Origin of the sequence: Lutibacter litoralis, from assembly GCF_014646675.1 — a bacterium.
GTDB classification, from domain to species: Bacteria; Bacteroidota; Bacteroidia; order Flavobacteriales; family Flavobacteriaceae; genus Lutibacter; species Lutibacter litoralis.
In genome coordinates, this window is sequence record NZ_BMNS01000010.1 from 1 (window position 1) to 115,343 (window position 115,343).

Annotated in this window: 117 protein-coding genes and 1 tRNA gene (1 of these 118 running past the window's edge); 67 read left to right on the forward strand and 51 right to left on the reverse strand. The window is 29.0% G+C overall.

The window, feature by feature from the left end; translation table 11 throughout:
* Positions 1-198: 198 nt before the first annotated feature.
* From IEW75_RS14230 to IEW75_RS14240, 3 genes are all read left to right on the forward strand, one after another.
* A complete protein-coding gene (locus tag IEW75_RS14230; protein ID WP_134247024.1) occupies positions 199-954 on the forward strand; it encodes a polysaccharide biosynthesis/export family protein in 756 nt (251 codons plus the stop codon).
* An 11-nt stretch (positions 955-965) separates the two neighbouring features.
* Positions 966-3,332 (forward strand): GumC family protein, encoded by a 2,367-nt coding sequence (locus IEW75_RS14235; RefSeq protein WP_134247023.1) that lies wholly within the window; start codon positions 966-968, stop codon positions 3,330-3,332.
* A 1,214-nt stretch (positions 3,333-4,546) separates the two neighbouring features.
* Complete coding sequence (locus IEW75_RS14240) at positions 4,547-5,914, forward strand: capsule assembly Wzi family protein (protein ID WP_158283766.1); 1,368 nt, start codon at positions 4,547-4,549, stop codon at positions 5,912-5,914.
* A gap of 432 nt (positions 5,915-6,346) precedes the next feature.
* Here the strand turns inward: IEW75_RS14240 and IEW75_RS14245 are convergent.
* Positions 6,347-6,420, reverse strand: a tRNA-Met gene (locus IEW75_RS14245).
* Positions 6,421-6,547: 127 nt separating this feature from the next.
* Between IEW75_RS14245 and IEW75_RS14250 the strand changes: the two genes are divergently transcribed.
* Positions 6,548-6,931: an START-like domain-containing protein gene (locus IEW75_RS14250; RefSeq protein WP_134247021.1), complete on the forward strand. Its 384-nt coding sequence runs from the start codon at positions 6,548-6,550 to the stop codon at positions 6,929-6,931.
* Between the two features lie 72 nt (positions 6,932-7,003).
* On the forward strand, positions 7,004-7,822 hold the full coding sequence (locus tag IEW75_RS14255; protein ID WP_134247020.1) for an aminotransferase class IV: 819 nt from the start codon (positions 7,004-7,006) through the stop codon (positions 7,820-7,822).
* Here the strand turns inward: IEW75_RS14255 and IEW75_RS14260 are convergent.
* The 5 genes from IEW75_RS14260 to IEW75_RS14280 form a co-directional block, all read right to left on the reverse strand.
* Positions 7,814-8,371 (reverse strand): YqgE/AlgH family protein, encoded by a 558-nt coding sequence (locus tag IEW75_RS14260; RefSeq protein WP_134247019.1) that lies wholly within the window; start codon positions 8,369-8,371, stop codon positions 7,814-7,816. The genes IEW75_RS14255 and IEW75_RS14260 overlap by 9 nt on opposite strands.
* A 101-nt stretch (positions 8,372-8,472) precedes the next feature.
* Positions 8,473-8,745, reverse strand: coding sequence for an HU family DNA-binding protein (locus IEW75_RS14265; RefSeq protein WP_134247018.1), 273 nt, complete (start codon positions 8,743-8,745; stop codon positions 8,473-8,475).
* 187 nt (positions 8,746-8,932) lie between these two features.
* Positions 8,933-9,877, reverse strand: a complete 945-nt coding sequence (gene fmt, locus IEW75_RS14270; protein ID WP_188704090.1) for a methionyl-tRNA formyltransferase — start codon at positions 9,875-9,877, stop codon at positions 8,933-8,935.
* Positions 9,877-11,772, reverse strand: a complete 1,896-nt coding sequence (locus IEW75_RS14275) for a RecQ family ATP-dependent DNA helicase (protein ID WP_134247017.1) — start codon at positions 11,770-11,772, stop codon at positions 9,877-9,879. Before IEW75_RS14275 ends, fmt begins: the two co-directional genes overlap by 1 nt.
* A complete protein-coding gene (locus IEW75_RS14280; RefSeq protein ID WP_134247016.1) occupies positions 11,769-12,305 on the reverse strand; it encodes an AAA family ATPase in 537 nt (178 codons plus the stop codon). Before IEW75_RS14280 ends, IEW75_RS14275 begins: the two co-directional genes overlap by 4 nt.
* Before the next feature lie 119 nt (positions 12,306-12,424).
* Between IEW75_RS14280 and IEW75_RS14285 the strand changes: the two genes are divergently transcribed.
* From IEW75_RS14285 to IEW75_RS14305, 5 genes are all read left to right on the forward strand, one after another.
* Entirely contained in the window at positions 12,425-12,706 is a 282-nt protein-coding gene (locus IEW75_RS14285) for a DUF493 family protein (protein WP_134247015.1), read from the forward strand.
* A 93-nt stretch (positions 12,707-12,799) separates the two neighbouring features.
* A complete protein-coding gene (locus IEW75_RS14290) occupies positions 12,800-14,407 on the forward strand; it encodes a peptidylprolyl isomerase (protein WP_134247014.1) in 1,608 nt (535 codons plus the stop codon).
* 2 nt (positions 14,408-14,409) lie between these two features.
* Complete coding sequence (locus IEW75_RS14295) at positions 14,410-15,258, forward strand: hypothetical protein (RefSeq protein WP_134247013.1); 849 nt, start codon at positions 14,410-14,412, stop codon at positions 15,256-15,258.
* Between the two features lies 1 nt (position 15,259).
* A complete protein-coding gene (locus IEW75_RS14300; RefSeq protein ID WP_229714471.1) occupies positions 15,260-16,648 on the forward strand; it encodes a peptidylprolyl isomerase in 1,389 nt (462 codons plus the stop codon).
* A 1-nt stretch (position 16,649) separates the two neighbouring features.
* Positions 16,650-17,603: an AAA family ATPase gene (locus IEW75_RS14305; RefSeq protein ID WP_134247201.1), complete on the forward strand. Its 954-nt coding sequence runs from the start codon at positions 16,650-16,652 to the stop codon at positions 17,601-17,603.
* Between the two features lie 149 nt (positions 17,604-17,752).
* Here IEW75_RS14305 and rsmD read toward each other — a convergent pair whose 3' ends face one another.
* Genes rsmD through IEW75_RS14320 form a run of 3 tightly spaced genes read right to left on the reverse strand, consistent with a single transcriptional unit; the run spans position 17,753 to position 19,861 of the window.
* Entirely contained in the window at positions 17,753-18,322 is a 570-nt protein-coding gene (gene rsmD, locus IEW75_RS14310; RefSeq protein ID WP_134247012.1) for a 16S rRNA (guanine(966)-N(2))-methyltransferase RsmD, read from the reverse strand.
* On the reverse strand, positions 18,322-19,161 hold the full coding sequence (locus IEW75_RS14315; protein WP_134247011.1) for a DUF3822 family protein: 840 nt from the start codon (positions 19,159-19,161) through the stop codon (positions 18,322-18,324). The genes rsmD and IEW75_RS14315 overlap by 1 nt, the downstream gene beginning before the upstream one ends.
* Positions 19,130-19,861 (reverse strand): hypothetical protein, encoded by a 732-nt coding sequence (locus IEW75_RS14320; protein WP_134247010.1) that lies wholly within the window; start codon positions 19,859-19,861, stop codon positions 19,130-19,132. The genes IEW75_RS14315 and IEW75_RS14320 overlap by 32 nt, the downstream gene beginning before the upstream one ends.
* A gap of 104 nt (positions 19,862-19,965) precedes the next feature.
* Here IEW75_RS14320 and IEW75_RS14325 point away from each other — a divergent pair, with 104 nt between their 5' ends.
* Entirely contained in the window at positions 19,966-21,393 is a 1,428-nt protein-coding gene (locus IEW75_RS14325; RefSeq protein WP_134247009.1) for an ATP-dependent DNA helicase, read from the forward strand.
* A gap of 49 nt (positions 21,394-21,442) precedes the next feature.
* Here the strand turns inward: IEW75_RS14325 and IEW75_RS14330 are convergent, their stop codons facing one another.
* The gene (locus tag IEW75_RS14330; RefSeq protein ID WP_134247008.1) at positions 21,443-21,763 is read right to left on the reverse strand and encodes a YbaB/EbfC family nucleoid-associated protein; all 321 of its coding nucleotides are present in this window, start codon (positions 21,761-21,763) and stop codon (positions 21,443-21,445) included.
* Between the two features lie 68 nt (positions 21,764-21,831).
* Between IEW75_RS14330 and IEW75_RS14335 the strand changes: the two genes are divergently transcribed.
* From IEW75_RS14335 to capB, 3 genes are all read left to right on the forward strand, one after another.
* Entirely contained in the window at positions 21,832-23,892 is a 2,061-nt protein-coding gene (locus tag IEW75_RS14335; protein WP_134247007.1) for a S9 family peptidase, read from the forward strand.
* Positions 23,893-23,980: 88 nt separating this feature from the next.
* On the forward strand, positions 23,981-25,018 hold the full coding sequence (capA, locus tag IEW75_RS14340) for a cysteate synthase (RefSeq protein WP_134247006.1): 1,038 nt from the start codon (positions 23,981-23,983) through the stop codon (positions 25,016-25,018).
* 147 nt (positions 25,019-25,165) lie between these two features.
* Entirely contained in the window at positions 25,166-26,410 is a 1,245-nt protein-coding gene (capB, locus tag IEW75_RS14345) for a cysteate-C-fatty acyltransferase (protein WP_134247005.1), read from the forward strand.
* Between the two features lie 90 nt (positions 26,411-26,500).
* Here the strand turns inward: capB and IEW75_RS14350 are convergent, their stop codons facing one another.
* Entirely contained in the window at positions 26,501-27,187 is a 687-nt protein-coding gene (locus IEW75_RS14350) for a Crp/Fnr family transcriptional regulator (protein ID WP_134247004.1), read from the reverse strand.
* Positions 27,188-27,318: 131 nt separating this feature from the next.
* Here IEW75_RS14350 and IEW75_RS14355 point away from each other — a divergent pair, with 131 nt between their 5' ends.
* From IEW75_RS14355 to IEW75_RS14405, 11 genes are all read left to right on the forward strand, one after another.
* Positions 27,319-29,688, forward strand: a complete 2,370-nt coding sequence (locus IEW75_RS14355; protein WP_134247003.1) for a heavy metal translocating P-type ATPase — start codon at positions 27,319-27,321, stop codon at positions 29,686-29,688.
* Positions 29,689-29,802: 114 nt separating this feature from the next.
* Complete coding sequence (gene ccoS, locus IEW75_RS14360; protein ID WP_134247002.1) at positions 29,803-29,985, forward strand: cbb3-type cytochrome oxidase assembly protein CcoS; 183 nt, start codon at positions 29,803-29,805, stop codon at positions 29,983-29,985.
* Between the two features lie 32 nt (positions 29,986-30,017).
* Complete coding sequence (ccoN, locus tag IEW75_RS14365; protein WP_134247001.1) at positions 30,018-32,186, forward strand: cytochrome-c oxidase, cbb3-type subunit I; 2,169 nt, start codon at positions 30,018-30,020, stop codon at positions 32,184-32,186.
* Between the two features lie 6 nt (positions 32,187-32,192).
* Positions 32,193-32,390 (forward strand): CcoQ/FixQ family Cbb3-type cytochrome c oxidase assembly chaperone, encoded by a 198-nt coding sequence (locus tag IEW75_RS14370; protein WP_134247000.1) that lies wholly within the window; start codon positions 32,193-32,195, stop codon positions 32,388-32,390.
* A complete protein-coding gene (locus IEW75_RS14375; protein ID WP_134246999.1) occupies positions 32,383-33,030 on the forward strand; it encodes a cbb3-type cytochrome c oxidase N-terminal domain-containing protein in 648 nt (215 codons plus the stop codon). The genes IEW75_RS14370 and IEW75_RS14375 overlap by 8 nt, the downstream gene beginning before the upstream one ends.
* Before the next feature lie 251 nt (positions 33,031-33,281).
* Entirely contained in the window at positions 33,282-34,697 is a 1,416-nt protein-coding gene (gene ccoG, locus IEW75_RS14380) for a cytochrome c oxidase accessory protein CcoG (protein WP_134246998.1), read from the forward strand.
* A 2-nt stretch (positions 34,698-34,699) separates the two neighbouring features.
* A complete protein-coding gene (locus IEW75_RS14385; protein WP_134246997.1) occupies positions 34,700-35,152 on the forward strand; it encodes a FixH family protein in 453 nt (150 codons plus the stop codon).
* Position 35,153: 1 nt separating this feature from the next.
* On the forward strand, positions 35,154-35,876 hold the full coding sequence (locus IEW75_RS14390; RefSeq protein ID WP_134246996.1) for a sulfite exporter TauE/SafE family protein: 723 nt from the start codon (positions 35,154-35,156) through the stop codon (positions 35,874-35,876).
* A 1-nt stretch (position 35,877) separates the two neighbouring features.
* Positions 35,878-36,735, forward strand: a complete 858-nt coding sequence (gene ppk2 / locus IEW75_RS14395) for a polyphosphate kinase 2 (RefSeq protein WP_134246995.1) — start codon at positions 35,878-35,880, stop codon at positions 36,733-36,735.
* A gap of 2 nt (positions 36,736-36,737) precedes the next feature.
* A complete protein-coding gene (ppk2, locus tag IEW75_RS14400; RefSeq protein WP_134246994.1) occupies positions 36,738-37,526 on the forward strand; it encodes a polyphosphate kinase 2 in 789 nt (262 codons plus the stop codon).
* Between the two features lie 59 nt (positions 37,527-37,585).
* Entirely contained in the window at positions 37,586-40,030 is a 2,445-nt protein-coding gene (locus IEW75_RS14405; protein WP_134246993.1) for a helix-turn-helix domain-containing protein, read from the forward strand.
* A gap of 6 nt (positions 40,031-40,036) precedes the next feature.
* On the opposite strand, the gene IEW75_RS14410 is transcribed toward IEW75_RS14405, so the two are convergent.
* Positions 40,037-41,626 carry a peptide chain release factor 3 gene (locus IEW75_RS14410; protein WP_134246992.1) on the reverse strand — a complete coding sequence of 530 codons (1,590 nt, stop codon included), beginning with the start codon at positions 41,624-41,626 and terminating at the stop codon, positions 40,037-40,039.
* Positions 41,627-41,770: 144 nt separating this feature from the next.
* Between IEW75_RS14410 and idi the strand changes: the two genes are divergently transcribed.
* Both idi and IEW75_RS14420 read left to right on the forward strand, forming a co-directional pair.
* A complete protein-coding gene (gene idi / locus IEW75_RS14415) occupies positions 41,771-42,289 on the forward strand; it encodes an isopentenyl-diphosphate Delta-isomerase (RefSeq protein WP_134246991.1) in 519 nt (172 codons plus the stop codon).
* Positions 42,290-42,291: 2 nt separating this feature from the next.
* Positions 42,292-42,702, forward strand: coding sequence for a 6-pyruvoyl trahydropterin synthase family protein (locus IEW75_RS14420; RefSeq protein ID WP_134246990.1), 411 nt, complete (start codon positions 42,292-42,294; stop codon positions 42,700-42,702).
* 103 nt (positions 42,703-42,805) lie between these two features.
* On the opposite strand, the gene IEW75_RS14425 is transcribed toward IEW75_RS14420, so the two are convergent.
* The 4 genes from IEW75_RS14425 to IEW75_RS14440 all read right to left on the reverse strand — a co-directional run bounded on the left by IEW75_RS14425 (position 42,806) and on the right by IEW75_RS14440 (position 45,237).
* Entirely contained in the window at positions 42,806-43,012 is a 207-nt protein-coding gene (locus IEW75_RS14425) for a YgaP family membrane protein (protein ID WP_134246989.1), read from the reverse strand.
* Positions 43,013-43,089: 77 nt separating this feature from the next.
* Positions 43,090-43,680 carry a coiled-coil domain-containing protein gene (locus IEW75_RS14430; protein WP_134246988.1) on the reverse strand — a complete coding sequence of 197 codons (591 nt, stop codon included), beginning with the start codon at positions 43,678-43,680 and terminating at the stop codon, positions 43,090-43,092.
* Positions 43,681-43,715: 35 nt separating this feature from the next.
* Positions 43,716-44,723: an adenosine deaminase gene (locus IEW75_RS14435; protein ID WP_134246987.1), complete on the reverse strand. Its 1,008-nt coding sequence runs from the start codon at positions 44,721-44,723 to the stop codon at positions 43,716-43,718.
* A gap of 148 nt (positions 44,724-44,871) precedes the next feature.
* On the reverse strand, positions 44,872-45,237 hold the full coding sequence (locus tag IEW75_RS14440) for a hypothetical protein (RefSeq protein WP_134246986.1): 366 nt from the start codon (positions 45,235-45,237) through the stop codon (positions 44,872-44,874).
* 479 nt (positions 45,238-45,716) lie between these two features.
* Here IEW75_RS14440 and IEW75_RS14445 point away from each other — a divergent pair, with 479 nt between their 5' ends.
* Positions 45,717-45,983 carry a hypothetical protein gene (locus tag IEW75_RS14445; RefSeq protein WP_134246985.1) on the forward strand — a complete coding sequence of 89 codons (267 nt, stop codon included), beginning with the start codon at positions 45,717-45,719 and terminating at the stop codon, positions 45,981-45,983.
* 333 nt (positions 45,984-46,316) lie between these two features.
* Here the strand turns inward: IEW75_RS14445 and IEW75_RS14450 are convergent, their stop codons facing one another.
* On the reverse strand, positions 46,317-47,264 hold the full coding sequence (locus tag IEW75_RS14450) for a hydrogen peroxide-inducible genes activator (protein WP_134246983.1): 948 nt from the start codon (positions 47,262-47,264) through the stop codon (positions 46,317-46,319).
* A 111-nt stretch (positions 47,265-47,375) separates the two neighbouring features.
* Between IEW75_RS14450 and IEW75_RS14455 the strand changes: the two genes are divergently transcribed.
* On the forward strand, positions 47,376-47,846 hold the full coding sequence (locus IEW75_RS14455) for a Dps family protein (protein ID WP_134246982.1): 471 nt from the start codon (positions 47,376-47,378) through the stop codon (positions 47,844-47,846).
* Between the two features lie 54 nt (positions 47,847-47,900).
* Here IEW75_RS14455 and IEW75_RS14460 read toward each other — a convergent pair whose 3' ends face one another.
* The 4 genes from IEW75_RS14460 to IEW75_RS14475 are packed head-to-tail and all read right to left on the reverse strand — an operon-like array spanning position 47,901 to position 50,718.
* Positions 47,901-48,713, reverse strand: a complete 813-nt coding sequence (locus IEW75_RS14460) for a lysophospholipid acyltransferase family protein (RefSeq protein ID WP_134246981.1) — start codon at positions 48,711-48,713, stop codon at positions 47,901-47,903.
* Positions 48,714-48,753: 40 nt separating this feature from the next.
* Entirely contained in the window at positions 48,754-49,386 is a 633-nt protein-coding gene (locus tag IEW75_RS14465) for an NUDIX hydrolase (protein ID WP_134246980.1), read from the reverse strand.
* 1 nt (position 49,387) lies between these two features.
* On the reverse strand, positions 49,388-49,999 hold the full coding sequence (locus tag IEW75_RS14470) for a trimeric intracellular cation channel family protein (protein WP_134246979.1): 612 nt from the start codon (positions 49,997-49,999) through the stop codon (positions 49,388-49,390).
* Complete coding sequence (locus tag IEW75_RS14475; protein WP_134246978.1) at positions 49,999-50,718, reverse strand: RDD family protein; 720 nt, start codon at positions 50,716-50,718, stop codon at positions 49,999-50,001. Before IEW75_RS14475 ends, IEW75_RS14470 begins: the two co-directional genes overlap by 1 nt.
* A 106-nt stretch (positions 50,719-50,824) precedes the next feature.
* Here IEW75_RS14475 and IEW75_RS14480 point away from each other — a divergent pair, with 106 nt between their 5' ends.
* Genes IEW75_RS14480 through IEW75_RS14505 form a run of 6 tightly spaced genes read left to right on the forward strand, consistent with a single transcriptional unit; the run spans position 50,825 to position 56,959 of the window.
* A complete protein-coding gene (locus tag IEW75_RS14480; RefSeq protein WP_134246977.1) occupies positions 50,825-51,796 on the forward strand; it encodes a stage II sporulation protein M in 972 nt (323 codons plus the stop codon).
* On the forward strand, positions 51,783-52,673 hold the full coding sequence (locus tag IEW75_RS14485; RefSeq protein ID WP_134246976.1) for a DUF7847 domain-containing protein: 891 nt from the start codon (positions 51,783-51,785) through the stop codon (positions 52,671-52,673). Before IEW75_RS14480 ends, IEW75_RS14485 begins: the two co-directional genes overlap by 14 nt.
* A 3-nt stretch (positions 52,674-52,676) precedes the next feature.
* On the forward strand, positions 52,677-53,417 hold the full coding sequence (locus IEW75_RS14490; protein WP_134246975.1) for a DUF4129 domain-containing protein: 741 nt from the start codon (positions 52,677-52,679) through the stop codon (positions 53,415-53,417).
* 1 nt (position 53,418) lies between these two features.
* Entirely contained in the window at positions 53,419-54,624 is a 1,206-nt protein-coding gene (locus IEW75_RS14495; RefSeq protein ID WP_158283765.1) for a DUF4350 domain-containing protein, read from the forward strand.
* A complete protein-coding gene (locus tag IEW75_RS14500) occupies positions 54,614-55,597 on the forward strand; it encodes an AAA family ATPase (RefSeq protein WP_134246973.1) in 984 nt (327 codons plus the stop codon). Before IEW75_RS14495 ends, IEW75_RS14500 begins: the two co-directional genes overlap by 11 nt.
* Before the next feature lie 30 nt (positions 55,598-55,627).
* Complete coding sequence (locus tag IEW75_RS14505) at positions 55,628-56,959, forward strand: DUF58 domain-containing protein (protein WP_134246972.1); 1,332 nt, start codon at positions 55,628-55,630, stop codon at positions 56,957-56,959.
* 160 nt (positions 56,960-57,119) lie between these two features.
* On the opposite strand, the gene IEW75_RS14510 is transcribed toward IEW75_RS14505, so the two are convergent.
* From IEW75_RS14510 to IEW75_RS14520, 3 genes are all read right to left on the reverse strand, one after another.
* Positions 57,120-57,854, reverse strand: coding sequence for a LytR/AlgR family response regulator transcription factor (locus tag IEW75_RS14510; RefSeq protein WP_134246971.1), 735 nt, complete (start codon positions 57,852-57,854; stop codon positions 57,120-57,122).
* 1 nt (position 57,855) lies between these two features.
* Positions 57,856-59,676, reverse strand: a complete 1,821-nt coding sequence (locus IEW75_RS14515; protein ID WP_134246970.1) for a tetratricopeptide repeat-containing sensor histidine kinase — start codon at positions 59,674-59,676, stop codon at positions 57,856-57,858.
* Between the two features lie 71 nt (positions 59,677-59,747).
* Positions 59,748-60,164, reverse strand: a complete 417-nt coding sequence (locus tag IEW75_RS14520) for a hypothetical protein (protein WP_134246969.1) — start codon at positions 60,162-60,164, stop codon at positions 59,748-59,750.
* Between the two features lie 290 nt (positions 60,165-60,454).
* Between IEW75_RS14520 and makC (IEW75_RS14525) the strand changes: the two genes are divergently transcribed.
* From makC (IEW75_RS14525) to IEW75_RS14550, 6 genes are all read left to right on the forward strand, one after another.
* Positions 60,455-60,847: an alpha-pore-forming tripartite toxin MakABE regulator gene (gene makC, locus IEW75_RS14525; protein WP_134246968.1), complete on the forward strand. Its 393-nt coding sequence runs from the start codon at positions 60,455-60,457 to the stop codon at positions 60,845-60,847.
* Positions 60,848-60,879: 32 nt separating this feature from the next.
* Positions 60,880-61,275: an alpha-pore-forming tripartite toxin MakABE regulator gene (makC, locus tag IEW75_RS14530; RefSeq protein WP_134246967.1), complete on the forward strand. Its 396-nt coding sequence runs from the start codon at positions 60,880-60,882 to the stop codon at positions 61,273-61,275.
* 31 nt (positions 61,276-61,306) lie between these two features.
* Complete coding sequence (makB, locus tag IEW75_RS14535; RefSeq protein WP_134246966.1) at positions 61,307-62,365, forward strand: alpha-pore-forming cytotoxin subunit MakB; 1,059 nt, start codon at positions 61,307-61,309, stop codon at positions 62,363-62,365.
* Positions 62,366-62,376: 11 nt separating this feature from the next.
* Complete coding sequence (makA, locus tag IEW75_RS14540) at positions 62,377-63,468, forward strand: alpha-pore-forming cytotoxin MakA (protein WP_134246965.1); 1,092 nt, start codon at positions 62,377-62,379, stop codon at positions 63,466-63,468.
* Positions 63,469-63,531: 63 nt separating this feature from the next.
* Positions 63,532-64,593, forward strand: a complete 1,062-nt coding sequence (gene makE, locus IEW75_RS14545) for an alpha-pore-forming cytotoxin subunit MakE (RefSeq protein ID WP_134246964.1) — start codon at positions 63,532-63,534, stop codon at positions 64,591-64,593.
* Between the two features lie 390 nt (positions 64,594-64,983).
* Complete coding sequence (locus IEW75_RS14550) at positions 64,984-65,214, forward strand: hypothetical protein (protein WP_134246963.1); 231 nt, start codon at positions 64,984-64,986, stop codon at positions 65,212-65,214.
* On the opposite strand, the gene ppgK is transcribed toward IEW75_RS14550, so the two are convergent.
* The 9 genes from ppgK to IEW75_RS14595 form a co-directional block, all read right to left on the reverse strand.
* Entirely contained in the window at positions 65,207-65,950 is a 744-nt protein-coding gene (ppgK, locus tag IEW75_RS14555; RefSeq protein ID WP_134246962.1) for a polyphosphate--glucose phosphotransferase, read from the reverse strand. The two genes, IEW75_RS14550 and ppgK, sit on opposite strands and share 8 nt — an antisense overlap.
* A gap of 76 nt (positions 65,951-66,026) precedes the next feature.
* Positions 66,027-66,872 (reverse strand): mechanosensitive ion channel family protein, encoded by an 846-nt coding sequence (locus IEW75_RS14560; protein WP_134246961.1) that lies wholly within the window; start codon positions 66,870-66,872, stop codon positions 66,027-66,029.
* Between the two features lie 51 nt (positions 66,873-66,923).
* Positions 66,924-67,577: an alpha/beta hydrolase gene (locus IEW75_RS14565; protein WP_134246960.1), complete on the reverse strand. Its 654-nt coding sequence runs from the start codon at positions 67,575-67,577 to the stop codon at positions 66,924-66,926.
* A 57-nt stretch (positions 67,578-67,634) separates the two neighbouring features.
* Positions 67,635-67,961: a magnetosome magnetite crystal formation protein family gene (locus IEW75_RS14570; RefSeq protein WP_134246959.1), complete on the reverse strand. Its 327-nt coding sequence runs from the start codon at positions 67,959-67,961 to the stop codon at positions 67,635-67,637.
* A 40-nt stretch (positions 67,962-68,001) separates the two neighbouring features.
* Entirely contained in the window at positions 68,002-69,255 is a 1,254-nt protein-coding gene (locus IEW75_RS14575; RefSeq protein WP_134246958.1) for a dihydroorotase, read from the reverse strand.
* Positions 69,252-71,210 (reverse strand): BatA domain-containing protein, encoded by a 1,959-nt coding sequence (locus IEW75_RS14580; protein WP_134246957.1) that lies wholly within the window; start codon positions 71,208-71,210, stop codon positions 69,252-69,254. Before IEW75_RS14580 ends, IEW75_RS14575 begins: the two co-directional genes overlap by 4 nt.
* 42 nt (positions 71,211-71,252) lie before the next feature.
* The gene (locus IEW75_RS14585) at positions 71,253-71,990 is read right to left on the reverse strand and encodes a 5'-methylthioadenosine/adenosylhomocysteine nucleosidase (RefSeq protein ID WP_134246956.1); all 738 of its coding nucleotides are present in this window, start codon (positions 71,988-71,990) and stop codon (positions 71,253-71,255) included.
* 10 nt (positions 71,991-72,000) lie between these two features.
* A complete protein-coding gene (locus IEW75_RS14590; protein WP_134246955.1) occupies positions 72,001-72,663 on the reverse strand; it encodes an ABC transporter ATP-binding protein in 663 nt (220 codons plus the stop codon).
* 41 nt (positions 72,664-72,704) lie between these two features.
* The gene (locus IEW75_RS14595; RefSeq protein WP_134246954.1) at positions 72,705-75,113 is read right to left on the reverse strand and encodes a DUF5916 domain-containing protein; all 2,409 of its coding nucleotides are present in this window, start codon (positions 75,111-75,113) and stop codon (positions 72,705-72,707) included.
* Positions 75,114-75,663: 550 nt separating this feature from the next.
* On the opposite strand from IEW75_RS14595, the gene sucC reads away from it, so the two are divergent.
* Positions 75,664-76,857: an ADP-forming succinate--CoA ligase subunit beta gene (gene sucC / locus IEW75_RS14600; protein ID WP_134246953.1), complete on the forward strand. Its 1,194-nt coding sequence runs from the start codon at positions 75,664-75,666 to the stop codon at positions 76,855-76,857.
* A gap of 144 nt (positions 76,858-77,001) precedes the next feature.
* Here sucC and IEW75_RS14605 read toward each other — a convergent pair whose 3' ends face one another.
* From IEW75_RS14605 to IEW75_RS14615, 3 genes are all read right to left on the reverse strand, one after another.
* Entirely contained in the window at positions 77,002-78,045 is a 1,044-nt protein-coding gene (locus tag IEW75_RS14605; protein ID WP_134246952.1) for an endonuclease/exonuclease/phosphatase family protein, read from the reverse strand.
* Between the two features lie 117 nt (positions 78,046-78,162).
* Positions 78,163-78,531 (reverse strand): PUR family DNA/RNA-binding protein, encoded by a 369-nt coding sequence (locus tag IEW75_RS14610; protein ID WP_134246951.1) that lies wholly within the window; start codon positions 78,529-78,531, stop codon positions 78,163-78,165.
* A gap of 78 nt (positions 78,532-78,609) precedes the next feature.
* Positions 78,610-80,364, reverse strand: a complete 1,755-nt coding sequence (locus IEW75_RS14615; RefSeq protein ID WP_134246950.1) for an ABC transporter ATP-binding protein — start codon at positions 80,362-80,364, stop codon at positions 78,610-78,612.
* 174 nt (positions 80,365-80,538) lie between these two features.
* Here IEW75_RS14615 and nusB point away from each other — a divergent pair, with 174 nt between their 5' ends.
* From nusB to IEW75_RS14655, 8 genes are all read left to right on the forward strand, one after another.
* Positions 80,539-81,477, forward strand: coding sequence for a transcription antitermination factor NusB (gene nusB / locus IEW75_RS14620; RefSeq protein ID WP_134246949.1), 939 nt, complete (start codon positions 80,539-80,541; stop codon positions 81,475-81,477).
* A 27-nt stretch (positions 81,478-81,504) separates the two neighbouring features.
* Positions 81,505-81,957 (forward strand): DUF1573 domain-containing protein, encoded by a 453-nt coding sequence (locus tag IEW75_RS14625; RefSeq protein WP_134246948.1) that lies wholly within the window; start codon positions 81,505-81,507, stop codon positions 81,955-81,957.
* 22 nt (positions 81,958-81,979) lie between these two features.
* Complete coding sequence (yajC, locus tag IEW75_RS14630; protein ID WP_134246947.1) at positions 81,980-82,300, forward strand: preprotein translocase subunit YajC; 321 nt, start codon at positions 81,980-81,982, stop codon at positions 82,298-82,300.
* A 72-nt stretch (positions 82,301-82,372) separates the two neighbouring features.
* Entirely contained in the window at positions 82,373-83,341 is a 969-nt protein-coding gene (locus IEW75_RS14635; RefSeq protein ID WP_134246946.1) for a CdaR family protein, read from the forward strand.
* 79 nt (positions 83,342-83,420) lie between these two features.
* The gene (gene coaE, locus IEW75_RS14640; protein WP_134246945.1) at positions 83,421-84,005 is read left to right on the forward strand and encodes a dephospho-CoA kinase; all 585 of its coding nucleotides are present in this window, start codon (positions 83,421-83,423) and stop codon (positions 84,003-84,005) included.
* Between the two features lie 98 nt (positions 84,006-84,103).
* Positions 84,104-85,675: a sensor histidine kinase gene (locus tag IEW75_RS14645; RefSeq protein WP_134246944.1), complete on the forward strand. Its 1,572-nt coding sequence runs from the start codon at positions 84,104-84,106 to the stop codon at positions 85,673-85,675.
* A gap of 11 nt (positions 85,676-85,686) precedes the next feature.
* Positions 85,687-86,385, forward strand: a complete 699-nt coding sequence (locus IEW75_RS14650; RefSeq protein ID WP_134246943.1) for a response regulator transcription factor — start codon at positions 85,687-85,689, stop codon at positions 86,383-86,385.
* Between the two features lie 127 nt (positions 86,386-86,512).
* Complete coding sequence (locus IEW75_RS14655; RefSeq protein WP_134246942.1) at positions 86,513-87,136, forward strand: L-threonylcarbamoyladenylate synthase; 624 nt, start codon at positions 86,513-86,515, stop codon at positions 87,134-87,136.
* A gap of 132 nt (positions 87,137-87,268) precedes the next feature.
* Here IEW75_RS14655 and IEW75_RS14660 read toward each other — a convergent pair whose 3' ends face one another.
* Complete coding sequence (locus IEW75_RS14660) at positions 87,269-88,294, reverse strand: glycosyltransferase family 2 protein (protein WP_134246941.1); 1,026 nt, start codon at positions 88,292-88,294, stop codon at positions 87,269-87,271.
* A gap of 85 nt (positions 88,295-88,379) precedes the next feature.
* Complete coding sequence (locus IEW75_RS14665; protein WP_134246940.1) at positions 88,380-88,835, reverse strand: type I restriction enzyme HsdR N-terminal domain-containing protein; 456 nt, start codon at positions 88,833-88,835, stop codon at positions 88,380-88,382.
* 30 nt (positions 88,836-88,865) lie between these two features.
* Here IEW75_RS14665 and holA point away from each other — a divergent pair, with 30 nt between their 5' ends.
* Positions 88,866-89,870, forward strand: a complete 1,005-nt coding sequence (holA, locus tag IEW75_RS14670; RefSeq protein ID WP_134246939.1) for a DNA polymerase III subunit delta — start codon at positions 88,866-88,868, stop codon at positions 89,868-89,870.
* A 51-nt stretch (positions 89,871-89,921) separates the two neighbouring features.
* Here holA and IEW75_RS14675 read toward each other — a convergent pair whose 3' ends face one another.
* The 5 genes from IEW75_RS14675 to rlmH are packed head-to-tail and all read right to left on the reverse strand — an operon-like array spanning position 89,922 to position 93,861.
* The gene (locus IEW75_RS14675) at positions 89,922-90,938 is read right to left on the reverse strand and encodes a M28 family metallopeptidase (RefSeq protein ID WP_134246938.1); all 1,017 of its coding nucleotides are present in this window, start codon (positions 90,936-90,938) and stop codon (positions 89,922-89,924) included.
* Positions 90,939-90,982: 44 nt separating this feature from the next.
* Entirely contained in the window at positions 90,983-91,780 is a 798-nt protein-coding gene (locus IEW75_RS14680) for an ABC transporter ATP-binding protein (protein WP_134246937.1), read from the reverse strand.
* Entirely contained in the window at positions 91,780-92,811 is a 1,032-nt protein-coding gene (locus tag IEW75_RS14685) for a FecCD family ABC transporter permease (protein WP_134247200.1), read from the reverse strand. The genes IEW75_RS14680 and IEW75_RS14685 overlap by 1 nt, the downstream gene beginning before the upstream one ends.
* Positions 92,811-93,395 carry a non-canonical purine NTP diphosphatase gene (locus IEW75_RS14690; RefSeq protein WP_134246936.1) on the reverse strand — a complete coding sequence of 195 codons (585 nt, stop codon included), beginning with the start codon at positions 93,393-93,395 and terminating at the stop codon, positions 92,811-92,813. Before IEW75_RS14690 ends, IEW75_RS14685 begins: the two co-directional genes overlap by 1 nt.
* Positions 93,388-93,861 (reverse strand): 23S rRNA (pseudouridine(1915)-N(3))-methyltransferase RlmH, encoded by a 474-nt coding sequence (rlmH, locus tag IEW75_RS14695; protein WP_134246935.1) that lies wholly within the window; start codon positions 93,859-93,861, stop codon positions 93,388-93,390. The genes IEW75_RS14690 and rlmH overlap by 8 nt, the downstream gene beginning before the upstream one ends.
* 76 nt (positions 93,862-93,937) lie before the next feature.
* On the opposite strand from rlmH, the gene nadC reads away from it, so the two are divergent.
* The 7 genes from nadC to folE all read left to right on the forward strand — a co-directional run bounded on the left by nadC (position 93,938) and on the right by folE (position 99,799).
* Entirely contained in the window at positions 93,938-94,798 is an 861-nt protein-coding gene (gene nadC, locus IEW75_RS14700) for a carboxylating nicotinate-nucleotide diphosphorylase (protein ID WP_134246934.1), read from the forward strand.
* A 40-nt stretch (positions 94,799-94,838) separates the two neighbouring features.
* The gene (locus IEW75_RS14705; protein WP_134246933.1) at positions 94,839-95,765 is read left to right on the forward strand and encodes a YihY/virulence factor BrkB family protein; all 927 of its coding nucleotides are present in this window, start codon (positions 94,839-94,841) and stop codon (positions 95,763-95,765) included.
* 92 nt (positions 95,766-95,857) lie between these two features.
* Positions 95,858-96,589, forward strand: coding sequence for a 3-deoxy-manno-octulosonate cytidylyltransferase (gene kdsB, locus IEW75_RS14710; protein ID WP_134246932.1), 732 nt, complete (start codon positions 95,858-95,860; stop codon positions 96,587-96,589).
* A 2-nt stretch (positions 96,590-96,591) separates the two neighbouring features.
* A complete protein-coding gene (locus IEW75_RS14715) occupies positions 96,592-97,170 on the forward strand; it encodes a DUF4126 domain-containing protein (RefSeq protein WP_134246931.1) in 579 nt (192 codons plus the stop codon).
* Complete coding sequence (locus IEW75_RS14720; protein WP_134246930.1) at positions 97,167-97,643, forward strand: hypothetical protein; 477 nt, start codon at positions 97,167-97,169, stop codon at positions 97,641-97,643. The genes IEW75_RS14715 and IEW75_RS14720 overlap by 4 nt, the downstream gene beginning before the upstream one ends.
* A gap of 43 nt (positions 97,644-97,686) precedes the next feature.
* Entirely contained in the window at positions 97,687-99,057 is a 1,371-nt protein-coding gene (gene hisS, locus IEW75_RS14725; protein ID WP_134246929.1) for a histidine--tRNA ligase, read from the forward strand.
* Between the two features lie 43 nt (positions 99,058-99,100).
* Positions 99,101-99,799 carry a GTP cyclohydrolase I FolE gene (gene folE, locus IEW75_RS14730; protein ID WP_373286322.1) on the forward strand — a complete coding sequence of 233 codons (699 nt, stop codon included), beginning with the start codon at positions 99,101-99,103 and terminating at the stop codon, positions 99,797-99,799.
* Between the two features lie 154 nt (positions 99,800-99,953).
* Here the strand turns inward: folE and IEW75_RS14735 are convergent, their stop codons facing one another.
* On the reverse strand, positions 99,954-100,310 hold the full coding sequence (locus tag IEW75_RS14735) for a DUF6249 domain-containing protein (RefSeq protein ID WP_134247198.1): 357 nt from the start codon (positions 100,308-100,310) through the stop codon (positions 99,954-99,956).
* A gap of 139 nt (positions 100,311-100,449) precedes the next feature.
* Between IEW75_RS14735 and IEW75_RS14740 the strand changes: the two genes are divergently transcribed.
* From IEW75_RS14740 to IEW75_RS14750, 3 genes are read left to right on the forward strand one after another with little or no spacing between them, the layout of a single operon-like run.
* Positions 100,450-101,025 carry an RNA polymerase sigma factor gene (locus tag IEW75_RS14740; protein ID WP_134246928.1) on the forward strand — a complete coding sequence of 192 codons (576 nt, stop codon included), beginning with the start codon at positions 100,450-100,452 and terminating at the stop codon, positions 101,023-101,025.
* The gene (locus IEW75_RS14745; RefSeq protein ID WP_134246927.1) at positions 101,022-101,414 is read left to right on the forward strand and encodes a hypothetical protein; all 393 of its coding nucleotides are present in this window, start codon (positions 101,022-101,024) and stop codon (positions 101,412-101,414) included. Before IEW75_RS14740 ends, IEW75_RS14745 begins: the two co-directional genes overlap by 4 nt.
* A gap of 56 nt (positions 101,415-101,470) precedes the next feature.
* The gene (locus IEW75_RS14750) at positions 101,471-102,310 is read left to right on the forward strand and encodes a phosphatase PAP2 family protein (RefSeq protein WP_134246926.1); all 840 of its coding nucleotides are present in this window, start codon (positions 101,471-101,473) and stop codon (positions 102,308-102,310) included.
* A 20-nt stretch (positions 102,311-102,330) separates the two neighbouring features.
* Here IEW75_RS14750 and IEW75_RS14755 read toward each other — a convergent pair whose 3' ends face one another.
* Both IEW75_RS14755 and IEW75_RS14760 read right to left on the reverse strand, forming a co-directional pair.
* Positions 102,331-102,726 carry a DUF2752 domain-containing protein gene (locus IEW75_RS14755; RefSeq protein ID WP_134246925.1) on the reverse strand — a complete coding sequence of 132 codons (396 nt, stop codon included), beginning with the start codon at positions 102,724-102,726 and terminating at the stop codon, positions 102,331-102,333.
* Between the two features lie 9 nt (positions 102,727-102,735).
* Positions 102,736-103,005, reverse strand: coding sequence for a CD225/dispanin family protein (locus IEW75_RS14760; RefSeq protein WP_134246924.1), 270 nt, complete (start codon positions 103,003-103,005; stop codon positions 102,736-102,738).
* Positions 103,006-103,373: 368 nt separating this feature from the next.
* Here IEW75_RS14760 and IEW75_RS14765 point away from each other — a divergent pair, with 368 nt between their 5' ends.
* Positions 103,374-103,937 carry a DUF8465 domain-containing protein gene (locus tag IEW75_RS14765; RefSeq protein ID WP_134246923.1) on the forward strand — a complete coding sequence of 188 codons (564 nt, stop codon included), beginning with the start codon at positions 103,374-103,376 and terminating at the stop codon, positions 103,935-103,937.
* Positions 103,938-103,942: 5 nt separating this feature from the next.
* Here IEW75_RS14765 and IEW75_RS14770 read toward each other — a convergent pair whose 3' ends face one another.
* On the reverse strand, positions 103,943-104,416 hold the full coding sequence (locus IEW75_RS14770; RefSeq protein WP_134246922.1) for a hypothetical protein: 474 nt from the start codon (positions 104,414-104,416) through the stop codon (positions 103,943-103,945).
* An 86-nt stretch (positions 104,417-104,502) separates the two neighbouring features.
* On the opposite strand from IEW75_RS14770, the gene IEW75_RS14775 reads away from it, so the two are divergent.
* Both IEW75_RS14775 and IEW75_RS14780 read left to right on the forward strand, forming a co-directional pair.
* Positions 104,503-105,636 (forward strand): cysteine desulfurase family protein, encoded by a 1,134-nt coding sequence (locus tag IEW75_RS14775; RefSeq protein ID WP_134246921.1) that lies wholly within the window; start codon positions 104,503-104,505, stop codon positions 105,634-105,636.
* A 2-nt stretch (positions 105,637-105,638) separates the two neighbouring features.
* A complete protein-coding gene (locus tag IEW75_RS14780; protein ID WP_134246920.1) occupies positions 105,639-106,604 on the forward strand; it encodes a type I phosphomannose isomerase catalytic subunit in 966 nt (321 codons plus the stop codon).
* Between the two features lie 251 nt (positions 106,605-106,855).
* Here the strand turns inward: IEW75_RS14780 and murB are convergent, their stop codons facing one another.
* Both murB and IEW75_RS14790 read right to left on the reverse strand, forming a co-directional pair.
* Positions 106,856-107,857: a UDP-N-acetylmuramate dehydrogenase gene (murB, locus tag IEW75_RS14785; RefSeq protein WP_134246919.1), complete on the reverse strand. Its 1,002-nt coding sequence runs from the start codon at positions 107,855-107,857 to the stop codon at positions 106,856-106,858.
* A complete protein-coding gene (locus IEW75_RS14790; RefSeq protein WP_134246918.1) occupies positions 107,858-109,051 on the reverse strand; it encodes a pyridoxal phosphate-dependent aminotransferase in 1,194 nt (397 codons plus the stop codon).
* A 155-nt stretch (positions 109,052-109,206) separates the two neighbouring features.
* Between IEW75_RS14790 and IEW75_RS14795 the strand changes: the two genes are divergently transcribed.
* Positions 109,207-110,556, forward strand: a complete 1,350-nt coding sequence (locus IEW75_RS14795) for an aspartyl protease family protein (protein ID WP_188704091.1) — start codon at positions 109,207-109,209, stop codon at positions 110,554-110,556.
* A 63-nt stretch (positions 110,557-110,619) separates the two neighbouring features.
* On the opposite strand, the gene IEW75_RS14800 is transcribed toward IEW75_RS14795, so the two are convergent.
* Complete coding sequence (locus tag IEW75_RS14800; RefSeq protein ID WP_134246916.1) at positions 110,620-111,069, reverse strand: DUF1573 domain-containing protein; 450 nt, start codon at positions 111,067-111,069, stop codon at positions 110,620-110,622.
* 110 nt (positions 111,070-111,179) lie between these two features.
* On the opposite strand from IEW75_RS14800, the gene IEW75_RS14805 reads away from it, so the two are divergent.
* Complete coding sequence (locus tag IEW75_RS14805) at positions 111,180-113,810, forward strand: valine--tRNA ligase (protein ID WP_134246915.1); 2,631 nt, start codon at positions 111,180-111,182, stop codon at positions 113,808-113,810.
* Positions 113,811-113,963: 153 nt separating this feature from the next.
* Entirely contained in the window at positions 113,964-115,124 is a 1,161-nt protein-coding gene (locus tag IEW75_RS14810) for a C40 family peptidase (protein WP_134246914.1), read from the forward strand.
* 166 nt (positions 115,125-115,290) lie between these two features.
* On the opposite strand, the gene IEW75_RS14815 is transcribed toward IEW75_RS14810, so the two are convergent.
* On the reverse strand, positions 115,291-115,343 hold the 3' end of the coding sequence (locus IEW75_RS14815; RefSeq protein WP_134246913.1) for a helix-turn-helix transcriptional regulator. The gene runs 1,240 nt beyond the window's last position; only the last 53 of its 1,293 coding nucleotides appear in the window; its start codon lies off the right edge, out of view — the gene reads right to left on this strand; the stop codon is at positions 115,291-115,293.

Consider the following 115,343-nt stretch of genomic DNA (forward strand, 5'->3'; position numbering starts at 1 on the left):
TGTTTAGTTCAAATTAACAGATTGCCACGTCTTTTGCCCACGCGCCGGCTGGCTCAAGCACTAAAAATGTTTACAAAACATTTTTTTAACGTTCTGCCCCGCAATGACGGTTAAAAACAAACAGATTACCACGGCGTCAAAAACTCCTCGCAATGACGATAGAAAAAATATAAAATAAGAATATATAAATAGAAAACAATGAAAAAAAATAGGTTTACATTACTAAAAAGTCTGGTCTTTTTAGTTTTATTAACAGCGTGTACGTCTCCTAAAAAAATGGTGTACTTTCAAGGAGCAGTACCCGAAGAAGTACAAGAAGTCTTAGTAGATTATGAGCCAAAAATACAACCGGGAGATTTAATAACCATTCATGTGTCTGGGATTGATCCAATAGCGGCGGCAACCTTTAATATTTATGAAGGTACTGGAGTAAGTAGTCCCAAAAAAGTACCATATTTAGTTAATAAAGAGGGTACTATTCATTTCCCTGTATTAGGCGCTGTAAAGGCAAAAGGACTTACAACTTTAGAATTGACAACCTATTTAGAAGCAAATTTAGAAGAATTTCTTGTGAAGCCCATTGTAAATATTAGGTTGATAAATTTTAAAATTTCTGTGATGGGTGATGTGAAAGCTCCGGGAGCCTATACCATAGATAATGAGCGTATTACCATCGTAGAAGCATTGGTATTGGCAGGAGATTTAACCATACAGGGTAAACGAAAAAATGTATTATTAATAAGAGAAATAGATGGGAAAAGAACCTTTATTCCTATTGACTTAACCAATAGAGCCTTGTTTAATTCGCCCTACTATTATTTGGTTCAAAATGATGTGCTTTATGTAGAACCGAATAAGGCAAAAATAAAATCATCAGGTGTTGGAACAAATGCAGGAATTATAATTTCCTCTATTTCAACGTTAATTTCATTAATAGCTATTCTTACTCGATAAAACAATACACTATGCAACAACAGGAAAATCCTTTAAATTATTTGTTTGTAGATGAGGAACCGATCAATTATCGGGAACTTATAGAAAAATATGTGTTTCACTGGAAATGGTTTGCACTTGGAGTGTTAGTAGCAGTAGTTGCAGCTTTTTTGTATTTGCGCTATACACCCAATACCTATTTGGTAAACGCCACTATTTTAATTGATGATGAAACTACGGGCGGTTTGCCTTCAGAATTGTCTGCTTTTGAAGATTTGGGTTTAATGGGAGGCGCTAAAAAGCAACTAGAAACTGAAATGGGCTTGCTTAAATCGCGTTCTTTAATGGGTGATGTGGTTAAAGAATTGGGTTTAAACGTTACCTATTATAAAAAAGGACGCATCCGAGAAGTGGAGGTGTACAAAAACAACCTGCCTTTTAACATTAATTTTTTAAATAAAGATTCTGTTTTCTATAAAACAGATACCAGTTTTTCTATACAGGCAATTTCTGCGACCAGCTACCAACTTAAAGACGGTGACGGGTATACCCAAAAAGAAGTAGTTTTTGGAGAAAAAGTAATTACAGATTTTGGAAATTTCACCATTACACCAACAGATTTACAAAACGTGCATGTAGCCGATGAAATTATTGTGAGGATACAACCAATAAAAGATGTTGCGGGCGCTTTACGAGAAAATATTCAGGTTGAACTATTGTATAAAAAATCGAGTTTAATAGAACTTAGTTTAAAAAATACGGTAAAATTAAAGGCTATAGATATTTTAAGCCATTTGGTACAACAATACAATAAAGAAGCGGTTGCAGATAAAAACTTAATAGGAAACAATACCGAAGCTTTTATAAATGAACGACTGGCAGTTATAGAACAGGATTTATCCGCCGTAGATAAAGGGGTGGAAACGTTTAAAACTTCCAATAAATTAACCGATATAAGCTCTGAAGCGGGTATTGTTTTGGAAGGGAATGCGCAGTTAGAAAAAGAAGTTGTTGAGCTACATACACAGTTAAAATTGGCAAATTATATGGGAGATTACTTAACTTCCAATCCAGCTGCGTTAATTCCTGCAAATTTAGGAATAAGTGATGGTAGTGTAAGTGCTAATAGTACCAGTTATAATGAATTGTTGTTAGAACGTAACCGAATTTTAAAAGGTTCTAGTACGAAACACCCAATAATAGTAAATTTAGATGCGCAATTAGCACAATTGAGAGCAAGTATAAATCAAGGTTTGGTAAATTTAAAATCATCCTTAACTATTGCTATTAAAGATGCCGAAAACCAAGAACGAAGATTTAACTCTAAAATTGTAGCTGTTCCAAAGCAAGAACGAGAGTTTAGAGATATTCAACGACAACAACAAATTATAGAAACCTTGTATTTATATTTATTGCAAAAGCGTGAAGAAAATGCCATTTCTTTAGCGGTGACCGTTCCCAATGCAAAAGTAATAGATGTTGCCGATGGTAGCACTATTCCTGTGAGTCCAAAACGAAAAGTAATTTATTTGGCTGCGGTGCTGTTAGGGTTGCTAATACCGTTTGTAATCTTGTACATTCGGTTTTTATTAGACAATAAGGTGCATGTTAGCAAAGATGTGGAGGCTGTGGTAAAAGCGCCGTTTTTAGGGGAAGTTCCAAAAACCAATTCAGAACATAAAATTGTGGTTACAGAAAAAGATCGGGATGCTGTTTCAGAATCTTTTAGAATGCTGCGTACCAATCTTAATTTTATGTTGGCAGGAGTTACAGATCCATCCAAAGTTATATTTATAACGTCTACAATTCCAGGGGAGGGTAAAACATTTCTATCTTTAAATTTAGCTGCGGTATTGGCATTGTCCAATAAAAAAGTATTGTTGGTTGGAGCAGATGTTCGCAAACCAAAATTAAATGAGTACTTAAAATTGAATGAAAAATTAGGACTTACTCAATTTTTAATGGATACTAGTTTAAAAGTGCCGGATGTAATTCATCACTTTTCAGAGGGAAAATTTGATATTTTAAGTTCTGGAATTGTGCCGCCAAATCCTTCAGAATTATTAATGAATGGACGTTTTGATGAGGTATTAGCGTATGGTAAAGAGCATTATGATTATATAATTGTAGATACTGCACCTGTAAAAATGGTAACAGATACCTTGTTGTTAAGTCACCATGCTAATTTATGTTTATATATAATACGTGCTAATTATTTAGACAAGCGTTTATTAGAAATTCCTGAAAAAATGTATAAAGAAAAACGTTTGCCAAATATGGCAGTTGTTATGAACGACGTAGATATGAAATTAGGTTACGGTTATGGTTACGGCTATGGTTACGGAGGTTATGGTGAAGATGTTACTAAAAAACCTTGGTGGAAGCGATGGTTGTCATAATACAATTGTTATAGTAGCATTGTCCTTCCTGCAAAAACAGATTGCTCCTTTTCAAACCTATTGACGGTTAAAATTTCATCTTTCAAACGGCATATCGAGAATATATCGTAAAATGTGAAGTGAAGACAGTTTAAAATTTCAGGCTGTTTGAGCCAAACGTAACTAAACTACACACATGAAAGCACTTTGGCAAAATCGAAGATTCGTGAGCGCCAAAATAAAATAACCAATGACGAACAATTCCTGAAATTTAAGTGTCAAACAAAACATTTAGAGATAGTTTCGTAAGCCTAGATTTTTGGTTCTTTTCATCAATGGAAAAGAACAAGAAAGATAACAATACAAATTTTAAAATTACAGCGTGTGGATACCTGCCTACGCAGGTATGACATTGGGATTGGCTAGTTGAGAGCGCATTGCAATGACGGTTATAATAAACAGATTGCCACGTCGTGAAGAACTCCTCGCAATGACGATTTTTTATGAAGACTGTCATTCCTGCGAAGGCAGGAATCTATGGAAAGCTTGTCGCAATTCAAATCACAGCGTGTGGATACCTGCCTGCGCAGGTATGACATTGGGATTGCCACGAAGCAATCTCTTGCTAAGGAACAGATTGCTTCTTTTCAATCGCAATGACGGTTAAAATTTCATCTTTCAAACGGCCTATCGAGAATATATCGTAAAATGTGAAGAGAAGACAGTTTAAAATTTCAGGCTGTTTGAGCCAATCGTAACTAAACACTAAACGTAAAAGTACTTTGATGAAATCGAAGATTCGTGAGCTCCAAAATAAAATAATCAATGACGAACAATTCCTGAAATTTAAGTGTCAAACAAAACATTTAGAAATATTTTCGTAAGCCTAGATTTTTTGTTTCGTTTTTCATCAATGGAAAAATGAAAAATATTGAAATATAACCATCTTTATAGGAAACCTATGGAAAGTTAGTTGCAATTGAAATTACATTATGTGGATACCTACCTCGCAGTTATGACATTGAGGTTGCCACGTCTCGGGAACACGTCATCCCATTTTTGTAAAATTAAAAGAAACAGATTGCTTATTTGAAATTCAAATCACAGTGTTTGGATACCTGTTTTCACAGGTATGACATTCAATTCATTTATAATTTTTATCATTTCTCCAATTATCCTTTCTGTTACTTATGATTAAATTAAAGCAGCTAGTTATATTTTTGAACCTTCTTGGAATGTATCATGCGTTTGCACAAGAAAATAAAACACACTATATACTTGAATTACAAACAACACAAGCTTCCAAAAATACAGTTCCCTTTTGGTTAAGAGCAAATACTTATGGAAGAGTACAAGAGCATTCAAGTACGCTATTGTATACGGCGGTTGCAGGGAATTTTAAAAGTGAGACAAACAAGTTACAGTATTCCTATAAATTGGGTCTTACAGGTTATAATGGAACTGAAAACACCCTATTTATTGATGAATTATATGGTGCTATACACTATAAAAATTGGGGTTTAACCATAGGCGTTAAACATAATGCTCAACTATTAGAAGGACTTTCTTCTTCTAATGGAAATATTGCAACATCAACAAATGCGCGTGCATATCCTGGGTATAACATTTATTTAAAAGACTTTGTAACGCTACCTTTTGCAAAAAACTGGTTAGCTGTAAAAGGGAATTATGGCGATTTTTTATTGAATGATAAACGAAGCGTGACAAATACAAGGTTGCATTCAAAAAGTATTTACTTTAAATCAAAATTGAGTTCTTCGTTTGAAATAATTACAGGATTAAATCATTATGCGCAATGGGCAGGAAAATCTTCAATTTTTGGCAACCAACCAAAAGGCTTTAAAAATTATCTTCGCGTAATTACGGGAAGCTCTGGAGGAACTGATGCTTTGGGTGGCGATCAAATAAATGTTCTAGGAAATCAATTAGGTACTTATTTATTACAATTTAATTATTTTGGTAAAAATTTGAACTGGAATTTTTATTGGTCACACCCTTTTGAAGATAGATCTGGCCGTGAATTAATGAATTACCCCGATGGTTTATATGGTATTTTTGTAGATTTAAAACAACCAGATGGAATACTTTCACATGTATTAGCGGAATTTACATATACAAAACATGCAAGTGGAAGCGACCCGCATTATACCGATGAAAATGGTTTCCATGCAGCAAGTGGTATGGATAATTATTTTAACAATGGAGTATATCAATCTGGATGGACTTATTTTGGAAATATGATTGGATCTCCATATTTTACAACAAAGCCTAAGGATGAAAATGGTATTACTCAAGGAATTATTGATGGAGATAACAGACTTATGGCTTTTAATTTAGGTTTTAAAGGAACTATTAAGAAGGTTGCCTATAAGGCGCTATTAAGTCATACTACCTATTTTGGCTGGTTTGGAAGTGAGTATGCTGTGAAGCCTAATCAGTTTTCGAGTTTATTAGAAGTGGCTTTTCCAAGAATAGGTTCACTTCCTTTTAATTTTTCTCTTGGAGCAGCATTTGATACAGGAACCTATAGACCCGTGAATTTTGGAGGATTTTTAAAACTATCTTCCGTAGGTGTTTTTTAGTGAAGATAAGTATATACATTTCAATATATAATGAGCATAAAATAATTGCTTTTTTTTAGAAAAATGGAGAAGAAGTAAGAGTGCATTTTAATTTCAATAACCCTACACATTAAGTAGCTATAGCAAAAGGTTTAGGTCTTATTTAAAAGTGTTTCATTAAACTTTAGCTAATTACGGAAACCTGTATATTTCTAGTAAGTTTTAAATTTATATTTAAAAATAATTTTAGAATTAGTTATTTTATGAAAGAGAGCATAAGCCTTGCAAGAAATTGTAGGGCTTTGTTTGTTTAAAAAAATACTGTTATAAATAATTTATTTTCATAGTTATTTGTATGCATCTTTATGTTCAAGAATAAGAATTTCATTTAAATAAGACATAAAAAAAACAGTTTAGAAAGCTAAACTGTTTGTTTTGTTGAATTTAAATTTGTAGCGTGATGCAGAATTGAACTGCAGACCTCCGGGTTATGAATCCGACGCTCTAACCAACTGAGCTACCACGCCATTTATTGAGGGTGCAAATATAAAAATAAAAAACTTGTTATGGCAAATTTATTTAGCTATTTTTTTTAATAATTTAAATTTTTTTTAAATGGAATATTTATATATATTGTGCATTTAAAATGAGAGTATGTCAACAAAAATAAAATTTGAAATAGAGTTCCCAATTCACGCATCGCCACATATGTTATATCAATATTTTGGCACACCTTCTGGGCTTTCAGAATGGTTTGCAGATAATGTTAATTCGCGTGGTGAAATATTCACATTTATATGGGATGGGTCAGAAGAACAAGCCAAAGTGCTGCAAGAACGACCAGAAGAAAAAATAAAGTTTAAATGGTTAGATGGAGAAGATGATAAAACTTACTTTGAATTTAGAATTGAAGTTGATGAAATAACAAAAGATGTTTCGTTAATTGTTACTGACTTTGCGGTTGAAGATGAAATTGAAGAGTCTAAAATGTTTTGGGAAAATCAAATAGATGAATTAAAACATACTATAGGCGCTTAATTAATAAATGTATTACAATTTAAAAAGGCCTTGTATTTATACAAGGTTTTTTTATAACTTAATTTTTTTGATATGATAAATTTTAACGGGGCAATTCTAAAAGATTCAACAACAGTATTTAGCGCAACTAACAGAGCTTTTAAGTATGGAGATGCGCTGTTTGAGACTATTAAAGTTACTAATTCTAAGATAAATTTTTTAGAAGATCATTATTTTAGATTGATGGCTTCCATGCGCATGTTGAGAATGGAAATTCCCATGGATTTTACGTTAGAATTTTTTGAAAAAGAAATAATAAATACAACAAATTCAAATAATTTAGAAGCAGCAAGAGTGCGGTTTACGGTATATAGAAATGATGGTGGAATGTACACTCCAACAACTAATACGTGTAGTTATTTGGTTGAAGCATCACCTTTAAATATAGTTATAAAAGAAACATATACGTTAGATGTTTTTAAAGATTATTTTTTGTATTCAGGCTTACTTTCTACAATTAAAACCACCAATAAAATTACCAATGTGTTGGCGAGTATCTACGCCAAAGAAAATGAACTTGATAATTGTGTGCTCTTAAATGAAAAAAAGCATATAGTTGAATCAATAAATGGGAATATTTTTGTTTTGAAAGACTCTATTATTAAAACACCACCAATTGAAGAAGGTTGTGTAAAAGGTATAATGCGTAAAAAAATTATTGAGATGCTTTCAAAAAGCACTGATTATATTTTAAAAGAAGAAGCAATTTCACCTTTTGAACTACAAAAAGCTGATGAGGTTTTTATAACAAATGCAATTGTTGGCATACAGCCTGTTACAAATTATAAGAAAACTACTTTTAAAACAACAATTTCAAAGGCATTGTCATTAAAAATAAATAGTTTAGTTTAAAGCAGGGTTTTTAGGGGCATTTGCCCAAATTTGATATTCACCACCAAAAGACATTAATTGGTTTTTCCAAATATCATCGCTTTTAATAGTAAGTAAATTTGGATATTTGTTCTTTGTAATTTTCCAGGTAGATTCTTTTAATTCTTCATTTAATTGATTTAGAGACCAACCTGAATATCCCAGAAAAAAACGAATATCGGAAAAATCTAAAGCGTTTTCATTTAAAAGTTTTGTGAGCACGTCAAAATCACCTCCCCAATAAAAGTTTGTATCAATTTGAACGCTGTCGGGAATTAATTCAGGAACTTTATGAATAAAATATAAATTTTCTTGTTCAACTGGTCCACCACTATAAACAGTAAAATCACAGTCAATTTCAGGAATTAAATCTTTTAAAAGAAACTCTGTTGGTCTATTCAGAATAAATCCAATACATCCATCTTTACTATGTTCAGTTAAATATATTACAGACCTATTAAATTCTTTATCGTTAAGAATAGAAGGTTCTGCAATTAATAATTTACCTTTTGTAGGTGTTTTATCTAACATAAACTGTTATTTATTTTTTAAATATAATGAAATTTGTTCATAAAAAAAACTCTTCAAAAAAATTGAAGAGTTTAATTTATAATAAGAATAATTCTTATGTATTAGTTTACTGCATCACTTAATCCAGCTCCCGCTTTAAATTTAACAACATTTTTTGCTGCAATTTGGATAGATTTTCCTGTTTGAGGATTTCTTCCTGTTCTAGCTGCTCTTTTAGAGATAGACCAAGTTCCCCATCCAACTAATGCAACTTTATCACCTTTTTTAAGTGTTTTTGTTACATTTTCTGTTAATGATTCTAATGCTGCTTTTGCTGCTGCTTTTGAGATGCCAGCATCAGCTGCCATTGCATCAATTAAATCTGATTTGTTCATAATTTAAATTTTAAATTAATTGGTTAAACATTTTTTGCTTGTAATAAGCTTAACAAAGTTATATGGAATAAGGGTTTTTGCAAGTTTTTACCCATAAAATTGATTGTTTTGTTAATAAATGATAATAAATGTTAATAACATAGCTTGATTTTTGTAAAAACATCCGCTAAGCCCTTTAAAATTAGACTTAAATCATTCTTGAATTTGCTTGAAATGTATAACCATTCAGCAAACTTTTACTATCCATCTTTTTTTTGCCAGCTAATTGTAAGCTTTCAATTTTTATAAATCCGTTAGGAACTGCAACTTTAATTTCGTTTTTTGTTGTTACAATAAATCCTGGTTTTAGGCTATGTTCTTCAATTATTGGTGCAACATCAAAAATTTTGACTTTTATTTCTTCATTATTATTAACAAGTGTTGTCCAAGCTGCTGGATATGGATTTAGCCCTCTAATTAAGTTGTAAGTATTTGTTAAGGAGTCGTTCCAATTTATTTTACAGGTTTCAGTAAATATTTTTGGAGCTGGTTTTTCTTCAATTTCTGGTTGTTTTATAGTTTCTACAGTTCCTTTCTCTAGTTGTTTCACGGTTTTAACGACTAAACTACTTCCAACGGTCATTAGTTTGTTATATAAATCGCCTAAAATTTCATCTTTGCCAATAGCAACTTGTTCTTGTAAAATTATATTCCCTGTATCAATTTTTTCATCAATAAAGAAAGTGGTGACACCGGTTGCTGTTTCTCCATTAATTATAGCCCAATTTATGGGTGCAGCACCTCGGTAATTAGGTAGTAATGATGCGTGTAAATTAAATGTTCCAAATTCTGGTAGTTGCCAAACAATTTTTGGTAACATTCTAAAAGCGACAACAATTTGTAAATTGGCTTTTAAACTTTTTAATTCAGTAATAAATTGTTCGTCTTTTAAGTTTGTTGGTTGTAAAATAGTTAAATCATGTGCTAAAGCATATTTTTTAACGGCAGATTCATTTAAGTTTCTTCCTCTTCCTGCTGGTTTATCAGGTGCAGTAATAACTCCTACTACATTAAATTTGGCTTTTATAAGTGCATCTAAAGTTGCCACTGCAAATTCAGGTGTTCCCATAAATACAATTCTTAAATCTTTCATTAAAGGTTTAGTTTAAATTTATTTTGCGAAGTTATGGCAATTTTATTTTTTTCTAAGAGTATTTTTAGAGAATTTAGGAGTTGTTTTTGATTGCATTTAAGTGCTACAGATAATTCTTGAGAAGACAAATTTTGCGCTGCAAGTAGTTTTGTAATTTCAGTTAGCAATAGTTTTGTGGTTTCTGTTGGTGCATTTTTAGATGTGCAAACATCACATTTACCACACGGTGTGGTATTAATTTCATTAAAATAGGAGAGTAGTTGTATGTTTCTACAGGTTTTAATATTTCTAATAAAATTTATGGTCGCCGTTAATTTATCGTATTTTATTGCATATTGTTTTTCTATATTTTTTGAAATCCTATTTATAGTATAATTATCTTCTCGAATTACTAAAAAAGAGAGTCTAGAATTGGAATTTTCAAAGTTGTATTTTACAATTCCAGTGGTGTTTAAATCTTTTAAGGTTACAATAATACTTTCTTTTGAAACTCCTAATTTTTTCGACAACTTAAATTCATCAATTATTGTATGATGTTCAAAAATACCGCCATAACTTCTTAAAATTAATTTAATGAAGTCCTTTTTTGAAGGGTATTCTTCTAAATAATTAAATAATTGACTATTACCTATGGTGAATTTTAATGTAGATTTTTTTGTAAAGTTTTCATCCAATAAAATAATATTTTCTCTTTCTAGAACTTTAATGGCATTGTATGCTGTTAAAATGTTTAATTTATAAGTTGCACAAAATTCTTGGATAGAGAAGTTAAAAGATTCCATAGGTTGTTCACCAAATGAAATTTTATAAAATTGGTTTAAATTAAAATAGATTTCTTTAATATATTTTGTAGTTGGTGTAGTTGCCTTAAATCGAACATCGGCATCGTATAAATTAGCTTCATTAGTTAATATTAATGAATGCGATTCTTTTCCATCTCTACCAGCTCTTCCTGCTTCTTGTATATAGTTTTCTAAACTATTTGGTATATTTAAATGTATTACAACACGTACATTTGGTTTATCAATTCCCATTCCAAAAGCATTTGTAGCAACCATAATTGGAGTTTTATCGGAGATCCAAGTTGCATAAGCTGTGTTTTTTTCATCAACAGACAACCCGCCATGGTAATAAGTGCTTTTAAAATTATGTTGCTGTAAATACTTGTTTACTTCTTTTGTTTGCTTTCTGTTATTGGTATAAATAATTACAGATTCTTTTATATAATTTAGTATTTGAAGCAAATTTGCATAGTAATTTTCGGTATAAATTACTTTGTACGTTAAATTAGTTCGTTTTAAAGATTTTTTAAAAACAGCAGCATTTTCAATTTCTAAGTTTTCAACAATATCTTCAAATGTTTTTTGAGTTGCTGTTGCAGTTAAGGCTATAAATGTTGCATTTGGTTGTAATTCTTTTAATATGGGAATTTTTAAATAGGCGGGTCTAAAATCGTGTCCCCATTCCGAAATACAATGCGCTTCGTCAATTGCAATAAACGAAACATTTAATTGTCTTATTTTGTCCTGAATAAAAGGTGATTGCAATTTTTCGGGAGATAAATACAAAAATTTATAACCTCCAAACTGTAAATTATCAAAAGCTACAATTATTTCTTCTTGAGATAGTTTAGAGGTTAAAGCAATTGCTTTAATATTTTTTTCTGTTAAACTTTCTACTTGGTCTTTTATTAAGGCAATTAACGGAGAAATTACAATGCAAACACCTTCTAAAACTAATGCAGGAACTTGATAACATAAAGATTTTCCATTACCAGTTGGTAATAAAACTACACAATTTTCGCGTTTAATAACAGTATTTATAATTTCCTCTTGCGGTGGTCTAAATTCGTTATAATTCCAATAGGTTTTTAATATTTCTAGGGGCGTATTCATTGTTTAATGAATGCTAAAATAAAATCGGTTCTTTCTTGCACAGTTCCAGTTGGAACTTCAATAATAGGGTATTTTAATTTTTTGTAGGTACGTTTTAAATGATTGTGAATCGCTAGGGCTTGTTCAAAATTCTCATAACGTTCATTGTCGGAAATATAAATTTCTTCCCATGGTGGCATTAAAAATATAGAGTCGTAACGGTATAAATTACTTTTATTTACATACGTTTTTGGGTAATCTATACTAATGTAATTCATATAGGCGTGCACATCTGGAATTCCTCTATCAAAAAACACGAGGTCTGTATTTTTTTTCTCGGCTTCAATATATTGGTTTACGCGTCCTTCTAACAATAATTCACTAAAAAGTAACGGTTTTGTTAAAAAAAGTTGCTCTATACCTTTTTCACGAGCGTTTAAAGTTATTTGTCTTGAGATTTCTGGCATACACAGAAAATTTCTATTTGATAATTCATCAATCACGGTAGATTTTCCTGTTCCTGGACCACCAGTTATTACAATTTTATGTTGCATGGTACAAAAATAAGGTATTCACTAATTTATACTAAAAATATTAATGTAATTTTGTCAGTAATATATTAACAATTTATACTTGGTATTATATTTGTAAACTTTATTTTTAAAAATTATAGATGGATAATAGAACCCAATTTTATAAAAAACTTAAAAAGAAATTAAAAAAGGATACTACTTTTCCTACAAAATATCTTTTTAAATTTATTGTTCCTTCAGAAATATCAAAGATAGATGCTATAGAAAACCTATTCAATCATCAAGGAGCGGTAATATCCAAAAAAACCTCAAAAACAGGAAAATATACAAGTGTCTCTATCCATATTATTATGAAAAAAGCAGATGATATTATTATAAAATACCAACAAGCAGAAAAAATAGAAGGAATTATATCTTTGTGATTTCATTAACTAAAAAACTAAAAAATATAAAATAAATTGCAGCGTTTTAAATGCCATTAAAATCATTATTTTAGAACAGGAAATTAGTGTTATATGAAGTTGAATTATTTTTTTATCATTACAATCTTAGTGTGTTTGAATGGGGTTTCACAAAACAAGCAAACTGTGTTGTTTTCTATTGATAATACTCCCTTTTACGCACAAGAATTTCTTGAAAATTATAATAAAAATGCATCTTTAGTTTCAGATTCTATAAATAGTTTAGAACACTATTTAAAACTGTTTATTAATTATAAATTAAAAGTTAAAGAAGCAAAAGATCTTAAATTAGATACTTTTCCAAGTTATATTAATGAATTACAAGAATATAAAAATAGGCTGATTCAACCTTATTTAAAGGATGAAAATATAACTAAAAAATTAGTTTTAGAAGCTTACGAAAGACTGCAAAAAGAAATAAATGCCAGTCATATTTTACTGATTTTAAAACCTGATGCTACTCCAAAAGATACCTTAGCTGCATATTCAAGATTAATTGAAGCTCGAAAATTAATAGAAAACGGCACTTTATTTTCAGATGTTGCAAAACAATTTTCAGAAGATCCATCGGTGCAACAAAATGGGGGCAATTTAGGTTTTTTCACTGCTTTTCAGATGGTGTATCCATTTGAAAGTGCAGCCTATTCAACTTCTGTTAATAGTGTTTCTAAACCATTTAGAACTCAGTTTGGATACCATATTTTACAAGTACACGAAATTAGACCAGCACACGGAGAAGTTGAAGTTGCGCATATAATGATTCAAAACAATGACTCAAATACAACAACATCTAAAATTGATTCTATTTATAAGTTACTCTTAAATAATAAGGGACTTTTTTCTGAATTAGCGGCTAAATTTTCTGAAGATAAGGCAACCACTTCAAAAGGTGGAAGACTGAATAAATTTAGTTATGGACAAATGGTTGAATCGTTTTCTAAAGTAGCTTTTGACTTAAAAAATGTAGAAGATATTTCAATGCCATTTCAAACTGAGTATGGTTGGCATATTGTAAAATTGTTAAAAAAATATCCATTAGAAAATTTTGATGTTATAAAAGCGAGTTTAACTCAAAAAGTTGAACGGGATAATCGTTCTAATTTAATTGGGCAAGCTGTAATTAACAACTTATTAAAATCGTATAAGATTGCTGTTAATAATGAGATTTTTAATGAATTTAAAACTAAAGATTGGAGAACTCTAACCAAATTAAAAACGCCCTTACTATCAATTAATGATAAAGAAATTAAGCAGTTTGAGTTTATAAAATATTTAGAATCAGGTAAATTTCAAGATGTTTCAAAAGCATTTAGTAAATTTAAGGAACAAGAGGTTTTAAATTATTATAAGGAAACTATTGAGTTTTCTAATAAAGAGTTTGCTGCAACATATAATGAATTTAAAGAAGGATTATTATTGTTTGATATGTTAGAGCAAAAAGTTTGGGAAAAATCTAAAGATAGTGTTGCGCTTTTAAACTACTTTAATACTTTTAAAAGCACTAAATACAAAGAAAAAGAGTTAGAAACTATTAAAGGGACTGTAATTAGTGATTATCAAAATTATTTAGAAAATTTATGGATTGAAGCTTTGCATAAAAAATACAAGGTTAAAATTAATAAATCAGAAAAAACGAGATTAATTAAATTAAATATAAAATAAAATTGAAGCAATTAGTAGGTTACATATTTCTGTTTTTTGCATTGCAATCCTGTAATTATTTTACAATTAAAAATGATACACGAGAAGCAGTAGCACGTGTTAATAATACGTATTTATATAAAAAGGATTTAAAAAATGTAGTGACTGCAGATGTTTCTAAGAACGATAGTCTACTGCTAATTAACAACTTTATTAATAACTGGATTAAACAACAGCTGTTACTCTCAAAAGCGCAACTTAATTTAGAGGCTAAGGCGAGTGAATTTGAAGGATTAGTACAAAAATATAGAGAAGATTTATTTATAAATTCATACAAAGAAGCTGTAGTTAAACAGTATTTAGATACTACAATTACAGAAAATGATATTGAAGAGTTTTATACTAAAAACAATCAGAATTTTAAATTAAACGAAGAGTTATTAAAACTAAAGTTTATTAAAATTGGAAAAGAGGTTTACAATAAGAATGCACTTATAAAATTGTTTAAATCTTCTAAAAAAAGAGATTTAGACAGTCTTCAAGCAGCGGAATTATCACTAAAATCACATCATTTAAACGATTCCGTTTGGGTAAAATATAGCGACTTAGTTTCGAAAGTCGCAATTTTAAAGAATGAAGATAAAAGTCAATTATTAAAAAAAGATAATTTTATTCAAAAAGAAGACTCATTAAGCTTATATTTGGTGACCATAAAAGAGGTGTTAAAAAGAAACGAAACTGCTCCTAAAAGCTATATAACACCAACAATTAAGCAAATGATTTTACACCAACGTAAATTATTATTATTAAGAAATATAGAAGAAACATTAATAGATGATGCAAGAAAAAAACAACAATTTGAAACATATTAAAATGAAACAACATATAATTTTAGTACTACTACTTTTTATTTTTACAGGTATAAATGCGCAAGATAGTATTTCGTCAACCAATTCAAATTCAGAAAGAATTAAAGTAGATGGAGTTGCCGTTGTAATTGGTAAAAATATTGTTTTAGATTCTGATATAGATAAATTTAAAAAAGAATTAAAACAACGTATTGAAGGTAAATTAGATATTACTGATTGTGAAATTTTAGAAGAAATAATGGTGCAAAAATTACTTGCACACCACGCAGTTATTGATAGTATTGAAGTTTCTGAAGCAGAGGTAAATTCTGAAGTAGAGCGTAATATTGCATATTTTGGGCAGCAGTTGGGTTCTATTGAGGCAGTTGTAGAATACTATGGTTTTACAGATGAGGAAGACCTTAGGAAAGAGTTGTATACCATTCAAAACGAGCAATTATTAATTCAAAGAGAAAAAGCTAGTATCACCGAAAAAATTGATGTTACTCCAGAAGAAGTTAGAACCTATTTTAAAAATCTTGAAAAAGATGACAACTTGCCAGAGTTTAGTGCAGAAATTGAGTTGGCTCAGATAGTTAAAATTTTAAAGCCAACAGAAGAAGAAACCAACCGTGTTTTTGAAAAATTAAATAGCATTAAAAAAGATATTGAAGAAGGGTATAGTTTTAGATTAAAAGCGCTCATAAATTCAGATGACCCTGCCGTTTCAGGAAATGGTCCTGGAGGAGGTGGAAAATATACAATTACTAGAGAATCTAACTTTATTAAAGAGTTTAAAGAAGTTGCTTTTAGTTTAGATGAAGGTGAAATTTCAGAACCGTTCGAGTCTGGGTTTGGATTTCATATTATTCAAGTTGAAAAAATTAAAGGGCAAGAGCGTGATGTGCGTCATATTTTAGTGCAACCAGTAATTACCCAAGCAGAATTAGATGCTTCTAAAGAGGAATTAGTAAAAATTCGTGAACAAATTTTAAACGGAGAAATTACTTTTGAAGAAGCCGTAAGTAAATATTCGGATGATGATGTAACAAAAAACAACCAAGGTTTAATTTTAAACCCACAAACAAATGATACTCGTTTTGATTTAACGCGTATGGATCCAAATTTATACAATAAGGTAAGTAGTTTAAAGGCAGGTGAAATTACAACTCCTTTTTACGATGAAGTAAGAGGTGAATCTAAAATGCATAAAATTATTTTACTAAAAAGTAAAAACGAAACGCATACTGCAAATTTTATTGATGATTATGAGAAGATTCAACAATTAACTTTACAGAAAAAACAAGAAGAAACTATTGATAAATGGGCAAAAGATAAAATAGAAGATACTTATATAAAAATCAACGAAGACTTCAAAAAATGTGAGTTTAGTAAAAATTGGAAAAAGCAATAATATGTCTGATGTTGATACTTTAAAACAATTAGTTCTTAAACATAAAGCCCTTAAAAAAGAAATTGCTAAGATAATTGTTGGTCAAGATGAAGCAATAAACCATATTTTATTATCTATTTTAAGTGGAGGACATTCCTTATTAATTGGTGTTCCTGGTTTGGCAAAAACATTAATTGTACACACAATTGCGCAAACTTTAGGACTCGATTTTAAACGTATTCAATTTACACCAGATTTAATGCCTTCAGATATTCTTGGAAGTGAAATATTAGATGAAACAAGTCATTTTAAATTTATAAAAGGACCTATTTTTAGTAATATAATATTAGCAGATGAAATTAATAGAACACCTCCAAAAACGCAAGCAGCTTTATTAGAAGCTATGCAAGAACGTTCTGTTACGGTTGCAGGACATCATCATATTTTAGCTGAACCATTTTTTGTATTAGCAACTCAAAATCCTATTGAGCAAGAGGGAACTTATCCTTTACCAGAAGCACAATTAGATAGATTTATGTTTTCTATACAGTTAGATTATCCAACGTTTGATGAAGAAGTTGAAGTTGTAAAAAGTACTACTAATGATGAAAGTCCAACTATTAATTCGATTTTAACTTCTAAAGAAATTGTTGATTTTCAGCATTTAGTAAGAAGAATACCGGTGGCAGATAATGTAATTGAATATGCTGTTAGATTGGTTTCTAAAACCCGTCCAAATTCGTTAAATGCAACAGAGTTGGTAAATAACTATATAGATTGGGGAGCAGGGCCAAGAGCTTCTCAAAACCTAATATTAGGTGCCAAAGCAAATGCAGCCGTTAATGGTAAATATTCGCCAGATATAGAAGATGTGCAGGCAGTTGCTTTTTCAATTTTAAAGCATAGAATTGTAAGAAATTATAAAGCAGAAGCTGAAGGGATTTCAGAAAAACAACTTATAGAATCTTTATTCTAGTTCTAAAGTAGAAAAGGTTAAAAGAAATTAGTCTTTATTTTTCGTAAATCTTGTCATTCCTGCGAAGGCAGGAATCTATTTCCATAACGTTTGGACTTTTGGCTTCGCAGGAATGGCAAAACAATAATTTTAAGTAAAATACCAAATACCTAGTCAACTACCTTAAGGTCTTCAGTCTCTTCAGAATTTTCAAAAAAGCTAAACATATTTCCACCATATTTTTTTTGATAGCTAAGTTTTGAATGTGTTTCTAATTTGGTGTGTTTAGAATGTTCAACAACAAGTAATCCGTTGTTATTTAATAAGTTATTTTCAAAAACTTGATTTACAATTTTTTCAAATTTTTCTAATTCGAATTCATAGGGAGGATCTACAAAAATAACATCAAATTTAGCGCTAGATTTTTCTAAATATTTAAAAACATCGCTTTTTATGGTATGTATATCGGCTTCTAAAATTTTAGAAGTTTCATTTATAAATTTTATACAACCAAAATTAGCATCTACAGCCGTAATATTTGCAGTTCCTCTTGATGCAAACTCGTAACTAATATTTCCAGTTCCAGAAAATAAATCCAACACTACTAAATCATTAAAGTAATAAAGGTTATTTAGAATGTTAAATAATGCTTCCTTAGCCATATCAGTTGTTGGCCTAACTGGTAATTTTTTTGGAGCTTGAATTCGTTTACTTTTAAATTTCCCTGAGATTATGCGCATTAAAATTGATTTAAAACTGTAAAGTTGGCATGTGCCGAAATTCCATTTACCAATGTTTGCTGTTTTTTTGGTTCATAAAATTTAATATTTCTAATATATTGATAAAGGATGGTATATAATTCAGATTCTCTCTCGATATCACCTAAAAGAATTAAATTAAACTCTTCAGTGTCCAAATTTAGTTGTTCTGCGACAAAAAGAATGTAATAAATGAAATCTTCTTTGGTTTTAAAAGAAAAATAATTGAACAGTTCTAATTTTTTATTTTTAAATACTACTAATTCAAAATTTAAATTAGAAACGTTTACAAAACAATAATCTTCACTTTGGTTTTTAAATTGATTTAAAAGTGTTTCAATTAAAACTGTAGAAGAGTGTTTAAATATAAATGTTCCGTAAATATCAAGTAAAAAATTATTAATATTTACAAATGGGATATAAACATTTACTATTTCAGAATTACTAATTTCATCATAAGTAATATAATCATTATCAAGTACTTTTATAGTATTTTGTAAATAATACTTTAAATCTTCCTTATTGAAAAAGGGAAGTGGAACTTGCGTAATTAAGTTATTAAGATGAGTTACGTTAACAGAAGTATATTTTAATTTGAGTAGGGCTTCCTGCGAATACAGTTGCTTTACCAGATTCAAATGTTCAAACGGTGTTGGAGTATTGGAAAATTCGTATTTTGCAAATACGGCAATACTATTGCTTGGTTTGTTATATACACAAAAAGAAAATCCATCCAAACTAAGTTGGATGGATAAATGGTTTTCTTCTAGATTTTTATAATCTAAAGAATTATTCGTTATCTTTCTTATCTCCTTTATCATAAAATGGAGGCCAGTTGCCGTCTTCACTTACTTCACCTAAAGAACCAACTCTAACATATTCACCTCTAATTTCTTCCCCACCAATTGCTTCTTTTTCTTGTTTTACTAGGTTTATATCCATTCCTTTTAAGATTAAAGCTTTATCTACTTTCACTTCAAAAACAGGAGCTTTTAAACCAGCTATTTTTTCAATAAAACCAACTTCAATTTTAAATTTTTGATCTGTACCTGGAATCTGCATCATATTCTTATAATTTGTTCCTACAAATTGTGTTCTAACATCTTCATATCCAATAGTATCAACAACTCTTTCTTCAATTTCTTTAGTAATGCCACCACCAACATTTATGGTTTTTGGTACGTTTCTAGTTTGTGTTAATGCAAACTTAGCTGTATCAATAAATTTTATAAGATCTTCTCCATTAGCAGTATAGGTTCCCGTAACTTTTTTATGAGCAACTTCTGCATCACGTATAATTTTTAGGTTGGAAATAACTTTGGCATACCTTTCTTTTTTCTCTTTATTAAATTTAATTGGCTTTCTAATTTCAAAGTTAATTTTATAAACTAATAAGGCTGCAAGTCCAATAAGTATTATTGAAACTATCCAATGTAATTTTCTTGGAATATAATTAACAATTGCATACGCTAAAAGGCCTGTAACCAAAATACCCGCAAGGATAATTAAAATTGTTGTCATTTGAATTTTCTTTTTTTATGTGTGTACGCAAATCTACAAATTTTTTTTAATGAGAAAAACTTTTAAGGTAAAATCAATTTGTATATTTGAAATTTATTATAGATATGATTAAAACACCATCTGAATTCTACAAAAAACTACTTGAAAAGTTTCCTTTTGAACCTACTAATTCGCAAAATATTTTATTAGAAGATTTGTCTAATTTTATTTTTGACACAAATAAGGAATCTTTATTCTTAATTAAAGGTTATGCAGGTACCGGAAAAACCACGACAATTAGTACTGTGGTTAATAATTTATGGAAAATTGGAAAAAAAGCAGTATTGCTAGCGCCAACTGGTAGAGCTGCTAAAGTAATTTCGGGATATTCAAAAAGACAAGCATTTACAATTCATAAAAAAATTTATTTTCCTAAAAAAAATAGAGGAGGAGGTGTAGATTTTACATTGCAACCAAATAAACATTCTAATACTATTTTTATTATTGATGAAGCCTCAATGATACCTGATAGTCCAACGAACGGTAAATTATTTGAAAAAGGCTCTTTGTTAGACGATTTAATTTCATTTGTATATTCTGGGGTGCAATGCAAAATTATTTTTATTGGAGATACCGCCCAATTACCACCGGTTAAATTAGACATAAGTCCTGCCTTAGATGCTCAAAAACTTGCACTTAATTACGATAAAGAAATTACTGAAATTGAATTAAATGAGGTAATGCGACAGCATAAAGATTCTGGAATTTTAATTAACGCAACAGAATTACGCCTTATTATTGCAAACAATGGGAATGAAACGTTTCAATTTAAATTAGGTTTTCCAGATTTAATTAGGTTAATAGATGGCTATGATATTGAAGATGCTATCAATAGTGCTTATGACAATATTGGAGTTGAAGATACTGCGTTTATTGTGCGATCTAACAAACGTGCTAACCAATACAATCAACAAATTAGAAGTAAAATTAGAGGACAAGAAAACGAAATCTCTACTGGAGATTTTATAATGATTGTAAAAAATAATTATTTCTGGCTAAAAGACTCTAGTGAAGCTGGTTTTATTGCAAATGGTGATATTTGCGAAATTCTACAAATTTATAATACCAAAGAATTATATGGATTTAGATTTGCTGAAGTTAAAGTAAGAATGATTGATTATCCAAATCAAAAACCATTCGATACGGTGTTATTATTAGATACCTTAACTTCCGAAACACCATCTTTATCTTATGAAGAATCTAACAAACTATACCACGAAGTTGGTAAAGATTTTGCTCACGAAAAATCCAAATACAAACAATTATTAGGAATAAAAAATAGCAAATATTTTAATGCCCTACAAGTTAAATTCTCCTATGCCGTTACATGTCATAAATCTCAAGGTGGACAATGGAAAACTGTTTTTGTGGAGCAGCCATATTTACCTGATGGACAAAGTGTTGAGTATTTACGTTGGTTGTATACAGCTGTAACTAGAGCAGAAGAGAGGGTTTATTTAATAGGTTTTGAAGAAGCTTTTTTTATTGAATAAATTAGTAAGTAAAGGGGGGCTAATACCAACTACTTGATACTAAAAAACACTATTTAAACATATCCATGCCTGGAATATTTGGCATACCATCTTTTGCAGCTGCAGCCAGTTCTGTTTCGCTAATTGAATGGGCTTTTTCCAATGCCTTATTTAACGCTAGTAGTAAATAGTCTTCAATTTCTTCTTTGTCAGTTAATTCATCGGAAATTGATATATTTTTAACCAATCTATTGGCTGTAACAGTTACTTTAACTTTACCATTTCCAGCCTCACCATCAATAAAAATAGTATTTAATCTTTCCTTAGTAGCTTCAATTTTTTCTTGAGCTTCTTTAAGTTTTCCCATCATATTAGATAAATTTCCAAACATTTTATTTTAATTTTAACAAGTTACAAGCACAAATATAGTATTTTTGCGAATTAGTAAAAAAGATTAAAATGTCTGAATATAAAATTTCTGCTCCAATTGCAGAAAAGATTGAAAAGGAATTAACAATTCATAATGATGTTAGAATAGATAATTATTACTGGTTGAATCAAAAGGAAAACCCAAAAGTAATTGACTATTTAAATGCTGAGAATAATTATTACGATGCTAAAACAGCACATACAAAAACATTTCAAGAGGATTTATTTGAAGAAATGAAATCTCGAATTAAGGAAGATGATGAGTCGGTTCCTTATAAAAAGAATGATTATTATTACACAACGCGTTTCGAAACGGGAAAACAATATCCGATTTATGCACGTAAAAAAGAGTCTTTAGAAGCTGTTGAAGAAATAATGTTTGAAGTGAATAAGCTAGCCGAAGGTCATAATTTTTACAAACTTTCTGGGTTATCCATAAGTCCAAACAATAAATATGCTGCTTATGGTGTAGATACGGTTGGTAGAAGAGAATATACATTGCAGTTTAAAGATTTAGAAACTGGAGAATTATTTCCTGAAAAAATTAAAAATACCACAGGTGGAGCAGCTTGGGCTACAGACAATAAAACAGTTTTTTATACCCAAAAAAATCCAATTACATTAAGAAGTGAAAAGATATTTCGTCATATTTTAGGAACAGACCCTTCTTCAGATGTAGAAGTGTTTTATGAAAATGAAGAAGCATTTAGTACATATGTGTACAGAACAAAATCGGATAAATACCTAATAATAGGTTCACATAGTTCCGTATCTACCGAATATAGAATATTAGAAGCTGATAATCCGACTGGTAATTTTAGAATATTTCAAACTAGAGAGCGCGATTTAGAATATAATATTGCGCATTATGATCACAATTTTTACGTGTTAACTAATAAAGATAACGCAACTAATTTTAAGTTGATGAAAACTTCAAGTAAGAAAACATCAAAAGAAAATTGGCAAGATGTTCTGCCACACAGAGCAGATGTTTTATTAGAAGATATATCAATATTTAAAGACTTTTTAGTTGTTGAAGAACGCAGTAACGGATTAAATAAAATAAGAATTATACGTTGGGATAATTCTGAAGATTTTTACCTTCCTTTTGAAGAGGAAACTTACTCGGCGGGAGTTTATTACAATCCAGAATTTGATACAAATGTTATTCGTTATGGTTATAATTCAATGACCACTCCAAGTTCGGTAATAGATTTTAATGTAGATAGTAAAACCAAAGATATTAAAAAAGAACAACAGGTTTTAGGAGGTAAATTTGATAAAAATAATTATAAGAGTGAACGCTTATGGGCTACGGCTAAAGATGGAACAAAAATAGCAATTTCTTTAGTGTATAAAAAAAGTACTAAAATTTCAAAGAATACGCCGTTACTGTTATATGGCTATGGATCTTATGGGCATACAATAGACGCAGGTTTTAGTTCTACACGATTAAGTTTATTAGATAGAGGGTTTGTTTTTGCAATTGCACATGTAAGAGGAAGTGAATATTTAGGACGTAATTGGTACGAAAACGGTAAACTTTTAAATAAACTAAATACTTTTTATGATTTTATTGATTGTGCTAAATTTTTAATTCAAGAAAAATATACTTCACCAAAACATTTATATGCAAGTGGTGGATCTGCAGGCGGTTTATTAATGGGAGCAGTTATAAATTTAAATCCTGAATTATTTAATGGAGTAGTTGCTTCAGTTCCTTTTGTAGACGTACTAACAACTATGTTAGATGATAGCATTCCACTTACAACTGGGGAATATGATGAATGGGGGAATCCAAATGAAAAGGAGTCTTATGATTATATGAAATTATATTCACCTTACGATAATGTTAAACGTCAAAACTATCCAAACATGTTGGTAACAACAGGGCTTCATGACTCTCAAGTGCAGTATTTTGAGCCAGCAAAATGGGTAGCTAAATTGCGAGATTTTAAAACAGACAATAATTTACTAGTATTATATACAGATATGGAAGCTGGGCACGGCGGGGCTTCAGGTAGATTTGATGCTTTAAAAGAGATTGCAAGAGACTACAGTTTTATTATTGATTTAGAAGTTACACAATAATTAAAAAAAAATATTAAATTTGCATATTGTAGATAATTAATCAAAAATTTTAATTTAAGTTTTTGATATTTTAATTAAACTATTTAAAATGACACAAAATAAAGGTATAAGTAACAATATTCTAGAACTTATAGGCGAAACTCCTTTAATTAGACTTAACACAATTACAAAAGATCTTCCAGGAAATTATTACGCAAAATACGAAGGCTTTAATCCAGGGCATTCTATGAAAGATAGAATTGCGTTACATATTATTGAAGAAGCTGAAAAACAAGGTATCTTAAAAGAAGGTAGTACAGTAATTGAAACTACATCTGGTAATACCGGGTTTAGTATGGCTTTAGTAAGTATTATAAAAGGTTATAAATGTATATTGGCAGTTACATCTAAAGCAGCACCGGGTAAAATTAACATGTTAAAAGCAATGGGTGCAAAAGTATATGTTTGCCCAGCTCATGTAAAAGCCGATGATCCTAGGTCTTACTATGAAGTAGCTAAGAGATTGCATGCTGAAACCGCAAATTCTGTTTATATTAATCAGTATTTTAATCATTTAAATACTGAGGCACATTACAATTCTACAGGACCAGAAATTTGGCAACAAACCAAAGGAGAAATTACACATTTAATTGCCGCAAGTGGCACAGGTGGTACAATATCTGGGGTTTCAAAATATTTAAAAGAACAAAATCCAACTATTAAAACTTTAGGAGTTGATGCTTTTGGATCAATATTGAAAAAATTCCATGAAACAAGAGAATTCGATAAGAAAGAAATATATCCATATAGAATTGAAGGGTTAGGAAAAAATTTAATTCCATCTGCAACTGACTTTAATGTAATAGATGTATTTGAAAAAGTAACAGATGAGGCTGCAGCTCATAGAGCTAGAGAATTAGCTGTAACTGAAGGGTTATTTGCAGGTTATACAAGTGGCGCTATTATTCAAGCCACTATGCAATATGCTGAACAAGGGATGTTTAATGCGGATTCTAAAGTAGTTTTGATATTGCCTGATCACGGATCACGCTACATGGAAAAAATATATTGTGATGAATGGATGAAAGAACAAGGATTTTTTGATTCCCAAAAACACGCACATCAAGAAGTTGAATTTATTAAATAAAAAATTCTGAAAACAAAAAAAGAGGCTTTAAAATTTATTTTTAGCCTCTTTTTTTGTAATATTAACATTTGAATAGCACAAAAAAAATACCGTACTTTGCACCACTTAATATAAATGTAATATTGCATTTTTTGCAAAAGAATATATATGAAAGATTTATTTGAAAGAATAGTTAAAGATAAAGGTCCATTAGGGAAATGGGCTAAACAAGCTGAAGGTTATTACGTTTTTCCAAAGTTAGAAGGTGAAATTTCTAATAGAATGAAATTTAATGGAAAAGAAGTAATTACTTGGAGTATAAACGATTATTTAGGCTTGGCAAATCATCCAGAAGTTAGAAAAGCAGATGCAGAAGCTGCTGCAGAATACGGAATGGCTTACCCAATGGGAGCTAGAATGATGTCTGGACATACAAAATACCATGAGCAATTAGAAAATGAATGTGCAGACTTTGTAGATAAAGAAGCAGCGTATTTAGTAAATTTTGGCTACCAAGGTATGGTTTCTGCAATTGACGCACTTGTAACTAAGCACGATGTTATAGTGTATGATATTGATTCTCATGCATGTATAATTGATGGTGTTAGATTGCACCATGGTAAACGTTATACTTATAAGCATAATGATATTGAAAGTTTAGAAAAAAACTTGCAACGAGCTACTAAAATTGCTGAAGAGAATAATGGAGGAATTCTTGTTATTTCTGAGGGTGTATTTGGAATGAGAGGAGAGCAAGGAAAATTAAAAGAGATTGTTGCTTTAAAAGAAAAGTATAATTTTAGATTACTTGTAGATGATGCACATGGTTTTGGAACTTTAGGTGAAGGAGGTAGAGGAGCAGGTTTTGAACAAGGTGTACAAGATGATATTGATGTTTATTTTGCAACTTTTGCAAAATCTATGGCTGGTATTGGTGCTTTTTTCGCAGCGGATAAGGACATTATTCAATACTTACAGTACAATATGCGTTCTCAAATGTTTGCAAAATCCTTACCTATGCCAATGGTAAAAGGAGCATTAAAACGTTTAGATATGTTACGCACTATGCCAGAGTTAAAAGAAAAACTGTGGGAAAATGTAAATGCACTTCAAAACGGATTAAAAGAAAACGGTTTTAATATTGGTAAAACAAATACATGTGTTACTCCGGTATTTTTGGAAGGTGACATTCCTGAGGCTATGGCAATGGTAAATGATTTAAGAGAAAATTATGGTATCTTTTGTTCAATTGTGGTATATCCAGTAATTCCAAAAGGATTAATTATTCTTAGATTAATTCCAACAACCACGCATACATTAGAAGATGTTAAGATTACAATTGAATCATTCTCTGCAATTCGTGAAAAACTTGAAAAAGGTATTTATAAGCGTATTGCTGCGTCTATGATCTAAGAAATAGATACTATTAAGAAATAATAAAAAACAGTCTAGAATTATAAATTTTAGACTGTTTTTTTCTGTATAGTATAAATAGTTTAAAAATTAATACCCATCAGAAATATTTTTTAGAGCACTTTTATTAGAAATCTTAATGCGCTTTCCATGCAAGTCTATTACACCATCTTTTTTTAGATTAGAAAGTAATCTAATAGCAGACTCGGTTGCAGTTCCAATAGTATTTGCAATTTCTTCTCGTGTTAAAATAACATCAATAAAACCCTCATTATCAAGACCAAAAACATCCTCTAAATGCAATAGCGTTTCAGCCAATCTATCTTTAACAGGTTTTTGAGCCATTTGAGATATTAAAGTATTTGCCTCATTTAGTTGATGAGAAATATTTTTCATTAAATTTAGAGAAAACTGATTATTATCTTTAATTGTATCTAAAATATCTCCTTTAGGAATAAAACAAACGTGCATATCTTCAAGTGCAATAGCATTTAAACCTACCAATTCTTCACTTAATAAAGATCTATGCCCTAAGATATCACCTCCCTTAATAAACTTTATAATTTGTTCTTTTCCGTTGGTGTTTAGTTTTGTTAATTTACCTTTACCATCTTTAATGCAATATAGACCGTTTATGGTATTGCCTTCTGTCATTAAATTTTCTCCTTTTTTTATAATAAGAGATGTTTTATGATCGGAAAACGTTTCCAATTCTTCATTTGTTAATGTTTTTAAAGCATTAAACCTTTTTATAATACATTGCCTGCAGTTCGACATATAATCAACATAGTTTTAATTAAAACGAGACAAATTTACAAAATTTAACGATACTAAATAGCATTAAAATATGATATATGTCATTGTTATACTGCAATAAATCGATAGTTTTGCAGTGTTAACTTAACAATATGAGTGTAAATAATTGTTATCATTGCGGTGCAGATTGCGGCAAAAAATCAATAGAATTTAATAATAAATATTTTTGTTGCAATGGTTGTAAAACTGTATATGAAATATTAAATGCTAATGAATTAACTTGTTATTACGATCTAGAATCAACTCCAGGTACAATTCCTTCTGATATTAACGGAAAATATAATTATTTAGAAAACGAAGATATAATTGAAAGGCTCTTAGAGTTTAACGATACTGAAACTTCTGTTGTTGAATTTTATATTCCTAGCATTCATTGTAGTTCTTGTATTTGGGTTTTAGAAAATTTAAGTAAACTTAATCAAGGAGTAACTATTTCGATAGTGAATTTTCCAAAGAAATTATTGCGTATAACCTTTAAAAATAAACGTACTAATTTAAAAGAATTGGTAGAATTAATAACCTCTATTGGATATGAACCTTATATTAGTTTAGAAGATGCTGATTCAAAAACTAATAACGTTGATAAAACATTAATTTATCAGGTATCCATAGCTGCTTTTGCTTTTGGAAATATTATGTTATTGTCGTTTCCAGAGTATTTTGAAGTTGATGAGTTTTGGCTAGAAAAATACAAACATTTGTTTAGATTGTTAATGTTTACAATGGCCTTACCAGTTGTGTTTTATTCGGCAAAAGATTATTTTATTTCGGCATATAAAGGTTTAAAACATAAAATGTTAAATATAGATGTTCCAATTGCGTTGGGAATTTCTGTATTATTTATTAGAAGTTCTATTGAAATATTTTTAGATATTGGATCTGGTTTTTTTGATAGTTTAGCAGGGCTGGTTTTCTTTTTATTGTTAGGTAAATTTTTTCAACAAAAAACTTATAATTTTTTATCTTTTGAAAGAGATTATAAATCGTATTTTCCAATTGCAGTTTCTTTGATTAAAAATGATAAAGAAACCAATATTCAGGTAAAGGATATTAAAAAAGGAGATAGACTTTTAATTAGAAACGAAGAATTAATTCCTGTAGATGGTATCTTAATTAATGGAAATGCAGCTATAGATTATAGTTTTGTGACAGGAGAATCTGTTCCTGTTATAAAAATATCAGGCGAAAAATTATTTGCTGGTGGAAAACAAACAGCTGGAGCTATAGAAATGGAAGTTATAAGTTCTATAGAGCAAAGTTATTTAACACAGCTGTGGAGTAATGATGTTTTTAACAAATCTAACGAAAAAACTATAAAGAATATTACAGATTCTATAAGTCGATTCTTTACAATTGCAATTCTATTAATAGCTCTATTTGGAGGTGTTTTTTGGTATTTTTATAATGCAGCTATGTTATTTAACGTTGTTACAGCTGTATTAATTATTGCTTGTCCTTGTGCGCTTGCATTATCAGCCCCATTTGCTTTTGGAAATATTTTAAGAATTTTTGGTTATAAAAAATTCTACTTAAAAAATTCAGAAACTATAGAAAATATTTCAAAAGTAGATACTATTATTTTTGATAAAACCGGTACAATTACTTCAAGTGACAAATCGCAGCTTACGTATTTTGGAACTGCATTAACCGATATAGAAAAAGGTTGCTTAAAAAGTGTTTTAAGAGCTTCAAACCATCCATTAAGTAGATCTTTATATGAATATTTAGAAGTAGATACATTGCAGGAAAAACCGTCAAAATTTAATGAAATTTTAGGAAAAGGTATTGAAGCGACCATAAATGATTTCAATTTTAAAATTGGAGCCTCTAGTTTTGTCGAGGCAAAAGCGGTTGCAGTAAATGAAACATCTATTTATATTAAAATTAATAACGAATTTAAAGGTTATTTTTTATTTAAAAATAGCTACAGAGAAGGGACCAAAGAAGTTTTTAAAAAATTAGGGGCACACTATAATTTGGTAATACTGTCTGGTGATAATGATGGTGAAAAAGAATATTTAGAAAAATTATTACCTAAAAATACACGTTTTCAATTTAATCAGAAACCAGAGGATAAGTTAGATTTTATAAAGAAACTTCAAGAGAATAACAACAAGGTTATGATGATTGGAGATGGGTTAAATGATGCAGGTGCGCTCGCTCAGAGTAATGTAGGTATTGCAATTTCTGAAGATGTTAATGTGTTTTCTCCAGCTTGTGATGCAATTTTAGATGCTAAACTTTTTAACAAATTACCTGAGTTTTTAATACTTTCAAAAAAAACTATTTCCATAATAAAGGCGAGTTTTGTTTTATCGTTTTGTTACAATATTGTAGGTTTGTATTTTGCATTAACGGGTATGTTAACCCCTGTGGTTGCTGCAATTTTAATGCCTTTAAGTTCAATTACAATTGTGGTGTTTGTTACAATACTTACAAATTGGATGTCAAAAAAGCTATGATTTATTGAGGTTGAATAAAAATCTCTGTAAAATTGTATGATATTTATCATACAATTTTACAAATTAAATAATATTTTTGTGTTTAGATCAAAATTTAAAACTAGTAACTAAAAAATGGAAGTAGTCTACATTACAATAGGTGTAAGTATTATTGTTGCCGTATTTTTTTTCATAATTTTTATAAAATCAGTAAAATCTGGACAGTATGAAGATACCTACACACCGTCTGTTAGAATGCTATTTGATGATGAGCTAGTTAAAGAACCTAAAAAGCATATAGAAAATCAACAAGAATAAATTTATAATCATTAACAATTAATCAAATAAGTATGGAAAAAGAACGGTTTTATTATGATAATAAAATAGTTAAAATGTTTCTTTGGGCTACAATTCTATGGGGAGTTGTAGGAATGTTAGTAGGGCTTTTGGTGGCACTACTTTTTGTTTTCCCAGGATTATTGGAATTTACAGGTTCAGATAATGCAATTTCGTGGTTAAGTTTTGGTCGTTTGCGCCCTTTACATACCAATGCAGTAATTTTTGCCTTTGTAGGTAATGGTATTTTCTTAGGAATTTATTACTCAACTCAAAGATTACTTAAAACAAGAATGTTTAACGATGTTTTAAGTAGAATTCATTTTTGGGGCTGGCAAGCCATTATTGTTGCAGCTGCAATTACATTGCCTTTAGGTTTAACATCTTCAAAAGAATATGCAGAGTTAGAATGGCCTATAGACATTGCTGTTGTTTTAATTTGGGTTGTATTTGCAATTAACTTATTTGGTACTATTTTAAAACGAAGACAGCGACACATTTATGTTGCCATTTGGTTTTATATTGCTACAGTGATTACCATTGCTGTTCTTTACATATTTAATAATTTAGAAATGCCTGTATCTGCATTTAAAAGTTACTCAGTGTATTCTGGAGTGCAAGATGCCCTTGTGCAGTGGTGGTACGGACATAATGCGGTTGCATTCTTTTTAACAACACCAGTTTTAGGTTTAATGTATTATTTTGTACCTAAAGTAGCCAATAGACCAGTTTATTCTTATAGATTATCTATTATTCATTTTTGGACATTAATATTCTTATACATTTGGGCTGGACCGCACCATTTACTATACACTGCGTTGCCGGAATGGGCTCAAAATTTAGGTACTGTGTTTTCAGTAATGCTTATTTTTCCATCTTGGGGTGGTATGATAAATGGTTTATTAACCTTACGTGGAGCTTGGGATAAAGTACGTGAAAATCCAGTATTAAAATTCTTTGTAGTTGCAATTACAGGTTATGGTATGGCAACTTTCGAAGGTCCAATGTTATCATTTAAAAACTTAAATGCAATTGGTCATTATACAGATTGGATTGTTGGTCACGTACATATTGGTGCATTAGCTTGGAATGGGTTTATGATTGCTGGTATAGTATATTGGGTAGCAGAAAAAATATGGAAAACACCTTTGTATTCTAAAAAATTAGCAAATACGCATTTTTGGTTAGGTACTTTAGGAATCTTATTTTATGCAATTCCTTTATATGTTGCTGGTTTTACCCAAGCGTTTATGTGGAAACAATTTAATCCTGACGGAACTTTAGTTTATGGTAACTTTTTAGAAACTGTTACACAAGTGATTCCAATGTATGCAATGCGCGCAATTGGAGGTACATTGTATTTAACAGGATTTGTATTGTTAGCAATTAACATTTTTAAAACTGCAAAAGCGGGATCTACTGTTGAAGATGAATTAGCAGAAGCAGCTCCATTGAAAAAAATTAGTGGTAGACGTGTTGCTGGTGAAGGATTCCATACTTGGTTAGAAAGAAAAACAGTTTTATTTACAATCTTAACCACGGTTGCTATTTTAATTGGTGGTTTGGTAGAAATTGTTCCATTAATACTTGTAAAGTCTAATATACCAACTATAGAAAGTGTTAAACCATACACTCCATTAGAATTAGAAGGTAGAGATATTTATATTAGAGAAGGTTGTAATAACTGTCACTCCCAAATGATTCGTCCTTTCCGTTCTGAAGTAGAGCGATATGGAGAATATTCAAAAGCAGGTGAATTTGTATACGATTTCCCATTCTTATGGGGATCACGAAGAACAGGACCAGATGTGCATAGAATTGGAGGTAAATACAACGATAACTGGCATTTTAACCATATGTTAGATCCGCGTTCAACATCTCCAGGTTCTATTATGCCACGTTATTCTTGGTTAATTAAGAACGATATGAATGCTTCTAATTTAGAAAGTAAAATGGAGGGATTGGTCGCTTTAGGTGTTCCATATACGCCAGAACGAATAAGTGGAGCTAAACAAGAATTGTTGTCACAAGCAAAAGAAATTGAAAATAATTTAAGACAAGACCCTGAGTATGTTAAAAATTATGGTTCAAGTAATATTGAAAATAAAGAAATTGTAGCTTTAATTGCTTATTTACAGCGTTTAGGTACAGATATTAAAGCAAATAATACAGCCTTAAAATAATAAACGATGTTAAAATTTATAAAACATAATTTAGAAAGTATTGAAGGGGTTGAAATTTATCCAATAATTTCATTAGTCTTATTCTTTTTAGTTTTTTCAACAATGATAATATTTGTTTTTAAACTTCCAAAAAGAAGAATTGACAATTTAAGTAATTTACCTTTCGATAACGATACTAATACTAAAGAAAAATCAGATGAATAAAAATTCAGAAAACATATCGGGTTGGAAAAAGTTTATGAAATCTTTAACCAAAGCCCACGAGCTAGGAACGGAAGAAGACATTATGTTAGAACATGATTACGATGGTATAAAAGAACTAGATAATGTATTGCCTCCTTGGTGGTTATACGGTTTTTATATTACTATTGCAATTAGTATTTTTTACTATATTCAGGTATTTTATAATTCTGAAGAATATAGTCAGGCAGAAGAATTTGCTACGGAAATAGCAGAAGGTAAAGCTCAAGTTGAAGCCTATAAAGCTGCGAACCCAGAATTATTTGACGATAGTAATATTGTTGCATTAACAGATGCCGAAAGTATTGCAAAAGGAAAAGAATTGTTTGCAAGTAAAACTTGTACTGCTTGTCACTTAGCAGATTTAGGAGGGAGTATCGGGCCTAACTTAACAGATAATGTTTGGATTTTAGGAGGTGATGTTAAGTCTATCTTTAACACATTAACTAATGGAGGAAGACCAGGAAAAGGAATGATAGCTTGGGAAAGTACAATTAGTAGAGAAGAGAGAATTCAATTGGCAAGTTATATTATCTCAATGCAAGGAACGCAACCTGCAAATCCAAAAGCACCTGAGGGAGATATTATTTGGCCAGAAGAATAATATATAAATGGATGTAATTTTGAAAAATTAACATTTTCAAATAACCATATTATTTAGGTTATAAGTTAATTTACTTAAATAAAATACATCCTATTTTTAGTTAAAGTAATTAGATAAATTGGGAATAGGAGTGGGTTTATAATTATACAAAAATAAATCAGCTTCTTTTCCCATTTTTTGTCACTTTTGTTTCCATATAATAAATCAATTAACTATAAGTTTGTTTAAAATTTTATATAGTAGCAGTTAAAATGGATAAAGAAAACAAAGAAATATTTAGAGATTCAATTGCAACAATTGATGAAAGTGGAAAAAGAAATTTTATTTTTCCAAAAAAACCTAAAGGTAGATTTTATAAATATAGGACCATTGTTAGTTGGTTTCTTTTGGCATTTTTATTAGCGGCTCCTTTTATTAAAATTAAGGGAAATCAGTTTTTATTATTTAATATTTTAGAGCGTAAATTTCATATTTTTGGTTTTCCTTTTTGGCCACAAGATTTTCATTTATTAGTAATTTCAATGTTGGTTAGCGTTGTTTTTATTATTTTATTTACAGTAGTATTTGGACGAATATTTTGCGGATGGATGTGTCCTCAAACTATTTTTATGGAAATGGTATTTAGAAAAGTTGAATATTTAATTGAAGGGGATAGATCTAAACAAATTAAGCTCGACAAACAAAAATGGGATGCTGAAAAAATTAGAAAAAGAGTATTAAAATGGTTTGTGTTTTTTATAATTTCGTTTATAATTTCAAATGTATTTTTAGCTTATATAATTGGTTCAGATGAAGTCTTAGGGTATATAACCGCTGGTCCATTAAAACATTTAAACACATTCATTTATTTGTTAGCTTTTACGGGTGTTTTCTATTTTGTGTTTGCTTGGTTTAGAGAGCAAGTGTGCATTATTGTTTGTCCTTACGGAAGGTTGCAAGGTGTTCTATTAGACAATAAATCTATAAATGTAGCGTATGATTTTGTTAGAGGGGAAGGAGATTCTGGTAGAAATAAATTACGAAAAGGTGAAAATAGAGAAGAACTCGGATATGGAGATTGTATAGATTGTAAACAATGTGTTCATGTGTGCCCAACGGGAATTGACATTAGAAACGGAACACAATTAGAATGTATTAATTGTACAGCTTGCATAGATGCCTGTGATGCAATTATGGATAAATCAGGCTTCGATAGAGGATTAATTCGTTATGCTTCTGAAGATAATATAGAGAAAAAAGAAAAATTTAAATTTAATGCACGTTTAATTGCTTATTCCGCTATTTTAACCATTTTAATTGGTGTTTTAATTACAATGCTATTTTTAAGAAATGATATTGAAGCCACAATCTTACGATTACCAGGACAAACATTTCAAAGTACAGCAACAACTATTAAAAATGTTTATACGGTAAAATTAATTAATAAAACTACTGAAGATGTTAAGGATATAGATATTAAATTAATATCGCATCCAGGGATTGTTGATTTGATAGGAGGTAAAATGAGTATTAAAAAACAAGGTTTAAAAGGAGGAACTTTATTTATTGAAATTAATAAAAAAGACTTAAATTCGTCCAAAGAAAAATTGGAAATTGGTATTTATTCTAAAGGAAAATTAATTGAAACTACCACAACTAATTTTACAGGACCATTAATAATAAAGTAATTATGAAATTAAAATTTACATGGCCAATGGGTATTATTATTGCATTGGTATCATTTATTATATTTATTTTATCCTTTGTTTATAAGGCACATTTTGTAAATAAATACGATCATCATTTGGTTTCTGAAGATTACTATAAAGACGAGCTCAATTATCAGAAAGAAATTGATCAACAAAATAAAGGAATAGCTTTAAACGAAAATATTTCTATAAAAAAAACTATAGATGGTTTGTTAATTAACTTCCCAGAAGAATTTGAACCATCAGCTATTTCAGGAACAATCTTTTTTCAACGATTGTCAAATGGTAAAATAGATTTTGAGCTTCCAATTAAACTTGAAACTAATAATTATTTAATTAAAAAGGAAACCTTAGTTCAAGGAAGGTGGGATGTTAAAATTGAGTGGAATGTTGCCGAAAATAAGTATTTGTTCAAAGAAAAAATAATGTACTAATATGCTATGGACTGCGCTGGTTTTAGGCTTAGCTGGAAGCTTTCATTGTATTGGTATGTGTGGACCGATTGCATTTGTACTGCCTGTTGATAGATCTTCTAAATCAAAATTAATATTTCAAACATTTTTATACCACTTTGGAAGAATAATAAGCTATTCTCTTATCGGTTTGTTATTTGGTTTTATAGGTAAAGGATTGTATTTGGCTGGTTTCCAGCAACGTTTGTCTGTCTTAATGGGTGTTGTAATGATTGCCATTGTTTTAATTCCCGTATCGTTATTTAATAAATATAATTTTTCAAAACCTTTATATAAAACTATAGGAAAAGTAAAGCAAAAATTGGGTTCTTACCTTACAAAGAAATCAAATAAAGCATTGTTTTTAATAGGTTTTTTTAATGGGTTTTTGCCGTGTGGATTAGTTTATATGGCACTAATTGGCTCAATTTCAACGGGTAATATAATCAATGGAGCTGTATATATGGCAATTTTTGGAATAGGTACAATTCCTTTAATGACAGGTGCAATATTTTTAGGAAATTTTGTAAATTTATCGTTAAGAAATAAAATTCAAAAAGCAATACCTGTATTTGTTGTTATTATTGGATTATTATTTATATTAAGAGGATTAGGATTAGGGATACCATATATCTCTCCTTCTGATGCAAAATTGCAAATATCAAACAATCCAGCAGATTGTATAACTACAGAAAAGGTAAAATAATATGGCAAAGACTCCAAGTTTAACAAAGGAAGATTTTGAAAAAGCATCTTCTAATAAAGAACTATTAGAAATTATTAATAAAAAGAATATTAATATAGATAAAGTTAAAGATAGAGTATTTTATGAAGATGAACTTAAAAAATTACAAATAGAGTTAGTAAAATTACAGCAATGGATTTCTAAAAATAAAAAAAGAGTTGCCATTATTTTCGAAGGTAGAGATGCCGCTGGAAAAGGTGGTAATATTAGAAGGTTTACAGAGCATCTAAACCCTAGATCTACGCGTTTAGTGGCGCTAACAAAACCTACGGAAGTTGAGCGAGGACAATGGTATTTTAGACGCTATATAAAAGAATTACCAAACTCCGGTGAAATTGTTTTTTTTGATAGAAGTTGGTATAATAGAGCAGTGGTTGAACCAGTTATGGGATTTTGTAATGAATCTCAATATGAAAATTTTATGGTACAAGTTCCAGAATTTGAACATATGCTTTGTGAAGATAATTTAATATTAATTAAATTTTGGTTTTCTATTTCTAAAGGAGAGCAATTATCTAGGTTTAATGCCAGAATTGAAACGCCACTTAAAAGGTGGAAATTTAGTCCTGTTGATAGAAAAGGGCAAGAACTTTGGGATGATTATACACATTATAAAGAACAAATGTTTAGTAAAACTCATACCAGTTATAGTCCTTGGATTATAGTTAGAGCCAATAATAAAAAAGTAGCGCGTTTAGAATGTATTCGTTATGTATTATCTCAATTTAATTACGAAGGTAAAGATAAAGCACTTACTACATTACTTCCAGATCCTAACATTATTATGAGATATCATCGTTCATCAAAACAATTAGATTAATTATGCATGAGTTTACATTAACACCAGAAAACGTAGCTATACTTAATACAAATAAAGGACTTAGAGCATTATTATCAAGAGAGCCTTATAATTTAGAAAGAGCTGTAAGATATGTTAAGTATGAAAAACGCTTAAAAAAGTTACAAATTGAATTGATAAGATTACAAACTTGGGCAATAAATGAAAACGAACGTATTATTATAATATTTGAAGGTCGTGATGCCGCTGGAAAGGGAGGTGCAATTAGACGTGCCACAGAGCGAATGAATCCAAGGCTGATAAAAAAATTGGCACTGCCTAAACCTACTGAAGATGAAAAAACACAATGGTATTTTCAGCGATATGTAAATCAATTTCCAAAAGGTGGTGAAATTGTTTTTTTTGATAGAAGTTGGTACAATAGGGCAGTTGTAGAACCTGTTAATGGGTTTTGTACGCAGGCTGAATATGATATATTTATGAATCAAATAAACGATTTTGAACGGATGATAACAGAATCTGGAATTCATTTAGTGAAAATTTATATGTCAATTTCTAAAAAAGAACAAGCAAAGCGTTTTGAAGACATTAAAAATAATCCATTAAAACAATGGAAAATGACTCCAGTTGATGAAAAAGCACAAGAGTTATGGGATGTTTATACCGACTATAAAAATAAAATGTTTGAAAAAACTGCACATAGCGCTGTTAGTTGGAAAATAATTAGAGCTAACAGAAAAACAATTGCTCGCGTAAATGCAATAAATCATATTTTAAAAAGTATTCCTTACGATAAAAACCTTGAAATTTAAAATGTAAAGGAATCATCCCTGTTTTTTGCTTTAAACTTTTCTATTCCTAAAATTGCTGTATGAAAACGAACAATGAATTAGAACTGGTTTGGAATTTTGTTAATAATACAGACCGAAATGTATTTTTAACAGGAAAAGCAGGTACAGGTAAAACTACTTTTTTACACAAATTAAAAAATGAATCTTTAAAGCGCATGGTGGTGGTTGCTCCAACCGGAGTTGCTGCTATTAATGCTAAAGGAATGACAATACATTCCTTTTTTCAAATGCCTTTTGGTCCTATTTTACCAGAAACTGAACAAAACAAATCTTCTAGTTTTAATAGAAAATTTAGCAAAACTAAAATCAATATCATTAAATCTATGGATTTATTAGTTATTGATGAGATTAGCATGGTTCGTGCAGATTTGTTAGATGGAATAGACAAAACATTAAGACGGTTTAAAAATAGCAACAAAGTTTTTGGAGGAGTTCAATTATTAATGATTGGCGATTTACAGCAATTATCTCCAGTAATTAAAGAAAGCGAGTGGCAATTGTTAAAACCTTTTTATAAAAATGGTTTCTTTTTTAGCAGTCATTCCTATCAGCAATGTAACCCTATTGCAGTTGAATTAAAACATGTGTATCGGCAAGACAATCAAAAGTTTATTGAGATTTTAAATGAAATTAGAAATAATACACTTTCAAAAGTATCAGCAGATGAATTGAACAAACGTTTTTTACCAGATTTTGTTCCAAATGAAAATGAAGGTTATATAAGTCTAACAACACACAACAACAAGGCAGAAAAAACAAACATACTAGCTTTGAATAAATTAAAAACCAAAGCACAAACTTATACAGCAAAAATTGAGAGGAAATTCCCAGAATTTTCTTATCCCAATAAAGAGGAGTTAGTTTTAAAAGTAGGTGCTCAAGTCCTTTTTATTAAAAATGATAGCGCTCCTGAAAAACGCTATTTTAATGGTAAAATAGGTAAGGTAATTTTTTTAGATAAAGATGAGGTTATTGTAAAATGCCCAAATGATGCTGCCAACATTGTGGTTAAACCAGAAATTTGGGAAAATATAAATTATACAGTAGATCCTGAAACTAAAGAAATTTCAGAAACTAGTGTTGGCTCATTTACACAAATGCCATTACGATTGGCTTGGGCTATAACCATTCATAAAAGTCAAGGGTTGACGTTTGAAAAAGCGATAATAGATGCGCAAGCCGCTTTTGCACATGGACAAACCTATGTAGCACTAAGTAGATGTAAATCTTTAGAAGGTTTGGTGCTGAAAAGCAGTATAGATTCTACACAAATTATTAGTGATAGTAATGTGATCTCATTTAATAAAAACGCAGCAGAGAACCAGCCAGATGAGCAAGTTTTACAAGAATCTAAATCAGAATTTCAATTAAATTTAATTGTAGAATTATTCGATTTTTTTAATTTTCTTAAACCTGTTTCTCGTGTTTTAGATCTTTTTTATAAAAATAGAACAAGTATTGAAGGAAATCTAGAAACAACTTTTACAAGTATAAAAGAAACAATTACAAATTTGCTAAAAATAGCGAATAGTTTTAAGATACAACTTGAAAAGTTGGCTGAACCTAAGAATGTACCAGAGACTAATAAAAATATTCAAGGACGTTTTATTAAAGCGCTTAAATATTTTAATGAACAAACTTCAAATAATATAAATGAGCCATTCAAAACGTTTAGTTATATAACAGATAATAAGGCTGTTCAAAAAGATATTGATAAACAATTAGATATAATTGAAGAACTTTTAGCTATTAAATTAAGTTATTTTAAAGGTTTATCAGAAGGATTTAACACGTTAAAGTTTTTAGAATTAAGAGCAAATGCAGTTTTTTTAACAAAAGAAACTTTAAAGAAAACTAAAACAACAGGTTTTTTCGGAACAGCAAATAAAGAACTATTTGAACGTTTACGTGAGTTAAGAGATTCCATTGCTAAAGATAATAATATGGCTCACTTTCAGGTGTTTACCCAAAGGTCTTTGTATGAAATGTGTGAAACCTTACCAACAAATAAAGAAGAACTTTTAAAAGTGAAAGGTTTTGGTAAAAAACGTGTTAAAAAATATGGTGATGCTATTTTAAAAGTTTTAGGAGATTATTGGATTGAAAATGATATTGAAGTTTCAATTGAAAGAGAAATTTTTAAAGAAACTAAACCAAAGCAACAAAAAGGAGCTAGTAAAGAAGTCTCTTTAGAATTGTTTAAGTCTGGGAAAACTGTTTTTGAAATTGCAAAAGAAAGAGGCTTAACCGAAGCAACCATTACAGCACATCTCACGTCTTTTATAGCTTCAAAGGAAATAAAAGTCACAGATTTAATATCAGAGATTCATTATAAAGAGTTAAAAAAGATAATTCCTACAATGAATTTCGAAAATCTATCTGATCTAAAACACCAAATAGACGAAAAATATACGTATACCGATTTGCGTTTAGTTTTAATTGATTTAGAGAATTCTAGAAGCTAAGATTAACTAATCAAACTCACTTGTAAAATGCAATTTAACGGTAGGGTATTTACTTTGCGTCATTTGAATTGTAAAGGCAGAATCTGCTAAAAATACTAATTGTCCTTGTTTGTCCTTTGCTAAAAAGCGTTGTTTAACTCTTTTAAACTCTTTAAATTCTTCATTTTTAGGGTTTTCTGGATGTACCCAACAAGCTTTATGTACAGGTAAATTTTCGTAGCTACATTTTGCACCGTATTCATGCTCTAAACGGTATTGAATTACTTCATATTGAAGTGCTCCAACAGTTCCAATTATTTTTCTTCCATTTAAATCTAGTGTAAATAATTGTGCTACACCTTCATCCATTAACTGATCTAAACCTTTAAATAATTGTTTAGATTTTAAAGGATCTGCATTATTAACGTAGCGGAAATGTTCTGGAGAAAAACTTGGAATTCCTTTAAAGTTCAAAAGTTCACCTTCTGTTAGCGTATCTCCAATTTTAAAATTACCACTATCCTGTATTCCAACAATATCTCCAGGAAATGATTCTTCTACAATTTCTTTCTTTTCAGCAAAAAAGGCATTTGGACTAGAAAATTTCATTCTTTTATTTAAACGTACATGTAAATAAGGGGCATTTCGTTTAAAAGTTCCAGAAACAATTTTTATAAATGCTAATCTATTTCTATGGTTTGGATCCATATTAGCGTGAATTTTAAATACAAAACCAGCTAATGTTTGTTCTTTAGAATCTACCAAGCGTTCTTCAGCTTTTTTAGGTTGAGGCGATGGAGCAATTTCTATAAAACAATCTAATAATTCTTTAACCCCAAAATTATTTAACGCTGAACCAAAAAATACAGGTTGTTGCTCTCCCTTTAAATAGGCTTCTTTATCAAAATCAGGGTACACTTCGTGCATAATCTCTAAATCGTCACGTAAATTGTTAGCCCATTTTTCGCCAATAATAGAATCCAGTTCTGGAGTGTTGATATCTGTAAATTCCACACCCTCAGAAACAGTTTGTTTGTTATCTCCAGAGAATACATTTATTTTCTTCTCATAGATATTATAAATCCCTTTAAAGTCGTAACCCATTCCAATTGGACAACTTAGTGGACAAACCTTTAAGCCTAATTTTTGCTCAACTTCATCTAATAAATCAAAAGCATCTTTACCTTCTCTATCAAGTTTATTTATAAAAACAATCATTGGTATGTTACGCATTCTACATACTTCAACCAATTTTTCAGTTTGTTCCTCAACACCTTTTGCAACATCAATTACAACAATTACGCTATCTACCGCAGTTAAAGTTCTAAACGTATCTTCAGCAAAATCTTTATGACCAGGGGTATCTAAAATATTTATTTTTTTGTCTTTATATATAAAAGCTAAAACAGAAGTAGCAACAGAAATACCACGTTGACGCTCAATTTCCATAAAATCGGAAGTAGCACCTTTCTTAATTTTATTATTTTTTACGGCTCCAGCTTCTTGTATTGCACCACCAAATAACAATAATTTTTCTGTTAACGTTGTTTTACCAGCATCTGGATGGGAAATAATACCAAAAGTTCGTCTGCGTTGTATTTCTTTTAAAAAACTCATTTATAAAATTTTGAGGTGCAAATATAAGATTTTCTTATTGAAATTTTGAAGTATTAAATAATTCAAAATTTAAGAGTTTTTTCAATTTTTTAATCCTTCAATTTTGAATATACTTTTTGTAAATTTGCGTTAATTCTAAATATTATGAAAGAAGAACAAGTTATATTAGTAAACGAGAACGATGAACAAATTGGTTTAATGCCTAAAATGGAAGCTCATGAAAAAGCCGTTTTGCATAGAGCATTTTCAGTTTTTGTATTTAATGAAAAAAATGAATTAATGCTGCAACAACGTGCAGCTGATAAATACCATTCCCCATTATTATGGACAAATACCTGTTGTAGTCACCAGCGAGATGGAGAAAGTAATTTGGAAGCTGGAAAAAGACGTTTGCAAGAAGAAATGGGTTTTGTTTGTGAGTTGGAAGAAAAAACATCTTTTATTTACAAAGCTCCTTTTGATAACGGGTTAACCGAGCACGAGTTAGATCATATTATGGTTGGAAGTTATTCGAAAAATCCAGTTATAAATAGGGAAGAAGTTGAGAGTTTTAAGTGGATGACATTAGAGGAAGTGAAAGATGATATTACCTTAAACCCTCAAATCTATACAGAATGGTTTAAAATTATTTTTGAAAAGTTTTATAGCTTTATTAAACAATAAATATGAAAGTAACAGTTAATAGAAAGGCTCATTTTAATGCTGCTCATAGATTGTACAATGCAGATTGGACTGACGCAAGAAATGCCATAGTTTTTGGTAAATGCGCGAATCCAAATTACCACGGACATAACTATGAACTAATTGTTGCTGTAAAAGGAGACATACATCCAGAAACTGGATTTGTTATGGATATGAAAGTTTTAAAGCAATTAATTGAAACTGAAATTGAAGCGCAGTTTGATCATAAAAATTTAAATGAAGAAGTTCCGGAATTTAAAACATTAAATCCAACAGCGGAAAACATTTCTGTTGTAATTTGGAATAAATTGCGAAATAGAATTGATAAAAATCTTGAATTATCGGTAACACTTTATGAAACTCCAAGAAATTTTGTAACCTATTCAGGTGATTAAAGTTCAAAAATATTTTGAATTTTAGTTAAAACTAAAGTTCTTTAAAGATTATAAAATACCGTAATTAACTTATTATAAATTAATTACGGTATTTTGCATTTTGCTACTTTGGTGTTTTACAAGTTTTTATTCCCAAAATAGAATATAATGGACAAAAATTAAATAATACTGTTAGTAATAATACAATTCCTACAGCCATTAAAACAATTGCAAGCATTCCTGTAATAATATTTGTGTAGTATAAAACTACTATTGCTAAAGCAATTAAAATTCGAACTAATTTGTCTGCATTTCCTACATTTTTTTTCATTGTATATAAATTAAAGTATTAGTTTACTTAATTGATAGTACAATTTAAGATAAATATTATAAAATATTTAAAATAAACTAGTCTTTTTTCTGTTTGTTTAATTCATCTTGCAGTCTTCGCATTACTTTTTGTTCACGCTCTAAAGCTTTTTTTCTGTGCTCTTCATATTCATCTTCAACTTCTTTTAAATTGCTTTTGGTTTGTTTTGTAATACTAATACTTTGTTTAAATTTAGAAATAAAGAATAAAAGAAATAGCACTAAACCTCCAATTATAGAAAGCATAATTGTTTTAAACAAACCTTTTTCAAAGTCAATTCCTAAAAATGAAATTGTAGATATTTGGGTTTTTAATGTGGTTATTTCATTTTTAGAAGTACTTAACGAAGTATTTAAACTATCAATAATTTGCTTTTGGTTATTTATAGTATTTGTAGCATTTAAAATTTCTTCTTTTGAAGCTAATATAGAATCGTTAATATTTGATTTTAATTTTAATAACCAATTTAATTTAACAACTTTATAATCTTGATATTTATTTGAATTTTTTATTAAATTTTCGAACTGATTGTCTACAGAACCAGAGTCAATAAATTTTTTGGTTGTTTGACCCTGTACCTTGGAAAGAATAAAAAATAAGGTTAGGGTTAATAATAAATGTGTTTTCATTAGTTAATAAGTTTGATTTGATTTTGGAGTTAAAACTACTTGTTATTTATGTAATAAACTTCTAATTCGTTTAAATATTGTTCCTTTAATGTATCATTTATAAAAGAATATTTAAATGAATTTTTTGCTAACTGGTAAATTTCGTGTTTTGTTAAATTTAAAGCAGCTTGTATTTCAAAATAATTCTTATTTATATTACCTCCAAAATAGGCAGGATCGTCGGAATTTATAGTAACTTTTAAGCCGAGGTCTAGCATTTTTTTAAGTGGATGATCTTTTAAATCTGTTACTACTTTTAAGGCTTTATTAGAAAGCGGACAAACGGTTAAAGCAATATCACGATTTAATATTTCACTAATTAAATTGCTATCTTGTAAAGCATTATTGCCGTGATCTATACGTTCTATTTTTAAAATATCTAAAGCTTCCCAAACGTACGTTGCAGTTCCTTCTTCACCTGCATGTGCCACAGGAATATATCCTTCTTTTATAGATGCCTCATATACATTCTTAAATTTAGAAGGCGGATTTCCTAATTCTGACGAATCTAGACCTACAGCAGTAATTTTATCTTTAAAAGGAAGTGATTGTTCTAATGTTTTAAAAGCATCCTTTTCAGATAGATGACGTAAGAAACTCATTATTAGCAAAGAAGTAATGGCTAATTTTTTTTCACCATCTTTACAAGCTTTAGTAATACCAGAAATTACCGTTTCAAAAGAAATACCTCTTTCGGTGTGTGTTTGTGGATCGAACATTATTTCCGTATGTCTCACATTTTGTGCGGCACAACTTTTTAAATAGCTAAACGTTAAATCGTAAAAATCTTGAGCTGTAACTAAAACTGCTGCGCTTTGATAGTAGATATCTAAAAAATCTTGTAAATAATTAAAATTATATGCTTTTTTAATCTCTTCAATAGATTTATATGGAATTGTTATATTATTTCTTTTAGCAATTTCAAACATTAATTCTGGCTCAAAAGAACCTTCAATATGTAAATGCAATTCAGCTTTGGGTAAATTTTTAATAAATTTTTTCATGCAGCAAAAATACTTAATTCAAATTATTTTAATTTCATTTTGTTGAAAATTTAAAAAACCTGAAGATTGGAAGATAACAAATAGCAAAATAAACCTATTAAAGTAGTTGTTAAATTTATTAATAGGTTTATTTATAGTAAATTAAAATTTATGACGCTTTTGAAATGTGTTTTTTTAAAGGAAATTTAAAAATAGCTTTACAGATAATGTTATCTTGATGTTTATTGTTTCTACTTACAGTTACGGCAATATGTAATTCAAAGTCGTTTAGTTTTTTAATTTGAGAGTTTAAAACTAAGTCATCTTTTAAATAGGCATTTTTTAAAATTTCAATTTTATACAAGTTAGCTATTGGATACACAATATCTTCATATTTAGCGATATTTTCTTTTACAAAATCTTCCATTCTAGCATATAAAACAGCCGGTAATAAAGCGTTGTTTTTATTAATATCTTTGTTAGTTACTATAAATTTATTTTTTTGTTTTGTACTAATTACTTCAGAGGTTTTCATAAGAATTATATTTAAGGGATTCATTTATAAGGTATGGTTACTAATCTTACAGTTGGTTTATGATTTAATTTTTTAAGTGCGTAGAAAAAATTAAAATAGATTTGTTGATAGCGCTGAATTTGTTTCATAATTATTGTTTTAAAAGTTAATTTATCTAAATAAAAAAAGGTGCTTTTGTAAAAAGCACCTTTTAATTTTTTAATATTAAAATTTATATTTAAGTTTTAATAAATGTGCTTTCGGGTATGTAAATATGTTGAAGTTGACTATTGCGTTTGGCATAAAAACTACAACTCAAGTTGGTGCTTGAGAAATTTTCCGTAATTACGGATTGTAAAAATTGATATGTTTGAACAAATAGTTTCATAATGTTACCCAAAAATATGAAATAAAAATGTTAAAAGAAGAAATTTAGTATTAAATTAAAGTTAAATGGTGCTTTTCATGTAAATTTGCAGTTATAAATAAATACAATTATTATGGCGAGTATAAAAAATTTAAAAAAAGATATTAATTATGTCTTAGGAGATATAATTGAAGAGTGTTACACTTGGGAAATTTTAAATCCAAAAGCAGATAAAAAAGCAACTGAAGCTATTATTGATGAAGCAATCGAATCTTTTGATAATTTAATTGAAAAAGTGAATGCAAAAAACGTTGAAAACAACAAAGCGCATTTTAAAGCAATAAATAATGAGTTAGAGGAAACAGCTCATAAATTATTGGATAAAATAAACAAATTATAAGTTTTTCTTTTAACAAGAATTTACCTTTTTAATATTTTTAAGTTTGGTTTATTTTTACTAAATTAGTACAATAATTAATACTATTAATACGTTCTTAATTTTACCAACTAAAAATTTTTAATTTATGGCCAGAGCAATGTTTGAGTACACAAAAACTGTACTCGAAAAAGTTAGCTTTAATTTAGAATTATTTAAAAAAGAATTAGAAAAAGCAGTTAAAAGACTGTTGCCTTATGAGGTTAAAGAGTTGTACTTTTGGTTACAGGAGTTTACTCAAAATAAACCAGATCTTAATAAGTGCCTTCTTCTAGTTGAAACTAACAAAAGGAGTCTTTAGACTCCTTTTTTTTGTGCTATAGGACTAATAATTTTAACATCGTTAAACGCAATAACACCTCTGATTAATCCATCTATTAAGTTTTTTAACGCTTCAATTAAATGCACTTTTAGATGTGATTTATGATAAATAATGCTCACTTCACGTGCTGGTGCAGGAACTTTAAACTCTTTCAGAAATTTTTTATCTTCATTATTTAAATCCAAGGTTTGTAAATATGGTAATAAGGTCATTCCCAAACCTTCTTTAGAAAGCTTTATAAGTGTGTTAAAACTACCGCTATGTAATTGAAAGTTTTGTGTTTTAGTGCCAAAAGCATTGCATAAGTTTAGTATATTATCTTTAAAACAATGTCCATCTTCAAGTAGTAAAATATCATCAATATCTAAGTTTTCTACATCTAAAGTTTCTAAAGTACTTAATCGATGTTCGGTTGGAACAAAACCAATAAAAGGCTCATAATATAACACACGTTCTTTTATATTCTCATTTTCAAGGGGAGTGGCAGCAATGGCAACATCTATATGTCCATCACTTAATTTTTTTACTATTTCTTCTGTTGTTAATTCTTCAATCTTTAAATTAATTTTAGGATATTTTTTTATAAATGATTTTAAAAATATAGGTAATAATGTTGGCATTATTGTAGGTATAATTCCCAATTTAAAATCACCACCAATATATCCTTTTTGTTGGTCTACAATGTCGTTAATTCTATTACTTTCATCAACTATTATTTTTGCTTGCTCAACAATTTTTTTACCAACGTCGGTTAATTGAATTGGTTTCTTATTTCTGTTAAAAATTTTTGTCTCAAGGGCTTCTTCAAGTTTTTGAATTTGCATACTCAACGTTGGTTGTGTTACAAAACAGTGCTCTGATGCGATTGTGAAATTTTGGTGTTCTGCTACTGCTAAAACATATTTTAATTGGGTAATTGTCATTGCTATAAATTTTTACGATAAAGATATTAAAACTATCGATAATGATTATAATAAATAGCGTTTTTTTTTGAATAATTTTGAAGTATTAAAATAATTTTAAATAGAAAAAAAATGAATACAACAAGTATTGGATTAAAGAAGCACGAAGCTGAAAATTTGACAGTAAGTTTGAATGATTTATTAGCAAACTTTCAAATATATTATCAAAGTTTAAGAGGATTGCATTGGAATATTAAGGGAAAATCCTTTTTTGAATTGCACGTAAAATTTGAGGAGTTTTACACAGACTCTCAAGAAAAGATAGACTTAATTGCAGAAAGAATTTTAACTTTAGGAGGCACTCCATTACATACTTTTAACGATTATGTAAATTTAGCAAAAGTTCCGGTAGGAAAAAATATAACTAATGATGTAGAATCTGTACAATTAGTAGTTACATCTTTATCTGAATTGTTAAAAATTGAGCGCGCTATTTTAAATGAATCTGATGAAGCAAATGATGAAGGAACAAACTCTATGATGAGTGATTTTATTGTGGAGCAAGAAAAAACGATCTGGATGTTAAATGCTTGGTTAAATTAAAACATAACTTAAATTAAAAAAGCCGTTTTCAACTCTTGAAAACGGCTTTTTTAATTAGTAAATATCCCAAAATTTTCGATGTTTATTAAGCTCTTCTTCCTGACGTTTAAATTCTTCAACAGGACCAACTTTTAACATTGATGGATCTTGTTCAATTTCAATCTCAATTTTTTTTACTATTTCTTCAACGGTTTCATTTTCATAATCAATTTCCATTGCAGGTTTAATTACCATTGATTGTAGAATATTTCGTTTTTTAATTAACAAGCCTTTTTTATCAAAAGAACGTCTAAAACCGTCTATAACAATTGGTATTACAATAGGTTTGTAGGTTTTAATAATATGTGCAGTTCCTCTTCTAATAGGTTTAAAAGGTTTAGTAGTTCCTTGGGGAAATGTAATTACCCAACCATCATCTAAGGCTTTTTTAATATTACTTATATCAGACATTTTTACTTGTCTATTCACATCTTTTCCTGCACTTCTCCAAGTTCTATCAATTGAAATGGAACCAGCATATGCAAAAATCTTAGGCAAAAGACCAGATTTCATAGTTTCTGAAGCAGCAATATAGTAGATGTTTAGTTTTGGTTGCCAAATATATCCTATATTTTTAATAGAATCGTCTCTTCCTTTTAAAGCAGCATTAAACACATGAAACATAGCGGCTACATCTGCAAAATAGGTTTGGTGGTTTGATACAAATAATACGTTTCTTTCTGGAAGATCTCTTATAATATCAGATCCTTCAATTTGAAGGTTGTTAAATCTTCGGTATCTTCCATGAGAAACAATTCCGAAAAAGCGAATCAGCCATTTTTTTAAAAATAAAATATGGCCGAAAGGATTCCTTTTAAAAATTGGCATTTAGTTGGTTTTGGTTCTTACAAATTTAGTAAAAAAAATATTATATAGTTCTTATTAATTCTTTGATTTCGCTTAGCATCATAGCTGTAGCACCCCAAACATTATAATTATTTAATTTAAAGCAAGGTACGATAATATTTTTAGCATAAGAAGTCGACAATCTTGTAGTACTAATTACAGAATCACATAATAAATCTGAAAGTTTTACTTCAATTAAAGCTTCAACTTCATAATTTTTAGTGAATTTTGGTGTATAATTTATATAACCTAAAAAGGGCGTTACAATAAAATTACTTGGAGGAATATAAACATCTGTCATTTCTTTAAAAATCGAAATGTCCTTTTCAATAATTCCAACTTCTTCTCGAGCTTCTCTTAAAGCAGTATTTTTTAAGCAAATATCTTTGCGGTCTATTTTTCCGCCGGGAAAACTTATTTGTGCAGAATGAACACCTTTATAACTTGCCCTAAGTGTTAATAGAAAGTTTAACGTTCCACTTTCACTTGGGTAAAAGATAACTAAAACGGCCGCCTTTTTAGTATTTTGTGGATTTATTTTTTGTTCAGAAAATTGTTTTCTAATTTCAGGAGCCAATTTAAATTGCGCTTCCAAACCACCAATCTTTGCTTTTGATAGTAGTTGAATTTGCTTTTTAAAAATTGAAAACTCCATATTACTCTTTCGTATAAAATGTTGGCAAAGACAATTTAAATTTTACAGCAACTAATCTAATTGCAATTATTAAAAAAGTTGTAGAAACATAAATTACAGCATTATTTACATTAAAATTATGTAAAATTAAAAAAACAATTGAGCCTAAAACGCAGGCAGTTGCATAAATTTCTTTTCTAAAAATTACAGGAATTTCGTTGCATAAAATATCTCTAATAACTCCTCCAAATGATGCTGACATAGTAGCTATTGAAATTATAATTATTGGATGAAAGTTTGCATTCAATCCAATTTCTGTTCCCATAATGGTATACAAACCTAATCCAATACTATCAAATAAAAATAGCGATTTGTTTAAATATTTTAATTTTTTTCTAAAAATAATAGCAATGAAATAAGAAGCAACAATAAAATAAATCACATCTGTGTTTTTCATCCAAAATACAGGTTGCGCTCCAATTAAAACATCTCTCAAGGTTCCACCACCAACAGCTGTTGCAAAGGCTATTATAAATACGCCAAACGGATCCATTTTTTTTCGCATTGCCATTAACGATCCTGAAATTGCAAATGCAATAATTCCTATAATATCTAAAAAGTAAAAAAGCGTCATTACATTTGTTGGGTTAAATAATTATAATCTTTAATAACAATATCAATAAAATCAACAGCATTTAATTCAGAATTAATTCCTGTAATTTCAATAATTTTTAATTTAAGTTTTAAAAGCATTTTGTGGTTGCTACTTTTCTTAGCTTTTAAAAATAACTCTTTAATAGTTTGTATGTCTTTGTCATTTAGCATGGTAACCTGCGGAAAAACAGGTGTATATTCTTCTGGAATATCAACAGCTAAAGTACTATTTATTGAAACTAATTTTTTTTCTGAAATAACTGTAGTTCCAGCAGCAATATCTCCAAGTCTTTGTCCTTTTCCATTTAATAAAATTGTAAGTAAAGCAATAGATCCAGATGCCAGCGTTATATCTATTAAACGTAATATCCACCTAATTAAATAGCTTCCAAAAGTTGGTTTAGAACCATCTATTTTTGTAACCCTAATTTTACAAAAGAATTTTCCGGGAGTTTGACCATTATTTAATGTTTCAAAAAATAAACTATAAAAAAATACGGGTAAACTAATTAGCGTGTATAAAACATATAAGTTTTCAGAATCTAAATATCCTAAAGCATTTAAAATAAAGAAAATTAAAGCATAATAAGCTCCAATAATTAACATATCAATTAAAAATGCACTAATTCTTGTGCTTAAAGGCGCAACATTTTGTTGAATAGTAATATTTTGTGCCGTTTCTATTTTAAAATTGTCCATTTTTAATGATTAATCCCTTTGGTTGATACAATTGTATTTTTTACATTCGTTAACTCAAAAATTCAATAAAATTAATTGCTATATTGAAGCAGCAAAAGTATAAAAAATGCGTGAAGCATCATTTGTAAAAAGAAATAAAAATAAATGGCTCTTATTTGAAGATGTTCTAGACAATAAAGAACAAATTTCCCCAGATAAGTTATCCGATCTATATATTGAAATTACAGATGATTTAAGCTATGCAAAAACTTTCTATGCCCAAAGTAATACAGTCGTTTATTTAAATGCAATAGCTTCAAAAGCGCATCAGAAAATTTACAAAACAAAAAAAGAAAATAAAAACAGACTCTTAAAATTTTTTAAAACAGAATTTCCTCTTGAATTTGTAAACTATCATAAACAACTATTAATTGCATTTGTAACTTTTTTATTTTTTGCATTAGTTGGTGCATATTCGGCTGCTAACGACGGAGATTTTGTACGCTTGATCTTAGGAGATAATTATGTAAATATGACCCTAGAAAATATTGCTTCTGGAGATCCAATGGCGGTGTACAAAAAAATGGGAGAAGGAAACATGTTTATTATAATTACTTTAAATAATATTAAAGTGGCAATGACAGCATTTGTTTTTGGAATGTTGTTTTCTGTAGGAACTTTGTATGTTATGATGCAAAACGGAATTATGTTAGGTTCTTTTTTATATTTTTTTTACGATAAAGGCCTACTTTGGGAATCGTCTAGAACTATATGGATACACGGAACTATAGAAATTTCGGTAATTATAATTGCGGGTTGTGCAGGTTTAGTTTTAGGAAACGGTCTGCTATTTCCAAAAACATATTCCAGATTAACTTCTTTTAAACAAAGTTTTAAAGCAGGATTAAAAATTATGGTTAGTACAATACCATTTTTTATTGTAGCCGGATTTTTAGAAGGTTTTGTAACACGCCAGACACAAATGCCAGATTGGTTAGCAATTCTGATTATTCTAACTTCATTTTTAGTAGTTGTTTACTATTATGTAATTTATCCAATAAAAATAACGAATCAACAAAAATTAAATGGAAACAAATAACTTTATAGAGTTTAAAAAGGAGCGTGATTTAGGTGCAATTATTACCGATACTTTTAAATTTATTCGAGAAAATTGGAAAGAATATTTTTTAACTGTTTTGAAAATAGTTGGACCAATTTTGTTAGTTGGACTGGTAGTTTTAGTATTATATATGTTTACAATGTCAGATATTTTTAGCGAAATAGATAAGATAGATGCTAATCCAATTGGTTTTTTATCAAATATATTTTCTTGGATTTTTGTACTTATGTTTGTGTATGTTTTAATGTACACCTTATTATCTATGTCTTCATTGTATTTTATAAAATCATATATAGAACATAATGGAAAGCCGATTTTTTCTGAAGTAAAAGATAATGTACTGAAAAATATTTGGAAGTTTTTAAGATTGGGTTTTCTAGTTACACTAACAACACTGTTTGGAATGGTATTTTGTTATTTGCCAGGAATTTATTTACTTACGGTTTTGTCTTTAGCCACCTCAATTATGGTTTTTGAAGATAAAAACATTGGAGATACTTTTTCACATTCATTTACACTTATAAAAGGCGAGTGGTGGAATACATTTGGAGTTTTAATTGTGGTTTGGATTTTGTTGATGATGTTAAGTCAAGCGTTTTCCATTCCAGCAATTATTTATCAATTTATAAAAATGGGTACCGTAATGGGCGGAGACGATCCAACTGAAGTATTTTCAATTTTTAAAGACCCTATTTATTTGGCATTAAATATTGGCTCCTATATTTTTCAGTTTATTTTATATTCAATTCCGTTAATTTCAACAGTTTTTATTTATTTCGATTTAAATGAACAAAAAAACTTAACGGGTACTTTTGAGAAAATTGAAAGTTTAGGAACATCTAACACAGAAGAATAATTAATGCGAAAAATTCTATTTTTTATACTTTTTTTAAGCTTTTCGTTGGGTGTTTTCGCACAAACGGATTCACTTTCTGTAAAAAAAGACAAAAATAGTATTGTTCAAAAAAAGTTTGATGCTAAGGCTTTAGAGAAGTACAAAACAGATAAAGATTTTGATTATTCAGAAAATGAAGTAGCAAAAGATCCAACATTAATTGAACGTTTATTTAATTGGCTAATTAGACAGTTATTACGTTTTTTAGAATGGATTTTCGGAGTTAAATATGCAAAAGGCATATTTGGAACTTTACTAAAGATAATACCGTATATAATTGTAGGTTTTTTATTATTTTTATTAATTAAATTCTTTTTAAAAGTCAACTCTAATTCAATAGTTTCTAGTGCTTCAAACAGACCTATTGTGTCTATAACTGAAGATGAAGCTTTAATAAAACACAAAGATCTTTTAAAGTTAATTGAACGAGCAATTGAACAAAAAAACTACAGATTGGCAATTCGGTTTTATTATTTAAATATAATTAAACAATTAGAGGATAACGAGTTGATAACTTGGGAACAACAAAAAACGAATGAAGATTATATTCAAGAAATCTCTAAAAAAGAAATAAAATCATCTTTTAAAGACTTAACCAGGTTATACGATTTTGTTTGGTATGGAAATTTTGAAATTGATGAAACTAAATTTGTAAAAGTTGCTGCAAATTTTGAAGCAATAATTAATTTAATAAATAGCAAATAAGTTGGATAAAAAAACTAAAATATATGCTGTGCTATTTGTGCTCTTAATTTTTGGATATATCTATCTGGAGAGTACAAAAAAGCAACCTATAAATTGGTTTCCAAGTTTTGTTGCGAAACATAAAATTCCTTTAGGAACTTATGTTTTAAATAAAGAATTATCATCTATATTTCCTTCAAACAATATAGAAACTGTCGCAATTCCTCCATATGTATATTTGCAAGATTCCACTAGAACAGGTACTTATTTTTTTGTAGATGAGGCGCTGAATTTTGGTGATGCCGAATTTTTACGTTTATTAAAATTTGTTGCTCGAGGTAATGATGTATTTATTTCTACTCACGGAATGAACATCGACACCTTAAATTTTGAAACTGAACGTTTAGTTAGTAAAAATCTTGATGAAAAAGTGTTTTTTAAGCAACTAAATAAAGCATTTAAAGGAATAGAATATTCATATGACCGCCCCTTTATAAATCAAGTTTTTACTAAAATTGATACCCTAAATACAACGGTTTTAGGTATAACAGGTTATATAAATGCAAATGAAGAACGTACTGAAGAAGGAATTAATTTTGTAAAACATTCCTATGGAAAAGGGAATTTTTACTTGCATACTTTTCCAGAGGTTTTTACAAATTATAACACTTTACACGAAATAAATCACCAGCATACTGCTAATATTTTATCATATTTAAGAGAAGATATTCCAATTTTATGGGATGCTTATTATAAAACTGGAAAAAGTAAAATCACTTCGCCTTTGCAGTATTTATTGGGGTCAAAACATTTAAAATGGGCGTATTATATGGCGTTAATTGGTATCTTAGTCTTTGTGATTTTTGAAGGAAAAAGAAAACAACGAAGCATTCCAATTATAACACCATTAAAAAATCAGACGGTGGCTTTTACACGTACCATAGCAAATATGTATTTTGAAAAGCAAGAACATAAAAATATTGCAGAACATAAGATTAGTTATTTGTTAGAATTTATTAGAGTTAAATTACACATTCAAACAATTAAAATAGATGCAGTTTTTTACGAGAATGTAGCTTTAAGAAGTGGTAATTCTTTAGAAGATGTTGAAAAATTATTCAAGTTTTGTGATGCAATTCATTTAAAAAATCAAATTACAAACGAAGAACTTATTAAGTTAAATTCACTAATAGAAAAATTTAAAAAAACAATTCAATATGGAAAGTAACGATTTGAATTTTGAAAATAGAATAGATTTAGAAAAGCTAAAAAATGCGGTAACTGAAATTAAGGCAGAATTAGGTAAAATTATTGTTGGCCAAGAAAACTTTATAGATTTATTAATAGTTGCATTGTTCGCAGATGGTCATGTGCTTATTGAAGGTGTTCCAGGTGTTGCAAAAACAATAACCGCAAAATTATTAGCAAAAACAATTGATACGGGTTTTAGTAGGTTACAATTTACACCAGATTTAATGCCTAGCGATGTATTAGGTACTTCGGTATTAAATATGAAAACTTCTGAATTTGAATTTAGAGAAGGTCCTATTTTTTCAAATTTGGTATTAATAGATGAAATAAATAGAGCACCGGCAAAAACCCAAGCTGCGTTGTTTGAGGTTATGGAAGAGCGTCAGATTTCTATAGATGGACATACATATAATATGAAACCACCATTTATGGTTTTGGCAACTCAAAATCCGATAGATCAGGAGGGTACTTATGCATTGCCAGAAGCACAGTTAGACCGATTTTTATTTAAAATAGATGTTGGTTATCCTAATCTAGATGAAGAAATTTTAATAATTAAAACACATCAAGATAGAAAAGGAACCTTGCCACAAACGTTAATTAGTGCATTGCTTTCGGAAGCTGATTTATTAAATTATAAAAATAAGATATTTGAAGTATTAGTTGAAGAAAAAATTATAAAATATATTGCTCAAATAATTACAAAAACCAGGAATCATCCACATTTGTATTTAGGCGGTTCTCCTAGAGCAAGTATCGCAATTTTAAATGCATCAAAAGCGCATGCAGCAATAAACGGACGTGATTTTGTAATTCCAGAAGATATTAAAAAAGTATTGTATCCTGTTTTACGTCATAGATTAATTTTAACTCCAGAACGTGAAATGGAAGGAATGACTACTGATAAAGTTATTGAAATGATTGTGCAATCTGTTGAAGTCCCTAGATAATTAATAATTTAAAAGTAACAAAGTTATAAATTGAAAACCATTAGAAATATATACATACACCAACGCTTTTTTGTTTATTTAGGCATAATTTCTGCGTTATTTTTGGTTTCGTATTGGATTCCGCTTTTGTATAGTTTGGCATGGATTTTTGTTACAATTATTTCAGTCTTGTTTTTTAGTGATATTTACATCTTATTTGCAAATAATAAAGGTTTAAATGCAAGTAGAATTTTGACCGAAAAGTTTTCAAATTCAGATGAAAATCCAGTTTCAATTACCGTTAAAAACAATTATAAATTTAATATTGAAGCTAAAATAATTGATGAACTTCCAAAGCAATTTCAAAAAAGGAATTTTGAACATATTGTAAATTTAACCCCTGTTGAAAATTATAATTTCGAATATGAAGTTACACCAGTTGAAAGAGGTGAATACCATTTTGGAAATTTAAATATTTTTGTTTCTTCACCTTTAAAAATTGTAGCAAGACGCTATAAATTTCAAGAAAATGAAATGGTTGCTGTTTATCCATCTTATATTCAAATGAAAGAATATGAGTTTTTAGCAATGAGCAATCGTTTAACCGAATTCGGTTTAAAAAAAATAAGAAGAATAGGACATACTTTAGAGTTTGAACAAATTAAAAATTATATTGCTGGAGACGATGTTAGAACTATAAATTGGAAAGCAACTGCAAAGCGCTCACAATTAATGGTAAATCAATATCAAGATGAAAAATCGCAACCTATTTATTCTATTATAGATTTGGGCAGAGTAATGAAAATGCCTTTTGAAGAGTTAAAATTATTGGATTATGCGATAAATTCTACCTTGGCTTTTTCAAATATTGCACTTCGAAAAAATGATAAAGCAGGTTTAATAACTTTTGCTAAAAAAGTTGACACCATTGTTGCTGCAAGTAATAAAAAAACGCATTTAAATATTATAAATGAAGCATTGTATAATGTTACAACTAAGTTTACTGACGCCGATTTCGGATATTTATATGCTGTAATTAAACGGAAAATCACTCAACGTAGTTTATTAATTTTATACACTAATTTCGAGCATATTTCATCTTTAAAACGTCAATTACCGTTTTTAAAAGCCATTTCTAAACATCATTTGTTAGTTGTTGTATTTTTTGAAAATACAGAACTTGATAAGTTAATAAAAGATAATGCAGAAGATATTCAAACAATTTACCATAAAACAATTGCAGAAAAATTTGCTTATGAAAAAAGGTTAATAGTAAAAGAACTAGAACGCAATGGCATATATGGAATTCTTACAAAGCCTAAAAACCTTACCGTTAATGTTATTAATAAATATCTAGAGTTTAAAGCAAAAGGATTTATTTAAAATTCTGTAGATTAAATTTTTAGTAAGAACAAATTCTAATGGAGTCTTTCTAATATTTAAAATTATTATATTAGACAGAGATTTTAAAAGCGTTGGAAAAGCGAAAAAAATGAATTTCTTTCTTTCGTTTTTGCCCGTTCCATTAATAGGAAATTATATGCTACTTAAATATACGATACTTAGAGAAAAAATCGCTTTGAAGCCTTCTACTCAAAAGTACTTTATCCTTATTTTTAAGTATTAAAAGATTATCATTTGGAAAAATTGAATCTACCATATTTAGGTTCACCACATAATTACGATGTGTTTTTATAAATTTCTCTGGAGGTAAATCTTTTAACATTTGTGTAAGAGAAATTTGCAATATAAAGTTTCCGCTTTCAGTAATCATTTTACAATACTGACCATCAACGGTAACATAAAATATTTGATCGAAAGTAATTTTAACTAGAGAATTATTTTTTTTCACAAAAAAACAATCGTTGCAAAAAACTGTTTTCTTTTCAGCAAATGCTCCGTGTTGTTCAGCAAATTTTTCTATTGCCAATTCAATTGAAAACAAAAGCTCAAATTTATTAAACGGCTTTATTAAATAATTAAATGGTTGTGTATTTTTAGCATTTTTAAAAATATCCTGTTCTATGGAACTTGTTAAAAAAATAAAAGGTTTTTGTTTAGTTGAATTGTTTATTTCATTTGCGAATTCAATTCCTTCAGGATTATCACCTATAAAAATGTCAATAATGGCTATATCAAAATCTAATTGATTTATTTGTTGAACCCCATCTTTTAAATTATTGCTAATACCTACAATTTCAAATTCATTTTTTGGTAATGATGCCTTTAGTTGTGCAACATCATTTTTATTGTCTTCAAAAAGTAATACATTAATCATTTTAAGTTGTTTTATATTTGTTTAATGTTACTGATACTATGGTTCCCTTCCCTTTAATGCTTTTTATATCGAAACTGCCTTCATTTTTTTTTGCCAAAACTTTGCATAATCTTAATCCAAGTCCCGTACCAATATTTCCTGAAACATCTTTGTTGGTTTGATTAACTTTACTAGAATGCTCATTTTTAGCATTTTGGTCAAATCCTATACCTTGATCTTTCCAGTGAATTGTACAAGTGTTTTCTTTACAATTGGAACTTACATGCATTTCACTTTTTGGATGCGAAAACTTAATTGCATTGTCTAAAATATTTCTAAATAATATTTTTAATGAATTTAAATCGGCTTCAACAAAAACAGATGAATCAACTTTGTTTTTAAATTTAATTTCCTTTTCTTCTAATTGAAAAATATAATCAAAATGAACCATATTAATAATACTTTCAACATGCAATTTTTCTTTACTAAATAATAGCTCTTGTTTGTTTCCAATTACCCAATGTAATGTATTATCAATTAACAAATGTGTCCTTTTTGAAAGTTGGAAGCTTTCTAAAATTAGCTGTGTTGCTTTTTCCTTTTCATTGTTAACTGGTTTTAGTATTTCTATAGCACTCATTAATTTATTTTTTAATAAACCAATAGGTGATTTAAGATCGTGTGTTATAATAGAAAATAATCTGTCATTCGTTTCAACTAACTCTACTAATTCATCTTTTTGAGTAGAAATTATACTGTTCTTTTTCCCAATTTTAAGGTTTGAAAAAAAACTTAAAATGATAAGTATTAAAAAAGAAACGGCAATACTAGCATAAATAATATTTTTTAATTGTGCAGTTTGTAAGCGTTCCTTTTGAAGTTCGCTAGTTAATTCAAGAGTTTTTATCTCTTTGTCCTTAACGGCTACTGTTATTTCTTTGTCTTTTTCGGCTAGTTTCCATACTTGATCTTTATTCCAAATACTATCTTTAATTTTTTCAAAGTTCTTTCTATAATTTAAAGATTTTTCGTAATTCTTATTATTTTCTTCAACAATAGCTAAATTCAGATATGCGTTTTGTAAGAGAGGAAGATTTGTGGTTTTTTCAGCAAAAGCTAAGCCTTTTTCAAAATATGATAAGGCAATAGCATCTTTATACTGAACATAATATAAGTTTGCTAAATCTAAACAAGATCTCGCTAAACCTAAAGTATCTTTAGCTTGCTCGCTCAAAACAAAACTTTCTTTTAAATTAATTTCTGCTTTGTCAAATTTTTGTAAATGTAAATAGCTGACTCCCAAGTTGTGAACATTAATTCGGCTATTCTCTGAATTTTTATTTTTATAAGATTTTTTCCAGTCTTCTAAAATTTTTACAGCCTTATTAAACTCCTTTTGCTCAATATATATTTTACCAAGAATAGTATAAACAATTGCTACATAAGGATTCTTAATTTTTTCTCCAATCAGTATAGCTTGTTGTAAATTTTCTTCAGCAGCATCGTATAAAGCCTTTTCGGTTAATACACGACCTTTTAAAACATAAAGAATAAAATTTATATGCTGTTCATTAAAAGTTTTATCCTCAATTAGCTTTGTTGCATAAATGTAGGTAGAATCAATTTTACCTTTTTCGAAAAATTCATGAGCAGAGTGAAAATCTTTAAAACCATTAGTTTTTGACTCAATAATTGAATTATTACAAACTAAACATGCTTTTTTTACTTCTTCATTGAATTTATCAATTGTTATCTCTTGGCTCTGAACAATTGCTGAAAAATAAAAAAATAGTATAGAAAATAATAATTTGAATCTTAAATTAAGACTAAAATATGAGGTCATATCAGTTGGGTTAGGGGGGTAAAATAACTTATGAATTCATTTTTTGAATTCATAAGTTAGTAAGAGCTTTTTTATCCTGGAGTACCAGTTGTTGTAACTGTTCCTCTAGTTGTTTCCGGATCTCCATATTCGTAAATTACACGAATAATATTATCCTTTTTCTTACTAGATGTTGCATTATAATTAACTGCAACAGACCAAAGATCATGCGGTTCCACGGTTGGTTTAACATTATCTTCCCATTTAATGGTTATAGTTCTTGTAACAACATTACCATTATCTGTTTTTACTTTCTCTTTATTTCCTGGACCAAGTACATCAAAGCTTTTAACAGAAGAAGGTATAAATACCAAAATATTAACTGTATTATTATAATCTCCTGTTTCGTTTAAAGCAAATGTTACATACGGCTCTGATGATGAAATATCATTTAATTCGCTAATAATTAATTTCTTAACAATTGTTTCATTAGGTAAATTGTTTTCCATTTTTTTTTGAATTTTTAGTTAGTATTTTTTAAGAGTTGAAATATAAGGAAAAATACTTTAGAAGCGATGTTCTGTTTTTTTTCCTTTGAAAATTTAAAAATTACCATTTATACATTAAATATAACCACCCGTTCAATTGATTTATTTTTCTTTCTTAATTTATACAATCTTTACCTTATCAAAATTATCCAAAACTAATTTGTTTGCCTATTTCGAAATATGAAATTAATAAACCAAGAACACTTTTGGATTACAAATTAAAAAAGGCTTTATAGAAAATACTACGTCCTATGAGAACTATTGACATCTTAGTTATTATCGATTGTTTAGGTGCAATAGCATCTGGAAATCTTAAAAGCAATGCATACATTGTTGATATAAATGGCTATGAAGGTTCGTGGAACGAAGGTACCTCTCAGCTCGTAACAGTCTGTCAAGATGGACAAGGATTGAGTTGGGGAATAACAAGTGTTAATCCGAGTAATCAAGTAAACATTGTTAATTTTTCGGGTCAGTTAATTAGTTCCAAAATCTGCAATCCACAAAAACAAGGAATTCCAGGAGCTGAGACTTGGAAAGGAATGGTCCAAAGCCGCGGAGGTATTGGACAATACAAATACACATTAACGCTATCAATTGATAGTAAATCTATGAGTTTCGATGCCTTCATTAAAGTAGTATAAGCACGACTAATTATAAATCTAAAACTAAAATTATGAAACAAATTGACATTTTAATGGTAGTTGATACCCAAGGAGCATTGGCAAGTAATGATCTAACATCAAATATTTATTTAATAGATACTAACAAGTATGTTGGTTCAGGTAATGAAGGACAAGCTGAATTGAAAACTGCATGTAAAGACGGTCAAATAATTAATTGGCGAGTATCTGCTATTAACCCAGGAAACGATGTTGAAATTGTAAGTTTTTCTGGGCAAATGATTACGGGAAATTTCAGTAATCCTGTAAAACAAGGTCTCTCTGGAGAAGAATATTGGGAAGGACGGATAGAGGTTCAAGGAAAAGCTCAAACTATTCAGTATAACGCTACTCTTTCTATTGATGGAAAAGCGATGACTTTTGATCCTTACCTAATTGTAAGTATTTAAAAAACACAATATAAATTTCAATTACCAAAATATGTTCGCACCAGATATAAATACAACTAAAGATCAGCTAACAACTTTGTTTAACGAAATCAGAGGAGTCTCGGCATATTCAATAGGTGTGCAAGATACGCTCATTGGTACACTTCCTGAAGAACCAGACTGGATTCCTGCCGTTCGTAGTGAAATGAAGATATTATCTAAAGCAGGATCAAATTGGATTCTTAATTATTCAACTTCTTGGGCAGATATTCTTACTGCATTTGCAAATTATGGAGCAGATTTCGCCGCATTTAGCGAAGAAATTAAGAAAAACAGACATACTTTAACGAACAAACAAATTATTGAACTGCTTTCTGCTTTAAGCAATGAATTAGGGAATTGTGCAAGCAAAACGAAAAAAGGTTTAGATGCATTGACAAGTTTTGAAAATCAGTTTACAGCTGTTTTTCCTACTCTTAATTCTAGCATTAATTCAGGTTGGGAAGAGTTAAGTGAAGAGGAAGCAGAAATGATTGCAATTGCTGAAGCTATTACACATTTACAAGATGAAATATCTAGTCTTCAATCTAAAATTGACAGTTCAAGTATTTCAGGAGGAAAAACTTTTGTTCAAACAAATGTTAAAATTGCATACAGCATTTTAACTGCTACAGGCGAAGTTGCAGTTCCATATCTTTCAATCGTAACTCTTGCTTATACAATTGGTAAAACATTTTACGATATAATTTCCGATACTGATAAAATTAATGAAGACCTTATAAAAATAGGGAATCTTCAAATGAAAGCTTCAGAAGAAGCTCAAGCTGCTGCGGCAACCAAATCTATTATTCAGTATTTATATAATATCGAAATCCAATTTTTATCGCTCAAGAAACATGGAACAGGGCTAATGATAATGTGGAAAGATGAAAAATCAAAAATAGATGAAGCAATTAATGCTATCAATGCTGGAGCCGATCCAACTTCTTTTCTAGATATTTTAACTATGAGTATAGCCAATAAAAATTGGGATGCTCTATTAAAATACACACAACAAATTCTAAACATTCATCGGGAATACGGACCTGTTGTAAATCTTAAAACTAATTAAAATCAAATATTATGTTAAAAACAGATCAAAGTAAGGACTTAAATCAACAAACCTGGGCAGGTTGGTCCTCCCTGCACATTATTACAGCTAGTTGTTTAGCTGTTCAAAACACAACTTTTACGGCACCTAGCCCAAAACCAGATTGGTTTGACTCATTAAATTCTGCCTTGGTAAATGCTAAAACAGTTGCTGCCGATTGGGTTGATAATCTTTCAGTTGAAGTAACGCAAAGCATTCCAACTGCCATTGCAGACTATGGAACAGATTATGCAGCATTTTCTCAAAAAATTAGAGATATAGCTACTCAATATCCAGATGCTACAGGAGCAAATGATCCCCACGTAAAGCAAGTAAATGCACTCATAGAAACACTTTTAGCCGCCTTAAATGAAATATTATTTAGTGTAGATAAGGTAAGTGAAGGGATGAAAACTTGGGGGCAGCAAATGCAATCCGCGCATGATAATCTTACAACTGGAGCTGCAAATATTCAATCAGCTGAAGTAGAACTTAGAGCTGATATTGACAAAATGAATACTGCCATTTCAAATTTGCACAAAATGATAGATGGTGAAAATAAAGCAATAGCTGCTGCTGCAATAGCGGTTGGAGTTGGAATATTTGCGTTAATTGCAGGTATCGCATTAGCATTCATAACATTTGGTGCGGGAGTGGTTGTTGCAGGTGCAGGAGCAGTTGCAATTGTTGGTGGAGCTGTAACTTGGGGAGTTATGCAACATAAAATTAACGAGCAATATGATGAAATTGCTCAAGATATAAAAAACATGGATCAAGATAAGCGACAACTTGTAGCTCTTCAAGGATTAGCCCAAGCAAGTAACTTATGTATTTCCTCTATCTCAAATGCTACTGCAGCTTTAGCCGATTTCCGTTCATCTTGGGGTGTATTCCAAGGAGAACTGAAAGGAGTTATCACTAAGCTTGAAAAAGGAGAGGCTTCATTAAGTACTCTTATCGCTGGAACGTTTACAGATGCAGCAGAAAAAGAATGGAATCTTGTTATGGAATTCGCTCAATCTTTACTTAATCAAAAAGTTGAGGCTCAAAAGCACGAAGTGTCAATAGAACCAAAAGCAGCATAAAAATCATTCATTTAAACCTAAGAGTCTTATTAGATTCTTAGGTTATTAAAAAAAAATATCGTCATGAGTTTTCAAGCGTCCCAAATACAAGAAGAAACTAATTTAAGCATGAACGCTATGTTAATGCTTAATTCGTCCTGTCAAGGTCTTATTCAATCAAATATTGAAGAGGTGGACACCCCTTGGTATCCAATACTTTCAGGTGAATTGAGAAATGCTGAAGAATTAGTAATTGACTGGCGAAACAATGGCTTTCTATATTTTAAGTATGCTATTTTAAATACAATGACAACAACTGGTCAGGAATTCTTAAACAACCAAACTGTTATTGATAACTTGTATAACCAACTGAATTCTAATTATTCGGTTACTTTGAAAGAAAAAATTGTAAGTCAGCTACAAAAATTAGCAGCTCCAATTTCTAATATAAGTGTTCAAATGGAAGCTTATTCACAAAAACTGACTGAATTTGGCAGTAAAATGCAAGTGATTCACAGTAATATGGAATCTACTATTAGCAAAGTACAAGCAGAAGAATCAGTATTAAAAGATGAAATTAATGAGATTAATAAAAAAATTGAAAATCTAAGAAAACAAATTAAGATAGACAGAGAAGCCATTGCGAAGGCAAAGGCAGCACGTAAAAAGGGGATTCTTGAAACAATCTTTGGGGTGCTACTTGCTCCTTTTACATTAGGTGCGTCGCTCATTTTGGCTGGAATTGGTGTTGCTTCAATTACAGAAGCTGAAAGTGATATTTCCAATATGGAAAATTCCATTTCAGGATACCAAAAATCAATAGCTGGAGATCAAATAAACCTATCTAAAGATCAAGTAGAAGTTGCTACTCTAAAATCCCTTTTATTAGGAACTGGAATGACTTTAGACGATATGAATTTAATTTCTAGCTCGTTACAAGTACTTAAAGTCTCTTGGTCCGCTTTAGGAACTGAACTAGGTCAAATAATATCAAAAACTGAAAAGGCAGAAAATGCGCAAGAAGCCGTTGTTGGACAAGCTTGGTTTGATGCAGCTTGTTTAGAGTGGAAAACTATCATTCCTCATGCTGAAAATTTAGATAATCGTACCATCCAAACCAAACATATTTCTATTGGCAATAAATAGCTTATTAAATAATATTTACCAAATTTTAAGTGATGACAATAATACAAATGATGAATAAATAATATTTTTCAAAAGGATTGCTCTTCGGAGAGGTTTATGGGGTAACTTATCCATTTGTGCAATCCTTTTCTATTCTAACTAGAGTACAAAAAAGAATACCCATTATAAAAAATATTTCTTCAAAAGAAAATAAATAAGGTAAAAAAATCTAAGATTAGTAAGAAAATATTATGATAATCAATTTCCTTATTTAGTGTATATACGCCTTTAAAAAGGCGTATATCAATTTTCATAATATACTAACTTATAATTTAATATTAATAGTTTGGATATTAGTATTTTTTTTAAATTAGAATAAACTATTTCCTAACAACTTTTTAAAGTTCCCTTTTGAAGTCTAAAATAGCTTTAGTACTTCTTTATAAGTTAATAAAAGAAAATGCCGAAGATATTCAAACAATTTACCATAAAACAATTGCAGAAAAATTTGTTTACGAAAAAAGATTAATAGTAAAAGAACTAGAACGCAATAGCATATATGGAATTCTTACAAAGCCTAAAAACCTTACCGTTAATGTTATTAATAAATATCGAGAATTTAAAGCAAAAGGGTTTATTTAATATGAAAGTTTGCTGCCATTGCAGCTCCAATAATTCCAGCTTCATTTTCGGCTTCCGCAGCAACAATTGGGGTATCTATTTTAATATGATTAACAAATTTCCCTAGTTTTTTACTAGCACCACCACCAACAATAAATAAATCTGGAGATAAAATTAAATTAATATGTTTAAAATATTTATGTAATCTTTTTCCCCATTCTTTTCGGTTTAAATTCTCATTTTTTCTTACGGAATCTGCTGCATATTTTTCGAAAATTTCTCCATTTTTATAAAGTACATGACCTAGTTCTGTATTTGGTAATAATTTTCCATCTAAAAAAACGCCAGAGCCTATTCCTGTGCCCAAAGTTATCATAATTACAGTACCTTTTTTACCTTTACCAGCTCCAAAACTTATTTCTGCAAGTCCGGCGGCATCGGCATCATTTACAATAGCATATTCATTTCCAGTTTTTTCGGAAAAAAGTTCATCTACCTGAACACCTTTCCAGGTTTCGTGTAAATTTCCACCGGTTTGGCATTTTCCATGTTGAAGTGGAGTTGGAAAACCACAACCGACTTCACCTGTCCAATTAAAATGGCGCACCATTTTTTGAATTGTATTGGCAACTTTTTCTGGTGTGGCAGGTTTAGGAGTTGTAATTCGATGTCTTTCAGTTATCAAATCTCCAGTTTCAGTATCAACTATTGCTCCTTTAATTCCTGATCCACCAATATCAATACCTAATATTTCCATATGTAGCTTTTTTAATTTGTTGTAATTTATTTAATAATTTTATAACTATTAGATTTTAAATATAATTATTTAGTTTTTAATCTATTCCTGCGTTGTTAGATTTAAAATGCACATCCATTTGAGGGAAAGGTATGCTAATATTGTTTTCTGCAAACTTTTTGTTAATAATTCTTCTAATATCACTTTTTGCTTTACCAATTCTAAAAATATTTTTACTAAAAAATAATAACTGAAAATCTAAAGATGAATTTCCAAAATTCATTAGCCGTGCTTCAACAAGTTCTCTGTTAAAAACTTCAGGATGCTCAAAGGCACTTTCTTCTAAAATTTTTATAACCAAATCAACATCACTTCCATAAGCAACACCTACATCAATTTTGAATCTTGCTTTTTGAGATTGATGGCTCCAATTTATTACTTTACTAGTTGTTATTAAAGAATTTGGAATTATAATTGAAATATCATCTCTATTTAAAGCTTTAGAAGTTCGTAGGCCTATGGTTTCAATTTTTACAATATCGCCATCTACTTCTAAAATATCGTTTATTTTAATTGATCTTTCTGTTAATAATATAAGTCCTGATATTATATCGTTAAAAGTTTGTTGTAAACCCAACCCAACTCCAACCAATAATGCCGCAGAACCCGCTAATAATATAGTGATCTTTATTCCAATACTTTCTAAAATAAATGCAATAGCAATTACATATAAAACATATTTGATTATTTGGAAAATAGCGTAAGAAGTACCAGTATCAAGAGTTGTGAATCTTTTTTTACGGAATAATGTTTTTTTAATACCCCATAATATTAACTTAGTTAGCACAATAACCATTAAAATAGTTATCAATTTAGAAACTTTTAGGGTGTATTTACCTAAACTAAAAAGTTCAAAATTTAAGATATCATTTAATGTTTCCATTTTTGATTTATTGTGTTAATTAAAAATACTAAAAAAAATCAATTAAACTATTTAAAACCGCACTTCAATCCATTGTTTAAAGTCGAAAAAGTTCTTTGGAGCAACCCCGTGACCAACAGGATATTCTTGATAACAATTTTTAACTTTTAAAGAATTTAAAAATTGGGGAGCTTTATTTGCCCATTCAACAGGAATTACTTGATCAACACTTCCGTGAGAAATAAAGAAATCTAGCTTACTATAATCTTTAGTTTCTAAATTAGTTGGAAGTAATTCTGGATTTATATAACCACTTAAAGCAATTACTTTTTGAACTTTTTCTGGATAATTAAGTGCTACTGCGTAACTTAAAATAGTACCTTGACTAAAGCCTAGTAAAAATGTTTTTTCAGGTGAAATCTTATATTTTTCTTGAATTTCACCAATAAATTTAGCGATTAGTTCTCTAGCTTCAATAGCTTCCGGTATATCCGAAAATTTACCTGTATCTGCGGTAAAGTTGATTGTGTACCAGGAATAACTTCCAAACCCTAAATTTTGAGGTGCACGTGCACTAATTATTATTAAATCTTCTGGTAATTCGGTTGCAAAAGAAAACAAATCCTCTTCGTTACTTCCGTAGCCATGTAACAAAATTAAAAGTGATGTTTTATCTGAAATTGTATTAGGCTCTCTGGTAATATATTGTAATGTTAATTTTTCCATTGTTAAAATAAAAGTCGCGTTTTTTGGCGCGACTTTATAAATATAATTTATTAAATATTAAATTCCCTTAAACCAGTTTTGAAATAAATCTCCAAATAATGGTATTCTTTTCTCTTTACCTTGCGCTGCTCCAATAAGACCTATAATCCAAAGTGTTAATAAAGAGAGGCTTATTAAACTTGAAGTCCATAAACCAACATAATTGCTAATTACAAAAGTGTTTGCAAGTGATAGTATATTAAAACCTATCATTTGTCTAATATGGAAAGCAGCAAAAGTATTTTTTTTATCATTGTTCATTGCAAAAGCAATTACTAAACCTATTACCCACAAATAAGCTATAATTGCAATTGTTTTACCTTCGTTTACCGTTTGATTTTTCATAAATTTTTTTACTTAAAGTTTAGTTCTACATTTTAAAAAATTATAAAACAACTTTGTTGTTAGCTATAATTCCATATACTTTACCATTCATTTTTTTATTCAAGAAAACTGAATTTTTTGAAGAAGATAGAATACAATCTTTTGTAAATATAGCTTTTGAATCAGGATTAAAAAGTGTAAAATTTGCTTTTTCTCCTTCATTAATTGAAATGTTTTTAATACCAAATCTATTTTTCGGTTTTGTTGTTAAACAAGTTATTAATGTTTCTAACGGAAGCACTTTATTTAATGCACCAAATAAACTTTCCAACCCTATAGTTCCAAATTTAGCCGCACTATATTCAACTTTTTTATGCTCAACATCAATTGGATTATGATCGCTTGTAATAATATCTATAACACCATCATTAACACCTTTAATTAATGCTTTAACATCTTTTAATGTTCGTAATGGCGGTAAAACTTTTGTGTTTGCATCAAAACTTACTAATTCATCATCTGTTAACACTAAATGATGTGCTGCAACACTGCAAGTTACATTTAAACCATTTTTTTTAGCTTGTTTAATAAGCTTCACAGATTTTGCTGTTGAAATGGTAGGAATATGTAATTTTCCACCCGTATATTCTAACAAAAATAAATCTCTTGTAATTTGCATTTCTTCGGCTAAAGAAGGAATTCCTTTTAGGCCAAGTTTTGTACTGTTTATTTGTTCATTTACCAAACCGTCTCCAGCAATTGAATTGTCTTGTGGAAAACTGAATACCAATGCATCAAAATTTTGAACATATTGTAACGCAATTTTTAACAAATTAGCATTTGCAATTGGTTTGTTATAATCGCTAAATGCAATAGCGCCCGAATTTTGCATATCAAATAATTCAGCAAGGTCTTCACTTTTAGCGTTTTTTGTTAAACTACCAATAGGGTGTAAAAATGTTGCGCTATTATTTCCTTTATTTTTTATAAACTCTATGGCCGATTTATTGTCTGCAACTGGATATGTATTTGCATTTACAGCAACATCTGTAAAACCGCTTTTTGCTGCTGTGTTTAATCCGTTTTCTATAGTTTCACGTTCTTCAAAACCAGGCTCTCCAAAACAAACACTAGTGTCAAACCAACCCTGAGAAATGTGTAGATTTTCTAATTCTATTTCTTTATACTTATTAGGGTTTTCTATTAATTTTGAGATTTTTGAGACTTTTCCGTTTTCAATTAAAAGATCTTGTTTTTTGTTATGAAACGGACTAGAAGGGTCTATAATGGTTGCAGATTTTATCAGTAACTTCATATTTTGAAATATTTTAATATCAGTATTTCAATTAACAAAAATAGCACAGAAAAAGCTAAAAACCACTTAAAAAGCCAATTGATTTTTTGTTGATTGTTAATTTCATTAAAAAGTTCATCTATTGAAGATGAAATTTGAATATTTTTATTATTGCTGCTGAGTGTGTTTAAGTCTGTGTAGGAAAGATCACTTTCCTTTCTATTGTAATTAAAAGCTACTGTCTTTAGAGGTTTTTCTTTATTATAAATAGTGTAAAGTCCACTTCTTAAAATAGTATTTTCAGTAGTAATAGTTACTTTATTTTGCAGCACTTGTTGCAATGGAATAAATTCAGTGGTTTCATTAGAAATCTTAAGAATAGCATCCTTATTTAATGAGGCCTTAACATCAATAGTAGTTTCAGGAGCGATTGTATAATATAATTCAGAGAATTTTGAACTGTTTTTTGCAAAATTATAAAATATTGGAACCACCAGCGGTGATTGTATAAAATCTGAAATTTCTTTGTTTAAAGGGGAAGCTATCCAATAAAAATTACTTTTTTTAGTAGATATAGATGAAATAAATGGTTGATTGTTATCGAATTTTAAAATAGGAGCTGTATTTTTAAAACTATTTTTAAAGTGCTTAGCTGCTTTTGGATATTGAAAATTACTAATTCTTTTTTCAAAAACATCATTAACAATTGGATGGTTATAATTAATAGTTGTTATTTTATGTTCTTTAGAAATTAAAGAATTTAGTACTCCAAAATTTAAAGTTTGTAACAATGTATTATATGATGAAATAACTGTTTTTTCTGAAGGAATTAAAACTAAATTTCCACCATTTAAGTAATACTCTTTAATACTTGTTATTAAAGAATTTGGAAATTCTTCTAATTCATTTAAAATAATTAACTGCTGATTTTGGATTGCATTATAATTTAAATTTTGAAGTGGAGTAGTGGTGAAATTAAACTCGTTTTCAGTATAAATTTTCGCTAAAAAATCTGAGGATTTTCCAATAGATAACACCGCTATTTTTTCGGGTTTTGATAAGATAAAAAAAAAGTCGTTATCAAACTCCAACGCAGCATCATTAATTAAAATTTTTCCATCAAAATCTAGTGTATTTGGAATGGCGAATTCGACATTGGTTAGGTTAGAATTATTAAATTTAGCTGTAGCTTTTCCAAATAGTTTTGAATTGTTAAACAATGAAACTGGAACATTTTCTGAACTGTTTATTGAGCTTTTAATAACAACATTAATTTTAATTTCAGTTGTATTTTTACTGTTTATAGATAAACTATCTATAAATATATTATCAGTTGATTTAGGTTTAACTTTTAGAAGTTGAATTGGAGTATTTAGGGTTGTAAGATTGTTACTATTATTTATGTTATTATTTTGAAAATCAGATATTAGTATGTGTCTGTTTAATATGTTTTTACCTTCTTTTTTTAAACTTTCTAATTTTAAAATAACACTGTTTAAATTTAAACTATTAGGAGTGTATTTTAAATTTATAAGTTCTTTCTTTAAATTTTTAGCATCTAAATTTAGAAACACTTTATCATTTGTGATTATTGATAATTGTGTATTTTCAAAATTGTTTTGTTCAATAATTTTTTGAATACTACTTTTTAATAATTCACCATTTTCACCTTTAGCTTGCATACTAAAAGAATTGTCTAAATAGATGGTTGTATTAAATTTTTTATCAGAAGGGAAATCAGAAAAATAAGGCTGTGCAAAAGCAATAATTAAGCAAGCAAAAGCAAGCATTCTTGTAATTAAAATTAGCCATTTTTTTAAACGTGCACTTTTACGTGTTTGCTGTTCAATTTTTTTTAAAAATTGTACGTTGGTAAAAGGCACTTTTGTAAAACGCTGCAACTGAAATAAATGTACTAATATCGGGATGATAAGCAGTATTAGTAGATATAAAATTTCAGGATTTTTAAATTGCATTGTTAATTTTTAGTTGAAATTTTTATTGTTAAAATGCTAAAGTTAATTATTAAAATAGTTTTTTAAAATTCCTAAGGCATAGTAACTTGCAATGGAATTTGCGAATCTAGAAAAATCTATGGTTGCATTGTCGTTTGCTTTATCGGAGATTATTCTAATAATTGAAAATGGGATTTCGTATTCGTAACAAATTTGTGCTACAGCTGCACCTTCCATTTCAACACAAATTGCAGTTGGTAATGCCTTATTTAATTTCTTAATTTTTTTTAAACTCTTAATAAATTTATCTCCACTAGCAATATCACCAAATACAATTTTTGGAGCTGTAATGTCGAAAGCTATCGCTTCTTCATTATTTATATATGTATTGTAAGTATTTATAAAGTTAGTGGTGGCCTCTATTAGTTTTGTTGCATTTTTTGTTTCAAGAAACTCTTTTTTCAAGATAGGAATTTCAAATTTTTTATAGAATGGACTCGCATTTAAATCATGTTGATATAAATTCTTTCCAATTACAACATCACCTATGTTTAAATTAGTATGAATCGCACCAGCAACACCTGTAAATATTATTTCGTCTACATTAAAATCGTTTATAAGCTGTGTAGTGGTTGCGGCAGAAGCAACTTTTCCCCAACGAGAAAAAACAAGCACAACATTTGTGTTAAATAAAGTTCCTGTGTAATAAGTTCGCATCCCTTTCTCGGATGTTTCTACATTTTTAAGCTCGTTTAATAGTGCCTGAATTTCTTCTTGCATTGCACTTATAATTCCAATCATTTAATAAATTTTAGTTGATGATTTTCCCGTCTTTCATTTCTAATTTTCTATCCGCCATTTCAGCTAATTCTTGGTTATGAGTTACAATTACAAAGGTTTGATTGAATTTTTCACGAAGTTCAAAAAATAATTCATGTAAATTTTTAGCAGAAGCAGAATCGAGGTTCCCACTCGGTTCATCGGCAAAAATAACATCTGGATCGTTTACTAACGCTCTTGCCACAGCAACACGTTGTTGTTCCCCACCAGATAATTCGTTTGGTTTGTGTTGTATTCTGTCTGATAATCCTAAAAAGTTAAGTAATTCAGTTGCCTTGGCTTCGGCCTCTTTCTTAGATTTATTAGCTATAAATGCAGGAATACACACATTTTCGAGTGCTGTAAATTCTGGAAGTAATTGATGAAATTGAAAGATAAAACCAATATGTTTATTTCTAAAATTAGAGAGCGACTTATCTTTTAGTTGTAATAAATCTATGTTGTTAATATTTAGTTTAGCATCTACGTTTTTTGAAGCTTTATCTAAAGTACCTAAAATTTGTAATAATGTTGTTTTTCCTGCTCCAGAAGGACCAATTATAGCGACAACTTCTCCTTTTTTTATGGTTAAGTCAACTCCTTTTAAAACTTCTAAATCGCCGTAAAACTTATGTATATTTTTTGCCTGTATCATGTTGTAAAATAGTTGCGTGAAAATACATAATTAATTTAGAACTACAACCAAGTTTTAAGATTGTTGTAATCTAAGTAGTAGATAAGTTTAAGTGATATATTATTGGTTACAGGTTCTTTAAAAAGATTGTCTATATTTTCTTTAAATCTTAAGCTCGATAAATCGTCTTCATTAAAAATAGAATTTCTGTATAATGCAACTAACTGACTTCCTGGAGCAAATTCCCAAGAATAGCTTAGATCAAAATTCCAAATATTATAATTTATATCATGATTATCAGAATAACTACTGTTGTTTAAGTTGCCATCACTATTTAATTCAAAAAAAGTGGTATCGTAAGTTACTGGTGACCAATAGTGCCTGAAAGATAAAGCTAAAGATGATTTTGTGCTAAAACTTAATTTACTACTCAATGTATTGGTAACTGTTTTAGATGCTCTATTTCCAAAAATAATAGCGCCGTTATCTAATTCATTTACGTAACCTTTTTCGTCCGTAGCTTCTCTAAAATTTATTGCGTATATAACTTCGAATTTATCAGAAAAACGAAAACGGGGAGAAAAATTAACTGAATAGGTTTTATTGGAGTCGTTATACTTTTTAAAATAAAAGGCTCTAAGATCCATAGCGAATTTTTTTCTATAATCTGTAGAAATCCAGCCACTTGTGAAAATGCGTGCATTTTCTTTAAAAAATCTTCCAGCTACACGAGGTTCGTAAAAATCGTATTGATTTCCAATACTTGATTCAATTTGCCCACCATAAGCCAGTCTGTTTAGGGTTATTAATCGGGCATTTATTTCAAAATTATTTCCTGAATATTTGTTGGGATTGTTTTGATATCTGAATTCATTTTGAAATGTAATTCTAAAACCACTTAATGTTTTTGTTGGTTCAAAAATCTGATAAGAAATTTTACTAAAATAATTGGCTAAGTTGTTTCTACTTTGAAAGCCTAAATCTTTAATATCATAAGTGTCATTTACTCTCCAATGACCTATTTCATATTGAATATTTCCTGATCTTTTTCCAACCTCAATAAAAGTGGAATAACCATTTGTGTTTACACCAAACTCATTAACATTACTTAATTTATAGTTTCCCATAATGTTAAATTTATTTTGTTTATCTGAAATATCAAAAAGCAAAGCTGTAACGTTTGCATCTCTAAAGTCACCAGAACGAAGTACATTAGAGTTTACTAAACTTACCGATGAATTTTGATTAAACTGTTGGTCCAAAACAAGCAAATTATAATTTGCTAATGGTTCAGTTACTTTTTTTCTTGTTTCGCTTGTTGCATTATCTCTTATAGTTGCTGAGGTTTTCTCTGTAATTGCGTTAAAAACTCCGATACCCAAACCTTTTTTTGTTCTACCAGAAATTTTAATTGCATTTAGCATATTAACTTTATCTGGATTGGAAATAACTTCTTCATTTTCATTTAAACCTTCTTCAATTACGTTGTAATTTACAGGTGCATTTCCAACACGGCGAGAATAAAATAACCCACCTTTATTAAAGAGTTCTGTTCCTTCGGTAAAAAAGGCTCTTTTTTCTTCATATCGTTGCTCAAAAGGTCCTAAATTTAATACTTGGTCATCAAATGCAGTTTGTCCAAAATCGGGAATTAATGTAGCATCTAATGTGAAACTTTCATTAATACCATATTTTAAATCCATCCCAATACTATTATTGAATTCACTATCTCCATCAAAAGTAGTGTATGAACTTGATGCATATGGAGAAAAACTTAATCGAGTAGGAGGTTTAATATCTTTTATTCCAATAATTTCACCGGAATATTGAGTGATTTCACCAACTTTTTTGTCAATATAATTCCAAACATACTGTTCATTTAGGTTATTAACTCTTCTATGAAAGTTAATTCCCCAAGTTTGAATATTGGTATTTGAAAAACGCAAAGCGGAATAAGGTATTTTTATTTCTACTACCCAACTATCTTTATTGACTTTAACGTTGCTATCCCAAACGGCGTTCCAACTAAAATCTTCACGACCCGAAGAAACTTTTGCATCTCCTTGAGCCCCAGTGCTCATAACTACAAACTCGGTGTCGTTTTGCCCATCATTGTTAGGATTAATACTTATTAAAAAAAAGTCGACAGTTCCAAATTGGTCTCTTCCACCAAATTGCATTGGAATTTCTTTCGGGTTTGCATCGTACATGGTTGCACCAAAATAAATTGCTTCATTATCGTATACTATTTTTACGGTGGTTTTTTTATCTTCACGCTCATTTCCACCATCACCAGGTTCAAACATTACAAAATCTTTTGCTTCTTGGGCTTTTTCCCAAAAAGCTTCATTTAAAATACCATCAATAGTAGGAGATTTTGTTATTCTAAGTGCAGAAACTGTTTTTTTTGTAGCTTGTGAGTATGAAAAGGAAATAAAAGCTAGACAGAAGACGAATAGAATATTTTTCATTGTTAAATACGATGCATTTTAATAGAGCGCTAAATTATTTAACAATAATTTCAGAAGGTCTTAAATATATGTTAATAAAGAGTTAATTTTTAAGTTAATAACATACATTTAAAAATTTGAAGTAAATAACCTAAATATCAAATTCACATAACCAATATATGAACTAATAAAAAGCATTGTTACTGTAACGCTCAGAAATACAATAGGAGTAAAAAAGACGGATTTTAAAATTAATTTTTTCATTGTTATTTTTTTTAATAATTAAATATTTTTCTAAGCGAATTTAATCTTTAGACAGGAAGTTTTAAAATATTTAGAGCTATTAGATTTAAGCACTTCTCGAGTATTTATACACAAAAAAGGATGTAATTTTGCATTGTATATAAGGTAAATATATATTGATTTTTTGTAATTAGCTGCCACTAATAAAAATTATGAAACAGTAAAGTTTCTTAACTACTGATTTTAAATTTTAAAACTTTTTAGTAATTAAATAAAAAGTTTAACTTATGATTATTACATTTGTTAATATTAAAAAAAAATATTTCTAATGAACTTACACGAATACCAAGGAAAAGAGTTGTTAAATAGTTTTGGCGTTAGAATTCAACGCGGAATTGTTGCCGATAATCATAAAAAAGCTGTGGAAGCGGCAAAACAATTAGCAACAGAAACTGGCACGGGCTGGTGGGTTGTAAAAGCACAAATACATGCTGGTGGACGTGGAAAAGGCGGTGGAGTTAAACTTGCCAAAAACTTACAAGAGGTAGAATCAATTTCAGAAAATATTATTGGAATGATGCTAAAAACACCTCAAACTTCAGCTCAAGGGAAAAAAGTACATCAGGTTTTAATTGCTGAGGATGTTTATTATCCTGGTGATAATGAACCAGAAGAATATTATATGTCTGTTTTATTAAACCGAGCTACAGGAAGAAATATGATTATGTATTCTACGGAAGGAGGTATGGATATTGAGGCTGTTGCTGAAAAAACACCACATTTAATTTTTACTGAAGATATTGACCCTTTATTAGGATTGTTGCCATTTCAAGCACGTAAAATTGCATTTAACTTAAGGTTATCTGGTGGTGCTTTAAAAGAAATGGTGAAATTTGTTACATCATTATATACCGCTTTTGTAAAATCAGATTCTTCTTTATTTGAAATTAATCCTGTACTAAAAACGTCAGATGATAAAATATTAGCTGTTGATTCTAAAGTAACTTTAGATGATAATGCTTTATTCCGTCATAAAGATTTAGCGTCTTTAAGAGATTTGCGTGAAGAAAATGAGATTGAAGTTGAAGCCAATGCAGCAGGTTTAAATTATGTCGATTTAGATGGAAATGTTGGTTGTATGGTAAATGGCGCTGGTTTAGCAATGAGTACTATGGATTTAATTAAACAATCTGGAGGTGAGCCTGCTAACTTTTTAGATGTTGGAGGAACTGCTGATGCAAAACGTGTTGAAACTGCTTTTAGAATTATTTTAAAAGATCCAAATGTAAAGGCTATTTTAGTTAATATTTTTGGTGGAATTGTGCGTTGTGATAGAGTAGCGCAGGGAGTTATAGATGCATACAAAAATATGGGAGATGCCATTAAAGTTCCAATAATTGTGAGATTACAAGGTACAAATGCTATTGAAGCAAAACAGTTAATTGATGATAGTGGATTAGATGTTATTTCTGCTACAGAGTTTCAAGAAGCAGCGGATAAGGTGCAAGAAGTTTTAGCTTAGTAGTTAGCTTTATAGCAAATTAATATATTTAAAAAAACCGACTTTTGTCGGTTTTTTTTGTGCTTTGAATTATAAATCCTTTATTGTGAATGAAGCTTTTCGGAGCGGAGTGTTTTGGTTGTTTCACCTTTGTAAAGATGTAATTTATTTAATATTCAATGTAAATTCTGAGATTACAGCTTTGTGGTCTGTTGGCCAAATATTTAATGGTTCTAAAAAAACATCGTGAGTGTTTTCTAATACGCGTTTATTTTTTGAGATATCACCTTTTGGTCCAAAAACTTTGGAAGTATTTAGTTTTATTCTTGAATCTGGATAATAATAAATAAAGTCAATTCTATCTCTATCATCAGCGTCTGGACTCCAAGCCAATTTTTCAATATTAATAGCCGTATTATTTGCTGGATATGTAAAACCTGGGTGCGTTACAGGATTTGGGAATATGTTTCTGTACGCATCTATAAAACCATTTTTTTCTAAATCTAATGATATATTCCAAGGCATTACAACTCCATTATGGTCGTATAAGTTCTTTGTAGCTTCTGTCCAATCTAAATGAGAAGGTTCGTTATTGTCGCCACCATAAATTACAATTCTACCGTTATTAATTTCATTTTTAGCATCTTCAATAAAACTTTTAATAGCGTCATCTCTTTGAGATTGTAAATTAATTTTTTCAATTTCAACGAGGTTTGTAATAGGGGCATCTAATTTTTTCCAAGTAGAACCGTGGTAACCACGAGGTAAGTATAAAGCGCAATTTAAATAATCTAAATGTCCGCTATAGAATGCAATTTCTGTTCCATTTACATTAATGATTGCCTTAGTAATTGATCCGTGGTCATTTTTTAATGGAAAAATTTGAGTTTGGTCTATAATAGGATATTTAGATAGTATTCCAGAATCTTCACTTTTTTCTGAATAAAAAGTATATCCTTTTTCTTTTAATGAAGCAATTAGGCGTTCATTTAGGTTGGTATTATTATAATTTCTAACTTCACTTAATGCAATTAAATCAGCATTTGAGTGAATAATTTCATTTATAATAGCATTGTAGCCGTCTTTTATAACGGTTCCTTCTTGCCAAATATTAAATTGTAATACTGTTAGTGATTGTTGTTTTTTAGGAGTGCAATTAACTATTAAAATATAACAACATACAGTAAAAATTAGTTTAAGTAGTTTCATATAAATATGTTTAACTAAAAAAAAAGCTGTCTAAAAGTAACATTTACGTCAACCAGAATCAAATTCAGACTAACGAGTTTACATGCTTTTAGACAGCTTATTAAAGACGCTTAATTTTTAAATATCTTCAAAATTTAAGTCGGTGAAACTTTCTGTTTTTGAAGTTTCGTCATTTAATTCTGAAGGTTTTTTAAAGTCTTTTTGGTGACGCTCAGAAATTACTTCTTCACCTTTTTCGTTTAGAATGTAATCAGTAGCAGCTTTTAACATTTCATTAAATTCTGCAAAATCTTCTTTGTATAAATAAATTTTGTGTTTTTTGTAATGGAAAGATCCATCGTCATGCGTGAATTTTTTACTCTCAGTTACTGTTAAGTAATAATCTTCTGCCTTTGTCGCTCTTACATCAAAAAAGTAAGTTCTTCTTCCTGCTCTAAGAACCTGAGAGAATATCTCTTCTTGTTCTAAATGTTCTTTGTCACTCATAATTAACTTTCTATTTTATTATCTTTTTTTTAGATTTCTACACAAATCTATAAAATAAATTTACTTAAAACGTAATTTTTATAATTCTTTTTCTAAAAGTTGTTGTTCGTATAATTCTTTATAATACCCTATTTTATTAACCAGTTGATTGTGTGTACCTTGTTGTACAATTGTGCCATTTTCAATGACAATAATCTTATCTGCATTTTTAACAGATGAAACTCTATGGCTTACAATTAAAGTGGTTTTATTATGACTTACTGTATGTAAATTATTGAGTATTGTTTCTTCTGTTTCTGTGTCTACGGCAGATAAGCAATCGTCTAAAATTAATATTTTAGGATCTTTAATAAGCGCTCTTGCAATAGAAATACGCTGTTTTTGCCCACCAGATAATGTAACACCTCTTTCACCAACATAAGTGTTATAACCTTCATTAAAATCTATAATATTATGATGTATGTAAGCATTTTTAGCAGCTTGTTCTATTTTTTCATCGGAAGCGTTATTGTCTCCAAATTTTATATTGTTTTTAATTGTATCTGAAAACAAGAATGCTTCTTGAGGAACAAAACCAATATTTTGTCTGATATCGTCTAAATTTAAATCTTTAATGTTTTTCCCATCAATTAGAACTTCGCCAGAGTCAGTATCATACAATCGGGCAATTAAATTTAAGATGGTAGATTTTCCAGATCCAGTATTTCCCAAGATAGCTAATGTCTCACCCTGTTTTAAAGTAAAACTTAAGTTTTTTAATGCAGTAATATTGGTGTCATCATAAGTAAAAGTAACATCTTTAAATTCAATGTCCCCTTTTATTTGAGAAGGTGTAGCCACTAAATTTTTAATTTCAGGTTTGTGCTTTAAAAACTCGTTAATACGTTCTTGAGAAGCTTCTGCCTGTTGCACAATAGAAGTAACCCAACCCACAACTGCAACTGGCCAAGTCAACATATTTACATACATAATAAACTCTGCAATAACACCAATGGTAATTTCTCCGGCAATATATCTTAAACCTCCAATGTAAATAACCAAAATGTTACTTAAACCAATTAAAAGAATCATTAAAGGAAAAAATAACGCTTGTGCTTTAAAAAGGTTGATGTTTTTTTCTTTTGCAGTTACCGAAAGACTCCCGAATTCTGCCATTGCATTTCGTTCAATTCCGTATGATTTTAAAATGCTAATTCCCGAAAACGTTTCTTGAGCATTTGCCGTTAGCTTCGATAAATATTGTTGTACAACAGTACTTCTTTTATTAATAATTCTACTTAATACATAAATAGAAACCGACAATACAGGCAATGGTAATAAGGTGTAATTTGTTAATGTAACGTCAATATTATACATTTTAACAATAGCAACAATAAAAAGCACTAACATATTCATTGAATACATAATTGCAGGACCAAAATACATTCTAACTTTACTTACGTCTTCGCTAATTCGGTTCATTAAATCTCCCGTTTTATTTTTCTTATAAAAATTTAGAGATAAGCGTTGGTATTGTTGATAAATTTCATTTTTTAGGTCAAATTCTATTAGTCTAGATGTTACAATTATAGTCTGACGCATTATAAAAGTAAAAAAACCTGAAAGTAACGCAGCTCCAACTATTAGTAAAATATTATTTAATAAATCGGCTTTTACAACTGTTAAGTCTGTAACTAGTCCATTTTTATAATCTTGCGAAGCATCTAAAGATTTGCTAATTAATTGCGGAATTTGAAGTGCCAAGTATTTAGAACAAAAGGTAATAAATAATCCAATTAGCAAACGGTATTTATATTTTAAAAAGTATTTATTTAGATATTTTAAGGCTTTCATAGAGGTTAATACAACAATTCAATTTGAATGCACGAATATACATGAATATAAATTTAAAGCCGATTTTTTATGATAGATTTAACTTTGAATAAAAAATCAAAAACAAAATAAATTTTCTAAAAAATAATAGTATTTTTGCGCTTTATAAAACAATAAAAGTTTAAAGTTCTTTAAATGATAAATAGAAGACATATTAGAGTTAAAGTTATGCAATCGGTTTATGCGATGCTTCAATCTAAAAGTGATGTACTTGATAAGGAAGAAAAATACCTTTATAAAAGTATAGATAAAATGTTCGATTTATATGTGCTAATATTGCGACTATTTGTTGAAGTTAAAAACTTAGAGAAAAATAATATGAAAATTTCTCAAAAAAAGTTTTTAGCAACTTCAGAAGAATTAAATCCAAAAACTAAATTTATTAACAATGCCATTTTTAAATCATTAGAAGAAAATGTTTCTTTGAATAATTATTTAGAAGACAAAAAGTTGAATTACTGGACTTTAGATACTGAATATGTAAATGATATTTGGAGGGTTACTAAAGAAAGTACTACTTATAAAAAATATATAAATTCTGAAACAACTTCTTTTCAAGAAGATAAAGAATTTGTAGCTACTTTGTTTAAAGAAATAATTGCACCTAATGATAAATTAGCTGATTATTTTGAAGACAAAAGTATTGGTTGGGTAGATGATATTCCTTTTGTAAATACGTGGGTTTTAAAAACTATTAATCAGTTTAAGCCTAGTAAACCTTTTCTTTTAGGACATTTGTATAAAGATGAAGACGACAAGAAATTTGTTGTAGAATTATTTAGAAAGGTAGTGTTAAACCACACAGAATTTGAAAAAGAAGTACACGATAAAACTCCAAATTGGGATGCTGACCGTATTGCAGAAATAGATATGATTTTAATTAAAATGGCAATATGTGAGTTTTTAAAATTCCCATCAATTCCATCTAGAGTAACTATTAACGAGTATATTGAGATTTCTAAAGATTACTCTACAAATAAAAGTAGTTTCTTTATTAATGGTGTATTAGACAAAATTTTAAAAGATTTTACTGCTACAAAAAGATTGAATAAAATAGGGAGAGGCTTATTATAATTTTATATTTTTACAAAAAACTTAATTATGAGAAATTTTAAAATACTATTTGTTTTTATGTTGAGTTTAGCATTCTTTTCATGTAAAGAAAATGCAACCTCAAAAATTAATACTTCTAATTTAGAAAGTGCTAAAGAAAGAGATACTGCTATAAGTTTAGGCTCGGCAATTGTAGAGTTTGATAAAACCGAATACGATTTTGGTGAAGTAATAGAAGGTGAAATAGCAGAGGGCACTTTTAAAATTACCAATAAAGGAAAAGTGGATTTAATAATTACAAGTGCCAAAGCTACTTGCGGTTGTACAGTTCCAGAATGGCCAAAAGAACCAATTGCACCAGGAGCATCGGCAGACTTAAAATTTACATTTAATTCTAGAGGTAGACTAGGTAAACAAAGCAAATCTATTACATTGCAAACCAATTCTGAAAAGGTTACAGAATTAATACGAATTAAAGGAACAGTAGTTAAAAAAAGTTAAAAAATTTAAAATAATATAAAATATGTACGCAACACTATTATTACAAACAGACGCAAGTTCAATAACAGGTATGTTACCATTTTTACTAATGTTTGTAGTGATCTATTTATTTATGATTAGACCACAAATGAAAAAAGCTAAAAATGAAAAAAAGTTTCAAGCAGAAATTGCTAAAGGAGCTAAAATTGTAACAACAAGTGGTATTCATGGAAAAATTATGGATATTGTAGATAGTGATAATACAGTTATTATTGAAACGGGTGCGGGAAAAATTAAATTTGAACGTTCTGCAATTTCAATGGAATTAAGCAAAAAGTATTCAGCTCCAGTAGCAAAAAAATAATATTTAATACATAATTATAAAAGTGAGCCAATTGGCTCACTTTTTTTGTATATTTAATATTTATTCTAAATAATGAAAACAAGCTTGAAAAAATCGGATTTAACACTTCAAAATAATCGTAAAACAAAAGTATTTATATTTTTTTTGGTACTTACTTCAATTATATGGTTGTTGATTGAATTGTCTAAAACATATACAAGCTCAGCTGAATTTAAAATAGTTTATAAAAACTTACCGAGCGATAAGTTAGTGCAAGTAAAGCCAATTTCTAATGTTGAAGTTGCTATAAGGGCACCTGGATTTAGTTTGCTAAAACGTAAAATTAAATCTCAAAAAATTAGTCTAAGCTTAAATAGTTTGTTGAAAAAAGGAACTTCCCATTACATTTTACCAAATACTCAACTTTCAAATTTAAATGCACAATTAACTGGAGAGACAGAAATTATACGTATTTTAAAAGACACTATTTTTATTGAAATAGGAAAAAATAGTACTAAAAAAGTCCCTATAATTCCAAAAACAGATATTCAGTTTAAACTTGGTTATAATTTTACAGAAAAATTAAAAGTGAGTCCAGATTCTATTTTTATTTCTGGACCAAATAAATACATAGACTCAATTGATTATATTGCTACAACTCAATTAAAATTATATGATATTTACGAAAATATAAATGAGAAACTAAATTTGGTGATTCCAAAAAACACAAAAAATGTTGTGCTTTCGACGAATACTGTTAAGTTAACGGCAATAGTTGATAAATTTACAGAAGGTAGTTTTAAAATACCAGTTACTGTAATTAACCAACCAGATGGGATAAATGTAAACCCTTTTCCGAAACAAATTGAAGTTATTTTTCAAGCCGGTCTTTCAAATTTTAATAAAATAAACGAAAATAGTTTTTTAATAGTATTTGATTATAAACAATATGAAAACGATACTACAACACATTTTTTAACTCCGATAATAAAACAAAAAAGTGAATATATTTCGTCACTAAAAATAAATCCAGCTCATATAGAGTTTTTGCTACAAAAATAAAACGAATGTTTCAATAGAAAATAGCGCTTAATATGTTGAATAGCAAATAACAATTGACAGTTAAAGAAACAATATAGACATGAAAATAATAGGTTTAACGGGAGGCATTGGTAGTGGAAAGACAACCGTTTTAAAAATGTTTAAGGAACTTGGATGTGCAACCTATGTGGCAGATATTGAAGCTAAAAAATTGATGAATTCCAACAAAGAGCTAATTCATCAAATAATTCAACTGTTTGGGGGAAAGGCTTATGTTGATAGCAAATTGAATACGGCCTTCATTGCGGAAATTGTTTTTAATGATAAAACAAAACTTACAGCTTTAAACGCTCTTGTACATCCAGTAGTACTAGAAGATTTTAAAAAATTTGTAAAAAAATCAACTTCAAAACTAATTATTTATGAAGCCGCTATTTTATTTGAAAGTGGGAGCGATAAGTTATGTGATTTTGTAATTACAGTTGCAACAGATATTGACGAAAGAATTGAAAGAATTATAAAAAGAGATGGTGTAACAAAAGAACAAATTTTGAAACGAATGGAACACCAACTTAATGATGAAGAAAAAGTGAAAAAGGCTGATTTTGTAATTAATAATTCCGATGTTTTTAACACCAAAGCACAAGTTTCAACCATCTACAAAATCGTATTGAACCTTTGCTAAAAATGAGTAATTTCTTAATAAAGTGTTAAAAAATTAGTATTGTTGTTAACTAAAGTTAAATAAAAACGTTATTTGTGTTAAATGTTTAATTTTGAATAATGAGAAAAAGGATATTTGTACTTATCATAATTTTAATGAGTATTGCATTGATAGGGATAATATCAGTTCAAGTGTTTTGGATTAAAAATACCATTCAAATTACTGAAGAACAATTTACCTCAAATGTAAAGTTTGCCTTAGCAAAAGTTTCTGAAGATATTAAAGACCACGAATTTAATGAGTTCTATGTTGATATTACAGAAAGATTTAAAGACGAAGGTAGAAAATTAAAATATTCAGATGTAAGAAATTATATCTACGAAAAATTAGATACTGTAAACAACGAACGTTTTACATTTTCTCAAAGTATTATTGAAGAGAATTATAAAGTTCCATCAGAGTTCTTTGAAAATGATTCTATAGATTTTAAAGAAATTTTTAGTAAAGAAGAGATTGTAATTGTAAAAGATCAAACTTTTGATAATCAAGGTAATGGCGTTAATCCTCCAGAAGAACGTTATGTTAAAATTGGAAGGTTTGATGGAGCAGAAAAGTCGCAACTAGAACGTGTATTTGATGTTTCAAGAAGTAAGTTGCCAGTGCATAAAAGAGTTAGTAACAGAGAAATTTCATACCGTTTAGATCGAGAACTTAAAAGTAAAGGAATAGATACGGATTTTAAATATGGCATTTATAGTAATGGATTGGCAACACAAGTAAAATCGGGATATTTTAGAAAAGAAGTTGGTAAAAGTTATATGGTTCCAATGTTTGCAGACAGCGAGGGTAATAGCGATTTTCAACTGTTTGTAACATTTCCAGAGAAAAAAGATTTTATTTTATCATCCATATCTAAAATTTTACTGTTATCAGCATTTTTTATTCTCATTATAATTTTATCTTTTGTTACTGCCCTTTATCAGTTGATTAAGCAAAAACAAATTTCTGAAATAAAAACTGATTTTATTAATAATATGACGCACGAGTTTAAAACACCAATAGCAACTATAAATTTGGCGTTAGATGCAATTAAAAACCCAAAAATAATTTCAGATGAAGAAAAAGTGAAACGTTATGTTAAAATGATTCGTGATGAAAATAAGAGAATGCACGCGCAAGTAGAAAATGTATTGAGAATATCTAAATTAGAAAAAAACCAATTAGATGTTAATAAGGAAGCCGTTGATATTCACGACATAATTGATGAAGCAATTACACATGTAGAATTACTAATAAGAGACAAAGGAGGTTATGTAAAATCAGATTTAAAAGCTCATTTAACTGAAGTTTTAGGAAATCAATTTCATTTAACCAGTATAATTGTTAATATGTTTGATAATGCAATAAAATATTCTGAGAATGCTCCAAAAATTGATATTTCAACAGAAAATACTGCAAAAAACATAATTATTAAAATCAAAGATCAAGGTATTGGAATGAACAAAAATGTTCAAAAACATATCTTTAAAAAGTTTTATAGAGAAGAAACAGGAAATATTCACAATGTTAAAGGTCATGGTTTAGGACTTTCATATGTGAAAAAAATAGTCGAAATTCATCAAGGTCAAGTTTTTGTAGAAAGTGATAAAGGAGTTGGAAGCACTTTTATAGTTAAATTGCCTTTGATATAAATTAAAAAAATATGGAAAATAACAAAATTTTATTAGTAGAAGACGATCCTAATTTTGGAACAGTTTTAAAAGATTATTTATCGTTAAATGATTACAACGTAACCCTTGCTAAAGATGGTTTAGAAGGTTTGATTATGTTTAAAAACGACGATTATGATTTATGTATTTTAGATGTAATGATGCCAAGAAAAGATGGATTTTCTCTTGCAAAAGATATTAGAGCAACAAATTCTGAAGTTCCAATTATATTTTTAACAGCTAAAACCATGAAAGAAGATGTTTTAAAAGGATATCAAGCTGGAGCAGATGATTATTTGAACAAACCATTCGATTCTGAAGTTTTATTGTACAAAATTAAAGCAATAATGCAACGCAAAGAAACAGAGCAAAATCTTGAAGAAGAAACTTTTGAATTTAAAATTGGTAAATTCGAGTTTAATTCAAAATTGCGTCATTTGTCGTTTAATGGTGGTGAAACTCAAAAATTATCTCCAAAAGAAAGTAAATTGCTAAAAATGTTGGCTGTGCATAAAAACGATTTAATGCCAAGAGAATTAGCATTAACTAAAATTTGGAGAGATGATAACTATTTTACATCTAGAAGTATGGATGTATATATTGCTAAATTGCGTAAATATTTGAAAGGAGATGAAAATGTTGAAATTTTAAATATTCATGGAGAAGGCTTTAGATTAATAGATAAATCATAACTTTAAATAGAGACTGAATAATATTTTTGATGTTACTTTCTGACTGAACCTGCCTGAAGAAAGGTAGTTACGAAGTAATTTATTTTAGACAATCTCTTTATATTTCATTTTTTAATTAAAATTTTACATGGCAGATTTGATAAAAATTTATGATGAAAACCCAAACGAACGCGAAATTGACAAAGTTGTTGACGTTTTAAAAAAAGGGGGATTAATTATTTATCCAACTGATACTGTTTATGGATTAGGTTGTGATATTACCAATATGAAAGCTATGGAGAAAGTAGCTAAAATTAAGGGTCTAAAATTAGCTAAAGCAAATTTTTCGTTTATATGTTATGACTTAAGTAATCTTTCAGATTATGTAAAGCAAATTGATACACAAACTTATAAAATTCTAAAAAAATATTTGCCAGGCCCTTATACATTTGTGCTGCCAAGTAATACAAACTTACCAAAAGCTTTTAAAAACAGAAAAACTGTTGGTATTCGAATTCCTGATAATAATATTATTAGAGAATTGGTGAAAAAGTTAGGTAATCCTATAGTTTCAACTTCTATTTACGATGAAGATGATTTATTGGAATATACTACAGATCCAGAATTAATATTTGAAAAATGGGGAGATTTGGTAGATATTGTTATTGATGGGGGTTATGGAGATAATAACGCATCAACTGTTATCGATTTATCTAATGATGGAATTGAAATTATACGAGAAGGTAAAGGAAGTATTGACGGTTTTGTGTAGTTATTGGTTTGATTTTTAAGTGAGTTACCTTCTTTTATTAAAGTATGTGATGTTATCACAAGTTTTTGAAAAGTCTTTTAAATGGTACCTTTGGCTGAGAGGAGTGGGAGCTTTTTATAATATTTAATGTTATTACTGGTTGTAGTTATTGTTTTTTAAATCAATCTCACTATATTTTTTTTTACCTAAAATAAAGTACTGCCAAACAATACTTTTAGTAGCAAAATAATCAGGTTTCTTTTTATGATTACCTCTTTTTTTATATATTTTAGAAAGTTGAGCATAAAAGCTAAAATGTGCTTTTAAGATTGCAATTGTATGCATTATACGCAATTCTAATACAAATTTTATACCCGCAATACCATCAAGTAATAATCGCGTAAAAACAATTTCTAAAACTTGATTCTTTGGAAGGTTTTTAACCAATGTAAACAAGCTATTTCTAAAGTTTAAAAACGTTTTTCTTGGACTTTCTTCTTTTAAAGTTGCGCCTCCAACGTGATAAACTGTTGAAGCTCCAATATATTTAATACTATAATTTAAATTTTTGGCTCTCCAACACAAATCAATTTCTTCTTGATGTGCAAAATAGTCTTCATCAAAACCATTTAATTGGTAAAAAACAGTAGCTTTAATAAAAAAACAAGCTCCGGAAGCCCAAAATATTTCAGAGGTATCATTAAATTGATTGTTGTCCTTTTCTAAATTTGAAAATATGCGTCCCCTACAAAATGGGTATCCATATTTATCAATAAAACCACCTGCTGCACCAGCATATTCAAATAATTCTTTGTTTTTAAAATCTAAAATTTTTGGTTGAATAATAGCAGTATTGGGTTCATTTTCAAAAGTGGAAATAATGGTATCTAGCCAATTATTGGTAACCTCAATATCAGAATTTACCAATCCGTAAATATCAGCATCAATATGTTTTAAGGCATCGTTATAACCTTTCGCATAACCACCATTTTTTTTGTTTTCAACTATTTTAACTGTTGAAAATGTTTTTTGAACAAAAGCTATAGAATCATCAGTTGAAGCATTATCTGCAATATAAATTTCAACATTATTTATGTTGCTAAAGTTAACAATAGATGGCATAAATTTTTCCAACAATTGTTTTCCGTTCCAGTTTAATATTACAATAGCTATTTTCACAAATGCAAACTTACTATAAACTTGTCAATATTATTATTTAGAATACTAAAAGTTTATTAAATAATATAGATGAAATTAAAAAAATCTACGAATCAAATTTGCTATAATTTGGAATGTCTTTCAAAAAAATATAACGTTCATTTTTAAAATCCATATTACAGTAAAAATGCTCTAAACCATTGGTTGTAATTAGGTAATTGGCATTTAATTTTAGGTTATAACGTGCAATCTGGTCAAAAGTTTCTTGTGTTATTTTTATTGAAGGCGCTTTACATTCAACAATAATATCCGGATTTCCTTCAGCATTAAAAATTAAAATATCGGTACGTCTTGTTAATTTATTGATTGTTAGTTTTTTTTCAACAGCAAATAAAGAAATGGGATATTTTTTTTCTTCAATTAAAAACCACACAAAATGTTGTCTTACCCATTCTTCTGGAGTTAAAACGACATATTTTTTTCTGATGATATCAAAAATAAAAAGCTTATTTTCACTACTTTTGAATCTGAATTTATATGTTGGTAAATTCAATTGTTGCATACCGCAAAAATGCTAATTTTTTTTATATAAATGAATGACATTACAAAAATAGTTTCTGATATTAATAATGGAAATATAAAGCCTATTTATTTTTTAATGGGTGAAGAACCTTATTATATTGATAAAATTTCAGAATATATTGAAAATAATATCCTTGCTGAAGAGGAGAAGGGTTTTAATCAGATGGTGTTGTACGGAAGAGATGTTACCATTGAAGAAATAATTGATAATGCCAAACGTTTTCCAATGATGGCGGAAAAGCAAGTTGTTATTGTTAAAGAAGCACAAGATTTATCCAGAACTATAGAAAAATTGGTGTCTTATGCAAAACAGCCACAACCGTCAACAGTCTTGGTTATTTGCTATAAATACAAAAAAATAGACAAACGTAAATCGCTCTATAAAGAAATTAATAAAGTTGGGTTAGTTTATGAAAGTAAAAAATTATACGAGAATCATGTAGCTGATTGGATTCGGAGAGTATTAGCTGGTAAAAAATATAAAATTGACACTAAAGCAACGTTAATGCTAATAGAGTTTTTGGGTACAGATTTAAGTAAAATTAATAACGAATTAAATAAATTAATGTTGGTTTTACCAAAAGAAGCTACCATTACTCCAGAAGCAATTGAAGACAATATTGGAATTAGCAAAGATTATAATAATTTTGAGTTAAGAAAAGCTGTTGGAGAACGAGATGTATTAAAAGCGAATAGAATTATCAATCATTTTGCTCAAAATCAGAAAGCAAATCCTATGATTATGACTATTTCTTTATTGAATAGTTTTTTTACGCAATTACTTATTTATCATAGTTTAAAAGACAAATCTAAAAATAGTGTTGCAAAGGCACTTGGAGTGAATCCCTTCTTTGTTTCAGATTATACTATGGCAGCAAAAAACTATCCAATGCGAAAAGTATCTCAGGTAATCGGACTTTTACGTAATGCCGATGTTAAAAGTAAAGGGGTAGGAGCAAATGCTTTGCCTGCAGGAGATATTTTAAAAGAGTTACTTTTTAAGATTATTCATTAGGTTTGTGATGTATAGTTTTAAAGATGCAAGTTTATATCCTAAACTATTGAATCAAAATTGTTTATCAACAACAATTCTGTTTTCTCTATTGGCAATTTCCCAAGCTGTATAAAAAATTAATTGTGTTCTTTTTTGTAAAAGTTCGTAATTAATTTTATCGGGAGTGTCTGAGGGTTGATGATAATCCTGGTGTGTTCCGTTAAAATAAAAAATTATAGGAATGTTATTTTTAGCAAAATTGTAGTGATCAGATCTGTAATAAAATCGATTAGGATCTTCATCGTCATTAAATGAATAATCTAAATTAATATTAGTAAACTTTGTGTTTATTTCTTCTGAAATGTTATGTAACTCAGTACTTAATTTGTCTGAACCAATTAAATAAATATAATTTGGGTTTCTTTCGTGCGTATCATCCAAACGACCGATCATATCTATATTTAAATTTGCAACGGTATTAATAAGAGGAAAAACAGGATTATTTACATAATATTTAGAACCTAAAAGTCCTTTTTCTTCACCTGTAACGTGTAAAAATAAGATAGAACGCTTTGGTCCATTTCCAAATTCTTTAGCTTTTTGAAATGCTTCTGCAATTTTTAAAATAGCCACTGTACCAGATCCGTTATCGTCTGCTCCATTATAAATTTCACCATTTCTAATGCCTAAATGATCTAAATGGGCAGATATTACAATAATTTCTTCAGGTTTTTCAGATCCTTCAATAAAAGCCAATACATTTTCTGAAGGATTTAAATTTGGTCTTAAATTTTCAGTTGGAATTTTTTGAAAGTAATTATTACCTTCGAAAGGACTAGCAATATTGCTATTTATATAAAAGTTTTTTAAATATTCTGCTGCTTTCTTCTGTCCAGATTCACCAGTTTCTCTTCCTTCAAATTCATCTGAAGCAATATTATATAAATGAGTTTTTAAATCTTCAACAGTAATTGTGGTTGCATATTTGGTTGCAGAAACACCTGTAGTTTCATTAATTTCTGAAATATGATTGTTACTTCCACAACTAATTATGAATGCTGAAGTAATTAAAACAAGTATTTTTTTCATCTATATATTTTTGAAGAGTTTCAAATATATAAAAATATTAATGTTTAAAAAGAATTTGAAATTGAAAACTGTTTTAAAGCTTTATTAAAGCTAATTAAATTAGAATCAAAAAGTAGTTCAAGTTCGTTATTTTCAATAAGTATGTCAGTTTTACCACTTATAAATTTAGATGAGGACATCAGCCACAATTCATCTGCTAATTGTAGTGCTAAATTAGCTTCGTGTGTAGATACAATAATTGTTTTATTAAATTCAGCTGCTAAATTTTTCAATAAAGAAAATGTATTAACAGTATGATGTAAATCTAAATGTGCCGTTGGTTCATCTAAAACAATAATTGGGGTGTCTTGTGTTAAAGCTCTGGCAATCAAAATCTTTTGTAGTTGTCCATCACTTAATTCATAACATTTAGAATTCATTAAATGGCTTGTATTTGTTTTTTTGAAAGCCATCTGAATTATTTCCATATCTTTATTAGTAAGGTACCCAATCCAATTTGTAAAAGGCTGTCTACCTAATGCAACCAATTCAAAAACAGTTAAACTACTATCGGGCAAGCGTTCGGTAAGCACTAAGCTCATTATTTTAGATAATTCTATATTTGTTAAGTTATCTAAATTTTTTTGATCAATTAAAACAGTACCATTTAAAGCTGGCTGAACTTTGGTTAAGGTTCTAAGTAATGTAGATTTTCCAATTCCGTTTTTTCCAAGTAAACAAACTAAATTACCAGCTTCTAAATTAATGGATAAATCAGTAGCAATTACAGAAACTTGTTTTTTTGAAGTATATCCAATACTTAAGTTTGTGGTTTTTAGAATATGTTTCTTAGGTTGTTTCATTAATAATAAACTTTTCTTTTTCTAACCAACAACCAAATAATTATTGGAGCTCCAAATAATGACGTAATTGCATTTATTGGTAATGTATATTCACTTGTTGGTAACTGTGCAATACTATCGCAAATTAACATAATTATTGCACCGCTTATAGCAACTGCAGGAATTAATGTTTTATGATTCGAAGTGCTAAATAACAGTTTTGTTAAATGCGGTACAGCCAAACCTATAAAAGCAATAGGTCCAGAAAAGGCCGTAATAACTCCAGTTAATAAACTAGTTGCAATTAGTACTAAATTACGTGTTTTTTTTACATTAACACCTAAGCTTTTTGCATAATTTTCACCTAATAGTAATGTGTTTAAAGGCTTTATTATAAAAATTACAAAAGAGATTCCAATTAAAAAAGCAACACATAAAACAGTTATTTCTTTCCAACTTAGATTCCCAAGGCTTCCAAAACTCCAAAACATATATTGTTGCAATTGACTAGCACTTCCAAAATAAGCTAAAATACTTATTACAGCAGATGTTAAACTACCAAACATCAATCCAATTATTAATATTGACATGGTGTTTTTAACTTTTTGTGCCGCAATCATTACAGCAGAAAGTACTAAAAATGCACCTAAGCTTGCTGCAATTGCCAAACCAAAATTTGTAAATGCATAACTGGTAATGTTTGCTCCTAAAAATGAACCTCCTAAAATTAAAATGGCGACTCCTAAACTGGCTCCAGAACTTATTCCTAATACAAAAGGACCTGCTAATGGATTTCTAAATAAGGTTTGCATTAACAAACCACTTATAGATAAACCAGAGCCTACAATTATTGCAGTTATTGCCTTTGGTAAACGGACACTTAAAATAATTGAACCCCAAGAATCTTTCTCAAGTTCACCATTTGTTAATGCTAAAAACACTTGTTTTAACGGAATATAAACAGACCCTAAACTAAGGTTAACTATAAATACAAAGACTAATGTAATTAGTAGAATTATAAATGTTTTTTTGTATGATTTTGTTGGATTAATCAAAAATGATTTTTTAAAAAATGTACTAATTGTTGTATGGCTTTTCCTCTGTGACTAATAGTTCCTTTTTCTTTTAAATCCATTTCTGCAAAAGATTTGTTATAACCTTTAGGCATAAATATAGGATCGTAACCAAAGCCAGAGATGCCTTGTTTTTCTTTTAAAATTTGTCCTTTACAAATTCCGTCAAATATAAATTGTTTTTTGTTAATATTTAAGGCAATTACAGTTTTAAATTGTGCATTTCTATTTAAGTTATCACCAAGTTCAGTTAATAGTTTACTCATATTTTTTTCTGAATTGTTTTCTTCACCTGCATAACGTGCAGAATAAACTCCGGGTTGGTTATTTAAAGCTTCAACTTCTAACCCGGTATCGTCAGCAAAACAATTTAAACCATATTTTTTAGTAATGTAATTGGCTTTTAAGATTGCGTTTCCTTCTAAAGTATCTGCAGTTTCTGGAATGTCATCAAAACAATTTATATCGGCTAAACTTACAATTTCAAAATTGGTTAGCATTGCCCGTACTTCCTTTAGTTTATTTTTATTATTGGTAGCAAAAACAAGTTTTAATTTATTCATGATGGTAAGGTTCGTTTTTTAAAATGGTAAATGCCCGGTAAATTTGTTCAACAATAAATAAACGAATCATTTGGTGCGAGAATGTCATCTTAGATAAGGAAATTTTCCCTTGAGACTTTTGATAAACAGCATCGGAAAATCCATAAGGACCTCCAATTACCAATACTAATTGTTTTATGCCAGCATTCATTTTTTTCTGAAGAAATTGAGAGAAAGCAACTGACCTATATTCCTTACCTTTTTCATCAAGTAAAATTAAAACATCTGTTGCGTTTAATTTTTTTAAAATTAAAATTCCTTCTTTTTCCTTTTGTTGGACTTCACTTAAATTTTTTATATTTTTTAAGTCAGGAATAATTTCAATTTCAAAGTTAATATAATGTTTTAACCTATTTTGGTAGGTTTCAATTAACGTTTGTAAATTTTTATCATCGGTTTTTCCGATTGTGAGCAACTTAATTTTCATTTCACAAATATAAAAAGAATTAAAGCTTTAATTTTTGAAAATAAAAAAGTTATTTTTGTTTGAAAATAGTAGTAAAATGATATCACAAAAACAATTTGAAAAAGAACTCGATAGAATAATTTCAAATGCAATTAGAGAAGATGTTGGAGATGGTGATTACAGCTCATTAGCATGTATTCCAAAAGAAGCTACTGGAAAAGCAAAACTGCTGGTTAAAGAAGATGGAATAATTGCTGGTGTTGAAATGGCAAAACGTATTTTTAAGTATGTAGATGCGGATTTAAAAGTTGAAACTTTAATAAATGATGGAGCAAAAGTGCATTGCGGTGATATTGTTTTTTATGTTAAAGGAAACTCTCAATCTATTTTAAAATCGGAACGTTTGGTTTTAAATGTAATGCAACGGATGAGTGCAATTGCAAAAAAAACCAACGAATTTGTGCAACTATTAGAAGGTACAAAAACAAAAGTATTAGATACAAGAAAAACAACTCCTGGAATTAGAGCTATTGAAAAATGGGCTGTAAAAATTGGTGGTGGAGAGAATCATAGATTTGCATTGTATGATATGATTATGCTCAAAGACAATCATATAGATTTTTGTGGAGGAGTTACAAAAGCCATCAAAAAAACACAGCAGTATTTAAAAGATAATAACTTAGATTTAAAAATTATTGTTGAATCTAGAAGTTTAGAAGAAATCAAAGAAATATTGGCAGTTGGTGGTGTGTATCGTATTTTAATCGATAATTTCAACTACGAAGACACCAAAAAGGCGGTTGAATTAATTGGAAATCAATGTCAAACGGAATCTTCAGGAGGAATTAATTTAGAAACTGCAAGAAAATACGCCGAATGTGGTGTAGATTGTATTTCATCTGGAGCTTTAACGCACTCTGTATATAATATGGATTTAAGTTTAAAGGCGGTTGAGTAATAATTTCACCGTTAACACCTTTGATCCTGGATTTAAAAAAATGACAAAACGAATTGAAGATAGCCTAAATAAAATTCCAATTCTAAATTGGCTGGTCAGACTTGGGAAACAAGTTAAAATTCCAGGTTTGCAAGGAATGTCTTTGTACGATGTTATTGAAATGTATGTTCTTGGTATTGTAAAAGGTGCTTTAACCTCAAGAGCAGGCGGGATTGCTTTTAGTTTTTTTATGGCATTGTTCCCTTTTATTTTATTTATACTTACATTAATCCCATACATTCCAATTGAAGGATTTCAAGAGGACTTTTTGGTAATGATTGAGCAATTATTACCTCCAAATACAGCAGAAACTGTTCACGATGTTATAGAAGATATTGCCAACACCCGTTATAGTGGTTTACTTTCATTTGGATTTATTGCCTCTGTTTTTTTAATGACAAACGGTGTAAATGCAATTTTAGGAGGTTTCGAATATTCGTACCATGTTACCGAAATGCGTAGTATTATTCGTCAATATTTTATTTCAATGATAATGTCAATAATGTTATCCTTAATTTTAGTAGCAACAGTTGCAATAATATTGTATTTTGAAATTGGAATTAACGATTTAAAATCAAAAGGTTGGTTAGAAGATGATGTATTTTGGATAGAAAAAGGACAGTTTTTATTTTTTGTATTGCTCGTATTTTTTTCAGTATCATTGTTGTACAAATACGGTACAAAAGAAGTAAAATATTTATCATTTATTACACCAGGCTCTATTTTAACAACATTGTTAACCATTGTAATGTTTAAATTATTTTCAATTTATGTTGTAAAATTCGCAACCTATAATCAATTATATGGTTCCATAGGAACGTTACTTGTTTTAATGCTTTTTGTTTGGTTAAATGCCATTATTTTATTGTTAGGTTTTGAGTTAAATGCAAGTATAAGTCGCTTAAGAAGATTTCATATAAAAGAATAAGATTATGAAACGTGCAAGTTAAAAAGTTTATCAACTAACGAAATGCTAGATAGCGAACAGCATGTGACCGTTAAAAAAAATAAGAAATACACATGAATATTATTGCAATGATTCCTGCACGTTTTGAGGCAAGTAGATTTCCAGGAAAATTAATGAAAGATTTAGCAGGAAAATCAGTTATTTTAAGAACTTATGAAGCCACCAAACAATCAAATTTATTTGATGAAGTTTATGTGGTTACAGATAGCGATACTATTTTTAATGAAATTACTTCAAACCGCGGAAAAGCAATAAAAAGTAAAAAAGAACACGAATCTGGAAGTGATAGAATTGCTGAAGCAGTTGAAAATTTAGAAGTGGATATTGTTGTAAATGTGCAAGGAGATGAACCTTTTACGCAAACAAAACCACTTAAAAATTTATTAGAAGTTTTTAAAAAAGATATTCAAAACAAAGTAGATATTGCTTCATTAAAAATAAAAATGAATAATTTAGAAGAAGTTAACAATCCAAATAATGTAAAGGTAGTTTGCGATGAAGCCAATTTTGCTATGTATTTTTCGCGTTCTCCAATTCCTTTTGCAAGAGATGCTTCAAAAGCAGTATATTACAAGCATATTGGTATTTATGCTTTTAGAAAAGAAGCTTTGTTAAAATTTACCAAATTACCAGTCAATCAGTTAGAGGCAGCTGAAAAATTAGAAAATCTTCGTTTTTTAGCAAATGGTATGACTGTTAAAATGGTTGAAACCAATCAACTTGCTATTGGTATCGATACTCCAGAAGATTTAGAAAAGGCGAATAAAATTTTTAAGAATAGCTAAAAATGGAATTTTCACCTGAAACTATAATTAGTGTTTTTATCGGAATTGGATTAGCCGCATCGGTTGGTTTTAGAATTTTTGTACCATTATTTGCACTTAGTTTAGCTTCATTTTATAATTTTACTCCCTTAAATGAAAGTTGGGAATGGGTTGGAAGTTCTACAGCAATAATCATTTTAGGAATTGCAACCATAGTAGAAATTTTAGCATATTTTATTCCATGGTTAGATAATTTATTAGACACAATTGCAATACCACTTGCTGCAATAGCAGGAACTATCGTAATGGCAGCTATAGTAAGTGATTTAGACCCAATAATCACGTGGGCACTTGCAATTATTGCGGGTGGAGGAACAGCATCAGCTATAAAAGGTTCAACAAGTTCGGCGCGGTTAGGATCTACTGCAACAACTGCCGGAATTGCAAATCCAGTTATTTCAACTGTAGAAACAGGAACCTCAATTGTAATGTCTGTTTTAGCCATCTTTATTCCAATTCTAGCGATTATTTTAGTTGCGTTTATAGGTTGGATATTATTCAAATTTTTTAAATTATTGAAACCATCAAAATCAAAAAAATGAGTTATACCAAAAGACAACCAAAAGATTTTATGAAGTCTTTACAAATTATCCATGTTGCTTTATTAGCAGGAGTATTTCTATTTGCAGCCTATGTAGCTTTTACTGCAAAAGGCGTATTGTTTTTTTCTTATGAAGACGATAAACCTTTTTTGTTTTTAGCCATTATAATTTCTTTTGCAGGAAATTTAGCCAGTAAGTTTTTATATAGAAAGTTGCTAAACCAAATTTCTGAGAAAGCAGATTTAAGTGAAAAAGCTATTAAATTTAGTACAGCTCATATTTTTAGAATGGCACTATTAGAGTTTCCAGCCTTTATGTGTGTATTTTTTGCAATGCAATCTAACAATAGTTTTTATTTTCTTTTAGTTGCGATTTTAGCTTTAATGATGTTAGTAATATTTCCAACTAAATATAAGTTTGAAAACGATGTTACATTAACAAGTAAAGAAAAATCAATGTTAGAAAAGCTTTAAATAGTTTTAGAATTTTCAGATATTTGCAAACTAATTTTTAAAAATGGCACAAAAACCAAGCATACCAAAAGGAACACGTGATTTTTCACCTACTGAAGTAGCTCAAAGAAATTATATTTTTTCAACCATAAAAGAAATTTTTGAAGTGTATGGATTTCAACCTATTGAAACTCCATCATTTGAAAATTCATCAACATTAATGGGTAAATATGGAGATGAAGGAGACCGCTTGATTTTTAAAATCTTGAATTCAGGAGATTATTTAAAAAAAGTAGATGATAATTTATTGTCTTCAAAAGATAGTATAAAAATAACTTCAAAAATTTCAGAAAAAGCCTTGCGTTACGACTTAACAGTCCCTTTTGCTCGTTATGTTGTTCAGCACCAAAACGAAATAGAGTTTCCTTTTAAACGTTACCAAATGCAACCAGTTTGGCGTGCAGATAGACCTCAAAAAGGACGTTTTAGAGAGTTCTACCAATGCGATGCAGATGTTGTTGGAAGTAAAGGATTATTGCAAGAGGTAGAGTTTGTTCAATTATATGATGCAGTTTTTAGTAAGTTAAAGTTAGTTGGCACGACTATAAAGCTTAATAATCGAAAAATTTTAGCCGGTATAGCTGAAATAATTGATGCAAAAGATAAATTAATTGATTTTACGGTTGCACTTGATAAGTTAGATAAAATAGGAGAAGTAGGTGTAACTAAAGAAATGTTAAGCAAAGGTATTTCTGAAGAAGCCATACAAAAAGTGCAACCATTATTTAATTTTACAGGAAGTAATCAAGATAAATTAAATCAGTTAGATGATTTATTAGCTGAATCTGAAGAAGGATTGCAAGGTGTAAAAGATTTGCGTTTTGTAGTGGATACTGTTGAAGCTTTAGGTTTAGAATCTGCTAGTTTAGAATTAGATGTAACATTAGCACGTGGATTAAATTATTATACTGGAGCCATTTACGAAGTTTCTGCACCAAAAGGTGTTGCAATGGGTTCTATTGGTGGTGGAGGTAGATATGATGATTTAACTGGAATTTTTGGTTTAAAAGATGTAAGTGGTGTTGGAATTTCATTTGGTTTAGATAGAATTTATTTGGTTTTAGAAGAACTGAATTTATTTGATGTTGTTGAGTTGCCAAAACCAAAAGTGTTGTTTATCAATTTTGGGGAAAATGAAGCTGCTTATTGCATGCAAGCATTAGTTTCATTAAGAAAAAACAACATAAAATCTGAATTATATCCAGATGCTGCTAAAATGAAAAAACAGATGAACTATGCGAATCGAAGAGAGATTCCTTATGTTGTAATTGTTGGTTCAAATGAGATAGAAAATGAAAATTATACATTAAAAAATATGCAAACAGGTGATCAACAAGTATGTAGTTTAAAAGAATTACTTGAAATCACGTTATAATTTTAAAAACTAAATTGTAAATTTGCAAGCTAATTATTATATAATGTTTGAAGGTAAAGAAATAATGATAAATAAAATTGATGAAATAGGAGATGACCACGTTGGTTCTTCTGCAAAAACACCGCTAAGAGCTGATGCTTTTGATATTTCAGATGCTGAAAAAAGAAAGAGAATAGAGGCAAGTGTTAGAGATATTTTAGATACTTTAGGAATGGATTTAGAGGATGACAGTATAAAAGGAACCCCTAGAAGAGTTGCTAAAGCATATGTAAATGAAATATTCTCTGGATTAAACCCTGCAAATAAACCGAAACTATCCACATTTGATAATAATTATAAATACGGTGAAATGCTAGTAGAAAAAAACATTACGGTGTATTCTACTTGCGAGCATCATTTATTACCGATTGTTGGTAGAGCACACGTTGCATATATTTCTGACGGAAATGTAATTGGCTTGTCTAAAATGAACAGAATTGTTGATTATTACGCAAAAAGACCACAAGTGCAAGAGCGTTTAACAATGCAAATTGTACAAGCATTGCAAAAAGCTTTGGGAACTGATGATGTGGCTTGTGTAATAGATGCTAAACATTTATGTGTAAATTCTCGCGGTGTTCGTGACATTGTAAGTAGCACTGTAACTTCCGAATTTGGAGGTAAATTCAAAGAAAAAGATACAAAAAGAGAGTTTCTAGACTATATTAAGATGGATACAGATTTTAAAAATATAGAAGCCTAGTTAAAAATATTTGTTAGAGAAGTTTATTTAAATGGCTTCTAGATTTCATTTTTTGAAATAGGTTGGATAGATAAATCAAAATAATAAATTAAAAAAGCAATCTCATTCTAAAGAATGAGATTGCTTTTTTAATGCTTTCAAGATTGTTAAATTACTATTTTTCAACAAGCTTTTTAGATAATGTAAAACCTACAAAAAGTCCAATTCCAGCCATTAAAAAGATTGAGCCAGCATATGCAACACCATCTTCAATTAATGTATAGGCTTCTAAAATAGAACCTATAAAAATTCCTGCTCCAATTCCCATTAATAAAACAGCTAAGTTTAAAATTAACACTTTCCATAATGGAACATCTGATTTTTTTTGTGCAGCTTTTGCGCTAAAAAAGATACTGGCATCTGCACCTTTTTCAATTAAAGCTAAGCGCTCTTTGTTTCTTGTTGAATAATGTAAATAAAAAATTCCGAAGATAATTATAAACAATGCAATAAATACTGGTCCAGGTCCCATCATAATAATAAAATTTTAGTGATTAATATGTTTCATTGGGTATGACGTTCATTTTATAGTAATGGTTACATAAAATATATTTTTATTTTATTTACTGTAAATTGTAACCAGAGCAAATAAAAAGTAGTCATACTCTAAAATGAGCAATAAACCAGACGAGTATTATATAAACCAAACGTTAAACGGAAACGTAAATGCCTATGCTTTTTTAATTGAGAAGTATAAGCATATGGTTTTTACTTTGAGTATTAGGATTGTTAAAAATAGGGAAGAGGCAGAAGAAATTTCACAAGATGTTTTTGTAAAGGCCTATACAAATCTAAAAAGCTTTAAAGGAGATTCTAAATTTTCTACATGGATTTATAAAATAGTATATTATGCTAGTTTAGATGTTATTAAAAGAAATAAAAAGCAAATAAATTCTGAAAATATTGATGAAATTTATGAAGGAGATTTAGGTGTTTTACAAGATGCACTTTCATATCTAGAAGAAAAAGAAAGAAAAAGTATTATTAAAAAATCACTTCTAAAATTAAATGAAGATGAACAGGTAATTTTAACATTGTATTATTTTGAAGAAATGCCTTTAAAAGAAATTTCAGAAGTTGTAAATTTATCGTTAGATAATATTAAAGTGAAGCTATTTAGAGCGCGTAAAAAGTTGGCAACAATTTTAGAACATGTAATAGAACCAAAAACAATTAATTTAAAATGAAACAAGATAAAAATATAGACGATTTTTCAAAATATCTTTTAAAAGATGTTGGATTGGAAAAGCCTTCTTCAAATTTTGTTGCCAAGGTAATTAATACTATTAATATTGAAAACAGTAAGGTTTCTAATGTTGTTTATAAACCTATTATTTCAAAAATTGGTTGGTTTTTTATAGCAATAAGTTTTATTGGTTTAATGATTGTTTTATACTTCTCAAATACTGAAAGCATAATACAGTTTTCAGTAATAGATTTATCTTTTTTCGATAAATTAATGGCAATTAATATTTTTGAAAATATTAAATTATCAAAAATATTTTCTTTTAGTTTTATGTTATTTTCATTATTGGTTTTAGTTCAACTTCATTTTATAAAAAAAATACTTCAATAAAAATACGATACTATAATTCTTTTTTGAATTCATAATTTTCGTTAGATTTGATGCGTATGCAAATTAAAGTAACATTTTTTAGTATTTTATTTTCTTTGTTGTTTTTATATAATTTAAATGCACAAAATAATGAAGAAGTTATAGAGAAGGAGACAACTTGGAATCTTTTTAAAACGGACGTAAATTTAATATTTGGTGGTGTAAAAAACGCATATACAAAACCATTTCAATGGAAAAAAGATGATTGGTTAACTGCTGGGGCAGTTGTTGCTGGCACTTCTTTATTATATATTTATGATGAGCAAACTAGCGAGTTTTTTGTGAATCAAGAAAATAAAGCCCCTCAAATGTTAAAGGAAATTGGTTGGTATTATGGGAGTCCTCAAAATTTCTTTATGATTTCTGCAGGAATTTACGGTTACGGCCTGTTTGCTAAAAATGAAAAATTTAGACATACAGGAGTTCTTATTATTTCTTCTGCAGTTGCTACAGGTTTTATCCAAACAATTAGTAAAAATGCTTTTGGACGTGCAAGACCTTCACAAAATGTTGGTAGTAGAAAGTATAAGTTTATGAGTAAAGAATCTGGTTATCATTCTTTTCCTTCGGGTCATTCCATTTTATCTTTTACGGCATCACATGCAATTGCAAAACAATTTGATAATTTATGGGTTAAAGGAGGGATTTATGCAGTTGGTTTAATTGCACCTGTTTCTAGACTTTGGGCTGGAGCCCATTGGCTAACAGATGTAACTTTAGGAATGGTATTAAGTGTTGTTATAGTGGATGGTGTTGATAATTTTCTAACTTCTAAAAGAAATAACGTAAAAGAGAAATCAATTTCCTGGAATTTTAAAGCAGGATATAAAACAGTTGGGTTGGTAGGAACTTTTTAAAAGTACTCAATTTTAAAATCTTATTTAGGCGCAAGTAGGCTAAATGGATAATATGGAATGTTTCTTAAAACCCAGAAAACAATAATTATTATTAACAATACAATTGGTGTTTTTGGATGATAGATATAATTATATATATATATTTTAAAAATATAATTGATTCCAGAAATTAAAAAATGATAACCAATAATTAGTACCCCAATTACAAATAAAGCATTCTGTTCAAATACCCCAATAATATTGAAATTTAAAAGTTGGTGCGTAGCACGCTGACTTCCGCAACCAGGGCAATAAACACTGGTTGTTAAATACAATGGGCATTTTGGTAAAAAATCTACCTCACTGGGATTTATAAAAAAATAAAGGAATGCTAATACTATTGCAAGTAGCAGCATTCCTATGTATTTTAGTTTCATGTGTTATTTTTAAAAATCTCCTCCTAGAATAGCTAAGCCTCCTAAAGCGAATACGAACAAAAGATATAAAACAGCTACAATTATACCAGCTATTAAACCCCATTTCATCCATTTTTTTGCTTCTTCTGACGATTTTTTAGCTCCTTCATAATCACCACTTGCATATTTAGAATTCACTTGAGAAGCATAAACAATTCCTGCTATACCAAAGGGCAAGCAACAAAAAATAGTTACTAAAATTGATTCTACTAAATAGTTTTTAGGTTGGGTTTGATCCATAGTTGAAATGTTGTTTTAAGATTATTTTAATAATCGAATTTAAAAAATAAAAAGGACTTTTTAATCATTTTAAAAATAAATTAAATCTATCAAATTCATTAGGAATAAACCGACAATCTTTTCAGTATTTGGGTATGTAGTCATAGCTGTAAATGATTTTTTATTAAGGGAATTATTGAATAGTTTTGAAAATCCGAGAATAGGTTTATTGTAATTTTAGTTAATAAATCGGAACTATTTTTACAATATTTAGATGCGCTATAGATTTTTTTTAAAATTGTACAGTATTTATAGTTGCATTTTCTAACATATGCTATTTTTGCATAGATATAATTAAATAAGATTTTATTATTTACAAAAACTTAGGAATGAAATTTAAAATTGGAGATACTGTAGCTGTTTTAGACGATGTAATTAAAGGAAAAGTAATTGCAATTAAAAATAATGCCATTAGTATTGAGTCTTCAGATGGTTTTTCTTTTGATTTTTTACCCAACGAACTTGTAGTAATTAAAGAAAATCAGTCTGAATTGTCCAAATACAGCGATATCTCTAACGAGAATTTATTAGAAAAAATCAACGAATTTTCCACAAAAAAGAATGCTCCTAAGTTTAAATCTGTAACAAAAACAGATCAAATTCCACCAATGGAAGTTGATTTGCACATTCATCAGCTCACAGAATCAACTCGAGGTATGGATAATTATGACATGCTAAATCTACAAATAGAAACTGCTAAACATAAGATTGAATATGCTATTAGAAATAGAATTCCTAAAATTGTATTTATTCATGGAGTTGGAGCTGGAGTATTAAAAACAGAATTAGATTTTTTATTTAAAAACTACCACGTAGATGTTTATGCAGCTTCATTTAAAAAATATGGTTTAGGAGCAACTGAAGTTTATATCTATCAGAACCCTAAAAAATAAATTTTTTAATATTCACCAAAATTAAACGTTTCAAAATAGATACGTTCATTATTATCTAAAAATAATAATTCTGAAATACTGATATTGTATTTATAACCAGTAACAATTTCATTTTCAATAATTTCAGTGGTATTTATTATAATAGTAGCATTTTCAGCTTGCAATTCTTTTAAAACCGCAGGTGAAGCTGGAGGAATTTCCTGACAGAAATAATTTGTATCAATAACATCATCAAAAATTCTGTAAATTATATTTAAAGAGCTAGAAATGGCATATGATTTCTCCCCAACTTTTGTTCCTAGTTCCGAATTTGTTAGCGTTAAAAGAATCACTTCTGTTTTATCCGGACTTAGTCTGTATAAAAGTGTTTCACCACAACTATTAACATCGTCTGAAAATTCAAAAGAAGGAACGTCAAAATCTCCATCGTTACAAGAAAGTAATGAGAATGCTATAAAAAAAGTAATAAGTTTTTTCATTTTTTAGTTTTATTGAAACAAAAATAATTGTTTTTAAGTAATTTAACGTTAAATGAAACCAACTATTTTAGTTATTTTTGCATTTTATGAAAAATATTTATTTAGATAACGCTGCGACCACGCCAATTTTACCAGAAGTAATTACTACAATTACGGAGTCTATGACTCATTCTTATGGAAATCCTTCATCAATTCATCAAATTGGTAGAAAGGCAAAATCATTGGTTGAAACTGCCAGAAAAAATATAGCAAAACACTTTAATGCTTCAGCTAATGAAATTGTCTTTACTGCTGGAGGAAGTGAAGCAGACAATCTTATTTTGCGGAATGCTGTTACTAATTTAGGTGTTACTACTATTATTTCATCAAAAATAGAGCACCATGCTGTTTTACATACAATTAAGAATCTAGAAAAGGAATTTAATATTGTTTTAAATTGGGTGGAATTAGATGAGTTTGGTACCGTTAATTATTCACATATAGAAACATTATTGCAAAAGGATACATCTAAGAAACTGGTAAGTTTAATGCACATAAATAACGAAATTGGTAATCTTTTAGATATAAAAAAAGTTTCTAAATTATGTTGTGATAATGATGCTTTGTTTCATTCAGATGCGGTTCAAGTAGTTGGACATTATGAAATAGATGTTAATGAAACACCAATTGATTTTTTTGCTGCAAGTGCGCATAAATTTCACGGTCCAAAAGGTGTTGGTTTTGCATATATTAAAAAAGGGTATGGTATTTATCCAATGTTACATGGTGGAAAACAGGAAAGAGGTGCAAGAGCAGGTACCGAAAACGTTCATAGTATTTTAGGTATGGAAAAAGCATTAGAAATTGCCTATTTAAATTTAGAAGAAGACACAAAATATATTCAAAATATTAAAAGTTATTTTATAAATGAATTGCAGCATAATTTTGAAGGAATTATTTTTAATGGATGTTCAGAAAGTGAAACCAAAAGTAGCTACACTATTTTAAATGTTAGGTTTCCAAAAGAATATGCAATGTTACTTTTTAATTTAGATTTAAAAGGAATTGCAGTTTCCGGAGGAAGTGCCTGCCAAAGTGGAAGCAATAAAGGATCCCATGTTTTAAATGCTATTTTACATGAAAATGAGCAATTTAAAACATCGGTACGTTTTTCGTTTAGCAAATTAAATACCATAAAAGAAATAGATTACGTAATTAAAAATTTAAAAGAAATATTATAATAATGTTGAATTATCCAATTAAATTTCAACCAATTTTAAAAGATAAAATTTGGGGAGGAGATAAGTTAGTTAACAATTTAAATAAAAAATCAAATTTAAAAGATATAGGTGAAAGCTGGGAGATTTCTGATGTGGAAGGTGATGTTTCTGTTGTTGAAAATGGACCTCTAAAAGGAAGATCTTTAAAAGAATTATTAGAAACCTATAAAGGAGATTTATTAGGAAAAAATAATTTTGCAAATTTTGGCACAAACTTTCCGTTGTTAATTAAGTTTATTGATGCAAAACAAGATTTATCTGTTCAAGTTCACCCGAATGATGAACTGTCTAAAATGCGACATAATTCCTTTGGGAAAACTGAAATGTGGTATATAATGCAAGCTGATGAAGGTTCCAGATTAATTTTGGGGTTCAATAAAACAATTAAGGCAGAAGATTATGTGAAGTTATTAGAAGAAAAGAAAATTATGTCGGTTTTAAATGATGTTCCTGTTGAAAAAGGCGACGCCTTTTTTATTGAAACAGGTACCGTACATGCTATTGGAGCAGGAATTGTGTTGGCAGAAATTCAGCAAACATCGGATATTACTTATAGAATTTACGATTTTGATAGAGTAGATGATGCAGGAAATGAACGTGAATTACATACAGAATTAGCTATTGATGCACTTAATTTTAGTGATAAAATAGATACCGAAAGAAATTATTCTTCAACTAAAAATAGTTTAAATGAAGTTGTAAAGTGTGAATATTTTAAAACCAATTTTATTCCTGTAGAAGGAGCATTAGAATTGGATTATTCGGCAACAGATTCATTTGTAATTTTTATGTGTGTTGAAGGAAATGCAACTATTTCTGTTGAAGGAACTACCGAAACTATAAATTTTGGAGAAACAATTTTAATTCCTGCTACTGCAAAAAATGTAATCATTAAAGGAGATTGTAATTTATTAGAAGTAACTGTTTAATTTATTTAAAGTGAGTTTGGATACCTGCTTTCACAGGTATTATAGTGTGTTATGGATTCCAGTGAAAACAGGAATCCATAACACGTATTGAGAGGCAACTTAAACCAATAAGAGTTTCCCATAAAAACGTGTAGATAGTTGCTTTCACAAGTATGACAGTGAAAAATAATTACTGTTCCTACAAAGGTAGGAATCTATTTTTGATCAACACAAACCTAACAAGTCTCGAAGATCTGTTAAGTCTAAATATATTAAATAACATTTACCTCAATTTCTAAAGGTATGGCAAACTTTTCTAAAACTGTTTGCTGTATTTTTTTTGCCAATTTAAAAACTTCTTTTCCAGTTGCATTGCCATAATTAACTAAAACCAATGCTTGTTTTTCGTGCACACCAGTTTCTCCAAAACGTTTTCCTTTAAAGCCACATTGTTCAATTAACCAACCAGCTGGAACTTTAATTTCTGTTGAAGAAATTACATAATTTGGAATATTTGAATATTTTTTTTGTATTTTTTTAAACAAATCAATGTCTATAACTGGATTTTTAAAAAAACTACCACTATTTCCAATTTCTTCTGGATCAGGAAGTTTACTTTGTCGAATTGCAATTATAGCATCTGAAATATCTTTTAGAGTAGGCTTTTTAATATTTTTAAGAACCTCTTTAATGGCACCATAACTAATATTGGTTTTATGATTTTTTTTAGTCAGCTTAAAAGTAACATTGGTAATAATGTATTTTCCTTTTAATTCATTCTTAAAGACCGAATTTCGATAGCCAAAATTACAATCATCTTTATTAAAAACCGATTTGTTTCCTGTAGCAATTTCAATCGCTTCCAATTGATGAAACGTATCTTTAATTTCAACGCCATAAGCACCAATATTTTGAATAGGTGAGGTACCAACATTTCCTGGAATTAAAGATAAGTTTTCTATACCACCATAATTTTGAGAAATGCACCAAATAACAAAATCATGCCAATTTTCACCAGCTTCGGCAGTCACTAATACGTTGTCATTATTAAGATCATTTATTATAATCCCTTTTAAATTTAAGTGAATTACTAGTTTCTCGATATCTGAAGTTAATAACATATTACTTCCACCACCTATTAAAAAAACATCTTTTTCTTGTTCTAGAATTTCTTTTAACTCAGGTACTGAATTTATTTCAATAAAACGTTTGGCATTTGCATTAATACCAAACGTATTGTACTTTTTTAGTGAAATATTTTGTTGAATATTCAATTAGTTTGCGTTATATTTCTTAATTGCAGCTTTTAAAATAGCTACAGATGTAATTAAATCTTCCTTTTTTAATACATAGGCAATTCTAACTTGGTTAGTACCAATACCTTTTGTACTATAAAAACCAGCGGCAGGTGCTACCATTACGGTTTTATTATCTATATTAAAATCTTCCAATAACCATTGTGCAAATTTATCAGCATTATCAACAGGTAATTCTGCAACACAATAAAATGCACCTTTAGGGTTTGCTACTTTTACACCATCAATTTTTTGAAGTTCGTTTACTAAAATATCTCTTCTTTGTTTATATTCAACAGTAACTTCATCAAAATAAGATTGCGGAGTTTCCAAAGCCGCTTCACTAGCAATTTGTGCAAATGTTGGTGGGCTTAAACGAGCTTGGGCAAATTTTAATGCTGTATTTATTACATCTTTGTTTTTTGAAACCAAACAGCCAATACGAGCACCACACATACTATAACGTTTTGAAACAGAGTCAATAATAATAGCATGATTTTCCAATCCAAATCCACTTAATACCGACTGATGTTGCACATTGTCGTAAACAAACTCTCTGTAAACTTCATCAGCAATTAAATATAAATCGTGTTTTTTAACAATTTCAGCTAACTTTTCAATTTCCTCTTTTGAATATAGATATCCAGTTGGATTTCCAGGATTACAAATTAAAATAGCCTTTGTTTTTGGAGTAATTAGTTTTTCAAATTCAGAAATTGCTGGTAGAGCAAAATTATCTTCTATTTTAGAAATTACGGGAACGATATTTACACCAGATGCAATAGAAAAACCATTGTAATTAGCATAAAAAGGTTCAGGGATAATAATTTCATCACCGGGATCTGTAATGCTTCCCATTGCAAATAATAAGGCTTCAGAACCACCAGTTGTAACAATAATTTCGTTTGCTGTTACATTAATATTATTTTTGGAATAATAGTCGGCAATTTTTGAACGGTAGACTTCAGAGCCCTCAGATCTGCTGTAAGCAAGGACTTCAACAGTATTGTTTTTAATGGCTTGTAAAGCACAATCCGGAGTTTTAATATCTGGTTGTCCAATATTTAAATGAAAAACTTCTATTCCTCTTTTTTTAGCATTTTCGGCGTAAGGAACCAATTTTCTAATTGGTGACTCAGGCATATTTTTTCCTTTAATTGATATTGAAGGCATTTGTTAAATATTTAAAAAATTATACAACAAAATTGCAAAATAATTTCTTAAAAATACCATTTTTTCCTGAAATTGTTAAAGGTTAAAGTTTTGCCAAAAGTTATGTAATAAAAGAAGCTTTTTGTAATTTAACATAACCTAAAATGTCAACGTTTTTGAAAAAAAAATTGAAAAATATTTTAATTCCTATTTTATTTTTAGTAATTCCTTTTGTTAGTTTTGCGCAAAGTGAATTTAAATTTAAGAAAGGGTTTAAAAAACAAACCATTTCCTTTAAACTACTTAGTAATTTAATTGTATTTCCAATGAAAGTAAATGGAAAGGAATTAAATTTCATATTAGATTCTGGCGTTGGTAGAACTATTCTTTTTAACTTAAATGCACGTGACTCTGTGCAATTAAATAATACAAAAACAATTAAACTTCAAGGTTTAGGTAGTGAAGCTCCTATAGATGCTATTATTTCTCATGGAAATTATTTTAAATTAGAAAATGTTAGTAGTAACAGTCAAAGATTGTATGTAATTGATAATGATAATTTTGATTTGTCATCTAAACTTGGACTTACAGTTAATGGTATTATCGGTTTCGAATTATTAAAAGATTTTCAAATAAGAATTAATTATGGCTCTAAGAAAATCACTTTTTATAAACCTAATGAGTTTAAATATGATAAATGTAAAAAATGCGAATCGTTTAATTTAGAATTTTCTAAATTAAAACCATATATTAATATTGGAGCAAAATTATCAGATTCAATCCATAAAACTACACCAGTAAAATTATTGATAGACTCTGGAGGAAGCGATGCAATGTGGTTATTTGAAGGAAGCCATCCAGATATTAAATCACCCAAAAAATATTTTCATGATTTTTTAGGTGAAGGTTTAAGCGGAACTATATATGGTAAAAGATCAAAAATTAAAAGTTTGATTCTTGGGCAGTTTGAACTTAAAAATCCGACGGTTTCTTATCCAGATTCAGCTTCTATTGCTTTTGCAAGAAAGTTTAATGAACGAAATGGTAGTTTAGGAGCGTCAATTTTAAAACGATTCACGGTAGTTTTTGACTATAAAAACAGAAAAGTAACATTAAAAAAAGGGAGACATTTTAAAGATCATTTTAGATATAATATGAGCGGGATTGAATTGGTACATAATGGAAAAGTTTTAGTAAAAGAAAAAGACAATACAAATTATGGCTTACCTTTAAGTGATCCAAATATAAGTGCTACAAATAAATTAGTACTAGATTATAATTACAAGTTTGCGTTTAAACCTTCTTATAGAATATATAAATTAAGGGTTAATTCACCAGCATATAATGCAGGTCTTAAAGTTGGAGATATTGTGATTAAAATTGATAATAAATATACTTTTGGAATGACTTTAGAAGAAATTGTAGGGAAATTTTATCAAAAAGAAAATAAAAGAATTAGTATAGTAATTGAAAGAGATGGTAAGAATTACGATTACTACTTCAGATTAAAAGATATGTTAAAATAAAAGAACGGTCTTAAATTTAAGACCGTTCTTTTTATAAGTAAAATAAAAATACTTCCTAATTTATTACTTCGAAGAAACAGCTGATCTTTGTTTAACAACAGCCGATTCAGGTTTTAATACAATACCCTTAATTCGAACTCTTTTTGAAGGCTCAGTTGCATTAGAGAAAATTGTGATTGTTTTGTTAAAACCACCTAATCTATTAGTTGCATATTTTACTTCAATTTCACCATCTTTACCAGGCATAATTGGATCTTTTGGTTTTTTTGGAACCGTACATCCACAACTAGATTGAATTCTTGAAATTATTAAAGGTGATTTTCCTGTATTTTTAAACTTAAAAACACGAACACCATCGGCATTTTGTTCAATTTTACCATAATCAATTACCTCAGTCTCAAATTCTATTACAGGTGCATTAGGATCTACTTTAACTTCGTTAGTTTTATTTTCTTGTGCATTTATAGAAAATGTTACAAATCCTATAAATAATAATGTTACAAATTTTTTCATAATTAAAGTTTTAAAATGTAAAGTTAGTATTTTTTTTATGCTTTCAAAATATTTTATGTTAAGCCTTATAATTGTACATTTGCAAACTGTATTACAAATATTAGACCAAAATGAGTTTAGCAACAAAATATAACCCTCAAGATGTAGAGGATAGATGGTATGATTACTGGATGAATAACAACTATTTTTATTCAACTCCAAACGAAAAAGAACCTTATACTATTGTAATTCCACCTCCAAATGTTACTGGGGTTTTGCATATGGGGCATATGCTAAATAACACCATACAAGATGTTTTAATTAGAAGAGCGCGGTTAAAAGGTAAGAATGCTTGTTGGGTTCCTGGAACAGATCACGCTTCAATTGCTACAGAAGCAAAAGTGGTTGCCAAATTAAAAGAACAAGGAATTAAAAAAAGTGATTTAACACGTGATGAGTTTTTAAAACACGCTTGGGATTGGACAGATGAGCACGGTGGTATTATTTTAGAACAACTTAAAAAATTAGGAGCTTCTTGTGATTGGAAACGCACTAAGTTTACAATGGATGCTGATTTAAGTGAAGCAGTAACCAAAGTTTTTATCGATTTATATAAAAAAGGACTTATTTATAGAGGTTATAGAATGGTAAATTGGGATCCTTCTGCAAAAACTACTTTATCTGATGAAGAAGTTATTTTTGAAGAAAAACAAGGAAATCTTTACTATTTAAATTATAAAATTGATGGTAGTGATGATGTGTTAACAATTGCCACTACACGTCCTGAAACTATTTTAGGAGATTCTGCTATTTGTATTAACCCAAACGATCCTCGTTTTACGCATTTAAAAGGTAAAAAAGCCATTGTACCAATTGTAAACAGAGTAATACCTATTATAGAAGATGAGTATGTGGATATTGAGTTTGGAACTGGGTGTTTAAAAGTAACACCTGCACACGATCAAAATGATAAAGTTTTAGGCGAGAAACATAATTTAGAAGTTATTGATATTTTTAATGATGACGCTACTTTAAACTCTTTCGGATTGCATTATGAAGGAAAAGATAGATTTGTTGTTAGAAAAGAAATTACAAAAGAATTAAAAGAATTAGGTTGTTTGGTAAAAATAGAACAACATTTACATAAAGTTGGTACTTCTGAAAGAACAAAAGAAGTAATAGAACCAAAAATTTCTGCACAATGGTTTTTAAAAATGGACACTATTGTTGAGCCTGCTTTAAAAGCAGTATTGGAAGATGAAGAAATTAAATTCTTTCCAAAACATTATAATAGCACCTATAAACATTGGTTGACAAATATTAGAGATTGGAATATTTCACGTCAACTTTGGTGGGGACATCAAATTCCAGCTTATTTTTATGGAGATGGTGTAGAAGATTTTGTAATTGCAGAAACTATTGAGCAAGCGTTAGAATTAGCAAAACAAAAAACCAATAATCTACAATTAAAAATTGAAGATTTAACTCAAGATCCAGACGCATTGGATACTTGGTTTTCATCTTGGTTATGGCCAATATCAGTTTTTGATGGAATTAGAAATCCTGATAATAAAGAAATTAACTATTATTATCCAACAAACGATTTAGTTACGGGACCAGATATTATTTTCTTCTGGGTAGCACGTATGATTTTTGCCGGATACGAGTTTAGAAATGAAAAACCTTTCTCGAATGTATATTTTACAGGAATTGTACGTGATAATAAAGGTAGAAAAATGTCTAAATCTTTAGGTAATTCTCCAGATCCAATTAAATTGATGGAGAAATATGGAGCTGATGGTGTGCGAGTTGGAATGTTGTTGTGTTCTGCGGCTGGAAACGATTTGTTATTTGATGAAGATTTATGTGCACAAGGGCGTAATTTCTCGAATAAAATATGGAACGCATTCCGATTAATAAAAGGATGGGAAGTTTCTGAAACTTTAGAACAACCACAATCGGCAAAAATTGCTATTGAATGGTATCGGGCAAAGTTTCAACAAACATTAATTGAACTGGAAAAATCTTTTGATCAGTACAGAGTTAGTGAAGCTTTAATGAGTATTTACAAATTAATTTGGGATGACTTTTCTTCTTGGTTTTTAGAAATGGTTAAACCAGCATACCAACAACCAATTGATGCAGTAACCTTAAAAGCAGTAATCTCTTTTTTAGAAGATAATTTAAAAGTGCTACATCCGTATATGCCATTTATTAGTGAAGAGATTTGGCAACATATTTCAGAGAGAACTCCAGAAGAAGCATTAATTATTGCTGCATATCCAAAGATGGAAACAGTAAATGAAAATTTAATTAATGAGTTTAAAGTTGCTTCAGAAGTAATTTCAGGAATTAGAAATATTAGAAAGGAAAAAAACATTGCCTTTAAAAATGAAATTGAATTTTCAGTTTTAAATAATGATAATATTAATACAGTTTTTGATGCTGTAATTGAAAAACTAGGTAACTTATCATCTATTAATTATGTAACTGAAAAAGTAGATGGAGCCTTAAGCTTTAGAGTAAAATCTAATGAGTACTTTATTCCAATGGGAGATGCAATTGATGTAGAAGCTGAAAGAGTAAAGCTACTAGAAGAGTTAAAATACAATGAAGGTTTCTTAAAATCAGTTCAAAAGAAGTTAAGTAATGAACGTTTTGTTAGCAATGCTCCAGAGCAAGTAATTAAAATGGAACGTCAAAAGGAAGCAGATGCTTTGGCTAAAATTGAAACTATAAAAGCTAGTTTAAATAGCTTATAAAAAACGGTGCTTTTGCTATGGCTGGCAAATGTACTTTAGAAAAGGGAATCCAATTTATTGGATTCCCTTTTTGTTTTTTTTAAACTAAATATTAATTTAAATTTGACTAAAATTCAATATATTGCAATAGGTATTAAAATTAAAATTAAAACAATGAGAATTATAAAATTTTTCTTAATTATCATACTTTTTTATTCTTGTCAAGTTGATAAAAATTCATTAGCGTCCTTTCAAAGTTTGAGCGACAGTATTAAATTTAAATATGCACCTGATAAGAGGGTTGCTATTTATAATGTTTCATTTAAAAATGAAGATGATGTTTTAGTTTTAGAAGGCGAAACCGATAATCCACTTGCAATAGAAGAATTAAAAAAAGGTTTGTCAACTAAAGGAGTTAAATTTAAGGATAGTGTTTCAATATTACCGGATTTAACAGTCGGAGTTCATAAATATGCATTAGCAAATAACTCTGCTGCTAACTTAAGAGGTAAAGGAAAACATTCTGCGGAATTAGTGACTCAAGTTATTTTGGGAACTGAGTTAAAAGTTTTAAAAAATGATGGATCATTTTCATTAGTTCAAACACCAGAAAAATATATTGCTTGGGTTGATAATGGAGGGATTGCATTTTTCACCGAGAATGAGTTCAATAATTGGAAAGAGTCTGAACTCTTAATATATACAAAAAATATTGGAAATTCCTATCAGGATACTAGTTTTACAATTATTTTAACTGATATGGTGCTTGGAGGAAAAGTGAAATTAGTTGAAGAATTAGCAACTAGTTTTAGAGTACAGTTTCCGGATGGTAGGATTGGTTTTGTTAAAAAAGATGAAGTTGAAAGCTATGCAAAATGGTTATCGCTTTTAAAACCTTCCAAAGAATTAATTGAAAGTTATGCAAAAAGTTTTTTAGGCTCTCCTTATTTATGGGGAGGAACTTCAACAAAAGCAATGGATTGTAGTGGTTTTGTGAAAACCGTTTATTTAATGAATGGTTTTGTAACACCTAGAGATGCTTCTCAACAAATCTTAAATGGCGAGATTGTAGATGAAAATTTAAAATTAGAAGGTTTAGAAAAAGGTGATTTAATGTTTTTTGGAACTAAAGCAACTGAAGACAAAAAGCAACGCGTTACCCATGTTGGTATTTGGCTTGGAAATGGAAATCAAGAATTTATACATTCCTCTAAAAGAGTACGTTTAAATTCAATGAATCCAACATCTGATATTTATGATTCATGGTGCGGTGAACATTATTTAGGTAGTAGAAGGTATTTAGATGTTGAAAACAAAGAACTAATAAAACTTTAAAGCTGCTAAATATTAAATTGTTTAAAAAAACAATGCACTAGCTATGGCTGTAGTATGAAATTTAGAAAGGGAATCCGATTTATTGGATTCCCTTTTTTGTAGTTAAATTATAGAACAAGTTTAATTAATTGTTAATAAAAGATTTGAAACCACAGGAGTTAGGAGGTTAAATACTTTTAAGGTATTCTTTTAAATCATCACTTTCATTTAAATTCATTT

Excerpts from the sequence above, each read along its gene's own strand:
- IEW75_RS14230 (WP_134247024.1), top strand. The coding sequence starts at position 199 with ATGAAAAAAAATAGGTTTACATTACTAAAAAGTCTGGTCTTTTTAGTT.
- IEW75_RS14435 (WP_134246987.1), bottom strand. The coding sequence starts at position 44,723 with ATGAAAAAATTTATTAAAAATTTACCCAAAGCTGAATTGCATTTACAT.
- IEW75_RS14760 (WP_134246924.1), bottom strand. The coding sequence starts at position 103,005 with ATGGATCAAACCCAACCTAAAAACTATTTAGTAGAATCAATTTTAGTA.
- IEW75_RS14515 (WP_134246970.1), bottom strand. The coding sequence starts at position 59,676 with ATGACCTCATATTTTAGTCTTAATTTAAGATTCAAATTATTATTTTCT.
- IEW75_RS14560 (WP_134246961.1), bottom strand. The coding sequence starts at position 66,872 with ATGGAAACATTAAATGATATCTTAAATTTTGAACTTTTTAGTTTAGGT.
- makC (WP_134246967.1), top strand. The coding sequence starts at position 60,880 with ATGAAACAAATTGACATTTTAATGGTAGTTGATACCCAAGGAGCATTG.
- IEW75_RS14565 (WP_134246960.1), bottom strand. The coding sequence starts at position 67,577 with ATGGAAAAATTAACATTACAATATATTACCAGAGAGCCTAATACAATT.
- IEW75_RS14655 (WP_134246942.1), top strand. The coding sequence starts at position 86,513 with ATGGCAGATTTGATAAAAATTTATGATGAAAACCCAAACGAACGCGAA.
- IEW75_RS14520 (WP_134246969.1), bottom strand. The coding sequence starts at position 60,164 with ATGGAAAACAATTTACCTAATGAAACAATTGTTAAGAAATTAATTATT.
- IEW75_RS14715 (WP_134246931.1), top strand. The coding sequence starts at position 96,592 with ATGGAATTTTCACCTGAAACTATAATTAGTGTTTTTATCGGAATTGGA.
- IEW75_RS14580 (WP_134246957.1), bottom strand. The coding sequence starts at position 71,210 with ATGCAATTTAAAAATCCTGAAATTTTATATCTACTAATACTGCTTATC.
- IEW75_RS14375 (WP_134246999.1), top strand. The coding sequence starts at position 32,383 with ATGAATAAAAATTCAGAAAACATATCGGGTTGGAAAAAGTTTATGAAA.
- IEW75_RS14665 (WP_134246940.1), bottom strand. The coding sequence starts at position 88,835 with ATGCAACAATTGAATTTACCAACATATAAATTCAGATTCAAAAGTAGT.
- IEW75_RS14510 (WP_134246971.1), bottom strand. The coding sequence starts at position 57,854 with ATGATTAATGTATTACTTTTTGAAGACAATAAAAATGATGTTGCACAA.
- IEW75_RS14475 (WP_134246978.1), bottom strand. The coding sequence starts at position 50,718 with ATGGACAATTTTAAAATAGAAACGGCACAAAATATTACTATTCAACAA.
- makB (WP_134246966.1), top strand. The coding sequence starts at position 61,307 with ATGTTCGCACCAGATATAAATACAACTAAAGATCAGCTAACAACTTTG.
- coaE (WP_134246945.1), top strand. The coding sequence starts at position 83,421 with ATGAAAATAATAGGTTTAACGGGAGGCATTGGTAGTGGAAAGACAACC.
- IEW75_RS14735 (WP_134247198.1), bottom strand. The coding sequence starts at position 100,310 with ATGGGACCTGGACCAGTATTTATTGCATTGTTTATAATTATCTTCGGA.
- IEW75_RS14680 (WP_134246937.1), bottom strand. The coding sequence starts at position 91,780 with ATGAAACAACCTAAGAAACATATTCTAAAAACCACAAACTTAAGTATT.
- IEW75_RS14240 (WP_158283766.1), top strand. The coding sequence starts at position 4,547 with ATGTATCATGCGTTTGCACAAGAAAATAAAACACACTATATACTTGAA.
- IEW75_RS14235 (WP_134247023.1), top strand. The coding sequence starts at position 966 with ATGCAACAACAGGAAAATCCTTTAAATTATTTGTTTGTAGATGAGGAA.
- IEW75_RS14570 (WP_134246959.1), bottom strand. The coding sequence starts at position 67,961 with ATGAAAAATCAAACGGTAAACGAAGGTAAAACAATTGCAATTATAGCT.
- fmt (WP_188704090.1), bottom strand. The coding sequence starts at position 9,877 with ATGAAAGATTTAAGAATTGTATTTATGGGAACACCTGAATTTGCAGTG.
- IEW75_RS14445 (WP_134246985.1), top strand. The coding sequence starts at position 45,717 with ATGGCGAGTATAAAAAATTTAAAAAAAGATATTAATTATGTCTTAGGA.
- IEW75_RS14315 (WP_134247011.1), bottom strand. The coding sequence starts at position 19,161 with ATGATAAAGGAGATAAGAAAGATAACGAATAATTCTTTAGATTATAAA.
- IEW75_RS14770 (WP_134246922.1), bottom strand. The coding sequence starts at position 104,416 with ATGAAAAAACTTATTACTTTTTTTATAGCATTCTCATTACTTTCTTGT.
- IEW75_RS14480 (WP_134246977.1), top strand. The coding sequence starts at position 50,825 with ATGCGTGAAGCATCATTTGTAAAAAGAAATAAAAATAAATGGCTCTTA.
- makE (WP_134246964.1), top strand. The coding sequence starts at position 63,532 with ATGAGTTTTCAAGCGTCCCAAATACAAGAAGAAACTAATTTAAGCATG.
- IEW75_RS14765 (WP_134246923.1), top strand. The coding sequence starts at position 103,374 with ATGAAATTTAAAATTGGAGATACTGTAGCTGTTTTAGACGATGTAATT.
- IEW75_RS14385 (WP_134246997.1), top strand. The coding sequence starts at position 34,700 with ATGAAATTAAAATTTACATGGCCAATGGGTATTATTATTGCATTGGTA.
- IEW75_RS14575 (WP_134246958.1), bottom strand. The coding sequence starts at position 69,255 with ATGAAGTTACTGATAAAATCTGCAACCATTATAGACCCTTCTAGTCCG.
- IEW75_RS14460 (WP_134246981.1), bottom strand. The coding sequence starts at position 48,713 with ATGCCAATTTTTAAAAGGAATCCTTTCGGCCATATTTTATTTTTAAAA.
- IEW75_RS14500 (WP_134246973.1), top strand. The coding sequence starts at position 54,614 with ATGGAAAGTAACGATTTGAATTTTGAAAATAGAATAGATTTAGAAAAG.
- IEW75_RS14265 (WP_134247018.1), bottom strand. The coding sequence starts at position 8,745 with ATGAACAAATCAGATTTAATTGATGCAATGGCAGCTGATGCTGGCATC.
- IEW75_RS14330 (WP_134247008.1), bottom strand. The coding sequence starts at position 21,763 with ATGTTTGGAAATTTATCTAATATGATGGGAAAACTTAAAGAAGCTCAA.
- IEW75_RS14605 (WP_134246952.1), bottom strand. The coding sequence starts at position 78,045 with ATGAAACTACTTAAACTAATTTTTACTGTATGTTGTTATATTTTAATA.
- IEW75_RS14285 (WP_134247015.1), top strand. The coding sequence starts at position 12,425 with ATGGATAATAGAACCCAATTTTATAAAAAACTTAAAAAGAAATTAAAA.
- IEW75_RS14810 (WP_134246914.1), top strand. The coding sequence starts at position 113,964 with ATGAGAATTATAAAATTTTTCTTAATTATCATACTTTTTTATTCTTGT.
- IEW75_RS14790 (WP_134246918.1), bottom strand. The coding sequence starts at position 109,051 with ATGCCTTCAATATCAATTAAAGGAAAAAATATGCCTGAGTCACCAATT.
- IEW75_RS14440 (WP_134246986.1), bottom strand. The coding sequence starts at position 45,237 with ATGAAAACCTCTGAAGTAATTAGTACAAAACAAAAAAATAAATTTATA.
- capA (WP_134247006.1), top strand. The coding sequence starts at position 23,981 with ATGACACAAAATAAAGGTATAAGTAACAATATTCTAGAACTTATAGGC.
- IEW75_RS14355 (WP_134247003.1), top strand. The coding sequence starts at position 27,319 with ATGAGTGTAAATAATTGTTATCATTGCGGTGCAGATTGCGGCAAAAAA.
- IEW75_RS14805 (WP_134246915.1), top strand. The coding sequence starts at position 111,180 with ATGAGTTTAGCAACAAAATATAACCCTCAAGATGTAGAGGATAGATGG.
- rsmD (WP_134247012.1), bottom strand. The coding sequence starts at position 18,322 with ATGCGCATAATCTCAGGGAAATTTAAAAGTAAACGAATTCAAGCTCCA.
- IEW75_RS14430 (WP_134246988.1), bottom strand. The coding sequence starts at position 43,680 with ATGAAAACACATTTATTATTAACCCTAACCTTATTTTTTATTCTTTCC.
- ppk2 (WP_134246995.1), top strand. The coding sequence starts at position 35,878 with ATGGCAAAGACTCCAAGTTTAACAAAGGAAGATTTTGAAAAAGCATCT.
- holA (WP_134246939.1), top strand. The coding sequence starts at position 88,866 with ATGAATGACATTACAAAAATAGTTTCTGATATTAATAATGGAAATATA.
- IEW75_RS14405 (WP_134246993.1), top strand. The coding sequence starts at position 37,586 with ATGAAAACGAACAATGAATTAGAACTGGTTTGGAATTTTGTTAATAAT.
- sucC (WP_134246953.1), top strand. The coding sequence starts at position 75,664 with ATGAACTTACACGAATACCAAGGAAAAGAGTTGTTAAATAGTTTTGGC.
- IEW75_RS14255 (WP_134247020.1), top strand. The coding sequence starts at position 7,004 with ATGATAAATTTTAACGGGGCAATTCTAAAAGATTCAACAACAGTATTT.
- hisS (WP_134246929.1), top strand. The coding sequence starts at position 97,687 with ATGGCACAAAAACCAAGCATACCAAAAGGAACACGTGATTTTTCACCT.
- IEW75_RS14260 (WP_134247019.1), bottom strand. The coding sequence starts at position 8,371 with ATGTTAGATAAAACACCTACAAAAGGTAAATTATTAATTGCAGAACCT.
- ccoN (WP_134247001.1), top strand. The coding sequence starts at position 30,018 with ATGGAAAAAGAACGGTTTTATTATGATAATAAAATAGTTAAAATGTTT.
- IEW75_RS14585 (WP_134246956.1), bottom strand. The coding sequence starts at position 71,990 with ATGATTGGAATTATAAGTGCAATGCAAGAAGAAATTCAGGCACTATTA.
- IEW75_RS14370 (WP_134247000.1), top strand. The coding sequence starts at position 32,193 with ATGTTAAAATTTATAAAACATAATTTAGAAAGTATTGAAGGGGTTGAA.
- yajC (WP_134246947.1), top strand. The coding sequence starts at position 81,980 with ATGTACGCAACACTATTATTACAAACAGACGCAAGTTCAATAACAGGT.
- kdsB (WP_134246932.1), top strand. The coding sequence starts at position 95,858 with ATGAATATTATTGCAATGATTCCTGCACGTTTTGAGGCAAGTAGATTT.
- IEW75_RS14325 (WP_134247009.1), top strand. The coding sequence starts at position 19,966 with ATGATTAAAACACCATCTGAATTCTACAAAAAACTACTTGAAAAGTTT.
- IEW75_RS14290 (WP_134247014.1), top strand. The coding sequence starts at position 12,800 with ATGAAGTTGAATTATTTTTTTATCATTACAATCTTAGTGTGTTTGAAT.
- IEW75_RS14650 (WP_134246943.1), top strand. The coding sequence starts at position 85,687 with ATGGAAAATAACAAAATTTTATTAGTAGAAGACGATCCTAATTTTGGA.
- IEW75_RS14615 (WP_134246950.1), bottom strand. The coding sequence starts at position 80,364 with ATGAAAGCCTTAAAATATCTAAATAAATACTTTTTAAAATATAAATAC.
- IEW75_RS14455 (WP_134246982.1), top strand. The coding sequence starts at position 47,376 with ATGAATACAACAAGTATTGGATTAAAGAAGCACGAAGCTGAAAATTTG.
- ccoG (WP_134246998.1), top strand. The coding sequence starts at position 33,282 with ATGGATAAAGAAAACAAAGAAATATTTAGAGATTCAATTGCAACAATT.
- IEW75_RS14320 (WP_134247010.1), bottom strand. The coding sequence starts at position 19,861 with ATGACAACAATTTTAATTATCCTTGCGGGTATTTTGGTTACAGGCCTT.
- IEW75_RS14410 (WP_134246992.1), bottom strand. The coding sequence starts at position 41,626 with ATGAGTTTTTTAAAAGAAATACAACGCAGACGAACTTTTGGTATTATT.
- IEW75_RS14490 (WP_134246975.1), top strand. The coding sequence starts at position 52,677 with ATGCGAAAAATTCTATTTTTTATACTTTTTTTAAGCTTTTCGTTGGGT.
- IEW75_RS14625 (WP_134246948.1), top strand. The coding sequence starts at position 81,505 with ATGAGAAATTTTAAAATACTATTTGTTTTTATGTTGAGTTTAGCATTC.
- IEW75_RS14635 (WP_134246946.1), top strand. The coding sequence starts at position 82,373 with ATGAAAACAAGCTTGAAAAAATCGGATTTAACACTTCAAAATAATCGT.
- IEW75_RS14450 (WP_134246983.1), bottom strand. The coding sequence starts at position 47,264 with ATGACAATTACCCAATTAAAATATGTTTTAGCAGTAGCAGAACACCAA.
- IEW75_RS14720 (WP_134246930.1), top strand. The coding sequence starts at position 97,167 with ATGAGTTATACCAAAAGACAACCAAAAGATTTTATGAAGTCTTTACAA.
- ppgK (WP_134246962.1), bottom strand. The coding sequence starts at position 65,950 with ATGGAAATATTAGGTATTGATATTGGTGGATCAGGAATTAAAGGAGCA.
- IEW75_RS14610 (WP_134246951.1), bottom strand. The coding sequence starts at position 78,531 with ATGAGTGACAAAGAACATTTAGAACAAGAAGAGATATTCTCTCAGGTT.
- IEW75_RS14485 (WP_134246976.1), top strand. The coding sequence starts at position 51,783 with ATGGAAACAAATAACTTTATAGAGTTTAAAAAGGAGCGTGATTTAGGT.
- capB (WP_134247005.1), top strand. The coding sequence starts at position 25,166 with ATGAAAGATTTATTTGAAAGAATAGTTAAAGATAAAGGTCCATTAGGG.
- makC (WP_134246968.1), top strand. The coding sequence starts at position 60,455 with ATGAGAACTATTGACATCTTAGTTATTATCGATTGTTTAGGTGCAATA.
- IEW75_RS14595 (WP_134246954.1), bottom strand. The coding sequence starts at position 75,113 with ATGAAAAATATTCTATTCGTCTTCTGTCTAGCTTTTATTTCCTTTTCA.
- IEW75_RS14420 (WP_134246990.1), top strand. The coding sequence starts at position 42,292 with ATGAAAGTAACAGTTAATAGAAAGGCTCATTTTAATGCTGCTCATAGA.
- rlmH (WP_134246935.1), bottom strand. The coding sequence starts at position 93,861 with ATGAAAATTAAGTTGCTCACAATCGGAAAAACCGATGATAAAAATTTA.
- IEW75_RS14300 (WP_229714471.1), top strand. The coding sequence starts at position 15,260 with ATGAAACAACATATAATTTTAGTACTACTACTTTTTATTTTTACAGGT.
- IEW75_RS14675 (WP_134246938.1), bottom strand. The coding sequence starts at position 90,938 with ATGAAAAAAATACTTGTTTTAATTACTTCAGCATTCATAATTAGTTGT.
- IEW75_RS14780 (WP_134246920.1), top strand. The coding sequence starts at position 105,639 with ATGTTGAATTATCCAATTAAATTTCAACCAATTTTAAAAGATAAAATT.
- IEW75_RS14305 (WP_134247201.1), top strand. The coding sequence starts at position 16,650 with ATGTCTGATGTTGATACTTTAAAACAATTAGTTCTTAAACATAAAGCC.
- IEW75_RS14280 (WP_134247016.1), bottom strand. The coding sequence starts at position 12,305 with ATGCAACATAAAATTGTAATAACTGGTGGTCCAGGAACAGGAAAATCT.
- IEW75_RS14390 (WP_134246996.1), top strand. The coding sequence starts at position 35,154 with ATGCTATGGACTGCGCTGGTTTTAGGCTTAGCTGGAAGCTTTCATTGT.
- IEW75_RS14645 (WP_134246944.1), top strand. The coding sequence starts at position 84,104 with ATGAGAAAAAGGATATTTGTACTTATCATAATTTTAATGAGTATTGCA.
- ppk2 (WP_134246994.1), top strand. The coding sequence starts at position 36,738 with ATGCATGAGTTTACATTAACACCAGAAAACGTAGCTATACTTAATACA.
- IEW75_RS14690 (WP_134246936.1), bottom strand. The coding sequence starts at position 93,395 with ATGAATAAATTAAAACTTGTTTTTGCTACCAATAATAAAAATAAACTA.
- ccoS (WP_134247002.1), top strand. The coding sequence starts at position 29,803 with ATGGAAGTAGTCTACATTACAATAGGTGTAAGTATTATTGTTGCCGTA.
- IEW75_RS14740 (WP_134246928.1), top strand. The coding sequence starts at position 100,450 with ATGAGCAATAAACCAGACGAGTATTATATAAACCAAACGTTAAACGGA.
- IEW75_RS14705 (WP_134246933.1), top strand. The coding sequence starts at position 94,839 with ATGACAAAACGAATTGAAGATAGCCTAAATAAAATTCCAATTCTAAAT.
- IEW75_RS14425 (WP_134246989.1), bottom strand. The coding sequence starts at position 43,012 with ATGAAAAAAAATGTAGGAAATGCAGACAAATTAGTTCGAATTTTAATT.
- IEW75_RS14745 (WP_134246927.1), top strand. The coding sequence starts at position 101,022 with ATGAAACAAGATAAAAATATAGACGATTTTTCAAAATATCTTTTAAAA.
- IEW75_RS14800 (WP_134246916.1), bottom strand. The coding sequence starts at position 111,069 with ATGAAAAAATTTGTAACATTATTATTTATAGGATTTGTAACATTTTCT.
- IEW75_RS14275 (WP_134247017.1), bottom strand. The coding sequence starts at position 11,772 with ATGAATACGCCCCTAGAAATATTAAAAACCTATTGGAATTATAACGAA.
- nadC (WP_134246934.1), top strand. The coding sequence starts at position 93,938 with ATGATATCACAAAAACAATTTGAAAAAGAACTCGATAGAATAATTTCA.
- IEW75_RS14755 (WP_134246925.1), bottom strand. The coding sequence starts at position 102,726 with ATGAAACTAAAATACATAGGAATGCTGCTACTTGCAATAGTATTAGCA.
- IEW75_RS14465 (WP_134246980.1), bottom strand. The coding sequence starts at position 49,386 with ATGGAGTTTTCAATTTTTAAAAAGCAAATTCAACTACTATCAAAAGCA.
- IEW75_RS14250 (WP_134247021.1), top strand. The coding sequence starts at position 6,548 with ATGTCAACAAAAATAAAATTTGAAATAGAGTTCCCAATTCACGCATCG.
- nusB (WP_134246949.1), top strand. The coding sequence starts at position 80,539 with ATGATAAATAGAAGACATATTAGAGTTAAAGTTATGCAATCGGTTTAT.
- folE (WP_373286322.1), top strand. The coding sequence starts at position 99,101 with ATGTTTGAAGGTAAAGAAATAATGATAAATAAAATTGATGAAATAGGA.
- IEW75_RS14750 (WP_134246926.1), top strand. The coding sequence starts at position 101,471 with ATGCAAATTAAAGTAACATTTTTTAGTATTTTATTTTCTTTGTTGTTT.
- IEW75_RS14775 (WP_134246921.1), top strand. The coding sequence starts at position 104,503 with ATGAAAAATATTTATTTAGATAACGCTGCGACCACGCCAATTTTACCA.
- idi (WP_134246991.1), top strand. The coding sequence starts at position 41,771 with ATGAAAGAAGAACAAGTTATATTAGTAAACGAGAACGATGAACAAATT.
- IEW75_RS14335 (WP_134247007.1), top strand. The coding sequence starts at position 21,832 with ATGTCTGAATATAAAATTTCTGCTCCAATTGCAGAAAAGATTGAAAAG.
- makA (WP_134246965.1), top strand. The coding sequence starts at position 62,377 with ATGTTAAAAACAGATCAAAGTAAGGACTTAAATCAACAAACCTGGGCA.
- IEW75_RS14590 (WP_134246955.1), bottom strand. The coding sequence starts at position 72,663 with ATGATACAGGCAAAAAATATACATAAGTTTTACGGCGATTTAGAAGTT.
- IEW75_RS14470 (WP_134246979.1), bottom strand. The coding sequence starts at position 49,999 with ATGACGCTTTTTTACTTTTTAGATATTATAGGAATTATTGCATTTGCA.
- IEW75_RS14350 (WP_134247004.1), bottom strand. The coding sequence starts at position 27,187 with ATGTCGAACTGCAGGCAATGTATTATAAAAAGGTTTAATGCTTTAAAA.